This is a genomic window from Gordonia oleivorans, assembly GCF_040044975.1.
GTDB lineage: Bacteria > Actinomycetota > Actinomycetes > Mycobacteriales > Mycobacteriaceae > Gordonia > Gordonia oleivorans.
Genome location: NZ_JBDZDI010000001.1, coordinates 400,918 through 516,260, shown reverse-complemented (window position 1 = coordinate 516,260; position 115,343 = coordinate 400,918). Strand labels below are relative to the sequence as shown.

Annotated in this window: 104 protein-coding genes, 1 tRNA gene and 1 pseudogene (2 of these 106 only partly in view); 56 read left to right on the top strand and 50 right to left on the bottom strand. The window is 66.8% G+C overall.

Annotated features, from left to right (window positions below; translation table 11 throughout):
• From ABLE92_RS02280 to ABLE92_RS02260, 5 genes are all read left to right on the top strand, one after another.
• Positions 1 to 595, top strand: the 3' portion of a protein-coding gene (locus ABLE92_RS02280) for an ATP-binding cassette domain-containing protein (RefSeq protein ID WP_348802920.1). It extends 419 nt beyond the left edge of the window; only the last 595 of its 1,014 coding nucleotides appear in the window; its start codon lies off the left edge, out of view; it ends in the stop codon at positions 593 to 595.
• Complete coding sequence (locus tag ABLE92_RS02275) at positions 592 to 1,353, top strand: ABC transporter permease (RefSeq protein ID WP_348802919.1); 762 nt, start codon at positions 592 to 594, stop codon at positions 1,351 to 1,353. The genes ABLE92_RS02280 and ABLE92_RS02275 overlap by 4 nt, the downstream gene beginning before the upstream one ends.
• 93 nt (positions 1,354 to 1,446) lie before the next feature.
• Positions 1,447 to 3,525, top strand: coding sequence for a heavy metal translocating P-type ATPase (locus tag ABLE92_RS02270; protein WP_496560752.1), 2,079 nt, complete (start codon positions 1,447 to 1,449; stop codon positions 3,523 to 3,525).
• Between the two features lie 107 nt (positions 3,526 to 3,632).
• On the top strand, positions 3,633 to 4,187 hold the full coding sequence (locus tag ABLE92_RS02265; RefSeq protein WP_348802918.1) for a hypothetical protein: 555 nt from the start codon (positions 3,633 to 3,635) through the stop codon (positions 4,185 to 4,187).
• Positions 4,187 to 4,612 (top strand): hypothetical protein, encoded by a 426-nt coding sequence (locus ABLE92_RS02260; RefSeq protein WP_348802917.1) that lies wholly within the window; start codon positions 4,187 to 4,189, stop codon positions 4,610 to 4,612. Before ABLE92_RS02265 ends, ABLE92_RS02260 begins: the two co-directional genes overlap by 1 nt.
• 110 nt (positions 4,613 to 4,722) lie before the next feature.
• Here the strand turns inward: ABLE92_RS02260 and ABLE92_RS02255 are convergent, their stop codons facing one another.
• The 4 genes from ABLE92_RS02255 to ABLE92_RS02240 form a co-directional block, all read right to left on the bottom strand.
• The gene (locus ABLE92_RS02255) at positions 4,723 to 5,751 is read right to left on the bottom strand and encodes a beta-ketoacyl-ACP synthase 3 (RefSeq protein WP_425476248.1); all 1,029 of its coding nucleotides are present in this window, start codon (positions 5,749 to 5,751) and stop codon (positions 4,723 to 4,725) included.
• Between the two features lie 180 nt (positions 5,752 to 5,931).
• Positions 5,932 to 7,755: an SLC13 family permease gene (locus ABLE92_RS02250; RefSeq protein WP_348802915.1), complete on the bottom strand. Its 1,824-nt coding sequence runs from the start codon at positions 7,753 to 7,755 to the stop codon at positions 5,932 to 5,934.
• Between the two features lie 37 nt (positions 7,756 to 7,792).
• Positions 7,793 to 8,359 (bottom strand): aminoacyl-tRNA hydrolase, encoded by a 567-nt coding sequence (pth, locus tag ABLE92_RS02245; RefSeq protein ID WP_348802914.1) that lies wholly within the window; start codon positions 8,357 to 8,359, stop codon positions 7,793 to 7,795.
• Between the two features lie 34 nt (positions 8,360 to 8,393).
• Positions 8,394 to 9,017, bottom strand: coding sequence for a 50S ribosomal protein L25/general stress protein Ctc (locus tag ABLE92_RS02240; protein ID WP_348802913.1), 624 nt, complete (start codon positions 9,015 to 9,017; stop codon positions 8,394 to 8,396).
• Positions 9,018 to 9,264: 247 nt separating this feature from the next.
• On the opposite strand from ABLE92_RS02240, the gene ABLE92_RS02235 reads away from it, so the two are divergent.
• The 3 genes from ABLE92_RS02235 to ABLE92_RS02225 are packed head-to-tail and all read left to right on the top strand — an operon-like array spanning position 9,265 to position 10,589.
• Positions 9,265 to 9,738, top strand: a complete 474-nt coding sequence (locus tag ABLE92_RS02235) for a limonene-1,2-epoxide hydrolase family protein (RefSeq protein WP_348802912.1) — start codon at positions 9,265 to 9,267, stop codon at positions 9,736 to 9,738.
• A 10-nt stretch (positions 9,739 to 9,748) separates the two neighbouring features.
• Positions 9,749 to 10,165 (top strand): TM2 domain-containing protein, encoded by a 417-nt coding sequence (locus ABLE92_RS02230; protein ID WP_348802911.1) that lies wholly within the window; start codon positions 9,749 to 9,751, stop codon positions 10,163 to 10,165.
• Between the two features lie 13 nt (positions 10,166 to 10,178).
• Complete coding sequence (locus ABLE92_RS02225; protein ID WP_348802909.1) at positions 10,179 to 10,589, top strand: DUF2752 domain-containing protein; 411 nt, start codon at positions 10,179 to 10,181, stop codon at positions 10,587 to 10,589.
• 13 nt (positions 10,590 to 10,602) lie between these two features.
• Here the strand turns inward: ABLE92_RS02225 and asnB are convergent, their stop codons facing one another.
• The 5 genes from asnB to glmU all read right to left on the bottom strand — a co-directional run bounded on the left by asnB (position 10,603) and on the right by glmU (position 16,683).
• Positions 10,603 to 12,444, bottom strand: coding sequence for an asparagine synthase (glutamine-hydrolyzing) (gene asnB, locus ABLE92_RS02220; RefSeq protein WP_348802908.1), 1,842 nt, complete (start codon positions 12,442 to 12,444; stop codon positions 10,603 to 10,605).
• Positions 12,445 to 12,557: 113 nt separating this feature from the next.
• Positions 12,558 to 12,899, bottom strand: a complete 342-nt coding sequence (arsC, locus tag ABLE92_RS02215) for an arsenate reductase (glutaredoxin) (RefSeq protein WP_348802907.1) — start codon at positions 12,897 to 12,899, stop codon at positions 12,558 to 12,560.
• A gap of 3 nt (positions 12,900 to 12,902) precedes the next feature.
• Entirely contained in the window at positions 12,903 to 14,075 is a 1,173-nt protein-coding gene (locus ABLE92_RS02210) for an MFS transporter (protein WP_348802906.1), read from the bottom strand.
• 117 nt (positions 14,076 to 14,192) lie between these two features.
• Positions 14,193 to 15,170 (bottom strand): ribose-phosphate diphosphokinase, encoded by a 978-nt coding sequence (locus tag ABLE92_RS02205; RefSeq protein ID WP_348802905.1) that lies wholly within the window; start codon positions 15,168 to 15,170, stop codon positions 14,193 to 14,195.
• Between the two features lie 43 nt (positions 15,171 to 15,213).
• On the bottom strand, positions 15,214 to 16,683 hold the full coding sequence (gene glmU, locus ABLE92_RS02200) for a bifunctional UDP-N-acetylglucosamine diphosphorylase/glucosamine-1-phosphate N-acetyltransferase GlmU (protein ID WP_348802904.1): 1,470 nt from the start codon (positions 16,681 to 16,683) through the stop codon (positions 15,214 to 15,216).
• A 200-nt stretch (positions 16,684 to 16,883) separates the two neighbouring features.
• On the opposite strand from glmU, the gene ABLE92_RS02195 reads away from it, so the two are divergent.
• From ABLE92_RS02195 to ABLE92_RS02185, 3 genes are all read left to right on the top strand, one after another.
• The gene (locus ABLE92_RS02195; RefSeq protein WP_348802903.1) at positions 16,884 to 17,639 is read left to right on the top strand and encodes an SDR family oxidoreductase; all 756 of its coding nucleotides are present in this window, start codon (positions 16,884 to 16,886) and stop codon (positions 17,637 to 17,639) included.
• Between the two features lie 127 nt (positions 17,640 to 17,766).
• Positions 17,767 to 17,838 (top strand) — tRNA-Gln (locus ABLE92_RS02190).
• 279 nt (positions 17,839 to 18,117) lie between these two features.
• On the top strand, positions 18,118 to 19,032 hold the full coding sequence (locus ABLE92_RS02185) for a hypothetical protein (protein WP_348802902.1): 915 nt from the start codon (positions 18,118 to 18,120) through the stop codon (positions 19,030 to 19,032).
• A gap of 100 nt (positions 19,033 to 19,132) precedes the next feature.
• Here ABLE92_RS02185 and ABLE92_RS02180 read toward each other — a convergent pair whose 3' ends face one another.
• Together ABLE92_RS02180 and ABLE92_RS02175 are read right to left on the bottom strand one after the other, a co-directional pair.
• Positions 19,133 to 19,819, bottom strand: a complete 687-nt coding sequence (locus ABLE92_RS02180; RefSeq protein WP_348802901.1) for an RES family NAD+ phosphorylase — start codon at positions 19,817 to 19,819, stop codon at positions 19,133 to 19,135.
• Positions 19,813 to 20,511 carry an antitoxin Xre/MbcA/ParS toxin-binding domain-containing protein gene (locus tag ABLE92_RS02175; protein ID WP_348802900.1) on the bottom strand — a complete coding sequence of 233 codons (699 nt, stop codon included), beginning with the start codon at positions 20,509 to 20,511 and terminating at the stop codon, positions 19,813 to 19,815. Before ABLE92_RS02175 ends, ABLE92_RS02180 begins: the two co-directional genes overlap by 7 nt.
• 233 nt (positions 20,512 to 20,744) lie before the next feature.
• On the opposite strand from ABLE92_RS02175, the gene msrB reads away from it, so the two are divergent.
• The 6 genes from msrB to ABLE92_RS02145 all read left to right on the top strand — a co-directional run bounded on the left by msrB (position 20,745) and on the right by ABLE92_RS02145 (position 27,933).
• Complete coding sequence (gene msrB / locus ABLE92_RS02170; RefSeq protein ID WP_348802898.1) at positions 20,745 to 21,236, top strand: peptide-methionine (R)-S-oxide reductase MsrB; 492 nt, start codon at positions 20,745 to 20,747, stop codon at positions 21,234 to 21,236.
• Entirely contained in the window at positions 21,233 to 21,793 is a 561-nt protein-coding gene (gene msrA, locus ABLE92_RS02165; RefSeq protein ID WP_348802897.1) for a peptide-methionine (S)-S-oxide reductase MsrA, read from the top strand. Before msrB ends, msrA begins: the two co-directional genes overlap by 4 nt.
• A gap of 281 nt (positions 21,794 to 22,074) precedes the next feature.
• The gene (locus ABLE92_RS02160; RefSeq protein ID WP_348802896.1) at positions 22,075 to 23,631 is read left to right on the top strand and encodes an ABC transporter substrate-binding protein; all 1,557 of its coding nucleotides are present in this window, start codon (positions 22,075 to 22,077) and stop codon (positions 23,629 to 23,631) included.
• Positions 23,628 to 24,593, top strand: coding sequence for an ABC transporter permease (locus ABLE92_RS02155; RefSeq protein ID WP_348802894.1), 966 nt, complete (start codon positions 23,628 to 23,630; stop codon positions 24,591 to 24,593). Before ABLE92_RS02160 ends, ABLE92_RS02155 begins: the two co-directional genes overlap by 4 nt.
• Positions 24,590 to 27,217, top strand: a complete 2,628-nt coding sequence (locus ABLE92_RS02150) for a dipeptide ABC transporter ATP-binding protein (protein WP_348802892.1) — start codon at positions 24,590 to 24,592, stop codon at positions 27,215 to 27,217. Before ABLE92_RS02155 ends, ABLE92_RS02150 begins: the two co-directional genes overlap by 4 nt.
• A gap of 59 nt (positions 27,218 to 27,276) precedes the next feature.
• Positions 27,277 to 27,933 carry an O-methyltransferase gene (locus ABLE92_RS02145; protein WP_348802891.1) on the top strand — a complete coding sequence of 219 codons (657 nt, stop codon included), beginning with the start codon at positions 27,277 to 27,279 and terminating at the stop codon, positions 27,931 to 27,933.
• Between the two features lie 12 nt (positions 27,934 to 27,945).
• Here ABLE92_RS02145 and ABLE92_RS02140 read toward each other — a convergent pair whose 3' ends face one another.
• Positions 27,946 to 29,031, bottom strand: a complete 1,086-nt coding sequence (locus ABLE92_RS02140) for a serine/threonine-protein kinase (RefSeq protein WP_348802890.1) — start codon at positions 29,029 to 29,031, stop codon at positions 27,946 to 27,948.
• A gap of 344 nt (positions 29,032 to 29,375) precedes the next feature.
• Entirely contained in the window at positions 29,376 to 30,890 is a 1,515-nt protein-coding gene (locus ABLE92_RS02135) for a DHA2 family efflux MFS transporter permease subunit (protein ID WP_348802889.1), read from the bottom strand.
• A gap of 98 nt (positions 30,891 to 30,988) precedes the next feature.
• Between ABLE92_RS02135 and ABLE92_RS02130 the strand changes: the two genes are divergently transcribed.
• Positions 30,989 to 31,672 carry a TetR/AcrR family transcriptional regulator gene (locus ABLE92_RS02130; RefSeq protein ID WP_348802888.1) on the top strand — a complete coding sequence of 228 codons (684 nt, stop codon included), beginning with the start codon at positions 30,989 to 30,991 and terminating at the stop codon, positions 31,670 to 31,672.
• A gap of 16 nt (positions 31,673 to 31,688) precedes the next feature.
• Here the strand turns inward: ABLE92_RS02130 and ABLE92_RS02125 are convergent, their stop codons facing one another.
• From ABLE92_RS02125 to ABLE92_RS02105, 5 genes are all read right to left on the bottom strand, one after another.
• Positions 31,689 to 33,485 (bottom strand): protein kinase domain-containing protein, encoded by a 1,797-nt coding sequence (locus ABLE92_RS02125; protein ID WP_348802887.1) that lies wholly within the window; start codon positions 33,483 to 33,485, stop codon positions 31,689 to 31,691.
• 61 nt (positions 33,486 to 33,546) lie between these two features.
• A complete protein-coding gene (locus ABLE92_RS02120) occupies positions 33,547 to 34,500 on the bottom strand; it encodes a glycine betaine ABC transporter substrate-binding protein (protein ID WP_348803204.1) in 954 nt (317 codons plus the stop codon).
• 41 nt (positions 34,501 to 34,541) lie between these two features.
• Entirely contained in the window at positions 34,542 to 35,279 is a 738-nt protein-coding gene (locus ABLE92_RS02115) for an ABC transporter permease (protein ID WP_348802886.1), read from the bottom strand.
• Positions 35,276 to 36,562: an ATP-binding cassette domain-containing protein gene (locus ABLE92_RS02110; protein WP_348802885.1), complete on the bottom strand. Its 1,287-nt coding sequence runs from the start codon at positions 36,560 to 36,562 to the stop codon at positions 35,276 to 35,278. Before ABLE92_RS02110 ends, ABLE92_RS02115 begins: the two co-directional genes overlap by 4 nt.
• Positions 36,559 to 37,203: an ABC transporter permease gene (locus ABLE92_RS02105; protein WP_348802884.1), complete on the bottom strand. Its 645-nt coding sequence runs from the start codon at positions 37,201 to 37,203 to the stop codon at positions 36,559 to 36,561. The genes ABLE92_RS02110 and ABLE92_RS02105 overlap by 4 nt, the downstream gene beginning before the upstream one ends.
• A 261-nt stretch (positions 37,204 to 37,464) precedes the next feature.
• On the opposite strand from ABLE92_RS02105, the gene ABLE92_RS02100 reads away from it, so the two are divergent.
• Positions 37,465 to 38,190, top strand: coding sequence for a TetR family transcriptional regulator (locus ABLE92_RS02100; protein WP_348802883.1), 726 nt, complete (start codon positions 37,465 to 37,467; stop codon positions 38,188 to 38,190).
• Here ABLE92_RS02100 and ABLE92_RS02095 read toward each other — a convergent pair.
• Positions 38,112 to 39,155, bottom strand: a complete 1,044-nt coding sequence (locus ABLE92_RS02095) for an EamA family transporter (protein ID WP_348802882.1) — start codon at positions 39,153 to 39,155, stop codon at positions 38,112 to 38,114. The two genes, ABLE92_RS02100 and ABLE92_RS02095, sit on opposite strands and share 79 nt — an antisense overlap.
• A gap of 39 nt (positions 39,156 to 39,194) precedes the next feature.
• Here ABLE92_RS02095 and ABLE92_RS02090 point away from each other — a divergent pair, with 39 nt between their 5' ends.
• The 8 genes from ABLE92_RS02090 to ABLE92_RS02055 all read left to right on the top strand — a co-directional run bounded on the left by ABLE92_RS02090 (position 39,195) and on the right by ABLE92_RS02055 (position 50,837).
• Entirely contained in the window at positions 39,195 to 39,749 is a 555-nt protein-coding gene (locus tag ABLE92_RS02090; RefSeq protein WP_348802881.1) for a CGNR zinc finger domain-containing protein, read from the top strand.
• A 44-nt stretch (positions 39,750 to 39,793) separates the two neighbouring features.
• The gene (gene mfd, locus ABLE92_RS02085) at positions 39,794 to 43,369 is read left to right on the top strand and encodes a transcription-repair coupling factor (RefSeq protein WP_348802880.1); all 3,576 of its coding nucleotides are present in this window, start codon (positions 39,794 to 39,796) and stop codon (positions 43,367 to 43,369) included.
• A 99-nt stretch (positions 43,370 to 43,468) separates the two neighbouring features.
• Positions 43,469 to 44,452: a nucleoside triphosphate pyrophosphohydrolase gene (locus ABLE92_RS02080; RefSeq protein ID WP_348802879.1), complete on the top strand. Its 984-nt coding sequence runs from the start codon at positions 43,469 to 43,471 to the stop codon at positions 44,450 to 44,452.
• Between the two features lie 202 nt (positions 44,453 to 44,654).
• Positions 44,655 to 46,127, top strand: a complete 1,473-nt coding sequence (locus ABLE92_RS02075) for a sulfatase family protein (protein ID WP_348802878.1) — start codon at positions 44,655 to 44,657, stop codon at positions 46,125 to 46,127.
• Between the two features lie 120 nt (positions 46,128 to 46,247).
• Positions 46,248 to 47,045 carry a trehalose 2-sulfotransferase gene (gene stf0 / locus ABLE92_RS02070; RefSeq protein WP_348802877.1) on the top strand — a complete coding sequence of 266 codons (798 nt, stop codon included), beginning with the start codon at positions 46,248 to 46,250 and terminating at the stop codon, positions 47,043 to 47,045.
• The gene (gene cysD / locus ABLE92_RS02065) at positions 47,042 to 48,007 is read left to right on the top strand and encodes a sulfate adenylyltransferase subunit CysD (RefSeq protein ID WP_348802875.1); all 966 of its coding nucleotides are present in this window, start codon (positions 47,042 to 47,044) and stop codon (positions 48,005 to 48,007) included. The genes stf0 and cysD overlap by 4 nt, the downstream gene beginning before the upstream one ends.
• Positions 48,007 to 49,911 carry an adenylyl-sulfate kinase gene (cysC, locus tag ABLE92_RS02060; protein WP_348802873.1) on the top strand — a complete coding sequence of 635 codons (1,905 nt, stop codon included), beginning with the start codon at positions 48,007 to 48,009 and terminating at the stop codon, positions 49,909 to 49,911. The genes cysD and cysC overlap by 1 nt, the downstream gene beginning before the upstream one ends.
• A complete protein-coding gene (locus ABLE92_RS02055) occupies positions 49,908 to 50,837 on the top strand; it encodes a formylglycine-generating enzyme family protein (protein ID WP_348802872.1) in 930 nt (309 codons plus the stop codon). The genes cysC and ABLE92_RS02055 overlap by 4 nt, the downstream gene beginning before the upstream one ends.
• Positions 50,838 to 50,913: 76 nt before the next feature.
• On the opposite strand, the gene efeB is transcribed toward ABLE92_RS02055, so the two are convergent.
• Genes efeB through efeU form a run of 4 tightly spaced genes read right to left on the bottom strand, consistent with a single transcriptional unit; the run spans position 50,914 to position 55,120 of the window.
• A complete protein-coding gene (gene efeB, locus ABLE92_RS02050; RefSeq protein ID WP_425476250.1) occupies positions 50,914 to 52,227 on the bottom strand; it encodes an iron uptake transporter deferrochelatase/peroxidase subunit in 1,314 nt (437 codons plus the stop codon).
• A complete protein-coding gene (gene efeO / locus ABLE92_RS02045) occupies positions 52,227 to 53,414 on the bottom strand; it encodes an iron uptake system protein EfeO (protein ID WP_348802869.1) in 1,188 nt (395 codons plus the stop codon). Before efeO ends, efeB begins: the two co-directional genes overlap by 1 nt.
• Positions 53,411 to 53,770: a hypothetical protein gene (locus ABLE92_RS02040; RefSeq protein WP_348802868.1), complete on the bottom strand. Its 360-nt coding sequence runs from the start codon at positions 53,768 to 53,770 to the stop codon at positions 53,411 to 53,413. The genes efeO and ABLE92_RS02040 overlap by 4 nt, the downstream gene beginning before the upstream one ends.
• 33 nt (positions 53,771 to 53,803) lie before the next feature.
• A complete protein-coding gene (gene efeU, locus ABLE92_RS02035; protein ID WP_348802867.1) occupies positions 53,804 to 55,120 on the bottom strand; it encodes an iron uptake transporter permease EfeU in 1,317 nt (438 codons plus the stop codon).
• 291 nt (positions 55,121 to 55,411) lie between these two features.
• On the opposite strand from efeU, the gene ABLE92_RS02030 reads away from it, so the two are divergent.
• From ABLE92_RS02030 to ABLE92_RS02010, 5 genes are all read left to right on the top strand, one after another.
• Entirely contained in the window at positions 55,412 to 56,173 is a 762-nt protein-coding gene (locus ABLE92_RS02030) for a lytic transglycosylase domain-containing protein (RefSeq protein WP_348802866.1), read from the top strand.
• Positions 56,174 to 56,275: 102 nt separating this feature from the next.
• Positions 56,276 to 57,559, top strand: coding sequence for a phosphopyruvate hydratase (gene eno, locus ABLE92_RS02025; RefSeq protein ID WP_348802865.1), 1,284 nt, complete (start codon positions 56,276 to 56,278; stop codon positions 57,557 to 57,559).
• A gap of 13 nt (positions 57,560 to 57,572) precedes the next feature.
• Positions 57,573 to 58,220, top strand: a complete 648-nt coding sequence (locus ABLE92_RS02020; RefSeq protein WP_348802864.1) for an FtsB family cell division protein — start codon at positions 57,573 to 57,575, stop codon at positions 58,218 to 58,220.
• Positions 58,221 to 58,255: 35 nt separating this feature from the next.
• Positions 58,256 to 58,780 carry a DUF501 domain-containing protein gene (locus tag ABLE92_RS02015; RefSeq protein WP_348802863.1) on the top strand — a complete coding sequence of 175 codons (525 nt, stop codon included), beginning with the start codon at positions 58,256 to 58,258 and terminating at the stop codon, positions 58,778 to 58,780.
• Positions 58,777 to 59,724, top strand: a complete 948-nt coding sequence (locus ABLE92_RS02010; protein WP_348802862.1) for a Ppx/GppA phosphatase family protein — start codon at positions 58,777 to 58,779, stop codon at positions 59,722 to 59,724. Before ABLE92_RS02015 ends, ABLE92_RS02010 begins: the two co-directional genes overlap by 4 nt.
• A gap of 299 nt (positions 59,725 to 60,023) precedes the next feature.
• Here ABLE92_RS02010 and ABLE92_RS02005 read toward each other — a convergent pair whose 3' ends face one another.
• The 4 genes from ABLE92_RS02005 to ABLE92_RS01990 all read right to left on the bottom strand — a co-directional run bounded on the left by ABLE92_RS02005 (position 60,024) and on the right by ABLE92_RS01990 (position 63,729).
• Positions 60,024 to 60,527: a DUF4395 domain-containing protein gene (locus ABLE92_RS02005; RefSeq protein ID WP_348802861.1), complete on the bottom strand. Its 504-nt coding sequence runs from the start codon at positions 60,525 to 60,527 to the stop codon at positions 60,024 to 60,026.
• Positions 60,528 to 60,642: 115 nt separating this feature from the next.
• Positions 60,643 to 61,398: a hypothetical protein gene (locus ABLE92_RS02000; RefSeq protein WP_348802860.1), complete on the bottom strand. Its 756-nt coding sequence runs from the start codon at positions 61,396 to 61,398 to the stop codon at positions 60,643 to 60,645.
• Between the two features lie 28 nt (positions 61,399 to 61,426).
• Complete coding sequence (locus tag ABLE92_RS01995) at positions 61,427 to 62,638, bottom strand: fatty acid desaturase family protein (RefSeq protein WP_348802859.1); 1,212 nt, start codon at positions 62,636 to 62,638, stop codon at positions 61,427 to 61,429.
• A 2-nt stretch (positions 62,639 to 62,640) separates the two neighbouring features.
• Positions 62,641 to 63,729 carry a ferredoxin reductase gene (locus tag ABLE92_RS01990; RefSeq protein ID WP_348802857.1) on the bottom strand — a complete coding sequence of 363 codons (1,089 nt, stop codon included), beginning with the start codon at positions 63,727 to 63,729 and terminating at the stop codon, positions 62,641 to 62,643.
• Between the two features lie 238 nt (positions 63,730 to 63,967).
• Here ABLE92_RS01990 and ABLE92_RS01985 point away from each other — a divergent pair, with 238 nt between their 5' ends.
• Both ABLE92_RS01985 and ABLE92_RS01980 read left to right on the top strand, forming a co-directional pair.
• Positions 63,968 to 65,353, top strand: coding sequence for an MFS transporter (locus ABLE92_RS01985; RefSeq protein WP_348802856.1), 1,386 nt, complete (start codon positions 63,968 to 63,970; stop codon positions 65,351 to 65,353).
• A gap of 132 nt (positions 65,354 to 65,485) precedes the next feature.
• Complete coding sequence (locus ABLE92_RS01980; protein WP_348802855.1) at positions 65,486 to 68,740, top strand: acetyl-CoA carboxylase family protein; 3,255 nt, start codon at positions 65,486 to 65,488, stop codon at positions 68,738 to 68,740.
• Positions 68,741 to 68,988: 248 nt separating this feature from the next.
• Here ABLE92_RS01980 and ABLE92_RS01975 read toward each other — a convergent pair whose 3' ends face one another.
• The 3 genes from ABLE92_RS01975 to ABLE92_RS01965 all read right to left on the bottom strand — a co-directional run bounded on the left by ABLE92_RS01975 (position 68,989) and on the right by ABLE92_RS01965 (position 73,780).
• A complete protein-coding gene (locus tag ABLE92_RS01975) occupies positions 68,989 to 71,259 on the bottom strand; it encodes a DUF222 domain-containing protein (RefSeq protein WP_348802854.1) in 2,271 nt (756 codons plus the stop codon).
• 475 nt (positions 71,260 to 71,734) lie between these two features.
• The gene (locus ABLE92_RS01970) at positions 71,735 to 73,246 is read right to left on the bottom strand and encodes an AMP-binding protein (RefSeq protein WP_348802853.1); all 1,512 of its coding nucleotides are present in this window, start codon (positions 73,244 to 73,246) and stop codon (positions 71,735 to 71,737) included.
• Between the two features lie 54 nt (positions 73,247 to 73,300).
• Positions 73,301 to 73,780 carry a MaoC family dehydratase gene (locus ABLE92_RS01965; RefSeq protein WP_348802852.1) on the bottom strand — a complete coding sequence of 160 codons (480 nt, stop codon included), beginning with the start codon at positions 73,778 to 73,780 and terminating at the stop codon, positions 73,301 to 73,303.
• Positions 73,781 to 73,884: 104 nt separating this feature from the next.
• Here ABLE92_RS01965 and ABLE92_RS01960 point away from each other — a divergent pair, with 104 nt between their 5' ends.
• From ABLE92_RS01960 to ABLE92_RS01915, 10 genes are all read left to right on the top strand, one after another.
• A complete protein-coding gene (locus ABLE92_RS01960) occupies positions 73,885 to 74,667 on the top strand; it encodes an SDR family oxidoreductase (protein WP_348802850.1) in 783 nt (260 codons plus the stop codon).
• 29 nt (positions 74,668 to 74,696) lie between these two features.
• Positions 74,697 to 75,890 (top strand): acyl-CoA dehydrogenase family protein, encoded by a 1,194-nt coding sequence (locus ABLE92_RS01955; RefSeq protein WP_348802849.1) that lies wholly within the window; start codon positions 74,697 to 74,699, stop codon positions 75,888 to 75,890.
• Complete coding sequence (locus ABLE92_RS01950) at positions 75,887 to 76,993, top strand: acyl-CoA dehydrogenase family protein (RefSeq protein WP_348802848.1); 1,107 nt, start codon at positions 75,887 to 75,889, stop codon at positions 76,991 to 76,993. Before ABLE92_RS01955 ends, ABLE92_RS01950 begins: the two co-directional genes overlap by 4 nt.
• Before the next feature lie 52 nt (positions 76,994 to 77,045).
• Positions 77,046 to 78,029: an NADPH:quinone oxidoreductase family protein gene (locus tag ABLE92_RS01945; protein WP_348802847.1), complete on the top strand. Its 984-nt coding sequence runs from the start codon at positions 77,046 to 77,048 to the stop codon at positions 78,027 to 78,029.
• Positions 78,030 to 78,070: 41 nt separating this feature from the next.
• Positions 78,071 to 78,745 carry a TetR family transcriptional regulator gene (locus ABLE92_RS01940; RefSeq protein ID WP_348802846.1) on the top strand — a complete coding sequence of 225 codons (675 nt, stop codon included), beginning with the start codon at positions 78,071 to 78,073 and terminating at the stop codon, positions 78,743 to 78,745.
• 191 nt (positions 78,746 to 78,936) lie between these two features.
• The gene (gene sfnG / locus ABLE92_RS01935) at positions 78,937 to 80,046 is read left to right on the top strand and encodes a dimethylsulfone monooxygenase SfnG (protein ID WP_348802845.1); all 1,110 of its coding nucleotides are present in this window, start codon (positions 78,937 to 78,939) and stop codon (positions 80,044 to 80,046) included.
• A gap of 7 nt (positions 80,047 to 80,053) precedes the next feature.
• Complete coding sequence (locus ABLE92_RS01930; protein WP_348802844.1) at positions 80,054 to 81,313, top strand: SfnB family sulfur acquisition oxidoreductase; 1,260 nt, start codon at positions 80,054 to 80,056, stop codon at positions 81,311 to 81,313.
• Positions 81,314 to 81,442: 129 nt separating this feature from the next.
• Positions 81,443 to 83,074 carry a serine/threonine-protein kinase gene (locus tag ABLE92_RS01925; RefSeq protein ID WP_348802843.1) on the top strand — a complete coding sequence of 544 codons (1,632 nt, stop codon included), beginning with the start codon at positions 81,443 to 81,445 and terminating at the stop codon, positions 83,072 to 83,074.
• Positions 83,056 to 83,985 carry a hypothetical protein gene (locus ABLE92_RS01920; protein WP_496560751.1) on the top strand — a complete coding sequence of 310 codons (930 nt, stop codon included), beginning with the start codon at positions 83,056 to 83,058 and terminating at the stop codon, positions 83,983 to 83,985. The genes ABLE92_RS01925 and ABLE92_RS01920 overlap by 19 nt, the downstream gene beginning before the upstream one ends.
• Before the next feature lie 250 nt (positions 83,986 to 84,235).
• Complete coding sequence (locus ABLE92_RS01915) at positions 84,236 to 85,072, top strand: serine hydrolase (RefSeq protein WP_348803201.1); 837 nt, start codon at positions 84,236 to 84,238, stop codon at positions 85,070 to 85,072.
• 24 nt (positions 85,073 to 85,096) lie between these two features.
• On the opposite strand, the gene ABLE92_RS01910 is transcribed toward ABLE92_RS01915, so the two are convergent.
• The 5 genes from ABLE92_RS01910 to ABLE92_RS01890 all read right to left on the bottom strand — a co-directional run bounded on the left by ABLE92_RS01910 (position 85,097) and on the right by ABLE92_RS01890 (position 90,924).
• Positions 85,097 to 86,677 carry a YibE/F family protein gene (locus tag ABLE92_RS01910; RefSeq protein ID WP_496560760.1) on the bottom strand — a complete coding sequence of 527 codons (1,581 nt, stop codon included), beginning with the start codon at positions 86,675 to 86,677 and terminating at the stop codon, positions 85,097 to 85,099.
• A gap of 80 nt (positions 86,678 to 86,757) precedes the next feature.
• A complete protein-coding gene (locus ABLE92_RS01905; protein ID WP_348802840.1) occupies positions 86,758 to 87,699 on the bottom strand; it encodes a MetQ/NlpA family ABC transporter substrate-binding protein in 942 nt (313 codons plus the stop codon).
• Between the two features lie 59 nt (positions 87,700 to 87,758).
• A complete protein-coding gene (locus tag ABLE92_RS01900) occupies positions 87,759 to 88,478 on the bottom strand; it encodes a methionine ABC transporter permease (RefSeq protein ID WP_348802839.1) in 720 nt (239 codons plus the stop codon).
• The gene (locus tag ABLE92_RS01895) at positions 88,475 to 89,479 is read right to left on the bottom strand and encodes a methionine ABC transporter ATP-binding protein (protein WP_348802838.1); all 1,005 of its coding nucleotides are present in this window, start codon (positions 89,477 to 89,479) and stop codon (positions 88,475 to 88,477) included. Before ABLE92_RS01895 ends, ABLE92_RS01900 begins: the two co-directional genes overlap by 4 nt.
• The gene (locus tag ABLE92_RS01890) at positions 89,476 to 90,924 is read right to left on the bottom strand and encodes an LLM class flavin-dependent oxidoreductase (RefSeq protein ID WP_348803200.1); all 1,449 of its coding nucleotides are present in this window, start codon (positions 90,922 to 90,924) and stop codon (positions 89,476 to 89,478) included. The genes ABLE92_RS01895 and ABLE92_RS01890 overlap by 4 nt, the downstream gene beginning before the upstream one ends.
• Positions 90,925 to 91,109: 185 nt before the next feature.
• Between ABLE92_RS01890 and ABLE92_RS01885 the strand changes: the two genes are divergently transcribed.
• Positions 91,110 to 91,619, top strand: coding sequence for a mycothiol transferase (locus tag ABLE92_RS01885; RefSeq protein WP_348802837.1), 510 nt, complete (start codon positions 91,110 to 91,112; stop codon positions 91,617 to 91,619).
• A gap of 22 nt (positions 91,620 to 91,641) precedes the next feature.
• On the opposite strand, the gene ABLE92_RS01880 is transcribed toward ABLE92_RS01885, so the two are convergent.
• The 6 genes from ABLE92_RS01880 to ABLE92_RS01855 form a co-directional block, all read right to left on the bottom strand.
• Positions 91,642 to 92,256: a response regulator gene (locus tag ABLE92_RS01880; protein ID WP_348802836.1), complete on the bottom strand. Its 615-nt coding sequence runs from the start codon at positions 92,254 to 92,256 to the stop codon at positions 91,642 to 91,644.
• On the bottom strand, positions 92,253 to 93,356 hold the full coding sequence (locus ABLE92_RS01875; protein ID WP_348802835.1) for a sensor histidine kinase: 1,104 nt from the start codon (positions 93,354 to 93,356) through the stop codon (positions 92,253 to 92,255). Before ABLE92_RS01875 ends, ABLE92_RS01880 begins: the two co-directional genes overlap by 4 nt.
• A 36-nt stretch (positions 93,357 to 93,392) precedes the next feature.
• A complete protein-coding gene (locus ABLE92_RS01870) occupies positions 93,393 to 94,199 on the bottom strand; it encodes an ABC transporter permease (RefSeq protein ID WP_348802834.1) in 807 nt (268 codons plus the stop codon).
• Between the two features lie 49 nt (positions 94,200 to 94,248).
• Complete coding sequence (locus ABLE92_RS01865) at positions 94,249 to 95,154, bottom strand: ABC transporter ATP-binding protein (RefSeq protein ID WP_348802833.1); 906 nt, start codon at positions 95,152 to 95,154, stop codon at positions 94,249 to 94,251.
• A 362-nt stretch (positions 95,155 to 95,516) separates the two neighbouring features.
• The gene (locus ABLE92_RS01860) at positions 95,517 to 95,936 is read right to left on the bottom strand and encodes a hypothetical protein (protein ID WP_348802832.1); all 420 of its coding nucleotides are present in this window, start codon (positions 95,934 to 95,936) and stop codon (positions 95,517 to 95,519) included.
• Positions 95,937 to 96,013: 77 nt separating this feature from the next.
• Complete coding sequence (locus ABLE92_RS01855) at positions 96,014 to 97,885, bottom strand: APC family permease (protein WP_348803199.1); 1,872 nt, start codon at positions 97,883 to 97,885, stop codon at positions 96,014 to 96,016.
• A gap of 335 nt (positions 97,886 to 98,220) precedes the next feature.
• On the opposite strand from ABLE92_RS01855, the gene ABLE92_RS01850 reads away from it, so the two are divergent.
• The 3 genes from ABLE92_RS01850 (at position 98,221) to ABLE92_RS01840 (ending at position 100,704) form a co-directional block, all read left to right on the top strand.
• A complete protein-coding gene (locus ABLE92_RS01850) occupies positions 98,221 to 98,880 on the top strand; it encodes an MspA family porin (RefSeq protein WP_348802831.1) in 660 nt (219 codons plus the stop codon).
• A gap of 91 nt (positions 98,881 to 98,971) precedes the next feature.
• A complete protein-coding gene (locus tag ABLE92_RS01845) occupies positions 98,972 to 99,640 on the top strand; it encodes an MspA family porin (protein ID WP_348802830.1) in 669 nt (222 codons plus the stop codon).
• A 104-nt stretch (positions 99,641 to 99,744) separates the two neighbouring features.
• Entirely contained in the window at positions 99,745 to 100,704 is a 960-nt protein-coding gene (locus tag ABLE92_RS01840) for a cation diffusion facilitator family transporter (protein WP_348802829.1), read from the top strand.
• A gap of 12 nt (positions 100,705 to 100,716) precedes the next feature.
• Here ABLE92_RS01840 and ABLE92_RS01835 read toward each other — a convergent pair whose 3' ends face one another.
• From ABLE92_RS01835 to ABLE92_RS01825, 3 genes are read right to left on the bottom strand one after another with little or no spacing between them, the layout of a single operon-like run.
• Positions 100,717 to 101,490, bottom strand: a complete 774-nt coding sequence (locus tag ABLE92_RS01835) for a pirin family protein (protein ID WP_348802828.1) — start codon at positions 101,488 to 101,490, stop codon at positions 100,717 to 100,719.
• Entirely contained in the window at positions 101,487 to 101,951 is a 465-nt protein-coding gene (locus tag ABLE92_RS01830) for a MarR family winged helix-turn-helix transcriptional regulator (protein WP_348802827.1), read from the bottom strand. Before ABLE92_RS01830 ends, ABLE92_RS01835 begins: the two co-directional genes overlap by 4 nt.
• Positions 101,952 to 101,958: 7 nt before the next feature.
• A complete protein-coding gene (locus ABLE92_RS01825; RefSeq protein ID WP_348802826.1) occupies positions 101,959 to 102,933 on the bottom strand; it encodes a pirin family protein in 975 nt (324 codons plus the stop codon).
• 160 nt (positions 102,934 to 103,093) lie between these two features.
• Between ABLE92_RS01825 and ABLE92_RS01820 the strand changes: the two are divergent.
• A pseudogene (locus ABLE92_RS01820) lies at positions 103,094 to 103,228 on the top strand (type II toxin-antitoxin system VapB family antitoxin); the annotation flags it as partial.
• Positions 103,229 to 103,473: 245 nt separating this feature from the next.
• Here ABLE92_RS01820 and ABLE92_RS01815 read toward each other — a convergent pair.
• Positions 103,474 to 104,379, bottom strand: coding sequence for a LysR family transcriptional regulator (locus ABLE92_RS01815; RefSeq protein WP_348802824.1), 906 nt, complete (start codon positions 104,377 to 104,379; stop codon positions 103,474 to 103,476).
• A gap of 83 nt (positions 104,380 to 104,462) precedes the next feature.
• Here ABLE92_RS01815 and ABLE92_RS01810 point away from each other — a divergent pair, with 83 nt between their 5' ends.
• Positions 104,463 to 105,356 (top strand): EamA family transporter, encoded by an 894-nt coding sequence (locus ABLE92_RS01810; protein ID WP_348802822.1) that lies wholly within the window; start codon positions 104,463 to 104,465, stop codon positions 105,354 to 105,356.
• A gap of 18 nt (positions 105,357 to 105,374) precedes the next feature.
• Here ABLE92_RS01810 and ABLE92_RS01805 read toward each other — a convergent pair whose 3' ends face one another.
• Positions 105,375 to 106,388 carry a zinc-dependent alcohol dehydrogenase family protein gene (locus tag ABLE92_RS01805; RefSeq protein ID WP_348802820.1) on the bottom strand — a complete coding sequence of 338 codons (1,014 nt, stop codon included), beginning with the start codon at positions 106,386 to 106,388 and terminating at the stop codon, positions 105,375 to 105,377.
• 148 nt (positions 106,389 to 106,536) lie between these two features.
• Complete coding sequence (locus tag ABLE92_RS01800; protein WP_348802819.1) at positions 106,537 to 107,355, bottom strand: MBL fold metallo-hydrolase; 819 nt, start codon at positions 107,353 to 107,355, stop codon at positions 106,537 to 106,539.
• Positions 107,356 to 107,496: 141 nt separating this feature from the next.
• Between ABLE92_RS01800 and ABLE92_RS01795 the strand changes: the two genes are divergently transcribed.
• Complete coding sequence (locus ABLE92_RS01795) at positions 107,497 to 108,183, top strand: TetR/AcrR family transcriptional regulator (RefSeq protein WP_348802818.1); 687 nt, start codon at positions 107,497 to 107,499, stop codon at positions 108,181 to 108,183.
• Positions 108,184 to 108,309: 126 nt separating this feature from the next.
• Here ABLE92_RS01795 and ABLE92_RS01790 read toward each other — a convergent pair whose 3' ends face one another.
• Positions 108,310 to 108,912 (bottom strand): TIGR03086 family metal-binding protein, encoded by a 603-nt coding sequence (locus tag ABLE92_RS01790; RefSeq protein ID WP_348802816.1) that lies wholly within the window; start codon positions 108,910 to 108,912, stop codon positions 108,310 to 108,312.
• A 94-nt stretch (positions 108,913 to 109,006) separates the two neighbouring features.
• Here ABLE92_RS01790 and ABLE92_RS01785 point away from each other — a divergent pair, with 94 nt between their 5' ends.
• The 3 genes from ABLE92_RS01785 to ABLE92_RS01775 are packed head-to-tail and all read left to right on the top strand — an operon-like array spanning position 109,007 to position 111,294.
• A complete protein-coding gene (locus ABLE92_RS01785) occupies positions 109,007 to 109,999 on the top strand; it encodes a helix-turn-helix transcriptional regulator (RefSeq protein ID WP_348802815.1) in 993 nt (330 codons plus the stop codon).
• Positions 110,000 to 110,057: 58 nt separating this feature from the next.
• Positions 110,058 to 110,447 carry a hypothetical protein gene (locus ABLE92_RS01780; protein WP_348803198.1) on the top strand — a complete coding sequence of 130 codons (390 nt, stop codon included), beginning with the start codon at positions 110,058 to 110,060 and terminating at the stop codon, positions 110,445 to 110,447.
• Positions 110,448 to 110,454: 7 nt separating this feature from the next.
• Positions 110,455 to 111,294: an alpha/beta hydrolase gene (locus ABLE92_RS01775; protein ID WP_348802814.1), complete on the top strand. Its 840-nt coding sequence runs from the start codon at positions 110,455 to 110,457 to the stop codon at positions 111,292 to 111,294.
• Here ABLE92_RS01775 and ABLE92_RS01770 read toward each other — a convergent pair.
• The gene (locus ABLE92_RS01770; RefSeq protein ID WP_348802813.1) at positions 111,257 to 112,507 is read right to left on the bottom strand and encodes a class I SAM-dependent methyltransferase; all 1,251 of its coding nucleotides are present in this window, start codon (positions 112,505 to 112,507) and stop codon (positions 111,257 to 111,259) included. The genes ABLE92_RS01775 and ABLE92_RS01770 overlap by 38 nt on opposite strands.
• Before the next feature lie 595 nt (positions 112,508 to 113,102).
• Positions 113,103 to 114,530, bottom strand: a complete 1,428-nt coding sequence (locus tag ABLE92_RS01765; protein ID WP_348802811.1) for an aldehyde dehydrogenase family protein — start codon at positions 114,528 to 114,530, stop codon at positions 113,103 to 113,105.
• A gap of 148 nt (positions 114,531 to 114,678) precedes the next feature.
• Between ABLE92_RS01765 and ABLE92_RS01760 the strand changes: the two genes are divergently transcribed.
• Together ABLE92_RS01760 and ABLE92_RS01755 are read left to right on the top strand one after the other, a co-directional pair.
• A complete protein-coding gene (locus ABLE92_RS01760; protein WP_348802810.1) occupies positions 114,679 to 114,999 on the top strand; it encodes a putative quinol monooxygenase in 321 nt (106 codons plus the stop codon).
• 167 nt (positions 115,000 to 115,166) lie between these two features.
• On the top strand, positions 115,167 to 115,343 hold the 5' end (the start) of the coding sequence (locus tag ABLE92_RS01755) for a TNT domain-containing protein (protein ID WP_348802809.1). 531 nt of this gene lie beyond the right edge of the window; 177 of the gene's 708 nt are visible here — the first part of the coding sequence; it begins with the start codon at positions 115,167 to 115,169; its stop codon lies off the right edge, out of view.

Genomic DNA, 115,343 nt, shown 5'->3' with positions numbered 1-115,343 from the left:
CATGTCCGGCGGACAGAAGCGCCGGCTCGATATCGCCATGGGGCTCGTCCATGACCCGAGCCTGGTGTTCCTGGACGAGCCGACCACCGGCCTCGATCCGCAGGCGCGGGCCAATCTGCGGGAGCACATCCGCGCATTGCGCGCCGACCGTGGTGCCACGGTGTTCCTCACCACCCACTACCTCGACGAGGCCGACGAACTCTCCGACCGCATCCTGATCATCGACAACGGCACGATCGTCGCCGCCGACACCGCCGACAACCTCAAGGCCAGGGTGTCCGGTGACCTCGTCGACCTGCAGGTCGCCCACGCCGGCGACGTGACCGCGGCCGCCGCCCGGCTCGCCACCATCGCCGGGCCGGTGGAGACCGACGGCTGTCACGTCCGCGGTCGGGTGCTGCGCGCCGGACGCGAGATGCCCGGCCTGATGCGCGACCTGACGACGCAATCCATCGACCTGGAGTCGATCGAGATCATCCGGCCGACCCTCGACGACGTCTTCCTCACCATGACCGGCCGTTCCCTGCGCGACGCGGAGGCCGCCACCGACAACCCCGCCGCCACCGAGCTCGAGAACGAAGGAGCCCTGCGATGACCTTTCTGCGCGAATCCCACATCGTCTTCCGCCGCCAGATCCGGATGAACCTGCGCAATCCCGCCTGGGTGCTCATCGGTGTGCTGCAACCGATCCTCTACCTGGTGCTGTTCGGGCCGCTGCTGAAACCCCTGGTCGCACAGTTCCCCGGCGGCGCGGACAACCCGTACACCTTCCTGGTGCCGGGGCTCCTCGTCCAGCTCGGCCTGTTCGGCGCGTTGTTCGCCGGCTTCAGCCTGATCGGGGAGTGGCGCGAAGGCGTCATCGAGGCCGAACGGGTGACGCCGGCCAGTCGCACCGCGCTGCTCACCGGGCGGCTCATGCGTGATGTCCTGCAGTTGTTCGTCCAGGCGCTGATCCTGGTGCTGTTGGGCTGGATCATGGGGATGCGCGGATCGGTGCTCGGCGTGACCGTCGGCATCGTCATCACCCTGCTGATCGGTGGCGCGTGCGCCGCGGCGTCCAATGCGCTGGCCCTCACCACCAAGAGTGAGGACGTGATGGCCCCGGTCATCAACATGGTGATGATGCCGGTGCTGCTGCTGTCGGGCATCCTGCTGCCGATGACCCTGGGGCCGCAGTGGTTGCAGAGTCTCAGTGACTTCATGCCGTTCCGCTGGATCGTCGACGGTGTCCGCGACAGCTTCGGCGGGGACATCGCCACGATGGCCGTGCTGTGGTCGGTGCTGGCCGCGGTCGTGCTGGCCACACTGGGAACCTGGTGGGGCACATCGGTTTTCCGGAAGGAGAATGCCTGAGGCGGAGACGGTTGCCACATATACCCTATAGGGGTATATGTGGATGGTATGTCCACCCCGCAACACGACCGCTCCCAGGCGGCACATGACGTCATGAATGACGGGTCCGTGAATCACGAGTCCATGGGCCATGGCTCGATGGGCCACGGCGGCGGCATGGACCACGGTGGGATGAACCACGGGAACATGGGACACGGTGGTCACCACGACCACGTCGCCCAGTTCCGGCGAATGTTCTGGATCACACTGGTCCTGGCGATCCCCACCGTGGCACTGAGTCCGATGTTCGCCGACCTCCTCGGCTACACGCTGCCCGACGTCGCGTGGCTGCGCTGGGTGTCGCCGATCCTCGGTACCGTCATCTACCTCTGGGGCGGCCGACCGTTCCTGACCGGAGCGGTCAGCGAAATACGTTCCCGTGCACCGGGAATGATGCTCCTCATCGCACTCGCCATCACGGTCGCGTTCCTGGCGTCGTGGGGTTCGACGCTGCACCTGCTCGACCATGAACTCGACTTCTGGTGGGAGCTGGCACTTCTCGTCGTGATCATGCTCCTCGGGCACTGGATCGAGATGCGTTCGCTCGCACAGACCACGTCCGCGCTGGATTCGTTGTCGGCGCTCCTGCCCGACTCCGCCGAACGCGTCGACGGCGACGACATCGTCACCGTCGCGCCGAGCGACCTGCGCGTCGGCAACGTCGTGGTGGTCCGCCCCGGCGCGTCCATCCCCGCCGACGGCACCATCGTCGACGGCTCGGCTTCCGTCGACGAATCCATGGTCACCGGCGAATCGGCAACGGTCCGAAGGGGCGTCGGCGATCACGTCGTCGCCGGGACCGTCGCCACCGATTCCGGGCTGCGTGTCGAGGTCGACGCGGTCGGCGACGACACCGCTCTCGCCGGGATTCAGAAACTCGTCTCCGACGCCCAGAACTCGACGTCGCGGGCCCAACGCCTCGCCGACATCGCCGCCCGGTGGCTCTTCTGGTACGCCCTCGGCGCCGCCGTGCTCACCGCCATCGTCTGGACCGCCATCGGCATGCCCGATTCGGCGATCGTGCGGGCCATCACCGTGCTCGTCATCGCCTGCCCGCATGCCCTGGGTCTGGCCATCCCGCTGGTCGTCTCCATCGCCACGGAGCGCGCCGCACGCGGGGGAGTGCTCATCAAGGACCGCCTGGCGCTGGAGTCGATGCGCACCGTCGACACCGTCCTCTTCGACAAGACCGGCACCCTGACGCGGGGGGAACCGCAGGTCACCGGCATCGAACCAACATCCGGACACGAAAGCGACGAGGTACTCGCCCTGGCCGCGGCCGCCGAGACCGACAGTGAGCACCCGCTGGCCCGCGCCATCACCCGGGCCGCCGCCGACCGGGGTCTCGACGTTCCGGCGGCATCGGACTTCTCCTCGTCACCGGCGGTCGGGGTCGGCGCCACGGTGGACGGCCGCACGATCCGCGTGGGCGGTCCGGCACTTCTCGACGATGCGGGCGCCGACGAACTGCCCATTGCCCAGAGTTGGCGCGAGGAGGGAGCGATCATCCTGCACGTCCTCGCCGACGACGAGGTGATCGGGGCCGTGGCACTGGCCGACGAGATCCGCCCGGAGTCCCGCCAGACCGTCGACGCCCTGAGGCGCCGCGGCGTCGACGTCGTGATGATCACCGGCGATGCGAAGGCCGTCGCCGAGACCGTCGCATCGGACCTCGGCATCGACCGCGTCTACGCGGGTGTGCGACCAGAAGACAAGACGCACACCGTCGCCGAACTCCAGCACGAGGGCCGCCGGGTCGCCATGGTCGGCGACGGCGTCAACGACGCGCCGGCGCTGGCGCAGGCGGACGTGGGCCTCGCGATCGGCGCGGGTACCGACGTCGCCATCGGCTCGGCCGGGGTCATCCTCGCCTCGTCGGACCCGCGGTCGGTGCTGTCGGTCATCGAACTGTCTCGCGCCACCTACCGCAAGATGAAGCAAAACCTGTGGTGGGCAGCCGGATACAACCTCATCGCGGTGCCGTTGGCCGCCGGTGTTCTCGCCCCCATCGGCTTCCTGCTACCGATGAGTGTCGGCGCCATCCTGATGTCGGTGTCGACGGTCGTCGTCGCACTCAACGCGCAGTTGCTGCGGCGGGTGGATCTGTCGCCGGAGAACAGCGTGCGGGACTGACCTTGCTCCCGCGCACTCGATCTCTTCCCGCGCACTCATATCGTTGCGCGGGAAGTAAACGAGTGCGCGGGAATGCACGGCCGCGCGGACGAACGGCACAGAATCCGATGGAACCGAACACCATCGCGTTGCGTCCAACTCCCGTGACCACATATCCCCATGATCGATACGGTCTGATTCGCCGTGACGCGGCGCTTCGGCAGGGCATCACCGACGCCCGTCGCGCCAACGACGTCAGAGACGGCCAACTCATCACACTCATTCCCGGCGTCGACGTGCAACCGAGCGCCGAGTTCGACGGACATGACGGTGCGCAGAAACTGCACCGGCTCAGGTCGATTGCGGTGGCCACGTCGAAGCTGGGTACCGGACCCGCACTCCCGCTCAGTCACTCATCTGCGGCGACAATGCACGGCTTACCTCTGCTGAAACCCGATCTGGAACGCGTCCACGTCACGAGAGGCGCGTCGTCAGGCGGATCGATCGGCACCCATCGGCACGTGCACGTGGCACCGATCGAGCCGACGGAGATCGTGACGATAGACGGCGTCGCGGTCACCTCACTCGAACGCACGGCGGTCGACGTCGCCACCTCGGGTACCTTCGCCCAGGCACTGACGGTTTCGACCACGCACTCCGGTGCGATGCCGACCGCGCGCTGATGCACGAGATGATCGTGACCCGACGTCGCCGCAACGGCGTGATGGCGGAGCAGGCGCTCCTGTCGGCGAACCCGTTGTCGGGCAGCGTCGGGGAATCGTGGAGCCGCGCCGAGATCATCGTCGCCGGATTCACCGTTCCGCGACTGCAACACAAGATCGTGGTGCCCTCGGGCCGCACCTACTACACCGACTTCGACTGGGATTGGCTCCTCGTCGGTGAGTTCGACGGGCTGAGCAAGTACGGGAGATTTCGCCGTGCAGGCGAATCCATCGCCGACGCGGTGATGCGGGAGAAGCGTCGCGAGGACGAGATCCGCGGTACCGGACCGATGGTGGCGCGCTGGATCTGGGCGGATCTGGAGCGCAACGCCGTCATCCCCATGCTCGAGGAGCGGCTGCGTCACCTCGGGCTGATCCCGCGGTGACCCTTCGCCGCAGGAGTGTGCGGCGCGACCTCCCGCGCACTCATATCGTTGCGCGGGAAGCAAATGGCTGCGCGGGAAGTAAAACGGTTGCGCGGGAACAGGATCGGCGGTCAGTCGAGCCCGTCGAAACTACTCACCGCGGGCGCCGGCGGCAACGTGACGATGGCACCCGCATACGACAGGCCCGCGCCGAAGCCCAGGAGCATGGCGGTCTGCCCGCCCTTGGCCTTGCCGGTGGCCAGCATCTCCTCCATCGCAAGCGGAATCGACGCCGCCGACGTGTTGCCGGTGTTCTCGATGTCGCCCGCCATCGGCAGATCGTCCGGGAAGCCGAGGTTCTTCTTCATCAGTTCGTTGATGCGGGCGTTGGCCTGATGCGGGATGAACACCTCGATGTCGTCCACCGACACCCCCGAGGTGTCGATGACGGCGGCCAGGGCCTTGGGCAGGGTGATGGCCGCCCACCGGAACACCCGCGGGCCCTGCATCGTCACGACCATCCGGCCGACCGGATCGGTCTCCGGGTCCTTGTGCTGGAACTCCTGCGCGCGGTCCATGTACTCGGGGATGTCGTAGTTCTGGCCGATGGCCTCGGCGTTCTCACCGTCGGAACCCCACACGGTTGGCGAGATCCCGTTCTCCTCGCTCGGTCCGACGACCACCGCGCCGGCACCGTCGCCGAAGATGAAGGCGGTGTTGCGATCGGTCGGATCCATCACCACCGACATCGTCTCCACACCGACCACCAGCACGAACTCGGCGGACCCGGCGCGGACGGTGTCGGCGGCGACGCCGAGCGCGTACCCGAACCCACCACACCCGGCGGCGACGTCGTAGGCGGGAATGCCGTTGAGGCCGATGTCGAAGGCGACGATCGGGCCGCCGTGCGGGATCTTCGTCTTCCAGCTGTTGGTGGCCAGGATCAGCGCGCCGATCTTCTCCTTGTCGACCCCCGAGTTCGCGATGGCGCGCTCGGCCGCCGCCGCGGCCATCGACCGCGCCGACTCGTCACCGCTGATCCAGCGCCGATTGCGGATGCCGCTGCGCTCGAAGATCCACTCGTCGGTGCTGTCGAGGACCTCGCACACCTCGTCGTTGCTGACCAGCCGTCGGGGACGGTAGGCACCGATGCCCAGCATCGCCACATTCTGATGTCCGGTGTTCACCGCGAGTTGTCCCACGTGTCTCTCCTTCGGGTTGCGCCGTGGGAGAGTGTATGCGGTCGGCCGGGCGCCGCACGTGAGCCGATGGTCCCGGCGTTCGGCGCGTCACACGCTGCGGTTCATCAACTCGCTGGTGCATCAACTCGGCCGCGCGTTTCAGCTCAGCGGCCAGAACACCGGTACCAGGAGCACGCTGGTCACCAGCCACGCAGCCATGATGACGATGCCGAGGCGCCAGTAATCGCCGAACCGGTAGCCACCGGGATTCATCACGATCATGTTGGCCGGCGTGGCGATCGGGGTCAGTACTGCGGCGGCCGCGGCAACACACACCAGCATCAAGATGCCTCGGGGGTCGACGCCGAGATCGCCGGCCGCCGCCAGCGCTACGGGGATCACGATCAACACCGTCGCGGCGTTGCTGATGAACTGGCCGAGCGCCGCGGTGAGCACGAACAGCGCGACCAGCAGGACGTAGGCGCTGTGCCCGGAGACGAGATCGACGATGGGCTTCGCGAGTTGTTCGGCGCCACCACTGTCGGTGATCGCCTCCGACATCGGGATCAGCGCGGCGATCAACACCAGGGTCTGCCACGGGATCGCGCGGTACGCCTGCTCGCTGGCGATGACCCGGGTCAGCACCATCGCGACGGCGGCGAGGAGGCCGGCCACCACCGGTGGGACCGCCCCGGTTGCCAGCAACACGATCATCGCGACCAGGATGAGACCGGCGCGCGGGGCGCTGCGTCCGAGCGGAATGGTCTGGCGGCGAAGCTGTTCGGAGGACGCCACCACCATCAGGTTCTGGTCGTCGGCGAGTGCGTCGATCACCCGCCACGGCCCGTGGACGAGCAGTGCGTCACCCTCGGCGAGTTCGACCGACTTCGGTCCCACGTCGGAGCTGAAACGCCGCACCGACAACACCAGCAGTCCGTCCTCGGCGCGGACCATTCCGGGAAAGGCCTTGCGCCCGATCCACTCCGAGCGTGGTGGGATGACCACCTCGCTGACCCCGAGGTCCCGATCGATCAATCGGCCCCTGTTGCGGCGTCGGCCGATCACGTCTTCGACGGTGAGATCGTTTGCGCGCGCGAAACTCTCGGCCACATCACGTCGGCCGTACACGACCAGCACGTCGTCGACCGCGAGTTCGTGGCCCGACGAGAGGACCTTACCGGACTGCCCCTGCACGCCCACGGCGCGCAACCCGTCGGCCAACTCCAGTCGCCGACGACTCGACCCGATCACCGGTGACTCCGGGCCCACATGAAGACGAAAGGTCTGATCACCCGCGCCGGAGGCGTCGAGTTCGTAGTGGTCGACGACCGTCGACACATAGCTACTGAAATCGGCAGGTAGCGAGAGGGATTCGCGGATCGGCAGCAGACGATGGCCAATGGTCGCGGTGATCGCGATGGTGACCACCACCAACGGGACACCGACCAGCCCGAACTCGAAATAGCCGAATCCCGAACCGGTGTTGATGTCGGCGGCCTCGTCGATGATCACGTTCACCGGACTTCCCGACAACGTCAACATCGATCCGGCACTGGCCGCGTACGCGAGCGGAATGAGCGCCTTGGATGGCCGCAGCCCGGCATGGCGTGCCACCGACACGGTCACCGGCACCAGGGCAGCGGCCGCCCCATTGACGGTGATGAGTGCACTCAGGAAGGCGGCGAGGATCATGATGGCGGCGATCACCCGGAATCGACCGGTCCCCGCCAGGTTGCTGAGCAGGCGACCGGCCCATGCGGTGATCCCGGACGCCTCGAGGCCCTCGCTGACCACGAACAGTGCGGCGATGAAGGCGATGACGCTCTGCCCGAGGCCCGAGGTCATGGTGGGCAGATCGACGAGGTCCAACGCGTAGAGAACCAGTGCCGAGGAGATGGCGACCATGGTCACCGGCAGCCGATTCCAGACGAACAGCACCACCGTGACAGCGAGCACGATGAGACTCAACGTCGCATCCGACATACCTCATCGTGACATCACACGGGGCCGTGCGCAGGTGTCACCAGGCGTGCACGGTGTTCTGGGCGGCCTCCAGGCCGTGTCGCAGTAGCAGGTCGACGGCGTCGGCGCCGTGCTCGATGAGCAGGTCGACCTCGGCGCGGGCCGCCGACGGGAAGGGTTTGAGGACGTAGTCGGCCGGATCCTGGCGTCCCGGCGGGCGGCCGATGCCGAGCCGGACCCGCAGATAGTCGCGGGTCCCGATGGCCTGGCTGATCGAGCGCAGGCCGTTGTGGCCGCCTTCGCCGCCGCCCCGCTTGAGCCGGACCAGCCCGAAATCGATGTCGAGTTCGTCGTGCAGGACGATCAGATCCTCGGGTGACACGGAGTAGAACTTCGCCAGCGGACCGATCTGACGGCCGGTGGTGTTCATGAAGGTGCGTGCCTTGGCCACCAACGCCGAACCGCCGGCGAGCGGTACCGATGCCACTTCTGCGCCGGAGCGCTTGTGCACCGAGTACCGCCCACCGGCGGAGGTGACCAGACGATCGGCGACCATGGCGCCGATGTTGTGTCGTGTCTTCTCGTACTTCGGTCCTGGATTACCCAGCCCGACAATGAGTTTCACGTGTCGTGACTCCAGGGAGTCGCTACCGGACGGATTACTCCGACTCCGACTCGCCCTCGGACGGGACCTCGGCGCCGGCCTCGGCGGCCTCATCCTCGAGATCGGAAGCGGTCGGAGCCTCGTTGACGGCGACGATCAGGGTGTCGGCGTCGGTCACCAGGGTGACGCCCTCGGGGAGATCGAGGTCCGACGCGAGGATCGACACGCCGACTTCCTTGCCCTCGACGTCGACGGTGATCTGCTCGGGGATCGACAGCGCGTCGGCCTCGATCTCGACGGTGTTGGCGTCCTGGACGACCAGGGTGCCCGGGGCGGCGTCACCCTCGACGACGATGTTGACCTCGACGGTCACCTTCTCGCCGCGCTTGATGACGAGCAGGTCGACATGCTCGATGTAGTTGCGAATCGGGTGGACGTCGACCTGCTTGGTCAGCGCGAGCTGGCTGGCGCCTTCGATGTCGAGGTCGATGACGGCGTTGGTGCCGTTGTTACGCAGGATCGTGGCGAGGTCACGGGCCGGCAGGTTCAGGTGCTGCGGGTCGGTGCCGTGGCCGTAGAGGACGGCGGGGACGAGGCCCTCGCGGCGGGCGCGGCGTGCGGCGCCCTTGCCCTTCTCGGTACGGGTGGTGACGGCCAGGGTGGCGGTCTCATTTGCCATGGGGGCATCTCCTTCGTGCGGGGCCGCGGTGGCGACCGGTCGGTGCTTCTCGGTGCGGACCTGCGCCGACACCCACATCACGACCGACGCGGCGCACTCGAGGGGCGCAGTGAAGGAGACGTAGCGTGGCCGCGCCGATCACGGTGATCACTCACCCTCGCCGAGACAACCCGAAAAGAATAGCCGATGAACTGCGCAGATGTCATATTCACGCAGGGGGAGGGTGACGGGCGGCATACTGACGGCCATGACCTCACGCACCCCGATCGACATTGTCACCGGATTCCTGGACGCACTCGCCCGCGGGGACAGCGCCGCGGGAATGATCGACGTCGCCGATCGGATCGCCTTCACCAACGTCTCGACGCCGACCATTCGCGGACGGTCGAAGGTCGAGAGGATCTTCGCACAGTTCGATGCCTCGCCCGCCTCGTTCAACTACCGGATGGTGAATGTGAGCGCCGACGAAGAGTCGGGTGTGGTTCTCACCGAACGTGTCGACGAGATCCGGCTCGGGCGGCTCATCCTGCAGTTCTGGGTGTGCGGGCGGTTCGAGATCGTCGACGCCCAGATCACTGTGTGGCGCGACTACTTCGACTACTTCGACATGACCAAGGCGCTGCTGAAGGGGCTGCTCGGCGTCGTCGTGCCCGCGGTGGTGCGGCCGTTGCCCGACGAACACACGACGCGGGTTCTGCGTGCGACAGGGCCGCTGGCCTAGCATCGACGCCATGGCCTATCAGCAACCCGGACCCTACGGGCCCCAGCCGACCGGAGCGTTCTACGTGAACATCCTCGGTCAGGAGCAGGGTCCCCTCAGCCTTCCCGAACTGCAGTACATGGCGGTCTCGGGTCAGTTGCAGGCGAGCACGCCGGTCCGCTCGGCGGACGCCCCGTACCCGTTCCCGGCCGTCCAGGTACCCGGATTGTTCTCCGACAAGAGCAAACTCACCGCGGGACTGCTGCAACTGTTCCTCGGCGGTTTCGGCGTCGGCCGCTTCTACCTCGGATACACCGGCATCGGCATCGCGCAGATCGCCGTCACGTGGCTGACCTGCGGTTTCGGCGCGATCTGGCCGTTGATCGACGGCATCCTCATGCTGGTCGGCAAGGTGCCCGACGTCAACAACCGCCCGCTGCGCGACTGAACAGAGCGGATCGATGAGCGTATCCGTTCCCACTCGAACCCACCGGCTCGCCCCCAGCGAGGTGGCCGGTGCGATCGGCGTCGTCGGGTTCGGAGTCGCTCTCGCGCTGAGTCCCCACCACATCGACGACGGCCCGATCCTGTGCCCCTTCCGGCTGGCGACGGGTCTTCCCTGCCCGGGCTGCGGCCTGACCCGGTCATGGGTGTATGGCGCCCATGGTGATTGGGCGCAGTCCTTTGCGGCACACCCGTTCGGACTGCCGCTGCTGGTGGGGTTGCTGCTGCTGGCCGCGGTGGCGATCGCACAACGCGTTCGGCACCGGGAGCCGCCGAAACTCGAACGGCTGATCTGGAATCCGGTGGCCAAGCTCGTACTCGCCGGGTGGTTGATCTTCGGCGTGGTCAGGCTGGTGCTGGCCATCTGAGCCGATGCCCGCCTCAGACCAGATGCAGGGTCGGCGAATACATGTCGATCCAGTGGTACAGGTCCAGAGTGCGATCGAGCTGGGTCCGGTTCGCCCCGGTCAGCGACGCGGCATCGGCGCCGACGGCAGAGCTCACCCAGTCGTGATCGACGAGCGAGAACACCGGGTGATCTCGGTCGGCGGCCACGTCGGCGAGCTGCTGCTGAAGCGACTCCGCGTACTTCGCGTCCTGCGTCGACGGATACGGGCTCTTGGTGCGACCGATCACCGACTGCGGCAACACATGTCGAGTTGCCTCGCGGAGTAGGCTCTTCTCCCGGCCGTCGAAGGTCTTGAACGCCCATGGGGTGTTGTACACGTACTCGACGAGTCGATGATCACAGAACGGCACCCGCACCTCGAGTCCGACCGCCATGGAGGCGCGGTCCTTGCGATCGAGCAACATCCGCACCATTCGGGTCAGGTGTAGGTGGCAGATCTCGCGCATCCGGCGTTCGTCGCCGGTCTCGCCGTCGACGACGGGGACCGCCTCGAGCGCGGCCGAGTACTGATCGTCGACGTAGGCGTCGAGGTCGAGGGTGCGGCGCAGGTCCGGGGTGAGCAGCGCGTCGCGGCCGGTGGTGATCGACGATTGAAATGCCAACCACGGGAACGTATGTGCGGTGCGGGCGGCCTCGTCGAAGAACCAGCGGTAGCCGCCGAACACCTCGTCGGCCGACTCGCCCGACAAGGCGACCGTCGATTCCTCCCGGATCGCCCGGAACAGCAGGTACAGCGAGGTGTCCATATCGCCGATGCCCGCAGGGATGTCCCGCGCGGCGATGACGGCCCGGCGTACGTCAGGATCACTGAGATCGGCGGGATTGAGGACGACGTCGCGGTGCATCGATCTCACGTGCGCGGCGACGTCCCGGACATATGGGGAATCGTTGGTGTCACGCATCTCGTCGGGGGTGAAGTTGGCCTCCTGGTCGGCGAAGTCGACCGAATAGCTGTGCACCCGTTGCCCTTCGGCACCCAGATGCTTGGCGGCCAGACCGGTCAGCGCACTGGAGTCGAGCCCGCCGGAGAGCAGGACGCACCGCGGAACGTCGGCGATCAGCTGGCGATCGACGGTGTCGGTGAGCAGATCGCGCACCGTGTCGATGGTCAGATCCAGGGAGTCGCGGTGCCGGCGCGCGGGCAGTGTCCAGTAGGTCCGCTGCTGCGATCCGTTGCGGTTGACGGTCACCATCGCACCGGGCTCGAGTTCGCGGATATCACGCCACAGCGCCCAGCCCGGTTGTTTGGTCATCGCGAACAGTTCGCGCAGCCCGTCGAGGTCGACGTCGCGACCGATGAGCGGATTGGCCAGCAGTGCTTTGGGTTCGGACCCGAAGATCACCCCGTCGGTGGTCTCCGAGAAGTAGAACGGCTTGATTCCCAGTCGATCTCGGACCATCGTCAACTCGTCGGTACGGCCGTCCCAGACTGCGAAGGCGAACATGCCGTTGAGATGGTAGGGGAGGTGTGCACCCCATTCCAGATAGCCGTGCAACACCACCTCGGTGTCGGAGTCGGTGATGAAATGGTGTCCCCGCGAACGCAATTCCGTGCGCAGTTCCCGATAGTTGTACGTCTCGCCGCTGTAAACGATGGCCACCACGCCGTCGGGGGTCTCGACGGTCATCGGTTGATGGCCGAGCGGCAGGTCGATGATCGCGAGCCGACGGTGACCGAGGCCGATGTGGGTGTCGATGAAGACGCCGCAGTCGTCGGGACCTCGCCGGGTCATCGTCGCCGTCATCTCGTCGATGACGTGACGTTCGTCGCGCAGATCGTGGTGAAATCCGAGCCATCCGGTGATACCGCACATGACACACCCTATCTAGTTAGCTTTGCTAAATAATTGATCATTGCTGTTCTAGCACAGGGGATGACAGGCGTCGAGAACGACGAGAGCTATGTCCGGATTGTCGTGCGCGAGTGTCAGAGGATCTCGTCGACACTTTCGACGGGGCGGGCCAATCGAGTGCCCTTGTCCGTCACCACGAAGGGACGTTCGACGAGGATCGGATGAGCGACCATCTGCTCACGCAGTGTCTCCTCGTCGGCGTCGGCGAGACCGAGTTCGGAGTACAGGGATTCCCGTTTACGCACCGCCTGAGCTGCGGTGAGCCCCGCATCGGCGAGCAACGTGTCGAGTTGTTCCCGGGTGAACGGTTCGTCGAGGTAGCGCACGACGCTCGGTTCGATCCCGGCGTCGCGCAGTTTCTGCAGCGTCTTGCGAGAGGTCGAGCATCGCGGGTTGTGATAGATGGTCGCGTCCACGGACTACACCCTAGTCGGCAACCGCAACGTCACCGCGAGGGCCGCGACCGCGCAGATCGCGCCGATCAGGGTCGGGGCAAGGGAGCCCGCGCGGTCGATCGCCACGGCGCCGACGAGGGCGCCCAGACCGATCGAGAGGTTGAACGTGGTCGAGTAGATGGTGGTGGCCGCTTCCCGATGTGCCGGCGCCACCCGCAAGACCGTGGTCTGCAGGCCGATGGGGATCGCCGCGTAGCCCGCCGACCACACCATCAGGACGAGCGGGGTGAGCGACGACGTGGCGACCACCAGGACCAGGGCGACGGCGAGCAGGCCCACGAGGACGCCGAGGGATCCGCGGATCGAGCGGGTCCGGGTGAGGAAGGCGCCGGCCGCGAAGTTGCCCGCGACCCCGGCCACACCCATCGCCAGCAGCACTGCGCTCACCAGGTCGGCGTCGATGCCGATGGTGTCCACGATCAGCGGCGTCACATAGGTGTAGGCGGCGTAGGCGCCGGTGATGACGAGTGCGGTGATGATGATCGTGACGCGCAGGTTGCGTTCGCGCAGCATCGACGGCAGTCGACGCAGGGACAGGCTTCCGGCCGGTGCGACCGGCGTCATGAACACGGCGAGTGCGACCACCGTCATCGCCGACAATCCGGACAACGCCCAGTAGGCGCTCTGCCAGCCGGCGAGCTGACCGATGAAGGTGCCCAACGGCATCCCGGCGACCGAGGCGATGGACACGCCGGAGAAAGCGATGGTGTTGGCGCGCACCGCATGACGGGTGGAGACCAATGCGACCGCGGTCGGTGCGACGATGGTCCACATCTGGCCAAGGGCGACGCCGATCACCACCCGCACGATCACCAGCGTCGCGTAGTTCGGGGCGAGTGCGGTGAGGGTGTTGCCGACCACGAACACCGCCATCACCGCCAGCGCGATCGTGCGGCGGTCGATGCGGCGGGTCAGCGACGACAACGTCGGTGCGGCCACCGCTGCGACGAAAGCGAACACCGTCACGGTGAGTCCGATGAGACCTTCGGACACGCCCAGATCGGCGGCCATCGGCTGGAGCAGGCCGATGGGCATGATCTCGGTGGTGGTGATCGTGAAGACGGCCAACCCCAGTGCGGTCACCGCGGCCCAGTCGCGCGCGGTCACCACCGAATCGGTGCGGGTTTCCTCGGGCACGGGTGATGTGTCTCCTCGTCGAGGGTGGACGTCGGGGGCGACACGACAACGGGCCGTCGTCGACGATTATCGTCGACGACGGCCCGTCGGTCCCGATGAGCTCAGATGAGCCCGGTGTCAGGCGATGCCGTCGAAAAGACTTGTCACCGACCCGTTCTCGAAGACCTCACGGATGGTCTGGGCGAGCAGCGGGGCGATGGAGAGCACGGTGAGCTGCTCGAACCGCTTTTCCTCCGGGATCGGCAGGGTGTCGGTGGCGATGACCTCGGTTGCGCCGCAGTTGGCCAGCCGCTCGGCGGCCGGGTCGGAGAACACCGCATGGGTGGTGGCGATGACCACGTCACCGGCGCCGGCGTCCTTGAGTTTGCTCACCGCACCGGCGATGGTGCCGCCGGTGTCGATCATGTCGTCGATGAGCACGCAGGTGCGGCCCTCGACCTCGCCGACGACGCGGTGTGCGACAACCTGATTGGCGACCATCGGGTCACGGGTCTTGTGGATGAACGCGACCGGGGCGCCGCCGAGGGCGTCGGCCCACTTCTCGGCGACCCGCACGCGGCCGGAGTCGGGGGAGACGATCGCGATGTTGTCGGTGCCGTACTTGCCGCGCACGTAATCCGAGAGCTGCCCGAGGGCGTGCATGTGATCCACCGGGCCGTCGAAGAAACCCTGGATCTGGTCGGTGTGCAGGTCGACGGTGATGATGCGGTCGGCGCCGGCGGTCTTCATCAGATCAGCGATGAGGCGTGCGGAGATGGGCTCACGACCGCGGTGCTTCTTGTCCTGGCGGGCGTACGGGTAGAAGGGCAGGATCACGCTGATGCGTTTGGCCGAGCCGCGCTTGAGGGCGTCGATCATGATCAGCGACTCCATCACCCACTCGTTGAGCGGTGCCGGGCAGCTCTGCAGGACGAAGGCATCCGAACCGCGCACCGACTCCTCGAAGCGCACGAAAAGCTCGCCGTTGGCGAAGTTGCGCGCCGTCTGCGGCGTCACCTTGATGCCCAGCTCGTCGGCGACGGCCTGCGCCAGATCCGGGTGCGCGCGCCCCGCAAACAGCATCAGGTTCTTCTGGTTGTCGGTGGTCCAGGTCATGAAAACTCTTCTACTCGAGGTGGGGCTGGTGGGTCGTGCTCGGTCAGTCGGTGGTCGGGGGTGAGGGTTGCTCGCCGGCCGCCTCGGCGGCCGTGGCCGCCGAGGTTCCGGGCCGCTTCCGGATCACCCAGTCCTCGATCGTGCGTTGTACGCCCGCCGACACCGCGAGTGCGCCGGCCGGGATGTTTTCCCGCACGACGGTACCCGCACCGGTGTACGCGCCGTCACCGACCTGCACGGGTGCGACGAACATGTTGTCAGACCCGGTGCGGCAATTCGAACCGATCACCGTTTGGTGTTTGTTCACCCCGTCGTAATTGACGAACACGCTCGACGCGCCGATGTTCGACTCGTCACCGATACGGGCGTCGCCGACGTAGGTCAGGTGCGGCACCTTCGAGCCCGCGCCGATGACGGCGTTCTTGGTCTCCACGAAGGTGCCGATCTTGCCGTGCGGACCGAGTTCGGTGCCCGGCCGCAGGTAGGCGAAGGGGCCGACGGAGGCGCCGTCGTGGATGACCGCGTCGCTGCCGTGGCTGCGGATGACGTGGGCGCCGGCACCGATCACCACGTCGGTGAGAGTGGTGTCCGGGCCGACGACGGCGTCCTCGGCGACCGTGGTGCGCCCGTGCAGTTGGGTTCCCGGGTCGATGGTCACATCGGTTTCGATGGTGACGTCGACGTCGATCCAGGTGGTGGCCGGGTCGATGACGGTCACACCGGCAAGCTGGTGGCGCCGCACGATGCGGCGGTTGAGTTCGGCGGCGAGTTCGGACAGTTGGGCGCGGTCGTTGCAGCCGGCGACCAGCATCGGGTCGTCGACGGTGAAAGCCCGGACCACCTCGCCCCTTGTGCGGGCGATCTCCGCGACGTCGGTGAGGTAATACTCACCCTGGGAATTGTGGTTGGACAGTTCCCCGAGAGCGGCCCGCAGGGTGGCGGCGTCGGCGGCGTAAACACCCGCATTGACCTCGGTGATCGCCTGCTGTTCGGGGGTCGCGTCCTTGTGTTCGACGATGGCCTGCACCGATTCGTCCCGGTCGCGGACGATGCGTCCGTAGCCGGTGGGATCGTCGGCGACGAACGTCGTCAGCGTGACCGCCGCGCCACCGTCGGCGGTGTGCGTGTCCACCAGCGTCGCGAGGGTGTCGGAATCGAGGAGCGGGACGTCGGCGGCGGTGATGACGACGGTGCCGTCGAAGTCCTCGGGCACCGCGCTCAGGCCGACCTGCGCGGCGTGTCCGGTGCCGTGCGGTTCGTCCTGCACGGCGGTGAGGATGGTCTGCCCGAGGCGTTCGCCGACGCGGGTGACCTCCTCGGTGACGAGTTCACGTTCATGTCCGACCACGGTGACGAGATACGCCGGAGCGATTCCGGCGGCGGCGTGCAGACTGTGCCCGAGCAGGGTCCGTCCGGCCAGGGTGTGCAGGATCTTGGGTGTCTTGGACCGCATGCGGGTGCCCGCACCGGCCGCGAGAACGATGACGGCGGTCGTGGGTGACGTCGATGTCAAAGGAGGCCTCCGGTCCTCTCGGCGGCCCGGCCCGGCGCAAGAGGTGTGCGCGGCGGCCAGGTGCTGCCTTGCAGCGCGGCAACGGCCCGATAGTAGCGACATCCGTGGTCGGGTCGGACCCCGTACCCCGGCGCGCATCGTGCCTGATAGAACCAAAGGGACTCACATCACACTCGACGAACACCAATGAAGGGAAGTCGATGAGCGCTCAGAAGACAGCAATCGTCACCGGATCGGCCCGCGGCATCGGAGCGGCCGTGGCCAAGCGACTCGCCGCCGACGGCCTCGCCGTGGCCGTGCTCGACCTCGACGAGGCGGCCACCGCCGACACCGTCAAGGCCATCACCGACGCCGGTGGCACCGCGATCGGTGTGGGCGCCAACGTCGCCGACGAGGAGTCCGTCAAGGCCGCCGTCGACACCATCGTGGAGAAGCTCGGCCCGCCGACCGTCGTCGTCAACAACGCCGGCATCCTGCGCGACAACCTGCTGTTCAAGATGACCGTCGACGACTGGGATGCCGTCATGGCCGTCCACCTGCGCGGTGCGTTCAACGTGACCAAGGCCGCGCAGAAGCACATGGTCGACGCCGGCTGGGGCCGCATCGTCAACCTGTCGAGCACCTCGGCGCTCGGTAACCGCGGTCAGGCCAACTACTCCGCCGCCAAGGCCGGCATGCAGGGCTTCACCAAGACCCTCGCCATCGAGCTCGGCAAGTTCGGCGTGACCGCCAACGCGATCGCCCCCGGCTTCATCGAGACCGAGATGACCGCGGCCACCGCCGCCCGTGTCGGCGTGCCCTTCGAGGACTTCAAGAAGGCTGCCGCGAGCCAGATTCCGGTCAACCGCACCGGCGTTCCGGAGGACATCGCGCACACCGCGTCGTTCTTCATCAGCGAGGGTGCGGGCTTCGTGTCCGGCCAGGTGATCTACGTCGCCGGCGGCCCGAAGGACTGACCCCGGCGGATTCCCGCGCAACCGTTTGCTTCCCGCGCACCGATATGAGTGCGCGGGAAGCAAACGAGCGAGCGGGAATCGATGCGGAGCACGCGCGGTGCCTGTGGCACAATCGTGTCCGCAGTATTCCCCCATGGTGTAATCGGCAACACTTCTGATTTTGGTTCAGGCATTCTAGGTTCGAGTCCTGGTGGGGGAGCAACGTATACCCGCAGCTAGCTGCGGGTGCGGGCGAACTTTCACGTGTTCCATGCGCCCTCCGTGCACCCCGATGCGGTTCACGCGCCTGGTTCTCGTCGACGCGGTTGCTGCGTGCTCACGCCCGTTTTGCAATGACCGCATGGGTGTGGGGGTGCCGCGCGGGCGAACAGGACCCGCGTGAGTGTGCGGTCGTCACGCGCGTCCCGTTTGGCGACGACCCAGCCCACCGTGATTTAATGTGCCGGACTGGAACTTTACGATTCGGGATTGGTGGGCGGTGTCGGACGGGGTGGACTGGGATCGGCGGCGCGCCATTCGCCGACGACGCGTGGCGCAGCTGTGTATCGCCCTGGGGTTCAGTGTCGGGACGTATCTGGTGGTCTTCGGTGCGTCCATCCTCTATTCGTTGACGATGCTGTTCAGCTTCGGCGACACCGACGTCGGCGGTGATTTCGAGGTGACTACTCAAATCGCCCAGCAGACAACCGTATTCACAGTCATCGTGGTATTGGTGTTGCTCGCCGCGCTGCGGGTCTGTCGACGTTGGTGGCCCGGGATCGGATCAGGTCCATGGTCGCCTCAGTGCGTGCCCGCCGCGACCGTACTCGGATCGGTCGGGTTCGTCATGGCGTCCGTGGTGTTCGGAGTGCTCGTGATCGTGCCGGCGATCGACGGTCTGCACCTCTTCAGTTCCGGCACTGCGATGGACAGCGGACTCGCCGCATCGCTGTGGTGGGCAGTCGGCGCCGGATTCGGTGAGGAGATCATCGTCCTCGCCGTCCCCGTGGTGATCTTGCGGTTCTATCGGGTGTCGACGGTGGGTGCCATCTGGACTCTCGTCGCGCTCCGCATCGCATATCACCTGTACTACAACGTGATCGGTGTCTGGTGGATGCTGCCGTGGGCGCTCGCCTCGGCGCTGATCTACTGGTGGTGGCCAGATCGTCGGATTCTCGGTGGGTTGATCGTCGCGCACATCGCCTACGACGCGGTGGCGGCGAGCGGAACGACTGCGTTCTTCGTCTTTGCCGGTGTCGCGGTGATCCTGCTGGCGGCGGCAACTCTGGCCGACCCCGGGTGGTTCCGCGTCTCGGCGCTACCGATGCGCAGCACGGACATTCGGCGCGCACTGCTCGGCCCGTCGGGTACCGGATGGACACCGTCCGGACATCGTCGAGCTCGCAACGACTGAATCAACCCCGGAGCAGACCTCTTGGGCTGATTCGCAGCGTGGAGGATTTCGGCCCGGGTCGAGCAGCAACCGATCCGATGACACCGTGAGGCCACCGCGATCAGCAGCTGGCGCAAGCGCTTACGGTTGCGACCGCCAGGGAGATCGTGCCCGCGGCGTGCACTATCCGCGGCCACAAGGGTGGGTCGGACAACGCGAAATCTTGTGGCGCAGAGCCACTGTGAAGGGTTTCGACCATGCTGTCGGTGTCCCACAGTGCGAGAGCAGGTCCGTTCGAGTGTGCCGCGTTGTAGTAGACACCATGAACAGTGCGGTTCGGCGCGGGCTGATCCTCATGGATGGCTCGAGCCCACTGCTGGGTGAGGTCGCGAGCGTACGCACCGGTCGCGAGCGAGGGTAGCGCGCCGATACGCATGGCGGCGCCCTGTCCTCGCAGATCGAGCAGGTCGATCGGTGAGCGTGGGCCAACGATCGCCACGCGGTAGTTGGGGCAGATCTCCGCGATACTCAAGTCCCCGAATACTTCTCCGAGTGCAGTTGCGAGGTTGGTGGCGACGTAGAGCACAGACCGTCCACGCGGACATATCCCCGGCGGATCTGCCGGAGTGTGGTGATCGAACCGGTGTAGCGGCCCGAACCGGCGGTGAGTGACGCCGTCGGGAGTATGTCGTGACCGATGGTAGATACGGCACCACGTCCACGCCCCGCCCGTCCCACGGGGCTGCCACGTCCAGGACAAACCCGCGGCCGGGAGGGGGCGTTGTGGCGTGGCGAGGTCGACTACCACGCCGCGGCGGTGGTGGCTCTCGCCGCAGCAAGGACCTTGGCGATCTGGTCGGTGGCGAGAGCGTCGGCGGGTGTGGCCCCGTCGAGGTCGGCGTTCGGGCGTGTCATCCAGTGGCTCAATGTGACGACACCACCGGGGAACACCTCACGCAACCGGGCCAGCCCGTCGAGATGTCCGCGCGCAGTGTCTGCCCGGAACTGCCACGCCGGCAACCGCCACTGCCGACCATCTTTCAGCCCGATCAAATCGTGCCCGCGGAGACGATCGAGCACAGCTTGAGTCGAGATGCCGAGGAGCTCCGCGGCCTCACTCGTTCCAATCGCGGCGACGAGCGTCGCGTGACGCGCCGCGTACTGACGAGACAAGTTCGCGAGCAGGTCCTCGTCCCGTTCGGCGGGTGTCGGCGCCGGCCCCCACAGGTCGCTGTCGATATCCGGCGCGCCGCCTCGCAGTCCGCGAACAAAGGTTTCCTTTGTCTGCGGGGATGCGGCACGGAGAGCGGTGGCCAACGCCTCGTCGAACCCGGCCGAGGACGACTCGTCGCTGCTGTCGAATGCTGTCCCGCCGTTGCGTCGACCCGCGGGCGAGGTGATGGGCACCTTCTTGTCGGGTGCCCGTACAGCGTGCCTGCGGCCCGCCACTTTCACCGTGCGACCAGGTCGCTGCGGCCTACGCGTCTTCGGCACTGCCATACCTTCCATGATAGCGATCCCAAGCAAAACAAGTTGCCCAAGATAACAAGGCGGTGGACGGGATAAGACAAATGGGTCACCCGCCGACCTTCACGTCCTGGCCGGGGCTCTCTTGCGGGAACTCCGCATAAGACCCGTGCTTCCTCCGATCAACAGACCCCGGGACCAAATCGGGACGCCCCGATGTTCTTCTCTGTGACGCCGCAGCCAGCGGCGCACCGGAGAGGAGAGAAGTGTCCGACTACCGCAGCACACCCGAGGCCGTGAGCCGTCTCACCGCCGACCAGTATCGCGTCACGCAGCGTGACGGCACCGAGCCCGCGTTCCGTAACGCCTACTGGGACAACCACGAGCCCGGCATCTACGTCGACGTCGTGTCCGGCGAGCCGTTGTTCGCCTCGACCGAGAAGTACGACAGTGGCACCGGCTGGCCGAGTTTCACCCGCCCCATCAGCGACGACGCGGTGACCACCCGCACCGACCGCAAGCTGTTCATGTCCCGCACCGAGGTGCGTTCGGCCCACGCCGACAGCCACCTCGGTCACGTCTTCACCGATGGCCCGCGCGCCGACGGCGGCCTGCGCTACTGCATGAACTCGGCGGCGCTGCGCTTCATCCCCGTCGCCGAACTCGAGGAGCAGGGGTATGGGCAGTACCGGCGACTGTTCGACGACCCGACGAGCACTCACACGACAACCGACACCACCGAGGAGAATCCATCATGACCAGTGGCCCCAATGACACCGGACGCATCACGACGACGCCAGGAACCGAGACCGCCGTCCTCGCCGGCGGATGCTTCTGGGGCGTCGAGGACCTCATCCGTCGCCAACCCGGGGTTGTGGCCACCCGCGTCGGCTACACCGGTGGCAGCAATGATCATCCGACCTACCGCAATCACCCCGGACATGCGGAAGCCGTCGAGATCGTCTTCGATCCGACACGCACGACCTACCGCGACATCTTGGCGTTCTTCTTCCAGATCCACGATCCGTCGACGAGGAACCGTCAGGGTAATGACGTGGGCAGCAGCTACCGGTCGGCCATCTTCCCGGTGACACCCGAGCAGGAGCACATCGCACGGGAGACGATCGCCGACGTCGACGCGTCCGGACTGTGGCCGGGCAAGGCGGTCACGACGATCGAGCCGGCGGCCCCGTTCTGGGAGGCCGAGCCCGAGCATCAGGACTACCTGGTGCGCTACCCCAACGGGTACACCTGCCACTTCCCGCGGCCGGGGTGGGTGCTGCCGAAGCGAAATGAGGTGCGCAGCAACAGCTGACGCCTTCCTTCCGTGGCCAAAGATGGGTCGTGTCGGCGAATAGTGGTGCTGTAGAACCCAATTCCTCCAACACGACCCATCGACGCCGGCCGCAACGTCGAAGCTCGCCATGTCCGATCCCATGATGTGACACGCCGAGGTTGCACAGCCATCCATCCGCGGGCAGAGTGAAAGGCAACGTCCACAAGTGCTTCGGCGCGGAAGGGATCGCTGTCGCAATGACCTCGGAGCACCGAACGTGCAGGTCATCAGTCGATTCCGCCCACTTCTTCGCTGCCGGGATGAGTCGTCGCCGCTTCTTTTCGGTGGCTGGCGCGGCAGGCGCCGGCGTGGCCGGTGCGACGATACTCGGCGCCTGCGCGCCCTCCGGCTCCGGTGTGGCGGGCTCGGACAACACGATTCGGGCGGCGATCGCCGGGGAGCCCGACCAACTCGATCCGCACAAGACCAGCTCGTACTTCTCATTCGAGGTGCTGGAGAACGTCTTTGACACACTCGTCGAACCGGACGAGAAACTCGAGATGCAACCGGCGTTGGCGCAGTCGTGGCAGGTCAGCCCGGATGCCACCGTCTGGACGTTCACCCTGCGACCGAATGTCCGTTTCCACAACGGGGATTCGCTGACCGCCCAGGACGTGGTGTACTCCTATCGCCGGATCATCGACGAAGAACTCTCCAGCGCATGGCGATTGGAGAACATCGCCACCATCACCGCACCCGACGACGAGCACGTGGTCATCACCACCACGGCGCCGAGCCCGAACCTGTTGTCCACCATCGGCAGCTTCAAGGGAGTGGCGATCGTCAACCGCCGCAACGTTGAATCCGGACAAATCGCCACCCATCCGATCGGCACCGGCCCGTTCTCCTACGACTCGGGCTCACCGGGGACCTCCATCGTCCTCAAGGCCAACCCCGGCTACTGGGACGGTGCGCCGAAGGTCGACGGCGTCGCCTACAGCTTCATCTCCCAACAGACCACGGCCGTCTCGGCGCTGCGGTCCGGTGAGATCGACTGGACCGATTCCATTCCCGCTCAACAACTCCGGATTCTGGAGAGCACCGACGGTGTCGTCGTCGGCAGTGTGGTCGCCAACGACTACTGGTACGTGGCAATGAACTTCGCCAAGAAACCCTTCGACGACACCAGGGTCCGCCAGGCCGTTGCCTACGCCATCGATCGCAAGTCCATCGCCCAGGTCGTGGGTTACGGCACGGCCACCCCCAACCAGCTGGCCATCCCGAAGACCAGTCCCTGGTTCGCCGAATATGACCGCTATATCGATGGATTGGATCGGGATGCCGCCACCGAGAAGGCGCGTGAACTGCTGAAGCAGGCCGGGGCGAGCTCCTTGTCCATGGGATTGATGGTGACCACCGAATACCCCGAAACCGTGACCGCCGCGCAGGTGATCGCCTCCAACCTGTCCGACGTCGGCATCGACGTCACCATCGAGCAACTCGACTTCGGGGTGTGGCTCGACCGCCAGTCACAGGGGGCCTTCGATGCACTCCTGCTCGGCTGGCTCGGTAACCTCGACCCGGACGATTACTACTACGCCCAACATCATTCGCAGGGAACGTCGAACTCACAGAAGTACGCCAACCCCGAGGTCGATCGCCTTCTCGACGCCGGCCGGGTCGAACTCGACATGCCTCGGCGCAAGCAGATCTACGCCGACGCCGCCACCCGCATCGCCGACGACGTCAGCTACCTCTACCTGTACAACCCGTCGGCCAATCAGGCCTACACCAGCGCCCTGCTCGACTACACCGTCCGATCCGACAAGGCGATCCGCTTCCGTGGCGCACACCTGGATCGGAGTCAGAGCGTATGAACGGATTCGGTTGGCCGCTGGTGCGTTTCATCCTGCTGCGGTTGCTCTACACCGCCATCGTCCTGCTGGGCGTGATCGTGGTGGTGTTCCTGCTGATCCAGGTGGTGCCCGGTGATCCCGTCCGCATCGCCCTGGGTACCCGGTACACGCCTGAGGCCTACGATTCTCTACGTCAGGCGTCCGGACTCGACCAGCCGCCCCTGACCCAGCTCGTCCACTACATCGGCAACGTCTTCACCGGCGACCTCGGCGTCAGCTTCCGCGACGGCGAATCGGTCACCGACCTGCTGCTCTCCCGACTGCCGGCGACCATCGCACTCGCCCTGGCCGCGATCGTGGTCGCCCTGGTGATCGCCATCCCGCTGGGCACCTGGGCGGCGCTGCGTGAAGGCCGGTTGGCCGACAACAGTATTCGCGTGGTGTCCCAGTTCGGGATCTCGGTGCCCGACTTCTGGATGGGCATCCTGCTGATCGCGGTGTTCTCCACCGCGTTGGGCTGGCTGCCGTCGGCGGGATACCGGCCACTCTCGGCCGGGTTCGTGCCGTGGATCGAACACCTGGTGCTCCCGGCGATCACCGTCGGCATGGTCACCGGCGCGATCATGACCCGCTACGTACGCACCGCCATTCTCGACGCCGCGAACTCGCCGTTCGTCATGACCGCCGAATCGAAGGGGCTCAGCCGCAGGCGAATCCTTGTCTCCCACATCGGACGCAACGCGCTGGTCCCGGTGCTCACCATCTCCGGCATCCAGCTCGCCACGCTGCTCGGTGGTGTGATCGTGGTCGAGGTGGTCTTCGCCTGGCCCGGACTCGGGCGCCTGGTCTACGACTCGGTCGCCGCCCGCGACTACCCGGTCCTGCAGGGCGCTATCCTGCTCATCGCCGCCATCTTCCTGATCATCAACCTCATCGTCGACATCCTCTACGCCGTCATCGATCCCAGGATTCGGCTGTCATGACCACGACCAACCCGCCCACCCCCGACGAGCCCGCCACCGACGAGCCCACCGCCGCAGCGCCGGAGCCGACCGACTCCGCCTGGCGGCTGTTCCTGCGCAACCCGGCCTCGGTCGCCGGGCTCGTCGTGATCCTCGTCGTGATCATCTGCGCGCTCTTCGGGCAGTGGATCGCGCCTTACGGCGCCAACGACATCGACGTTCCCGACGCGCTCGCGGCACCGAGTTGGTCGCATCTGTTCGGCACCGACGACCTCGGCCGCGACGTGTTCTCACGCGTCGTCCTCGCCGCGTCGGTGAGCCTGCGGGTGGCCGTCGTGGCGGTGGCGATCTCCCTGATCGTCGGCGTGATCCTCGGGATGTTCTCCGGCTTCGCCGGTGGTGTGGTCGACACGGTCCTGATGCGCATCGTCGATGTCGTCTTCTCCTTCCCGGTCATGTTGCTGGCCTTGGCGATCGTGGCGATCCTGGGTCCCGGCGTCACCTCGGCGATGATCGCGATCGGCATCGTCTACATCCCGATCTTCGCCCGCGTCGCCCGCGCCGACACGCTGCGGGTGCGCCAGACACAGTTCGTGCAGGCCGCCACCACCATGGGTGTCGGAACGCCACGCATCCTGTTCGGTCATGTGCTGCCCAACATCTCGGGTCCGGTGGTCGTGCAGACCTCCATCTCGCTGGCATTCGCCATCCTCAGCGAGGCGGCACTGTCGTTCCTCGGCCTCGGAGTGCAACCACCCGAACCGTCGTGGGGCCGGATGCTCTACGACGCGCAGGGATTCATCACCAGCGCCTGGTGGATGGGAGTGTTCCCCGGCCTGGCCATCCTGTTCACCGTCTTCGCGTTCAACCTCATCGGCGACGGTGTCCGCGACGTCCTCGACCCACGCCAACGCACCCTGCTCCGCAACCGCGGAAAGCGGCGCCACCCCACGGTGACCCGCGCGACCGTCACCCCGGTCGCCGACTCCGACACCGACGACTCCGCCGAGACGGTCCTGACCGTCACCGACCTCGTAGTCGGCGTGGGGCCACGGGAGATCGTGCACGGCAACAGCTTCAGTGTCGCCAAGGGGGAGACCCTCGGCATCGTCGGCGAGAGTGGATCGGGTAAGTCCCTGTCGGTGCTGGCGGCCACCGGACTCTTCGACGCGCCGAGCGCCCATATCTCGGGTTCGGCGCGCATCGGCGACACCGAGGTCATCGGCGCCTCCGATGCGACGCTGCGCGCGGTGCACGGATCCCGTGTCGGATTCGTCTTCCAGGACCCGTCGTCGAGTCTCAATCCGCTGCTCACCGTCGAATCGCAACTGACCGAGGGGCCGCGTCGGCACCTGAAGCTCACCAAATCGCAAGCGCGAGAACGGGCGCTGCAACTGCTGCGCGATGTGAACCTGCCCGATCCGGAGAGCAAACTGCACGCCTACCCGCACCAGCTGTCCGGTGGGCAGCGCCAGCGGGTGATGATCGCCATTGCACTCGCCTGCGACCCGGAGATCCTCATCGCCGACGAGGCGACCACCGCACTCGACGTGACCACCCAGGCCCAGATCATCGACCTGGTCGCCGAACTCCAGCGGGAACGCGGGATGGCGGTGGTGTGGATCAGCCACGATCTCGGCGTCATCGGACGCATCGCCGACAGTGTCCTCGTCATGCGTTCGGGTTCCGTCGTCGAAACCGGCACGGTCGACGAGGTTTTCGCCAACCCGCGTGCTGAGTACACGCGAACCCTGCTCGAATCCCGGCCGTTGCTGAGCAAGGTCGGTGACCGCGCCGAACCCGAATCCGACACCGACGACACGTCGCCCGCACTGGTCAGTATGCGCGGCCTCGGGGTCGATTTCACCATGCGACGCACCACGGGTCGCGACACCCTGCATGCGGTACGCGACGTGGATCTCGATGTGGCACAAGGCACCACCCTGGGGATCGTCGGCGAATCCGGGTCGGGGAAGTCGACCATCGCCGGCGTGTTCACCGGGCTGATCACCTCCGGCGGCGGGACCACGGTGCACGGGAGCATCGACGTGCGGGTCGACGGCCGAACCATCGACGCGGTCGGCGTGCGCGGTCACGATGCCGCGGTCCTGCGTCGACGGGTGTCGATGGTCTTCCAGGACCCGGGCGCCTCACTCGATCCACGCATGACCGTGGCCGCCTCGATCGCCGAACCGCTGCGCACCCACGGCCTGGTCTCCGGCAAGGGCGCGCTGCGCGAGCGTGCGGAGGAACTGCTCGGCGACGTCAGCCTCGACGGCTCGTATCTGGGTCGCTACCCGCACGAGATGTCCGGCGGGCAACGTCAACGAGTCTGTCTGGCACGGGCTCTCGCCTCCGACCCGGAGGTCCTCATCCTCGACGAGTCGACCGCGTCGCTGGACGTGTCGGTACAGTCCGAGGTCCTCGAGCTGCTCGCGCGTCTGCAGGCCGAGAAAGGCCTGACCTACCTGTTCATCGCGCATGATCTTGCCGTCGTCGAGCAGATCAGTGACACCGTGGCGGTCATGCAGAACGGCAGGGTCGTCGAAAGCGGTCCGGCCACAAGGATTCTGCACGACCCGGAGACCGACTACACCCGCAGGCTGCTCGCCGCGATCCCGCCGGAGACGCCGCAGCGGGCCTGAGGTGGCCGAGTCCAGGGCACTGACAGCCGCCTCACAGTTCCCGAACCTATCGTGGTGACATGGCGTCGACACTGCAGTCCGAACCCGTCCGCTCGATCCTCGACGAACTCTACGAACGCGCCCGCCAAGGAGGGCGTCCGCCGGGGCCGCGCCCGGGCGGCGCGCCACCGATGGATGCGCTCAGTCCTCAGGAGCACGCCGATGCCATGGCGGATCGCTACATGGCGATCGGCCGCGACACCGGTGTGCTGGCCTACTCGCTGATCCGCGCGGCGCGCCCATCGGTGGTCGTCGAATTCGGGATGTCCTACGGTGTGTCGGCTCTCTTCATCGCGTCCGCGTTGCGGGACAACGGGTCCGGTCATCTCTACACCACCGAACTCAGCGGCAAGAAGGTGGCCGCCGCGAGCGCGACCTTCGCCGACGCGGGTCTCGACGACCTCATCACCGTCCTCGAGGGCGACGCGCGTGAGACGCTGACGACGGTGACCGACGAGATCGGTTTCGTGCTCCTCGACGGGTGGAAGGATCTCTACACCGAGATCCTGGCCTTGCTCGAACCGCGGCTGCGTCCGGGTGCGCTCATCCTCGCCGACAACACCGATAGTCCCGGCGCCGCACCGTATCTCGACGTTGTGCGGGCCGGCGGCGACTACACCGGCGTCCCGCTGCCGGGCAAGCACGGTGATTCGGTCGAATTGAGCTGCCGCCTCTGATCGAGGGCCCGCTCAGGACAGCGTGGCGACCAGCACCCCGACGATCAGCACGATGAACACCAGGAAGATGACCGCGCCGCCGATGATGGCGGCGCGGGTCGTCGCCGGATCGGTGGGTTGGCGCGGCGGTTGGTAGCCGGTCGGTGTGGGGTTCACCGGGCCGGGACTCATCGTGCCCGGCGTCACCGGCGGAATGTGGACGATCGGCGGCAACACACCCGCCGGGGCGGCCTGCGGCATGGGTGGCGGGGGCGGGACGGCCACCGGCGGTGGCACCGACACGCGGCCCTCGAGCGCCTCGCGAGCCGCCTGCGCCATCTGCCCGGCGGTGACGAAACGATCGGCCGGATTCTTGGCCATCCCGCGGGCGATGACGTAGTCGAAGGGGCTGCCCAGCATGGGCGGCGGCTGATTGAGGTGGGCCGCGACGAGTACCTGGAGATCTCCCGCCCCGAACGGCGCCGCGGCCGTGAGGCATTCGACGAGCACACAGGTCAACGCGTAGATGTCGGTGGCCGGGGTGGCGATGTTGCCGGCGCCGAAGCGTTCGGGAGCCATGTAGGCGAACGATCCGACCGCGGCGCCGGTTTCGGTCAAACGCGGATCGGTGGTGGTCTGGGCGAGGCCGAAGTCGACGAGGTAGGCGAAGTCGCCGCTGTCGATGAGGACGTTGTCCGGTTTGACGTCCCGGTGGACCAGCCCGGCGGCGTGCGCGGCGTCGAGTGCCTGGGCGACCTGTTCGATGATGGACACCGCACGCTCGGGTGCCAGCGGCCCGCCGGCGAGCAGATGCCGCAGATCGGTGCCGCCGGAGACGATCCGCATGTCCAGGAACAGCAGCCCGTTGATCTCGCCCCAATCGTGGATGGGGATGACGTGCGGATCGTTGAGTTGGGCGGCCATCCGGGACTCGCGCAGGAACCGTTCGCGGAACATCGCGTCGCCCGCGTATTGCTGGGCCAGCAGTTTCAGGGCGACGGTGCGTCCGCGGCGTTCGTCGCGGGCCTCGTAGACCTCGCCCATCGCGCCACGCCCCAGGAGCCGTTGCAAGGTGTAATCACCCAGAACGGAACCGCTGCGGTCGGCGGGGCTTCCCATGGCGTGCGTCATCCTCCTGCCCACCGGGCCTCGGGCGGGTCCGCGGCAACGGATCGCTTTCCGCGGTACGCTACCCGCTCCACGTCGAGGTCGTGGACATCGACGCGCGGGTGTGGATGGCCGGCGGCCCGGCTCCGAGCTCGTATGACCTCGGCCTCTTGTCCCAATTGTCCTGCGCGACAGGCACTGAGGTGTTCAGCGACCGTGCTCGCGGGTGCCGTGACGGCGATGCCGCGGCGGTGATGCGTGTCGATCAGACAGACGGCCCGGCCATCGTCATGATGGCCGGGCCGTCCGTCTGCCGGTGCGGTGTCGAGATGGCTCAGGGGAGCCGGTGTCTCACGTCAGTGTGCGACGACCATCTCGTCCCCCTGGGTGGCGGGCAGCTTGCCGCTGCGGATCACCACCGCGGAGATGACGCCGCCGGCCGCGAAGACCGCGGCGGCGACCCAGAACGCCACCGTGTAGGAGTGCACCGCGGCCATCAGTGACAGCTGCTGCAGGTTCGCCGTGTGTGCGGCGTGATCGGTGACGTAGCCCGCCGCCGCGCTGGAGGCGATGGTGGACAGCAATGCGGTGCCGACCGACCCGCCGACCTGCTGCATCGTGTTGACCGTCGCCGAGGCCACGCCCGCGTCCTGGGGTTGCACACCGGAGATGGCGCCCTGCATGGCCGGTGCCATCGACGCACCGAGTCCCAGGCCCATCACGATCAGTGCGGGCAGGATGTCGGTGGTGTACGAACTCGAGTCGCTCAGCCGGGTCAGATACACCATGCCACCTGCGGCGATGAGCATGCCCGCGGTCATCAGCCAGCGCGGCCCGAACCGCGGCAGCCGGACCGCGGTCGAGGTGGTGGCGGTGAGGATGAGGGCGGCGATCATCGGCAAGAACGCCAGTCCGGTCCGGATCGGGCTGAACGCGAGGTTCTGCTGCAGGTAGTAGGTCAGGAACAGGAAGATCCCGAACATTCCGATACCGACGATGAAGACCGCGAGGTACGAGCCGGCACGGGTGCGGTCGGTGATGACCCGCAGCGGCAGCAGGGCATGCTCGGTGCGCGATTGCAGCCAGACGAAGACGCCGAGGAGTACCGCACCGGCCACCAGCCAGGTGAGGGTGGCCCAGTCGGACCAGCCGTGGGTCTCGGCGTGGGAGAAACCGTAGACGATGGAGAACAGTGCCACCGAGACGGTCAGGACGCCGGGGATGTCCAGCTTGGGGCGGTGTTCGGCCTTGTGCGGGGCCAGGAACAGGATGGCGCCGACCAGGGCGATGGCCGCGATCACCAGGTTCACATACAGGCACCAGCGCCAATCGGCCCACTCGGTGAGCATGCCGCCGAGCAGCAGGCCCAGCGCGCCGCCACCACCGGCGATGGCGCCGAAGATGCCGAAGGCCTTGCCGCGTTCATCGGGGTCGACGAACGTCGTGGTCAGCAGCGACAGTGCGGCCGGGGCGAGCAGTGCGCCGAAGACGCCCTGACCGGCGCGTGCGGCGACCAGCATGGTGAAGTTCACCGCGGCGCCACCGACCGCCGACATCACCGCGAAGCCGATGAGCCCGATGATGAAGGTGTTCTTGCGGCCCCACAGGTCCGACAGGCGGCCGCCGAGGAGCAGGAGGCTGCCGAAGGCGAGGGCGTAGGCGGTCACGATCCACTGACGGTCGGCGTTGTCGAATCCGAGCGACGACTGTGCGTGGGGGAGTGCGATGTTGACGATGGTGGCGTCGAGCACGACCATCAGCTGGGCCAGGGCGAGGACACCCAGCACCACCCACCGGAGCCGGTGATGCCGGGCCTCCGGGGTTTCGGGAAGAGACGAGGTCTCCTCGTTCTTCGAATAGACGGTTGTCATTCCGGCCTCCTGAAGCTAGGTGGAGGAGCTTCCTCCGGTTACCCAAGGGCCAACGGCACCCAACCGGAGAAGATTCCTCCGTTTGCTAAACTGTGACCATGACCACCCAGGCCGGGGAATCGCGGCCGTTGCGCGCCGACGCCGAACGCAACCGCTTACGCATCATCGCCGCAGCTCGAGAGCTCTTCGCCCAGCGCGGGCTCGACGTCTCCCTCGACGAGGTCGCCGAGGCCGCCGACGTGGGCGTGGGCACCGTCTACCGACGATTCGCCAATCGCGACGAACTCATCGCCGGCGTCCTCATCGAGCACCTGAACACCGTGAACGCCAAGACGGCCGCGGCACTGGAGAACGACGATCCCTGGGCGGCTGTGGTCGACCTCGTCACCTGGCTCGCCCAGTCGATGGCCGAGGACCGTGGGCTGGCGGCGATCATCATGCGGGTCGATCACTCCCACCCCGACATCACCGCGGTCAAGTCGCAGATGTCGGAACGGGTGGAGCAGATGTTCGCCCGGGCCCGGGACGCCGGAGTGGTCCGGCCGGATCTGGCGTCCACCGACTTCTACGCCATCTTCACCATGCTGTCGGCGGTGGCCGACGCCACCCAGGAGACCGCTCCGGGTGTCTGGCGCCGCTACCTCGGGTTGATCCTCGACGCCATCAAGGCCGACCCGCAGCGCAGCCCCCTCGACGTCCCACCGATGACCTTCGAGCAGGTGATGGACATGCAGCGGGCCAAACACGACGCGAAGCGCCGGGCGTCGGAACAGGGCGGCTGACTCGCCGTCAGGTGGCTCAGGTCCCCATGGTCGAGATCGACAGGATCTCCGGCACGGTCCGGGGCGTTCCCCAGTACCCGCCCGCACGTGCCGGCGTGAACCCGCCGGTCGAGATCGCGTCGACGACGGCCATGCCGTCGGGGTCGACGGTCCCGACGTGGGTGTAGATCGGGGCGCTGATGACCGGCCGGATCGCAACGAAGAAGGTGGCCGAGCCCTTCGGGTTCGACTGCCCGGTCAGCTGCGGATCCGCGACGGAGACCGACACACTCCCGCGCGGGTAACTCACCTGCGCTCGCCCGAAACCATCTGTGCTCCCGGCCGACGGGAGGTCGGTCGGGACCTCGTCGGGAGATGTCCATCCCGGACCGGCGCTCACCTGATGGATGTCGTCGGGCGTTTCCGTGGCGCCCGCCGGTTCGCCGCACACCAGAATGTAATCGCTCAGCCGACGACAGACCATGTCGTCGTAATACCGGGCGCGGGCAAGCGCGGCGATCGCCCCGGCATTGCAGGGCGCCGAGGAGTGGTCGAGGTCGATGCCGATCGTCCCCCTGCTGGTGTGCATGTCGAGGCGGGTGACACCGCTCGCCGGCTGCGTCGCCGACGGAGTCGGTGTCCGCGTGCCGTCGTGGGCTGCGGCGGGGTAGGAACAGGCGACCGAACCGGCCGCCGCCGTGGTGGTGGACAACCCTGCGCCCGCAACGGGATTCGACGGACCACGAACCGCGATGGCAACCATCACGGCGGTGATCGTCACGATCACGAGCGCGGCGAGGATGCCGCCGGCGATCAGGGCTCGCCGCGGCCCTCGGCGCTCGCCGGTAGGGATCGGCGTCGGTGGCGGCGGAAACAGCGGCGGCGGTGGAGGACTCATCGGCGGCGCGGTGGCGACACGGGTGCGCGCGGTCGCCGTGGGTGTGGGTGCGGGTGCCATGGGCGGGGGTGCGGGCAGCGGTGTCGTCGGTGCGGCAACCGGGACCGGTGCGGCACCCGGGCCGGATGCGGACGCGGCATCGCCGGCCGCGTGGGCGAGCTGTCCGGCGGTGGCGAAGCGGTGCTGCGGTGACTTGTTCAGCGCCGTCGCGATGACCGGGTCGAAGGCGTTGTGCAGCAACGGTGGTGGTGCCGAGATGTGCGCGCCGATCAGGCGGTGGATATCGCCGGTTCCGAAAGGTGGCTGCCCGGAGAGGCATTCGTACAGGACACAACCGAGTGCGTAGATGTCGACCGACGGGCTGATCGCATCGGTCGGCCCGAACCGTTCGGGTGCCATATACGAGAACGAACCGATGGCCGCACCGGTCTGGGTGATCCGGGTGTCGGTGATCCCCTGGGCGAGGCCGAAATCGGCGAGATAGACGAAGTCGTTGGCGGCGATGAGGATGTTGTCGGGTTTGACGTCGCGGTGGACGAGGCCCTCGGCGTGGGCGACGTCGAGCGCCGAGGCGACCTGGCCGATGATGCGGACCGCCCGGTCGGCGGGAATCGGTCCCGCCGCAAGGATGTCGGACAGGTTGTGGCCGCGAACCACCCGCATGTCGAGGAATAGTTGGCCTGCCACCTCGCCCCAATCGTGGATCGGGACGACATGTGGATTGTTGATCCGCGCCGCGATCCGGGACTCGCGCAGGAATCGTTCCCGGAACTGTGGGTCGTGCGCGAGGCCGGACGTCAGGAGTTTGAGTGCCACCTCGCGGCCGCGTCGGGTGTCGCGGGCCAGATAGACCTCGCCCATGCCGCCGCGACCCAGAAGACGTTCGAGGACGTAATCGCCCAGCACGTCGCCGGAACGGTCGGTGGGGCCGGTCACGGTGATGATTCCCCTGCACGTCGATGGCTCACGGACTCGAGGATGGGCGACTCGAGGGACGTCAGACTATCAAGCCCTCACTCTTGAGCCAGTCATAGGCGACGGTCGACGGATCTTCTCCGTCGATGTCGACGCGTCCGTTGAGTTCCTGCATCACCTCATCGGTGAGCCGCTCGGATATGGTGCCCAATAGCCCCGTCAGTTGCGGCCATTCCTTCAGGATCTCGGCGCGCACCACGGCGGTCCCGCTGTAGGGCAGGAAGAACTTCTTGTCGTCGACGAGGACGGTGAGGTCCAGATTCTTGATACGACCGTCGGTGGTGTACACCTCGCCGAAGTTGCACGGTGAACTCTTGGCCGTGGAGGTGTAGATGACGCCGGCGTCCATGCGGGTGACATTGTCCAGCGGGACGCCGTTGGGGTCACCGAGCGGCATGCCGTAGGTCTGCAACATCGGTTTGAAACCATCGGGGCGAGAGTAGAACTCGTCGTCGACACAGAAGGTGCGTTCGGCGACAGGCAGTTTCGCCACGTCGGAGAGCGAGGTCACACCCAACTGCTTGGCCTTGGCAGAGGCCGCGGCAAAGGCATAGGTGTCGTTGAAGTTGGCGGGTGGCAACCACACCAGGTTGTGCTCGGCGAGTTCGATGTCATGGACCTTCTGCCACAACACTTGCGGATCGGCGATGGTCTCGGTTTCGCCGTGATAGTTCACCCACGCGGTGCCGGTGTACTCCCACAGGATGTCGGCGTCGCCGTTGAGTTGAGCTTGCCGGGATGACGCCGATCCGGGTGCGCCGGTGAGATCGGTGACGTCCGCGCCCGCCGCCGCCAGATAGGTCGCAGTGATCTTGCCCAGGAGCACGCCCTCGGTGAAACTCTTCGATGTCACCGTGAGTTCGGCGCCCTTCAGCGGGGTCTGCCCATCGGGGAGCGAGGCCTGCTCGAACGTTCCCGAACTGCTCACCAGGCCACAGCCGGCAAGGACGAGCAGACCGGCCAGCAGCACACCCATCGTGCGCGAGGCCCGCAGGAGTCGCGGTGCGTAAGCGGTTGTCATGAGATGCCCCGCGGTGTGGCCACGAGTTCGACGATGCGGCCGAGCCAATCGATGACCATCGCCAACAGCGCCACCAGGATTGCCCCGGAGATCAGGAGTTTCGGCAGGAACAGTGTGACCCCCGTGGTGATCAACGTGCCCAGGCTCGTCGCCCCGATGAACGTGCTCAGGGTTGCGGTACCGACCAGGATGACCAGCGCGATCCGTACCCCGTTGAGGATCACCGGAACAGCGAGCGGTAACTCGACCTGGACGAGGGTACGCACCGCCGAGTATCCGATGCCGCGGGAGGCCTCGATGGTGCGTTGGTCGACCTGCCGCAATCCGACGATGGTGTTCTGCAGGATTGGTAGCACGGCGTACACGACGAGTCCGACGACGGCGGTCTTGAATCCGGTGCCGAGCCAGAAGGTGAACAAGACCAGCAGGCCGACGGCCGGCGCGGCCTGACCGATGTTGGCGACGTTCACCGCAATCGGACTGAACCAGCGCATCGATGGCCGGGTGAGGATGATGCCGAGTGGAATCGCGATGACGATGACGATCACGGTGGCGGTCAAGGTCAGTTTGATGTGATCGAGAATGGTCGTCTGTAGCGTCGCCCACTCCAACGACGCGCTCTCGGTTTCGGTGAATGTGGTGGTCGCGTACCAACTGAAGTACCCGATACCGATCACCAGGAACACCAGCGGCTCAAACCACACATCGATCGGTAGTTGCCGGAATCGTTTCATGATGCCGGGTCCGATTCGAGGGGTGGATTCTTCGGTTCGCCACCCTCTCGGTGCGAGGCGTAGCTGGTCTCGTCCTCATCCGTGCGGGCATCGGCGAGCTGTGACCGGATCACATCCATCACCGCGGCGATGGTGAGCGAGCCTATGACCGATCCACGGCCGTCGGTGACGAGCGTTCCTCCCTGGCTGGCCGCGAGCATGGAATCCAGGGCGTCGTTGAGTGTCGACGAGTCCGCGACGACCGGTAGGCGGGGATCGACGTAGTCGGAGATCTCCCTTTTCGTCGACACCTCACCAAGTGTGGGCCAGGCCCTCGGTCGGCCGTGCTCGTCGACCACCACAATCCAATCGTGGCCGTTGCTCCGGGCCCGGTCGAGCACCGAAGCGGATGAATCCCCGACCTGCGCGGTGGTGACCTCGACGAGATCGACATCGCGCACCCGCGAGAGTGTCAGATGTGCCAGCGTCGCCCCGGAGCCGATGAACTCCTCGACGAACGGGGTGGCCGGGTTGGCCAGGATCTCCTCCGGCGGCGCGTACTGCTCCACGTGCCCGCCCTCGGACAGGATCAGGACCTTGTCGCCGAGCTTGGTGGCCTCCTCGAAGTCGTGGGTGACCAGCACGATGGTCTTGCCGAGTTCCTTCTGGATGGCGATCAGGCTGTCCTGCAACCGAACCCGGGTGATGGGGTCGACCGCGCCGAACGGTTCGTCCATCAGCAGAACGGGTGGATCGGCGGCCAGCGCGCGGGCCACACCCACGCGCTGTTGCTGGCCACCGGACATGTCCTTGGGTAGTCGGTGGGCAAACGTCGCCGAATCCAGACCGACCAGGTCGAGGAGATACTCGGTTCGCTCGGCGATCTTCTTCTTGTCCCATCCCAGCACCCGGGGGATGGCGCCGATGTTCTTGGCGACATCCCAGTGTGGGAAGAGTCCGCCGGACTGGATGACGTAGCCGATTGACTGCCGGAGCTTGTCGGGGTTCTCGCGGGTGACGTCGCGGTCGCCGATGAAGATTCGCCCCTCTGTGGGTTCGATGAGCCGGTTGATCATCTTGAGTGTGGTCGTCTTGCCGCATCCGGAGGGACCGACGAAGGCCACGATGTCACCGGCATCGATGGTCAGGTCGAGTCGCTCTACCGCCGGTGTGGCCTGGCCGCGATAGCGCTTGACGACACCGTCCAACCGGATCGAGGCACCTGTGACAGTCCGGTCGTCGGACCCCGGCGAGTGAGGTGACGCCGGGCCGGGTGCGGCGGAACCATGTGAGACATCGGTCATGACAACCCCTTGGAGATCGTGACGCGGCCGAGAAGGACAAGCAGTGCGTCGAAGACGAGTGCGATGGCGACGATGAGAATGGTTCCGGTGAGCGCCATTTCGAGTGCATTGGCGCCGCCGAGTCGGGAGAGTCCGTTGAAGATCAGTGAACCGAGTCCCGGGCCGAGGACATAGGCGACGATCGCGGCGACACCGACGATCATCTGTGTCGAAACCCGGATACCGGTCAGGATCACCGGCCACGCGATCGGCAGTTCCACGGTGAGCAGAATGCGCCAGCGCGGCAACCCGATTCCACGTGCGGATTCAATGACCGTGTCGGGCACCGAGCGCAGGCCGACGACCGCGTTGCCGATCACCGGCATGGCGGCGAAGAACGCCAACATGATGAACGACGGCACCACTCCGAGCCCGAAGGGCACGATCAACAGTGCGAGCAATGCCAGTGACGGGATGGTCAGCGCCACTCGGCTCGACGTCAGCGTCAGCGACGATACGAGCGGCAGCCGATAGACCAGCACCGCGATGATCACCGCCGCCAGCGCACCGACGAGGACCGTCTGGAAGGCGAGCGAGGCGTGCTGATAGGTCAAGAACGTCAAGGTGGACGCGTGGCCACTGATGTAGTTCCACAACTGCACGTGTCGATCCCTTCGTGGACCCCGAAGTGGACAAGGGGTTGCGCAATGTGGCGGCACACCACTTGTGCCGCTTTTCGAACACTAGTTGTCCGTGGTGCCGGCCGTTGCCCGATTGGGGCGTGAAGAGTGCGCGCGTGCGTTCACCGAGGAGATGTCGGCGCCCGATGACATGGGCACATTCCCGTCGCATCACGATTGTCGGCAACTTTCAATCATGATGAACAAAAGTCGCTGGCGACGCGGGCCGATAGGCTGGACGCCATGGCAGTCAGTCGCCCCACCGACAAGACCGACGAGGTCCGGCGCGCACCCCGCGCGCGGATGACCGGTGCGCAGCGTCGCCTGCAACTCATCGAGGTCGCGCGGGGATTGTTCGCCGAACGCGGCTTCGAGGCCACCTCCATCGAGGAGATCGCGCAGCGGGCCGGTGTGTCCAAGCCGATCGTCTACGAACATTTCGGCGGCAAGGAGGGTCTCTACGCGGTGGTGGTGGACCGCGAGATGGAGACGTTGCTGGAGATGGTGACGTCGTCGCTGTCGCGCAATCGCTCGCTGTACCGCATCCAGCAGGTGGCGCTCGCGCTACTCACCTACATGGAGGAACGCACCGACGGCTTCCGCATCCTCGTCCGTGGCGAGAGCACCAGCGCCGGCACCTATTCGAGCCTGCTCAACGACGCGATCAGCCAGGTCGAGCACATCCTGGCCGGCGACTTCGAGCGACGCGGATTCGACCCGAAACTGGCGCCGCTCTACGCCCAGGCGCTCGTCGGCATGGTGTCGGTGACCGCGCAATGGTGGCTCGATGTGCGGGAGCCCTCCAAAGAGGTTGTCGCCGCACACCTGGTGAATCTGTGCTGGAACGGACTGACCCGCCTCGACCCCGATCCGGAGTTGGTGGGACCCGATTACGTTGAACCCGAACGGGTTGGATCAGACCGGGTCGAACCCACCGAGCGGAGCGCGGCCGAGGACTCCGACGACTGAGCGACCGCACGCGGTTCGCCCATCTTGGCCGCGACCACACCGACGATGATCAACACTCCACCGAGGATCTGGGCCGGCGCGGGAATCTGCCCGAGCAGTGCCGCCGCCCACACCACGGCGGCGAGCACCTCCAGCAACGCGATCAGCGAGGCGAGTCGCGCACCCAGGCGCCGGGCCGCGCCGATGCCGGTGAGATATGCGGTGGCCGCGGAGATGACGGCGAGTCCGACCAGCACCGAGGCGGCCGGCGCGGCGAATCCGGCGAAATGTGCGGTGGCCTCACCGGCGGTCATCGGCAGCACTCCCACCACCCCGAACATGCCCAAAAGCAGTGCGGCGAAGATCATTCCGCCGGTCGCCAGCACGGCGGGCGGCAGGTCGTCGTGCTGGTGGGCCGAGATCAGGAAGTAGCCGGCCGCGCCGATCATCGCTCCCACGGCCCAGAGTGCGCCGACCGGATCGATCGATGCCGGGCCGAGGAGGTCGAGGACGAGGACGAGACCGACCGCGCAGATCGCGATCCCGGCGACCGCCCACCTGCTCGGCCGCTGTCGGTGGACGGCCCACATCCACCCGACCACGACGACCGGCGCGGTGTACTCGATCAGCAGCGCGGGACCGACGTCCATCGTCTGGATCGCCGAGAAGTAGCAGAACTGGGCGGCGGCGATGCCGAGCAGTCCATACAGTGCGATGGTCTTTCCGTGCGCGCCGAGGATGGAGACGAGCCGGGCCGGGCGCAGCTGCGACCAGCCGCCCAGGTCGCGCACCGCGAAGGGGATGAGTGCCAGTCCGCCGAGTCCGATACGGATGCCGACGACGGCACCGGGACTCCATCCGGCCGCCAGCAGCGGAGTCGCCAGCGCGCCGGAGATGCCAAAGCTGACCGCCGAGATCACCGCCAGTACCAACCCCGACCTGACGCGGGTGGCGTCGAACGTGGGGTCATTGGTCAACGTGCTCATGACGAATGACGCTAGGGTCCGATTCGGTAATGTGTCAACATGATTTTCGGTGATGACGTGGACCTGGCGCTGCAGGCGGCGGTCACCCTGGTCAATTCGGGCTCGCCCCCGGACACCTTCGAGACGATCGCCGATCTCGACGCGTACTGGGAACGGTTCGGCTACACCGGCCGCCGAGTCGGCGATCGCGCCGAACTCGACAGCGTCCGGGCCATCCGGCCGCGTCTGCGGGCACTGTTGCTGGCCGACCGCGACGACGCCGTCGACCTGGTCAACACGGTCCTGCGCCGTCACCGGGCGCTGCCTCAGCTGGTCCGGCACGGGCGGACCGATTGGCATCTGCATGCCATCGATGACGACGCGCCCTTGGCCGACCGGATCATGGTGGAGACCGCGATGGCGCTGGTCGACGTGATCCGCGCCGATGACCTGTCACGCCTCGCGATCTGCGCCGACGAGGGCTGCGACGCCGTCGTCCTCGACCTGTCCCGCAACCGATCGCGACGGTACTGCTCCACGGCGTGCACCAACCGCAATGCGGTCGCCGCCTACCGCGCCCGGCAGGGCGATCCCGAGGGAGCCCGGCGGGCATGACCACCGGACGCTGACCGCTGACGCCAGGTCCTACAATCGCACGAGTGTCGTCTTCACCCGCCCTGTCCGGACTTGCCGCTCTCACCTGTTCGGATGCCTCGCTCGCCGCGCTCCGTGAACGGTGCGACACCGACCGCCTCGACATCACCGGACCGGACGCCGCGCGCCCCTTCGTCGTCGCCTGTCTCGCAGCGTCGTCGGCGCCGCTGCTCGTCGTGTCCGCCAACGGTCGCGAGGCCGACGACCTGACCGCCGAGCTGCGCGAAATGCTCGACGACCCGGACTCGGTCGCGCAGTTCCCGTCCTGGGAGACGCTCCCGCATGAACGGCTCTCGCCCAGCGCCGACACCGTCGGCGCGCGTCTGGCGGTGCTGCACCGTCTTGCGCAGCCGGGGGAGCATCCGCTGCGCGTGGTGGTGACCACGGTGCGTTCCCTGGTGCAGCCGATGGCACCGGGCCTCGGTGCGGTCCGCGCCATCACCCTGCGCGAGGGCATCGAGATCGACTTCGACACCCTTCTGGCCGATCTGGTGGAGATGGCCTACGAGCGCGTCGACATGGTGGGCCGGCGTGGCGAGTTCGCAGTCCGCGGCGGCATCCTCGACGTCTTTCCGACGACCACCGACTATCCGGTGCGCGTGGAGTTCTGGGGTGACGAGATCACCGAGATGCGCGCCTTCTCGGTCGCCGATCAGCGCAGCCAGCCCGAGATCGACGCCGCCGAGGTGCAGATCCATCCCTGTCGTGAACTGGTGCTCACCGAACGGGTCCGCCACCGTGCCGCCGACCTCGCCGCGGCGAACACCGGCGACGAGGCACTGGCCGACATGCTGGCGAAGCTCTCCGAGGGCATTCCGGTGGAGGGCATGGAAGCGCTCATCCCGGCGCTCGTCGACGGGCAGATGCAACTGCTCACCGAGGTGATCCCGGACGGCTCACGGGTCCTCGTCCTCGACCCGGAGAAGGTCCGCACCCGCGCGGGCGACCTCGCGGCCACCGGAGCCGAATTCCTCGAGGCGTCCTGGAACGCGGCCGCCTTCGGGGCCTCGGCGCCCGTCGACAACGTCGGCGGCGCAACCGGAATCGACCTGCAGGCCAGCGCCTACCGTCCGCTCGACGAGGTGATGGACACGACCATCGCCGCCGGTCGCTCCTGGTGGACGATGAGCCCGCTGTCGGCGGGCTTCGGCGACGAATTCGAGCTGGACCTGGTGGCCGGGCCGACGCCGCACGGCGGTGAGAAGGAGATCGCGGAAACCTTCGCGATGCTGCGCGCGCACGTCGCCACCGGCAAACCCGCCGCAATCGTGGTGGCCGGCAAGGGAACCGCCACCCGTATCGGCGAACGCCTCGCCGACGCCGAGGTGCCGCATTCGATCGCCGAGCCGGGGGACCGGCCCGCCGACGGCGAGGTCACCGTCTACGGCGGCACCCTGCGCCACGGAATCATCTCTGCCTCTGCGGGATTGGTGATCGTCACCGAAACCGACCTGACCGGCTCGCGGGTGGCGGCCGTGCGCGACGGGCGGCGGCTGCCCGCCAAACGACGCAACCAGGTCGACCCGTTGGCCCTGACCGCCGGTGACCTGGTGGTGCACGACCAGCACGGCATCGGCAAGTTCGTCGAGATGATCGAACGCACGGTGTCCGGGGCGCGACGCGAATACCTGGTGCTGGAGTACGCCGCGGGCAAACGCGGTCAGCCCGGCGACCGGCTCTACGTTCCGATGGATGCCCTCGACCAGCTGTCCCGGTACGTCGGTGGCGAGCAGCCGTCGCTGTCGAAGCTCGGTGGTTCCGACTGGCAGAACACCAAACGCAAGGCGCGCAAGGCCGTTCGGGAGATCGCCGGTGAGCTCGTGCAACTCTACGCCGCCCGCCACGCCGCCCCCGGGTACGCCTTCAGTCCGGACACCCCGTGGCAGCGGGAGATGGAGGACGCCTTCGACTTCACCGAGACCGTCGATCAGATGACGGTGATAGGCGAGGTCAAGGACGACATGGAGAAGCCCGTCCCGATGGACCGGGTGATCGTCGGCGACGTGGGCTACGGCAAGACCGAGATCGCGGTGCGCGCGGCCTTCAAGGCCGTCCAGGACGGCAAGCAGGTGGCCGTTCTCGTGCCGACAACCATTCTGGCGCAACAACATCTGCAGACCTTCACCGAGCGGATGTCGGGTTTCCCGGTGCGGGTGCGGGGGCTATCGCGGTTCACCGACACCAAGGAATCCAAGGAGATCATCGAGGCGATGGCCGACGGTTCGGTCGACATCGTGATCGGTACCCACCGGCTCCTGCAGACCGGGGTCACCTGGAAGGATCTCGGCCTCGTCATCGTCGACGAGGAACAGCGTTTCGGTGTGGAACACAAGGAGCACATCAAGTCGCTGCGCACCCACGTCGACGTGCTGACCATGTCGGCCACCCCGATCCCGCGCACCCTGGAGATGTCGATGGCCGGCATCCGGGAGATGTCGACGATCCTCACCCCGCCCGAGGAGCGGCATCCGGTGCTCACCTACGTGGGCGGGTATGCGGCCAAGCAGGTGGCCGCCGCCATTCGCCGCGAACTCCTGCGTGACGGGCAGGTCTTCTACGTCCACAACCGTGTCTCCACCATCGACAAGACGGCCAAGGAGATCGCCGACATGGTCCCCGAGGCCAGAGTCGTTGTGGCACATGGCCAGATGAACGAGGATCAGCTCGAACGCACCGTCTCCGGATTCTGGAACCGGGAGTACGACGTGCTGGTGTGCACCACCATCATCGAGACCGGACTCGACATCTCCAATGCGAACACCCTGATCGTCGACCGCGCCGAGAATCTCGGTCTGTCGCAACTGCATCAGCTGCGCGGCCGGGTGGGACGCAGCCGGGAACGCGGATACGCCTACTTGCTCTACAGTTCCGAGAAGCCGTTGACCGAGACCGCCTACGACCGCCTGGCCACCATCGCCCAGAACAACGAACTCGGCGCGGGAATGGCGGTGGCGCTCAAGGACCTCGAACTGCGCGGAGCCGGAAACGTGCTCGGCGCCGAACAATCCGGTCACGTCGCCGGAGTGGGATTCGACCTGTATGTGCGGCTCGTCGGCGAGGCGGTGGAGGCCTATCGCGCCGCCGCCGACGGTAAACCGGTGACCAGCGAAGAGGTCACCGAGGTGCGTGTCGATCTCCCCGTCGACGCCCACATCCCGGTCGAATACGTCGACTCCGACCGCCTGCGCCTCGAGGCGTACCGCAAACTCGCCTCGGCATCGGCCGATTCCGAGGTGGACGCGGTGATGAGCGAACTGCTCGACCGCTACGGGGAACCGCCGGAGGAGACCCGGCGCCTCGCCTCGATCGCCAAGCTGCGATTGCGTTGCCGCGAACGTGGTGTCGCCGAACTCGGGGTGGTGGGAACCAACGTCAAGGTGTCGCCGCTGCATCTGCTCGACAGTGAGCAGATACGCCTCAAGCGGCTGTACTCCGCGGCGTCCTATCGTGCGACGACCGGCGTCATCACGCTGCCGATCCCACGGACCGGCGGGGTCGGATCGGCGCGACTGCGCGACGACGAGCTGATCGACTACCTCGTCACCTTCCTGACGCAGCTCAAACCTACGCCGGCGCCGTAGCCGATCCCCGAGAGAAACCGCATCGACATCCCACGTTGTCGCGGGTACACCGTTTACGGTTGTCGTGTTCTCACATACGTTCCGTGAAAGGTGCCCGCGATGACGGTGGTCCTGCTCGATCCGCTGCGTCCGGACATGATCCCGATCCGCGCACGGTCGGAGCTGTCCGGAACGGTGTATGTGACCGAGGACGTCCCCACCACGATCCTGTGGGAGCTCGATCACTTCGAGCCGGTCTTCGACGAGACACCCCTGGGAACCACACTGTTGTCGACCGATCCGCATCATCGGTTGGTCGCCGCGCGCAGAGCGCTCGGTGACACCGTCATCGAGGCGACCCCGCTGGCCGGTGGTGACCTGCTGGCCGCCGTCGCGCTGATGGACACCCTGCGACGCAACGGTCCGTGGGAGTCGCAGCAGACCCACGCCTCGCTGCGGCGCTACCTGCTCGAGGAGGTCTACGAGCTCCTCGACGCCTTCGACTCCGGCGATCAGGCACACCTGCGCGAAGAGCTCGGCGACCTGCTGCTCCAGGTGTTGTTCCATGCGCGTATCGCGGCCGATCATCCGACCGAGCCGTTCGACATCGATGCTGTCGCAAGAAGTTTCACCGATAAGGTGACCCGCCGCACTCCCGGGGTGCTGTCCGGGGCGCACAGCGATCTCGAGACGCAGATCCGCGAGTGGGAAGAGCGCAAGGCCGCCGAGAAGAATCGGGGATCGGTACTCGACGGGATCGCCACCACCGCGCCGGCTCTCGCACTGACTCAAAAGGTTCTCGAAAGGCTCACCGCCGCAGGCTATCCCGTCGAACGCATCGATCCGGAAGTGCTGACGGTGACCGTGGCCGCCGGAGACGACAGCGTCGAGGCCGCCGCGCGAGCACGCACCCTGGACCTGATGGCCCAGGTGCGTGCCGTCGAGGAACAGGCCCGGGCCGACGAGGTCGTCCTCGACAGCCGCGAGGCGTGGTGCTCGATCCTCGACGGCACGGCGGTACCGGAATCGGAACCGGAAACGGAACCGCAGTTCGAGGATCCGGCCCCGGTCGCCGAAACCGACGGCGAACCCCCGGCCGAGTAGTGGCAGCATGCCATCTGCATGCTCAACTCCCACCCGCGCGGAATGCATGACGTGTAGGTGGGAGGTGCGCGCGCACCGCCGGTACGGTGCACGTTCGGATCACGGTGATTTCAACGTGGTGGCCGGGGCCGGAGGCCGCCGCCCGCACCCGCCCCGCGATACCCCCACGACATGGGAAAACGCGGCCGTGCATCATGGAGGGATGCCTTTCGACACCGCAGGCGACCCCGATGGAGGCACCCGGAGCACCCGCGAGAACGTGATCCTGGTGCACTGGCACGATCTCGGTCGCCACCTGAGGTGCTACGGCGCCGACGGTGTCGAGAGCCCCCATCTCGACGCGCTGGCCGCCGAGGGCATCCGGTTCACTGACGCACATGCCACCGCCCCGCTGTGCTCACCGGCCCGCGGTTCACTGTTCACCGGCGAATATCCGCACCACAACGGGCTCGTCGGCCTGGCGCATCACGGGTTCGCCTATCGCGACGGCGTGCAGACGCTTCCGGCTCTGCTGGGTGGTCACGGGTACCGCACGGTGCTCTTCGGCATGCAGCACGAGAGCACCGATCCCACCAGCATCGGCTTCGACTCGGTGGATGTCTCCGACTCACGGTGTGACTACGTCGTCGGTGAATCGCAGTGGTGGCTGCGGCGTCACGTCGAGGCCGGCGGAAACCGGCCGTTCCTGTTGACGGCCGGATTCTTCGAGACGCACCGTCCCTACCCCGACGACGAGTACGCACCCGCCGACACCACCGACATCGAGGTGCCCGGATTCCTGCCCGACACCGGTGACGTCCGCGACGACCTCGCCGGTCTGCACGGCAGCATCACCAAGGCCGACGCCGCGGTGGGGCGGCTGCTCGCCACCGTCGACGAACTCGGACTGGCCGAGAACACCTGGATCGTCTTCGTGACCGACCACGGTCTGGCGTTCCCGCGTGCCAAGTCCACGCTGTACGCCGAAGGGACCGGCGTCGCCCTGATCGTCCGGCCGCCGCGGGCCCGCGGTATCGCCCCGCGGGTCTATGACGACCTGTTCTCCGGGGTCGATCTCACGCCGACCATTCTCGACCTGCTCGGGATGGATCTGCCCGACACGGTCGACGGTGACTCCCATGCCGCGGAGTTGACGGACGCCTCCGACGGTGCGGTGCGTGAGGAGGTCTTCACCGAGAAGACCTATCACGACGCCTTCGACCCGATCCGGGCCGTGCGCACCAAGACGCACAGCTACATCGAGAACTACGCGCACCGTCCCGAACTGTTGCTGCCACTCGACATCGCCGACAGTCTCTCCGCACGATCCCTCGAGCCGGCTATCACTGTCCGGGACCGCGCGCACATCGAACTCTACGATCTGGTTTCCGATCCGTATGAGCAAAAGAACGTCGCCGACGATCCCGACTACGCCGAGATCCGCGCCGACCTCGCGGCGCGTCTGGCCCGGTGGCGCAGCACCACCGGCGACGCACTTCCCCCGGAGGCGGAGGGAACCGCGGTCGCCGAAGCGTTCATGGCGGTCTTCAACGCGAAGACCGAGGCCGGAGACCCTGCCGAGGAGGCACTTCCGTCGCGGCGGCCGCTCGGCGAACGCCGCGAGCTCAGTGGCGATCTCACCTCCGGTGAGGGCGACGTGGTTCGCGCCTCACACTCGGCGGGCGCCACGCACTGACCGCCGGATCGACGGCGTGCGGTCGGGCACGCACACTGGCCCGTCGGTGTCAATGATTTTCCGCGCGCTGGCCGTAAAATCCCAGGTTGCGGGCGGTTTCGAGGTGGCTACACTGAGCCGGTGTCCAGCCAGAACTACCTCGTGTGCGCCAGTCAGCGCAGTGGGAGCACGCTGCTCGTCGAGTCCCTCGCCGCCACCGGTGTGGCCGGGACCCCCGAGGAGTTCTTCCAGTACCTCACGTCGTCCTCACAGTCCCCGCAGCCACGGGAATGGTTTGCCGGAGTGACGGATTCGACGATCCTGGATCTGCTCGACGAGGTGGACCCGGGAGAGGTCGACACTCGCGACTTCGATCGGTGGCGCACCGATGTCCTCGAGGCCGGCCGCACTCAGAACGGCGTCTGGGGCGGCAAGCTGATGTGGAATCAGACGCCACTTCTGATCGCGCGGACCCGCGTCGCATCCGGGTCCCTGCGCACGGCCATCCGTGAACTGTTCGGCGACGATCCGCTTTTCGTTCACGTCTATCGTGAAGATGTTGTGCCGCAGGCTGTCTCGATGTGGCGTGCGGTACAGACCCGGGTGTGGCGCGACGGTCACGGTCCGCATTTCGAGGCCGACCGCGACGAGAAGGCGCAGTACAACGCCGAGGGCATCGCGCACCTGGCAGCCATCCTGTCCGAGCAGGAACGGCAGTGGCGACGCTGGTTCGCCGAGGAACAGATCGAGGCCATCGACATCGAGTTCGGGGAGTTGGTCAAGGATCCTCAGGGCACCACGGCCGTGGTACTCGAAGCCCTGCACCTCGATCCCGGACTCGCCCCGCCACCACCTCTCAAGCCCCAGTCGAATGCGCGATCCAAGGAATGGGTCACGCGCTATCGTGCCGACGCGGAACAGAACGGATATCCACTATGACCGCCGACCTCACCGACCATCCGACATCGGCGCCCGCATCGGAATTCGATCATGTTGCCGCACTGCGCATCCTGGAGTCGGAATCCGTTCACATCATCCGTGAGGTGGCCGCCGAACTCGAGCGTCCGGTGTTGCTGTTCTCCGGCGGCAAGGACTCCATCGTCCTATTGCGATTGGCGGAGAAGGCATTTCGGCCGAGCCCGCTGCCGTTCCCGATCCTGCATGTGGACACCGGTCACAACTTCGACGAGGTGATCGAGTTCCGGGACCGGCGAGTGGCGCCGACCGAGGAGAATCCCTCCGGCATCAAACTGATCGTGGCGTCGGTTCCCGATGCGATCGCCGCCGGCCGGATCGCCGAATCGACCGACCCGTCCGGATCACGCAACCGCCTGCAGACCCGGGTGCTGCTCGATGCATTGGAGGAAGGCGGATTCGACGCCGCCTTCGGCGGTGCGCGCCGCGACGAGGACCGCGCCCGCGCCAAGGAACGCGTGTTCAGCTTCCGTGACGAATTCGGCCAGTGGGATCCGCGGGCGCAACGCCCGGAACCGTGGTCGTTGTACAACGGCCGCATCCGGAAGGGGGAGTCGGTCCGCGTCTTCCCGCTGTCGAACTGGACCGAGACCGACATCTGGCGCTACATCGAACTCGAGCAACTCGACCTGCCGTCCATCTACTACGCCGCCGAGCGTGAGGTGTTCGACCGGGACGGCATTCTCCTTGCGGTGTCCGAGTTCTCGCAGCCGGGCGCGGCCGACGAGGTGAGCACCGAATGGGTGCGCTACCGCACCGTCGGTGATCTGACGATCACCGGGGCGGTGCGCTCACGCGCCACCACCATCCCCGAGATCATCGCCGAGATCAGCGAGGCGACCGTCTCCGAACGCGGCGAGACCCGCGCCGACGACCGGACATCGTCGGCCGCCATGGAAGACCGTAAACGAGAGGGCTACTTCTGATGAGCACCGCTGTCGCACGGCCCCATCGACCGACCACCAACCGGCAGATCCTGCGCCTGGCAACCGCCGGCAGCGTCGACGACGGCAAGTCGACACTGATCGGCCGACTACTCCACGACACCGGCAGCCTGCCCACCGATCACCTCGCCGGGGTGACCTCCGACGACGGTGACGTCGACCTGGCGGCCTTATCGGACGGGCTGCGCGCCGAGCGGGAGCAGGGCATCACCATCGATGTCGCCTACCGCTTCTTCTCCAGCGACACACGCAGTTACGTCCTCGCCGACACGCCCGGTCACGAGCGCTACACCCGCAACACCTTCACCGGTGCCTCCAATGCGCACGTCGCGGTCCTGCTCGTCGACGCCCGAAAAGGATTGCAGCGTCAGACCCGTCGCCACGCGCGGATCGCCACCCTCGTCGGCGTCCCGCACGTCATTGCGGCGGTGAACAAGATCGACCTCGTCGACTTCTCGCAGGAACGATTCGACGAGTTGCAGGCAGACCTGACCGAACTCGCTGTCCAGCTCGGGATCGGTGAGATCCTCGCGATCCCGGTGGCCGCCAAGATCGGCGACAACGTCGTGCACCGCTCGTCCCACACTCCGTGGTACTCCGGTCCGACCCTGCTGGAGTACCTGGAATCGGTGGAGCTGCAGGCACCGTCGCCGCAGCCGCGGGAACTCCGGCTGCCGGTGCAATGGGTGTCGCGGCCCGGTCCCGACGGCAAACGCAACTACACCGGACGGGTGGCCGCCGGCACCCTGGCCGTCGGCGATCCGGTGACGGTGTTGCCCTCCGGCTCACGCAGCGTCGTCACCGCACTCGACACCCTCGATCCGCGGCGCGACGTCGCGGTGGCGGGCCTGTCGGTGTCGGTGCAACTGGCCGACGAGATCGACATCGGCCGCGGTGATGTCCTCATCAGCGGCGCCGAGGATGCGCATCGGCCGGTGCCGGCGCGCGAGTTGTCGGCCACGCTGTGCTGGCTGTCGGAGGCGCCGCTGCATGCCGGCGATCGGGTTGCGCTCAAGCAGGGCGCACACACGGTCCGCGCCACCGTAGGCTCGCTCGAACGCCGCCTCGACCCGGAGTCGCTCCTCGAGGTCGTCGGACCAACAGAGTTGGGCCTCAACGACATCGGCACCGTCACGCTGCGTACGTCGTCGGTCGTGGTGGCCGACCGCTACATCGAGAACCGGGACACCGGCGCCTTCATCCTGATCGATGAATCCTCCAACGACACCGTCGGTGCCGGCACCATTCTCGAACCGCGAGAGGTCATCCCCGGCAAGGCCACCCGCAACGACATCAAGTGGCACCCGAGTTCACTCAACCGCTCGGAACGGTGGGCCAAGACCGGACAGCGGGGCGCCACGGTGTGGCTGACCGGACTGCCCGCCTCGGGGAAATCGACGGTGGCCGTCGCGCTGGAACGAGAACTGGTCAACCGCACGCGGGTGGCCTATCTCGTCGACGGTGACAATATCCGGCACGGCATCTCCGACGACCTGGGCTTCTCGCCGGGGGACCGGGCCGAGAACATCCGCCGGGTCGGCCATCTCGCCCGACTGTTCGCCGACGCCGGGGTCATCGCGATCGCGTCGATGGTCTCGCCCTTGCATTCCGATCGGGAGATCGCACGGGAACTGCACCACGCCGCCGACCTGGACTTCGTCGAGGTGCACGTGTCCACCCCGGTCGGCGAATGTGAACGTCGCGACCCGAAGGGCCTGTACGCGCGGGCTCGGCGCGGTGAACTCAAGGGCCTCACCGGTATCGACGCACCGTACGAGAAGCCGCTGAATCCGGACCTGCGATTCGACACCACCGGAGCCGACATCGACGAACTCGCCGGTCGGGTACTGGCGCTGCTGGCGCAACGGGGCATCATCGAGGAGTGAGTTGTTGCCACCCGGAACGTGACGCCCAGCGCGAGGAGGACTCCGCGGTAGGTGTGCCGACGTCCGGCGGCAGCCATGGAATCGAGTCGGTGGCCATCCCGGCGGGCGAATTCGCCATGGGCGACGCGTTCGACGAGGGGTACCGCACCGACGGCGAGACCCCGGTTCATCGAGTGACGCTGAGCGCGTTCGAGATCGACACCACCACCGTCACCAACGAGGCATTCGGTGTGTTCGTCGCCGACACCGGTCACCTCACCGATGCGCAACGATTCGGCTCGTCGGCGGTGTTCGCCGGGCACGTGCCGACGGGACATGTGTCGGGGGAGGCCGGTGTCCGGATCGTCGGCACCCCCTGGTGGATCGACGTCCCCGGTGCCACCTGGGATCACCCGTTCGGACCCGGCAGCGACCTCGCCGGTCGTGCCGATCACCCGGTGGTGCACGTCTCCCATCGGGACGCGCTCGCATACTGCGCGTGGGCCGGACGTGCACTGCCCACCGAATCGCAGTGGGAGTACGCCGCACGCGGTGGGCTCGACGGCGCCCGGTTTCCCTGGGGCGATGAGCACCCGACCTCAGATGATCCGCGGTGCAACATCTTCCCGGGAGAGTTCCCCGACCGTCCCGACGGCCCGGTCGGGACGATGCCCGTCACATCGTTCGCGCCCAACGGATTCGGCCTGTACCAGATGGTCGGCAACGTCTGGGAATGGTGCGCCGATCGGTTCAGTGCGCGGGCCTATCGCACGGCGCCGGCCGACGATCCGATCGGCTCCGAACGCGGGCGGTCACGCGTCCTGCGCGGCGGCAGTCACCTCTGCCACGACTCCTACTGCTACCGCTACCGGGTGGCGGCACGCTCACACAACACTCCCGAAACATCCACGGGCAACATCGGTTTCCGTACCGTCGGCTCGGCCTAGCCGTCGAGTGGGCGCCCATGCGCGTCGAGTGGGCGCCTCAGATTATCGACTGTGCTGCAACAGGAATCCGATTCACTCAGCCCCGGTACCCGAGCATGGTCTTGCCGTACCAATCGCCGATCTCCTTCAGGCCCGGTGGGACCGCCCACAGTGAACTCGAGATCGGGGAGATGTACTCGTTCAGCGCATCCTGGGCGAGGTTGTTCTGGATTCGTGCGAACTGATCGTGCGCGTTCTTCTGGTAGGCCATGAAGAACAACCCCGCGGCGAGTGTTCCGGTGCGCGTGTCGATTCCGTCGGTGTAGTTGTAGCCGCGACGCAGGATCTGGGCCCCGCCGTTGCTGTCCGGGTGGGCGAGACGAACGTGGGAGAAGCGGTCGATCTTGGTCTGGCCCGAACTGTCCTTGACCGCGAAGTCGAGGTCGGTGAACTCCTCACCGCCCGACAGTGGCGCGCCGGAATCCTTGATACGACCGAAGATCCGTTCCTGGTCGGAGATGTCGTCGGAGTCCCACGCCTCGATGTGCATCCGGATCTTGCGGGTGACGAGGTAGCTGCCGCCGGTCATCCAGGCCTGATCGGTCTCGTCGCCCACCCACACCCACTCGTCGGCGACGGCCGGTTCCTCGGCCTTGATGTTGGCGGTACCGTCCTTGAATCCCAGCAGGTTTCGGGGTGTGACCTGGGATGTGGTGGTGGCCGATGCGCGACCGAAACCCTCCTGCAGCCACCGCAGAGTGACCACGTTGCGGCCGATCCGCGCGAGATTGCGCACCGCGTGGAAGGCGACCTGCGGATCCTCCGAACACGCCTGGATGCAGATGTCACCACCGCTGATGGTGGGATCGATCGTGGTGTCGACGGCCAACTGCCCCAACGGTTTCAGTGCGGAAGGCATCTTCGATTGCAGGCCGAGCCGGTCGTCGAACAACGTCGGCCCGAAGCCGACGGTGACCGTCAGCAGGTTCGGGCCGAGGTCGAAGGCCTCGCCGGTATCGGCCGGCGGCGACTGCGGCCGGGATTCGACCGGCCCGACCGGTTTGCCCTCGACGAGCAGGCTGGCCGCCGCCGCCCACCGCGCCAGCATCACCTCGAGGGTGTCGACGGTGACGGTGTCCTTCAGGTCGAACGCCGCGAACACCAACGAATTCTGTTGGCGGGTGATGATTCCTGCCTGATGCGGACCGTAGAACGGTACCGACTGGTCGGCGGTGTCCAGCGAGTCGTCGGCGGTCAGCGCGTAGGTGATCCCGGCGCCGGCGGCCCCGCCGACCGCCAGGCCCGCACCCGCGATCCCGGCGCCGGTGAGGAAGCCGCGACGGTTCACCCCACGGCTCCTCCCGGTGCGCGGTTCGGCGGGGTCGGGTTCTGGCGTGTCGGCGGTGCTCATCAGCTGGCTGCGGCGATCTTGCCACCGGCCTGAGACAGCGGATCCTTGACGGCGATGATGGCCGCGGCCATCTCGCGCTTCTGCTCCTCGGTGACCTGGCCGAACGGCTTGAATCCGCCGGGCGCGTTGGGGTCACGGAAGGAGTCGACGAGGTCGTCGACCTTGTCGAAGGCCTGCTGGATGGTCGTCGTCAACTGCGGATCGATCTGATTCAGAGCAGGTTTGACGATGGCGAAGGCCTGCTGACTACCCTCGATGTTGGCCTGCATGTCGACGAAGTCGATGTGGCTGTACGCCTCTTCCTCGCCGGTCAGCTTGGTGGTCGAGACCTCGTCGAGCAGGTCGCCGGCACCGTTGATGATGTCGGCGGGCTTGACCTCGAAGCCCGGCTCGTTGACCAGTCGCTGCAGATCCTTGACGTTGGTCAGCAGGGTCTGGGACACCTGCTGCATTCCGTCGAGGTTGCCGGCCTCCCACAGTTGCTTCTCGATGACGTGGAAGCCTTCCCACGTGTCGCCCGGACCGACCGCATCCGGACGTGCGTCGATCGCGACGTCGAGGTTGACGGCGTTGTCGGTGGAGCAATCGGCGGCACCGTTGGCGCAGAAGGTTCCGGCGATCGGTTCGATGCGTTCGTAGTAGGGCCGGGCCTTGATGTAGGCGTCCTTGGCGGCGCTGACATCTCCGGCCTGGACCGCGGTGTTGAGTGCCTCGGTGGCGGTGACCAGACTGTTGACCTGGGTGATGACGTACTGCTTGTACTCGGCGGCCGCAGCGTTGAGCTGATCGGCGACGGTGCCGGATGCCTGGGCGGCCTGCCCGGTCACCGTGAAGGTGGTCTTCTCCGTGGTCGCGCCGGGGCAGTAGATCTCGTAGGTGCCGCCGTCGAGCTTGTGGGAGAACGACGTTGCGGCCATTCCGGGTGCGATGTTCTCGCGTTCGGCGAGGATCTTGCCGTCCTGCAACAATTCCACTTCGCTGACCGCTGCCGCGTTGGTGTTCTTGATCTCGAACGTGATCGGGCCGGCCTCGACCTTGTCCGGAGTCACCGTGCAGCCGTCGTTGGTCATCTCGACCGTGACGGTCTTGGCCTCGCTCGACGAATCGTCGTCGCTGCTGCTGCAGGCGGCGACGCCGGCGAGGGCCACCACAGACGCCCCTGTGGCGACGAGTCGCATTGCCTTCATCGGGTGTGCTCCTTTTCCTCCAACGGCGCTTCGGTAGCGGCCGGGTCTTGGGTTCGGTGTCGTCGGATGAACAGCAGGGCGGCTGCCACCAATGCGAGGACGACGGCGACGACGGTCAGTGTCAACGGGATTCGCACGCCCTGCGATTCGTGATCGAGCTGCTGTGTGTGAGCGCTGTCGAGGGCGGTGAGTTCGACGGAGGTGGGCTCATGACTCGCGGTGACGGTGCCGACCCTGCCCAGTACCGTCGCAGCGCCGCGCTCCGGGGTGGCCGTGGCGGTGATCGCGTAGATCACCCGTGCGGCCAGCGGTCGATGGAAGTACGGGTCGAGCGCGACGGTCACCGTCGCGGTCACCGCGTACACGACGGGGGCGGACGCGCCGAACTTCTATGTGTCGAGGCCGACCGGGATGCGTCCGTCGTTGGCGGCGACCACCTGGGCGAGGGTGACGGTGGTGGGCGCGCCGGTCACCAGGGCGTCGACGGGGATGGCGGGGCTGATCACCTGGGTGTAGCCCGGTGCGGCCACGGTGCCGAATGTCGTGGGGGCGATCGCACTGAGCCGGGGCATCGGCGTGGTCACGTCACCGGACTGCAGGGAGCCGGTCGCCGACTCCGCGGTGGCGTCGTCGACGGTCACCGCGACACCATCGGGTGCCCGCATCGTCGTACCGGCGAGGATTCCGCTGGTGGTGGGCGCCTGGGTGACGGACATGGCCAACGTGGTGGGTGGCAATGACGGCGTGGCGGGCGCGGTCAGGAACACGACCAGCGCCGCGACCGCGGCACCGGCGGCCAGAGCACCCGAGACGAGACCGACCCGACGACGAGGGAACGGTTTTCCGGCGGGCCACAACACGATCCCACCGACGATCAGCACGTAGAGCACCCAGCCGACAACCTCGATCAGCACCGGTTTGGGTTGCAACCCGAGCACGCCGGTCAGCAGCGACGACTGCACCGATCCCGGCCGCACCAGCCAACTCAGGTCGAGGATCTGCTGCTGGCCGGCGTCGAGCCAGCCGGCTTCGTGGGCGGTGTGCAGGGCCGTCATCACCAGGCCCGCCGCCACCAGGACGAGCAGCAGGCCGGTGACCTTGAAGAAGCGTGCCAGGTTGATCCGGACGCCACCGCGGTAGATTCCGTAGCCGAGCGCGATGGCGATCCCGATACCGATGATCGCGCCGGCGGCCGAGGGCACCGCGTTTCCGCAGGCGTTGAAGGCGGCGACCAGAAAGACAGCGGTCTCCAGCCCTTCCCGCAACACTGCGAGAAACGCCATCAGCACGAACGCCGTCGCCGAACCATCGGCCATCGCGTCGGAGGCGGCAGACTCCAAGTCTCCCTTGAGGTCTCGTGAGTGCTCACGCATCCACACGATCATGTAGGTGACCATCGCGACGGCGATCACCCCGATGACGGTCTCCAGTGCCTCCTGCTGGCGTTGCGGGAGATCGCGGGAGAGAACTTCGAGGCCGAGGGCCACGGCGACGCAGATGGCAACGGCCACAACGACGCCCACCCACATCCAGCGCAGGGCGTCGGTGCGGTTCTGCCGGCGCAGGAACGCCGCGATGATGCCGACGATGAGGGCGGCCTCCAGGCCCTCGCGGAGTCCGATGATCGTGTCGCGAGCACGGCCACCCCATCCGGGTCGGGCCGGAAATGCCGGAGTTGCCGGAGCCTGGCCGGGATGCCGGATCACGGTTGACGGCCGTGACCAATGTGGGCGTGGCGCCCGACGTCGGCTCCATGTTCTGACTTTCGGTTATCGCTCGGCCGCGACGGAGGTCCGTCGTTTGGTGAGGCTAACCGATGACAGTAGCGCCTCGGATGGGGAACCGGAACGGCGTGGCCGGAGTTGAGAAGTAAGTCGGGACCATCGGCCCCACGGCGACGCCGCGATGTGGCGATCCGGTGCCCGATGTGTCACCCTGATTCGTTTGTTTGTCCAGGCTGTGAAGTCCACAGGTGTGAGTAGCGGTGAGGTGCAGTGATGTACGGGGGTAGGGGAGTGCGCAGACGTACCGTGGTGGCGGCATCGGCGGTGCTCGCGGTCATCGGTTCGCTGACGTTGACCAGTTGCCTGGATCTGCCGTCGCTGAACCGGCCCGACATCCCCGACGGCATCCCGCCGGCGATGGGCACCCCGCAGCCCTACATCGACATCGATGCCCCCGGACGCACCGCGGCGGAGATGGTGCAGTGGGCGACGCCGATCTCCGAGGCGACCGGTATCCCACTGGTGTCGCTGGAGGCCTACGGCAACGCGGCCGAGATCCAACGGCAGCAACATCCCGAGTGCGGCATCGGGTGGACGACGCTGGCCGGCATCGGTGGGGTGGAGAGCAAACACGGCACCTACCGGGGCGCGCGTGTCGCGGCCAACGGCGACACCTCACCACCCATCCGCGGGGTGCCACTGGACGGTACGCGCGGCAACCTGGAGATCCCCGACACCGATCAGGGTCGACTCGACGGCGACTCCACGCATGATCGGGCGATGGGTCCGTTCCAGTTCATCCCCGAGACCTGGACCCGCTACGGCGTCGACGCCAACGGCGACGGCAAGGTCGACCCCGACAACATCGACGACGCGGCGTTGTCGGCGGCACGGTATCTCTGCGTGTCCTCCGGCGGTGACATGACCACCGCGGCCGGATGGGAGAAAGCGGTGATGGTCTACAACAATTCGATGGCCTACGTCATCAATGTCCGCGACCACGCCAACGCGTATTCGGTGAACGTCCGATACTGATCCCCTCCTCGCCGGAAGAATCGGCGCACATGTTCTAGGCTTTGACGCGTACCCGTCGGCGCCCCAAGATGTCGCCGACCCGTTCATCGAAGGGGCTACACCGTGGCAATCATCGAACAGGTTGGCGCACGCGAGATTCTCGATTCGCGAGGCAACCCGACCGTCGAGGTCGAGGTCGTTCTCGACGATGGAACCTTCACTCGTGCCGCCGTTCCGTCGGGTGCCTCGACGGGTGAACACGAGGCCGTCGAGTTGCGTGACGGTGGCGAGCGCTACAACGGCAAGGGCGTCACCAAGGCCGTCGAGGGTGTCCTCGGTGAGCTGGCCCCGGCCGTGATCGGTATCGACGCCGAGGAGCAGCGTCTGGTCGATCAGGCACTCCTGGACTGCGACGGCACCCCCGACAAAAGCCGCATCGGCGCCAACGCCATCCTCGGTGTCTCCCTCGCCGTGGCCAAGGGCGCCGCCGAATCGGCGGGCCTGCCGCTGTTCCGCTACGTCGGCGGACCCAACGCGCACATCCTCCCTGTGCCCTGCATGAACATCATCAACGGTGGTGAGCACGCCGACAACGGCATCGACTTCCAGGAGTTCATGATCTGCCCGGTCGGCGCACCCACCTTCAAGGAGGCCCTGCGGGCCGGCGCCGAGGTCTACCACGCGCTCAAGTCGGTGCTGCACAAGCAGGGACTGGCCACCGCGCTCGGCGACGAGGGTGGATTCGCCCCCGACCTGGCCAACACCGACGCCGCGATCTCGGTGATCGGCGAGGCCGTCGGCAAGGCCGGCTACAACTTCGGCAAGGACATCGTGATCGCGCTGGACGCGGCCGCTACCGAGTTCTTCTCCGACGGTGTCTACAAGCTCGAGGGCAAGGACTACTCGTCCGACGAGATGGTGCCGTACTACGAGAAGCTGGTCGCCGACTTCCCGATCGTGTCGATCGAGGACGGACTGGCCGAGGACGACTGGGACGGCTGGGCCAAGCTCACCGAGGCCATCGGCGACAAGGTGCAGCTGGTCGGTGACGACCTGTTCGTCACCAACCCGGAGCGCCTCGAGGAGGGCATCTCCAAGGGCATCGCCAACGCGCTGCTGGTGAAGGTGAACCAGATCGGCACGCTCACCGAGACGCTGGACGCGGTCGCCCTGGCCCACAACAACAGCTACAAGACGATGATGAGCCACCGGTCCGGTGAGACCGAGGACACCACCATCGCCGACCTCGCCGTGGCGTGTGCCAGCGGTCAGATCAAGACCGGTGCCCCGGCCCGCAGTGAGCGCGTCGCCAAGTACAACCAGCTGCTGCGCATCGAGGAAGGCCTCGGTGACGCGGCACGCTACGCCGGGGACCTCGCCTTCCCCCGGTTCTCGTTTGGTTCGTGATTAGCTAGGGCCCATGGCAGAGGGCTATGGGCGTTCCCGCGACGATCGGCGTCGGCGGGCGAACGGATCCGCTCGGGATTCGCGTTCCACGGAACGAGCCCGCCGCGCCCGCCGCTCGTCGTCGTCGACGTCGCGTCGTCCGGTCTCGGTGATCGAGACCGGCGAGCAGGAAATCCACTCCGATGACGTCGGAATCGTCGACGAGATCACCGACGACCGTCCACGGCCGAGTCGCCTTCCCCGACGCCGTCCCCCCGTCACGCAGACGATCGCCGGACGGGTCCGGCGGATGGATGCCAAGCGGGCGGTCGTCCTGGCGCTGGTCCTCGGTGTCGTGATCGTCGCGTTGGCACCGTCGCTGCGCAACTACTATGCGGGCCGCACCGAGTACAACCAGATCGTCGAATCCAACGCCCAACTGCGCGAACAAGAAGCCTACTACCAGCAGAAGGTGAACGAGCAGGGCGACCCTGCGTACGTCGAGGCGCAGGCCAGGGCGCGTCTGCAGTTCGTGCGCCCCGGCGAGACCCCGCTGGTGATGATGTACCCCGGCGACGCGGAGCGGCAGGCGCAACAGCAGGCCGCCGAGCAGCACGCCCGCAACCCCTGGTACGGCAATCTGTGGGAGTCGGTGTCGACGCCACCCGACGACGACCGGTGAGCCACGCCTCGCCGGGCCGGTAGGGTTATCCACTCGTGAGCATCTCTGACGACGATCTGGCGATCGTGACCGCGCAGCTGGGACGTGAACCGCGCGGGGTGATCGAGGTCAGCTACCGCACCCCCGATGGGCAGCCGGCGGTCATCAAGACGCGACCGCGCCTGCCCGACGGCACGCCGTTTCCGACCCTGTACTACCTGACCGATCCACGGCTGACCGCCGAAGCGAGCCGGCAGGAGTCGGCCGGGGTCATGAAAGAGATGACCGCACGGCTGTCCGCGGACCCCGAACTGGCCGCCGCCTATCGCCGCGCGCACGAGTCCTACCTCGCCGAACGTGACGAGATCGACTCTCTCGGAACGGATTTCACCGGCGGAGGGATGCCGGACCGGGTCAAATGCCTGCACGTGCTCATCGCCCACTCGCTTGCGAAGGGGCCGGGGGTCAACCCGCTCGGTGACGAGTCCGTCGCGCTGGCAGCAGATTCCGGTCTCCGGGGTAGCGCGATCCCGGCGGACTGGCCGCCGTACACCGCACCGGCCGAAGGCGACCCGTCATGACCGTCGTCGGCGCCGTGGATTGCGGCACCAACTCCATCCGCCTGCTGATCGCGCGTCCGGCCGAGGACGGCCGACTGACCGACATCCGCCGCGAGATGCGTGTCGTCCGACTCGGGCAGGGCGTCGACGCCACCGGCATGTTCGCCGACGAAGCGCTCGAGCGGACGCGGGCAGCGTTGTCGGACTACGTCGACGCGATGGTGGACGCCGGCGTCGAACGCGTCCGGATGGTGGCGACCTCGGCCACCCGGGACGCGTCCAACCGCGACGACTTCTTCGCGATGACGGCCCGGTTGCTCGGTACCGTGGTTCCCGGCGCCGTCGCCGAGGTGATATCCGGAGACGAGGAGGCGCGCCTCTCGTTTCGGGGTGCGGTGAGCGAACTCGACTCGGCCCGTGGGCCTTTCGTCGTGACCGATCTGGGCGGAGGTTCCACCGAGGTGGTCGCCGGCGACGGACATGAGGTGATCGCCGGGTACTCGGCGAACATCGGATGTGTCCGCGTCACCGAACGGGCGTTGCCATCCGATCCGCCGACCGACGACGAGGTCACCACCGCACAGGAGTTCATCCGGGACCGGTTGGCGCCGGCATTCGCGGCGGTGCCCGTCGAGCGCGCTCACACCTGGGTCGGCGTCGCCGGCACCCTGACCACCCTCGCGGCCCTGCACCTCGGCCTGACCGACTACGACTCCGACGTGATCCACCTGTCGAGCGTGCCGCTCGACGACCTCGACGCCGTGTGCCGTCGACTCGTGGCGATGACGCGAGCCGAACGCGCCGCACTGGGGCCGATGCATCCCGGTCGCGTCGACGTCATCGGCGGCGGCTCGCTGGTGACCATGGAGTTGGCGCGGCAACTCGCCGAGCGGGCCGGGATCACCGAACTCGTCGTCAGCGAACACGACATCCTCGACGGGATCGCGTTGGGGCTACTGGACTGACTGTCTCACCGGTCGTGTGTGTCCCGTTGGTCGGGAGGTGGCTGGTGGGTGTGGCCGGTTTTCCGTTGGTCGAGCCGCCTCGTGCGGGCTTGTGAGCCCGTGGCGTGTGTCCCGTTGGTCGCGGTGGCTGGTGGGTGTGGCAGGTGTTTCGTTGGTCGAGCCGCCTCGTGCGAGCTTGCGAGCCCGTGGCGTGTCGAGACCACCCGCAACCCGAAAACCCTTCCGGGCCAACACCCTTCGCCGGCCACGGCCGAACGGGCAGCGCTCAACCCGGTGCAGCGCCGACGCTCAATCGCGAATCACGACACCGGCGCGCTCGGCGCCCGCAGAGAGATGTTGTTGCAGGCCTCGCAGACGTCCTCGGGAATCACCCCGCGACGCTGAAGGAAACCGAAGATGGTGCAGCCCAGGCAGAATCCGAGTGCGAACTCGAGCGTCGCGGCGACGATCAGGACACCGACGACGATCTGCGCGGCGAGACCGAAGCCGAGCAGGCTCAGAATCAGCGCGGTGGTGCTGACCACCAGACCGATGCCCTGCGCGAACCGCTTCGGCGGACCCGGGACCAACTTCGTCTTGCGCCAGATCTTCGGCGCGATCACCCGCACCGACAACTGGCCGAACGGCGACAACTTGGGTCCCGACAGCACCCGCAGCAGAAATCCGATCGCCAGCACCGCGTAGAGCGCCCAGTGATTGACGACGATCGTCACGACGGCCAGCGCCACCACGAGACCCGCCGTCGAGCGGGCCGCGTAATCGTTGACCGGATTGGGGAAGGTGAACACCGACGGCGCCGACACACTGACCTCCTGGCTCGAACTGCGTAACGGAACCAAGCTACGTGTGTACGTCAGTTGCACCAAATCTTTGACTCAGCGTGCGTGAAACCCAAAAGACCAGGGCAAACGATGCCGGTCAGTCTTCGGACGGGGCGACCGGAGCCTCCATCATCCCCTCGAGAGTCGCGGACTCCCCACCATCCGGAGAGCCCAGACTGTCGGTGTCGGAATCAAGATCCTCGACATCCTGCGGCACCACCGGAGCCTCGATCGACGCCTCCAGATTGGGCACCTCGATATCGGCCTCGATCGCATCGGTATCAGCGACCCCGGCCTCGGCCGGCTCGGCAGGCTCGACATCCAGAAGATCCTCGACGAGGTCGTCGACCAGATCGGCATCGAGGACGCGCGCCTCGTCGGCCTTCGCCTTCTGCGACGCCTCACGCATCTCGAACCCATCGGAGATGATCTCGCCGATCTCCCGCGCGACATCAACCACCGCAGAGGTGATGATGGTGGCGATCTGACCCACATGAGTAGCGGTCGACTCGACGAGTTCCTGGATCAGATCCTTGTTGCGTTCAATACGGTCGACCATGAGTGTCAGTCTCCTTGTCCCCGGGACCGCGACGACGAACGTCCACGCGGCAGTCGCCGATGAGGATACTCTGCATTCGGCGCGGACTCCGTCCGCGCGTGCCCGGCGGGCTGGCAGCACCGCGTCTTCCTCCTCATCGCATTGTCGCTTCGCTCCTCGCTCTTCGTCGTGCAGACGCGGCGCGCCCGCCGGGCGTGGTGGTTGGGTAGCGGTGGGCGAGTTGGATGGGTTGGGTCTTTCTCGCTCTTCGTCGTGCAGACGCACCGCGCCCGCCGGGCGCTGGCTGGTTGGCACAGGCTCCGGCGGGCGTGGTGAATGGCTCTCAGGCGGCGCCGGCCGGCTTCTCCCGCTCGACGACGACGTTCAGGTCATTGTCGTCGCGGGTCATGAAGTTCGGCAGCGACAGCTTCGCGATCTTCATCCACGTCGAGCCCAGCTGACGGCGCAGCGAACCGGTGTTGTACGGCAGTCCGTGGCGTTCGCACACCTCGCGGACCTCGGCGGCCATCTCGGGGTAGCGGCTGGCCGGAATGTCCGGGAACAGGTGGTGCTCGATCTGGTGCGACAGGTTGCCGCTCATGATGTGGAACAGTTCACCACCCTCGATGTTGGCCGAGCCGAGCATCTGCCGCAGGTACCACTGACCGCGGGTTTCGTTCTGGCACTCCTCGGAGGTGAACGTCTGCGCCCCGGTGGGGAAGTGGCCGCAGAAGATGATCGAGTACGCCCAGACATTGCGCACCAGGTTCGCGGTGGCGTTGCCCAGCAAGGTCGGGATGAACATCGGGCCCGACAGCGCAGGGAAGACCACATAGTCCTTGAGGACCTGTCGACTTGCCTTGCGCCACATGCCCTTCACCAGGCCCTTGACGTCGCTCCACTTGCGCTTGCCGGCGACGAGGTTCTCCGCCTCGAGATCGTGGAGCATCACACCCCACTCGAAGAGCAGCATCAGCGCCGTCGCGTACCCGAGGTTGCCCAGATAGTACGGATTCCACTTCTGATCCCGCGCCATCCGCAGGATGCCGTAGCCGATGTCACGGTCCTCGCCGAGGATGTTGGTGAAGGTGTGATGCAGGTAGTTGTGGCTGTGCTTCCACTGATCGCCGGGACACACGTTGTCCCACTCGAATTCACGGGAGTTGTAGGTGTCCTCCCGCATCCAGTCGTACTGGCCGTGCATCACGTTGTGGCCGATTTCCATGTTGTCGAGAATCTTCGACACCGACAACGCGGCCACCCCCGCGACCCACGCCGGCGGGAAGAAGCCGGCGAACAACAATGCGCGCCCGGTGAATTCGAGGCCACGCTGGGTGCGGATGATCTTGTAGAGGTACTCGCGATCCTTGGTGCCCAGGTCGGCGACGACCCGGGCGCGGATCTCGTCGAGCTCACGGCCGAGCTGCTCGACCTGCTCGTAACTCAGGTGCAGGGTGTTCCGGTCCTCCGACGGGGTCGGCGGAAGAACCTGCAGGGCGGGGAGATTCGGGGTGCTCTCGACGATCTCCGGAGTGGGGACGATGTTGGTTGCCATGTCTAAACCTCGATTTCGACGTCGCCGACGGGTGCATTGATGCACAACTGGATCTGGGTGTCGGATTCGGTATCGGTCTCGCCGGTCAGCACATTGCGGGTGCATCCCGACTTCTTGATTGCGGTGCAGGAAAAGCAGATCCCCATGCGGCAGCCCGACTCCGGGGTCAGTCCCGCAGATTCGGCCTGGTCGAGGATCGTGCGACCGTCGTTGGTCGCCGACGCGCCCGAACGGCTGAACGTGAGTTCGCCGTGGACGGGCTCGTTGGGGTCGACGGCGATGGGTGCGGCGAGGGTGAACGCCTCGCTGTGCACGCGTGCCGTCGGATTGTGGGCGTCGTAGTACTCGAACACGGCATCCATCAGTGCGGCCGGACCGCAGACGAAGACATCGGAACCGTCATGTCCGGTGATGCCGTCGAGATGGGTGGCCGTGAAATGACCCGTGGACCCCTCTTCGCCGCCGCGTGTGTAGAAGATCCGCAGGTCGAGATTCGGGTGAACCGCGGCCAAGGCGGACAGCTCCGCTCGGTACGCGAGATCGGCCGGGGTGCGTGCGTAATGCACGAACGTGATCGTGCCGGGATAGCCATTCGAGACGAGCGTACGCAGCATTGAGAGTGCAGGTGTAATGCCGCTGCCGCCGCTGATGAAGACCGGCGCCCCGACACCGCCGGCCGGTAGTGTGAAGTCGCCGGATGCCTGGGACAGTCCGTACACATCGCCGACGCGGGCGTGTGCTCGCAGGTGTCGGGAGACGTGGCCGTCATCATGGGCGGTGATGGTCAGTTCCACGGTGCCGTCCGGCCCGGCCGATGCGTTGGCGGGGGAGAAGCAGCGTGTCTGGCGAACGCCGTCAACAACGACGCTGAGCTGCACAAACTGTCCTGCTTCGTGGCCCTTCCACTGGCGTGTCGGAGTGAGGGTCAGTCGGACGGTGCGAGGTGTCGGATGCTCGACGCGGGTCACCCGGGCGCGCAGGTCGCGCCAGGTGAGCATCGGGTCGACGAGTTCGAGATAGCGGTCGACCGGATGCGGCGACATGGTCGCCTCGACGATCGAGGAAAAGAGTTCGGGAAAGCGGATGCTCATGGGGCTGGCTCCGTTCGTCTCACTCGGTTTGAGTGAACATCTGTACTCCGAACAGTGTGGCATGATCCGGGCCCCGCTCGTCAAGGGAAAACGGCAACCCTGACTTCCTGTCTGGTCACAGCATGACCTCGGTAGTGATTGACATCACTACCGAGGCTTGCGATAGTGGCGTCAGTTGAATTTGAGCTCAACTTCATCCTGGTTCGCACAATCACAAGCACAATCACAGGAGAGCGGTATGGCAGGAGATAGGTCCGCAGAACGAGTGCGCGCGCAGGTGCCGACGAGTTCCGACACCCACGGCAGGCGCGCCCACCGAAAACTCCTCACCGCCGGGCTCGTCGGAAGCTCCATCGAGTGGTACGACTTCTTCCTCTACGGCACCGCGGCCGCGCTGGTGTTCCCGCACATCTTCTTTCCCGGTTCGTCGCCGTTCGTGGCAACCCTGTTGTCCTTCAGCACGTTCTGGGCCGGCTTCGTCGCACGGCCCGTCGGCGGTCTGATCGCCGGCCACTACGGCGACAAGTACGGGCGCAAACCGGCGGTCGTCGTCTCCCTGTTCGTGATGGGGGCGTGCACCTTCCTGATCGGCTGCCTGCCCACGGCGGGCGCGATCGGTGTCGCGGCCCCGGTCCTGCTGGTGCTGTTGCGATTCGCGCAGGGACTGGCGTGCGGTGGTCAGTGGGGCGGCATCGTCTTGTTGCTCACCGAATCCGCGAGCCCCAAACGTCGTGGATTCTCCGGCACTTTCGGGCAGATGGGTGTCAGTTTCGGTGTGCTGCTGGGCAATCTGATCTTCGTCGGAACGAGTTCGTCGGTGTCCAACGAGGCCTTCCTGTCCTGGGGCTGGCGGATACCGTTCCTGCTGTCGGCGGTGCTGTTCCCGGTGGTGTATTTCATCCAGACCCGCGTCGAGGACTCACCGGAGTTCAAGGAACTCGAGCGGCAGGTCGCCGCCGGCAAAGAGGTCGTGCCCCAGGCGCCACTGCTGGAGGCGATCAAGGGCAGCTGGCGCACCATCCTGCTCGGCTGTGGTCTGCTGGCCGCCACCAACGCGCTGTTCTACATCTCGATCGCCGGCGTGCTGAGCTACGCCACGGCCGCACTGGACATGAACCGTAACGAGCTGCTCACCATGTCGATGCTCAGTTGCCTGATCTCGGTGCCGGTCGTGGCGTGGTCCGGCTGGATGTCGGACCGCATCGGCCGTCGGCCCTTGATCATGGTGGGCGCGGTGGGAATCGTCGTCTGGGCCTTCCCGTACTTCTGGCTCGTCAACACGGCCAACCTCACCGCGTTCTTCGTCGCGGTCACCGTCGGATCGATCTTCCAGTCGATGACCTACGGGCCGGTCGCCGCCTACATGGGTGAATTGTTCGCCCCGAACGTCCGGTACTCGGGTGCGTCGCTGGCCTACCAACTCGCCGCCATCACGATCAGTGGCGGTACGCCGTTCATCATGACCGCACTCATCGAAGAGACCGGCACCACGACGGTGGTCGCGGTGTTCGTGGCGCTGATGGGTGTGATCACCTTCGCCTCGGCGTGGCGTCTGCGTGAAACCAACCCCGCGTCGGTCCGCAGCGATCCGCAGGCACTCCCGGGACTGGCGCACGCGGTCTGACACGCGCACGAACTGCGGCGTCCACCGGGGTGACCGGTGGACGTCGCAGTGTGTGCCACATCCGGAACCCGCCGTCGATGACCGGGCCGGCTGCGCGAGGATGATCTGACAGCACGATCGAAGGAGCGTGAGATGACGGTATCGACGCCGGCGACGGTGTTCGTCGCGAATCGGGGCGAGATCGCCTTGCGGATCATTCGCACCGCCCGAGAACTGGGATACCTCACCGTTGCCGTGTACGCGGCAGACGACGCCGACGCCCCACACGTGTCCGCGGCGTCGATCGCGATCGCGCTGCCGGGTGTCGGTGCCTCGGCCTACCTGAACATCGCGGCGATGGTGCAGTCGGCCCTGGATGCCGGCGCGACACTCGTCCACCCGGGCTACGGATTCCTCAGTGAATCAGCCGAATTCGCGCACGCCTGTGACGAGGCCGGACTGACCTTCGTCGGCCCGGACGCCGAGACGCTCGAGTTGTTCGGAGACAAGGCGGCCGCCCGGTCGGCGGCCGTTGCGGCAGGCGTGCCGGTTCTCGACGCCACCGACGGCGGAATCGACGAGGCCACCGCGCAATGGTTTCTGCTCGCTCATCCGGCCGGAATCATGCTCAAGGCGATCGCCGGCGGCGGTGGCCGCGGAACGCGTCCGGTGACCGATCCCGAGGATCTCGGTGAGGCATTCCGGGTGTGCACTTCCGAGGCCGAGATGGGTTTCGGCACCGGAGCGTTGTTCGCCGAGGAGCTGCTCCGCGGAGCACGCCACATCGAGGTGCAGGTGGTCGCTTCGCGCGACGACGCCGGGGTGACGCACGCTCTCGCGCTCGGCGACCGTGACTGCAGCGTGCAGCGGCGCCGGCAGAAACTCGTGGAGATCGCACCGGCGCAGGATCTTGACGCGCACGTGCGGTCCGCGTTGCATCGGTCGGCGGTGACCTTGTGTGCGCAGAGCAGGTATCGCGGGCTGGCCACCGTCGAGTTCCTGGTCACCGGAGACTCGTTCGTCTTCCTGGAGGTCAACCCACGAATTCAGGTGGAACACACCATCACCGAAGAGGTGACCGGCGTCGACCTCGTCGAGGTCGGGCTGCGGGTCGCCGAGGGGTGTGCTCTCGACGAACTGGGGTTGCCCGCCGGTGTGACCGTGGTGGGCGATCAGGTGTCGGGGGCGGTGGCATCCAGCCGCGGAATCGCGATCCAGGCTCGCATCAATACCGAGACCATCGGACCCGATGCGGCCACCACCCCCGATTCCGGTGTGTTGACGGTCTTTTCGCCACCGACCGGCCCCGGTATCCGCGTGGACACGTATGGCCGTCCCGGTCTGGTGATCAGCCCCCGCTACGATTCGTTGCTGGCCAAGGTGATCGGCCACGTACGTCACGATGACTTTGCCGCCGCGGTCCGCAAACTCGACGCCGCGTTGGCGGACTTCGCCATCGAAGGGGTCTCGACCACGATCGCGGTGCTCCGCGCGGTGTTGGCGGACAAGGAGTTCGGCGCAGGTGCTGTCGGCACCGACTACTTCGAGCGGCGGATCGCCGACTTTGCTCCGGCAGAGCCGCTGGCCAACGATCCATCGGAGCGTCGGGACGAGGTGCAGGTCGGGGAGGACGAACAGGTGTTGACCGCGCCGATGGCCGGAGTGGTTGTTGATCTGCCGACCGTGGGCGTCGTCATCCCCGCACATGCGCCGATCGTGGTCCTTGAGGCGATGAAGATGGAACATGTTGTCTCGCTGCCTCATCCGGTTGAAGTTCGTCGGGTGCTGGGCGACCCTGCCCGGGCGGTACCTGCCGGTGAAGCGTTGGTGGTCCTGGCCGGCGTTGATGGGCGTACTGTCGCGGTCGAGGTCGATGTGATCGATCCCGACGAGGTCCGCGAGGATCTCGCCGAGATCCTCCGTCGTCACGATGTCACTCGCGACGACGCTCGTCCCGCGGCGGTGGCCAAGCGACACGCGCAGGGGCGCCGCACTGCACGTGAGAACCTCGCCGATCTGGTCGACGAGGGCAGTTTCATCGAGTACGGTGCGTTGGCGTTGGCCGCGCAGCGCACCCGTCGCAGCGAAGAGGACCTGATCGCCAACACGCCGGCCGACGGCCTCGTGGGCGGTGTGGCCACGATCGGTGCCGATCAGGTGGGTGCGGCGGCAGCGGAGGCGGTGGTCGTCTCCTACGACTACACCGTCCTTGCCGGTACCCAGGGGATGCGCAATCACGCCAAGACCGACCGCCTACTGGAGATCGCGAGGCGTAAGCGGATTCCGTTGGTGCTTTTCGCCGAAGGTGGCGGCGGTCGTCCCGGCGACACCGATGCGCTCGGTGCCGCGGGTCTGGAACTCGATACCTTCCGCTCGATGGCCGGATTGCGTGGCGTCGTACCCACTGTTGCCATCGTGTCGGGGCGGTGTTTCGCCGGGAACGCCGCACTGGCTGGTGCGTGTGATGTTCTCATCGCCACCCCCGATGCCAACATCGGCATGGGCGGGCCGGCGATGGTCGAGGGTGGCGGACTCGGTGTGTATCGCCCCGAGGAGATTGGACCCATAGATGTGCAATCGCGAAACGGAGTGGTCCACGTCGCGGCGCGCGACGAGGCCGACGCCGTCGCCAGTGCGCGACAATACCTCTCGTACTTCCAGGGAGATCTGGACGAGTGGGAGGCGCCCGATGCGCGCCTTGCCCGACATGTGGTCCCGGAGAATCGGTTGCGCGCCTACACTATCCGCTCGGCCATCGATGCGATAGCCGACGTCGATTCGGTTCTGGAGCTGCAACGCGATTACGGCATCGGCATGGTCACCGCGCTCATCCGGGTCGAGGGTGTCGCCTACGGCGTTCTCGCAAATTCCAACGCACACCTGGGCGGTGCGATCGACGCCGACGCCGCCGATAAGGCCGCGGAGTTCCTCACACTCTGCGAAGCACACCGACTGCCTGTTGTGACGCTCTGCGACACACCGGGTTTCATGGTCGGTCCCGAATCCGAGACGGACGCCACGGTGCGCCGGTTCGGGCGTATGTTCATTGCCGGGGCGCGACTGACGGTCCCGTTCGGCATGATCATCCTCCGCAAGGGCTACGGTCTCGGTGCGATGGCCATGGCCGGCGGCTCGTTCCACGCACCCGAGTTCACGGTGGCGTGGCCGACGGGCGAGATCGGCGCCATGGGTTTGGAAGGCTCTGTGCGGCTGGGCTTTCGGAAGGAACTCGAAGCGGTGACCGATCCTGGTGAGCGTGCTGCACTCTTCGACGAGCTTCTCGCCAAGGCGTACGCACATGGCAAGGCGCTGCAGTCGGCCACCACCTTCGAACTCGATGACGTCATCGATCCCGCGACCTCTCGTGACTGGATTCGGCAACTGGCGAGATCACGGAACCGCCAATGACCTGCGGTCGATGAGGGTACGGCCGCACCGTTCGAGCCGACCCATTCCGATGGTCGAGCCTCACCACCCGTTGGTCGAGCCGTCCGTCCCGCCGGTCGAGCCGGCCCGGAGCGATAGCCGCCGCGTTGAGCTCCGTCGAAACGGAGGACCGTGTCGAGACCCTCGTAAGGCAAGGCTGTAACTCCCCACCGCCACAACGTTTCTGTGGTCGTGAGGCCGGGCGGCCAGTACCGGTGGGCGAGGCTGGTTCAGGACGTATCGAGCCAGTAGTGGAGCCGGGCGGCCAGGACACGTTCGATCCGGCTGTTGCGTGGGTTCATGCCGATGGCGGCCAGTTCCTCGAGCTCACGTTCACGGTCGGCATCGCTGGTACGGATGCCGCCATCACGGATGCGACGTTCGCGTGCCTGATCTTCGGTGGTCGTGTCGCTGACACGGATCCTGGTGTGCGAGGCACGTTCGAGCCCGGCAATGGTGGCAGGGTCGTCGGGATCGTCGGTGATCGGAACACCGTCGCCGTCGAAGATGACCAGGTCGATCTCCCCGGTGTTGGTGACACCAGGTTCGTCGGGGTGCTCGTCGCCTGCGGCGTCGGGCCCGTCCCGTTGGTCGGGTGGTCGGGGCTCGACCGGATCGGGTTGGGCTGCGCCCGAATCATATTCGTCGACGGCTGGGTCGGGCCGGTCAGCGACGCCGGACTCGTGGTCGTCGTCCTGGTCGACGCTGTCTGCGATGTCGATGCTGTCGCCGATGGTCGACGAGTCGACGGTCGGAGCGTGATCGTCACTCGAAACCCCACAGTCGGACGGGGTTTCGGCCTCCACGGTTGCCGGGGTTTCGGCGTCGTGGCGGCTGTCGGCGTCGGGATCGGCCGGTTCGTCGATGTGGGTATCGACCGGCTCGGCCTCACCATTTACGTCACCGTCAGCGGCTTCGGCTTCGACATCAACAGCCTCGGCATCGACGATGTCGGCGTCGACCATGGCGGCGTCACCCGAGTCGGTGTCTGCGGGTTCGGTTGCGCCGGCACCACAATCGGCACTGCTGGTGTGCTCGCTGTGGATCTGGTCGCGGATCTGGTCGAGTTTCTGCTCGTACAGGGCGGTGATGTCGGGGTGGTCGTTGACGACCTTCGGGTTTGCCGGCATGCCGGGTTCGGCGTTGAGTTGCCACCAGCACCGTCCGGCGAGGGGGCCGTCTTCGTAGATGCCGGTGGTGTACTGCCCGGGGTTCGGGCCGACCATCCGGTTGTGCGGCCCACACGCGGGGGCGAGGTCGGTGATGTCGGTTTTCCCGCCATCAGCCCAGTCCTCTTTGGCGTGATGCATTTCCGAATGCGACGCGGGTTGTCCGCAGCCGGGGAACGAGCACACTTCGCCACCGGTGCGGGAGAACGACGCGATCCGCTGCTCGGTCGACGCCAACCGTCGGGACCGCCCGAGATACAGGGGCAGGTCGATGGCGTCGGAGAACACCGCCAGGAACTGCTGCACATCGGTGGGATCCTCGATGTCCCCCAACGCGCTCAGTAAATCCGGAATCGGAATCGTCGAACCCGAAGCTGTGGTGGCATACCCGGCGCCGGCCAGCAGATCGGTCACGAACGCTTTCGCGATCAACGCGACCGGCAAACCCCGATGAGTCTTGCCGAGCACCCCTTCTTTCATCGCCGACACCAACAACACGTGCATCGCATCAAGATTGCGTTGCGCCTGGCTGCGGTCGTCACGCTTGACCGCGGCCGCGAGTTGGTCGGGGTCGGCGTCACCGATCGCACCGGTGGGCGATTCGGCATCCTCCAAGTTGTTCATTCCGGGTTTGGCCCAGGCGTCGAGCATGGTGTCCCACAGGGCGCGGGTGACCGGGGGTAGGTGCCCGTTGAGTTTCGCCATCCCATCGACCCGGGACTGGTTGATCCACAGATTGCGGCGCTGTTGGCGTTCCTTCTCCTCCACCAACTGCCCGTCGGGGTCGAGGTGCGCCAGAATCCGGGCACCCATCTTGGTGATGTCGGCGGGGATGTGTTCGGTGGCTTTCTCACCCAAGGTTTCTTCGGCGGCGACCTTCTTGTCATGCGGGACCGCGCCCGGGATCTTGTCCAGGGCTTCCAACGCCGCCGACAGGTGGGTGTGACCGATCAGGCCCTTCTCATAGGCGGCCGACAGGGTGGGGTATTTCGGTTCCTCCGGTTGTCCGGTCAGTCCGTGGAACCGGGCGGTGGCTTTCATGTGCGCGATGCGCATGGTGGGTTGCGCGATCCGCAGATCGAAGTTCAGAAAGTTGGACAGGCTGACTTTGCCGACTTTGCGGTGCACATTGCGATCCGAGATTTCCAGGATCGCGCGGTCGCCTTGGAAGTGGGTGCGGGTGGCGATCTGTTCGGACAGTCTTGCTGCTTCGATGACCTCGGTGTCCGAGCATGCGGTCATCGGAGTCTGGGCCAACTCGTCGAGCAACGCGTTGATCTGGTGCATCAGCTGCAGTGGTTGCGACATGGGAGTGTCGGTGGTGTCTGTCATGCTGATGTCACCTCCCCCGAGAAGGCCGTTGTGGCGTATGTGTTCTATTATAGCCACTTTTACAAGACTCGCAAGTGTTTTCTATTCACAGGTTGTGCATACGTGAGTGTGGTTGGGGTGGTGCAGTTTTCAGCGTCGGCTTGCGAGGTCTCGACACGGTCCTCCGCTAGCGCTCCGGACCGGCTCGACCGGCGGGATAAGGGGCTCGACCGACGGGATAGAGACTCGACCGACGGGATAGAGACTCGACCGACGGGATAGAGACTCGGCCAGCGGGGTGGGGCTCTGCCAACGATCTGGGGTCTCGATCGGCGAGACGAGGGTGCTCGACCGGCGAGACGAGGGTGCTCGACCGGCGAGAAGGGGTGCTTGACCGGCGAGAAGGGGTGCTTGACCGGCGAAATGTGGGGCTTGATCGGTGAGACGAGTGTGCTCGACCGCCGGGCGGGGGAGTGCTCGGCCGGCCGATCGGGACTCAGCCGACGGATGAGCGCTCGACCGGGCGAAGTGCGGTTCGGTCGATCTGCCGTTTGAGGATCTTGCCGGTCGAACCTTTGGGTAGGGCGTCGGTGAACGCGATGATTCGTGGAATCTTATACGCGGACAGTCGCTCCCGGCACCATGCTGTGATCTCTTCGGCGGTGGCGGCCGCCTCGGGTCGAAGGGCCACGACTGCTGCCACTTCCTCGCCGTAGTGATCGTCGGCGATCCCGATGACGGCCGCCTCCACAACGTCGGGGTGCGCGTACAGTACTTCTTCGACCTCACCGGGATACACGTTGTAGCCGCCGCGGATGATGAGATCCTTGACGCGGTCGACGATCCGGAGATCACCGTCGTCGTCGAACTCGCCGAGATCGCCGGTCCGGAACCAACCGTCCGGTGACAGCACGGCCGCGGTGGCGTCGGGCATGCGCCAGTAGCCCTTCATCACCGTGTCGCCCTTGATGAACACCTCGCCGACAATGCCGGTCGCGCAGCGCTTTCCGTCGCTGTCCCGGATTTCGATCTCCGTGCGTGGCGCCACGGATCCGGTGGACCCGATCTTTCCGCCGCGATCGATGTCGTTGAAGGTCGCCATCGCCGTCGTCTCGGTCAAGCCGTAGCCCTCGAGGAGGGTGCAATCGAATCGCTTTTCAAACGCCTTCGCGATGTCGCCGGGCAATGATGCGCCACCCGACACCGCCACCCGCAACTGTGCGAAATCGGCGGCGGCGTCGTCGGGAACGTTGTGCAGCATGGCATTCCACATGGTCGGCACGCCACACATGATGGTGAGGCGGTCACGACGCAGCATGTCGAGCATTCCCTCGGGACTGAACCGCGGCAGCAGCGAAACCGATGCGCCCGAGGTGAAGCCGGCCATCATCACCGAGGCCTGGCCGAACACGTGGAACAGTGGCAGGCCGGTGCCGATACGGTCATCGGCGGTACCGCGACTCAGAGACGCGGCGATCTCGCCCGCTGCAAGGAGATTGCCCACCGTCAGTTCCGCGCCCTTGGGCTTCCCGGTGGTGCCGGAGGTGTACAGGATCGCCGCGGTGTCCTCGCGATCGCGATCGGCGGGAGCGTCGATGCGTCGGTCGCCGGACGGTGCGCCGGGCAGGAGGTCGATGACGTCCACGCCGACGGCGTGCGCGGCATCGGTGACCGCCGGTCCGAGTTCATGCCAGCGAATGGCGAGTGCGGCAGAGGAATTGGTCAAGAAGTACTCGATCTCCGCCGCAGTCGACATGGTGTTCACCGTGATGACGGTGGCGCCGAGCGCCTGCACGCCGAGATAGGCGACGGCGAACTCGGGAACCGACGGTGCGGCGAGGAGTACCCGGTCACCCGGGCGCACGCCTGCAGTGAGGAGACCGCCCGCATACGTCAGCGCCATCTCGTACAGATCGTGATAGGACCATTGGGTCCCTTCCGCGCGGAGCGCGACCGCTTCCGGGGTGGTGACGGCGTGGTGGCGGACAGGGTCGAGGACCGAGGGCATGCGGGAACTCCTGTGGTTAGGGGGATCAGAATCGGTGAATGGTGCTGGTGGCCGTCATGAGTCGGCGGCGACGACCCGGCCGAGAGACTCCGCCACCATCACCGGCTTGTCCGACCCCTCGCACTCGAGGGTCTGTGAGGTGACCACCTGGATTCCGCCGGGAACCTCGTCGGCCGAGATCACCGACACCCGCATGCGCACACGAGAACCCACCGGCACCGGTGCCGGAAAGCGAACCTTGTTGTAGCCGTAGTTCAATGCATGCGCGAAGCCGTCGAACCGCAGCAGTTGCCCGGACAGATGCGGGCCGAGCGACAGGGACAGCAAACCGTGGACGATGGTCGTTCCGAGTGGACTCCCCGCGGCGCGGGCCGGATCGATGTGAATCCACTGATGGTCATCGGTGGCGTCGGCAAACGCGTTCACCCGGTTCTGACTCACCTCGTACCACGGCGTAGGACCCAACTCGACGCCGATCAATGACCGCAGGTCGGCGGCGTTCGCGGGGCGGACGGGCAGTGTGAGTGCAGGCATGGACGCCTCCTGTATGGGTGTGGGGATGGCATGAGTTGAACTTGATTCCGACTTCAACTATAGATGATGGAGAGACCCAGGTCACTGTCGAAAGGTGAAATTGCATGTCGCTCGCAGATCTGACGGGCCGGACCGCGGTGGTCACCGGCGCGTCGCGCGGAATCGGATTCGCCGCCGCCACAGCTCTGGCCGCCGCCGGTGCCAACGTCGTGGTGACATCACGGAACGCGGAAGCGGCAGTGGCTGCCGCACAACAGATCGGACCGGAGGTGCTCGGCATCGGTGCGCACGCGGCCGAGGAGGACCAGGCTCGCGCGTGCATCGAGAAGACGATGGAGTGCTTTGGCTCCGTGGACATCCTGGTCAACAACGCCGGAACCAATCCCGCTTACGGGCCGCTGATCGCCCAGGACCACGCACGGTTCGCCAAGATCATGGACGTCAATGTCTGGGGACCGTTGATGTGGACGGCCATCGCCGTCGAGAGGTGGATGGGGGAGCACGGTGGATCGGTCATCAACACCGCCTCCATTGGCGGTCTCGGTCATGAGCCGATGATCGGGCTCTACAACACGTCCAAAGCTGCCCTGATATACGCGACCAAGCAACTGGCACTGGAACTCTCACCTCGAGTCCGGGTCAACGCCGTCGCGCCGGGCGTGGTGCGGACCCGCCTGGCCGAGGCGCTCTGGAAGGAACATGAGGCCCAGGTGGCCGACGTGACAGCACTCGGGCGCATCGGTGAACCCGACGACATCGCCTCCGCCATCACTTATCTCGCCTCCGATGCGGCGTCCTGGATGACCGGCGAGATCATGATTGTGGACGGTGGTCAGCATCTCGGGGATGCCGCGCCGTATCGATCCGACGCACTTGCCGCACACTGACCAACCACCGCACGACACCAGGAGACCTTGTGGACCACTCCGCCGACGCGGTTGAGACCGAACTGCACACCCGGGTGAGGGAGCTGCTCGACACGCGCGACCCGGCCACCACGCCCGCAGCCGACTTCCTGGGTGCACGATTCGACGCCGGACTGGCCTGGGTGCACTTTCCGAAAGGGTACGGCGGTCTCGGTATCGCGCAGACCCACCAGGCGCAGGTCGACGCCGCCCTCGACGTGGCCGGTGCACCGGGACCCGCCAAGAGCCGCAACGGGATCGGACTGGGAATGGCCGCGCCGACCATCGCCGCGCTCGGCACCGACGAACAACGCGCCAGGTTCCTGCGTCCGCTCTACACCGGTGAACACATCTACTGTCAACTCTTCAGCGAACCCGGTGCCGGATCCGACCTCGCCGCGGTCGCCACCCGCGCCGTCCGAGACGGCGACGAGTGGATCGTCAACGGACAGAAGGTCTGGACCTCCGGCGCCCACAACGCCCAACGCGCCATTCTGGTGGCGCGCACCGATCCGTCGGCGCCCAAACACGCCGGGCTGACCTACTTCATCGTCGACATGGCCGACCCCGGCATCGAGATCCGGCCGCTGCGCCAGATCACCGGCGAAGCCGAGTTCAACGAGGTGTTCCTCACCGACGTCCGCATCCCGGACGCCAACCGCATCAGCGACATCGGCAACGGTTGGCGGGTGGCCACCACGACACTCAACAACGAGCGCGTCGCCATCGGTTCGGGTGCACCACGCGAAGGCGGCATGATCGGCAAACTTGCCGACCACTGGCGCGCCGACCCCGACGTCCGCGACCCGTCGAAACTCGACACCCTGATGCGACTCTGGGTCGATGCCGAGGTCACCCGACTCACCGGCGAACGACTCCGCGGGCAACTCGCAGCCGGTCAACCCGGACCCGAGGGATCGGCGATGAAACTGGCCTTCGCCCGTCAGGCCCAACAGATCTCGGGCTTCGATCTCGAGATCTCCGGATCTGCCGGCCTACGCTACGACGACTGGTCACTGCGCCGACCCGAAAGCGTGGACTTCACCGGCCGCGACGCCGGTTACCGCTACCTGCGCGCCAAGGGCAATTCGATCGAGGGCGGCACCTCGGAGATCCTGCGCAACGTCGTCGCCGAACGTGTACTCGGACTGCCCCCCGAACACCGCGTCGACAAAGACGTCGCCTGGAAGGACCTGCCCCGATGATCACCCAGCCTGCCGCAGCCGACCTCGACTACTCCGACACCGAAGTCGCGCTGCGGGATTCGGTGCGTCGACTCTTCTCCGACCGACTCCCGACCGACGTCGTGATGAGCTCCTACGACAACCCGGCGCCCGACGTCAGCGGAGTGTGGAAGACCCTCGCCGTCGACCTCGGACTCGCCGGCCTCCTCGTTCCGGAAAGCCTCGGCGGCGCAGGAGCATCCGCGCGTGAGGCTGCCGTCGTCTGCGAGGAGATCGGCCGAGCCGTCGCACCGGTGCCCTACCTCTCGTCGGCGGTCCTGGCGACACTGGCCCTGCTCAACGCCGGTGACACCGACACCGTTGCGCGACTCGCGGAGGGTGCGATCACCGCGGCCCTCGTGGTGCCGTTCTCGGCGGCGGCCGTCGATCCGGTGGTGACCGCGCACGACGGCACCGTGTCCGGGCGCGTCGACACCGTCGCCGGTGCCGCCGAGGCCGACATCCTGGTGGTCCCGGCGATCGGCGATGATGGCACCGAACTTCATGTGGTGGAATCGACTTCGCCCGGTGTGCACGTTCGTCCGATTCTCGCCCTCGACATGACCCGTCCGTTGGCGGACGTGGAGTTCACCGCCGCCCCCGCCCGACGCGTCGACACGCGCGATCCCGATCATGCGCTCCGCACCGCTCTGCGGACGGCCTCGGCGCTGCTCGCCTCCGAACAGTTGGGGGTCGCCCAGTGGTGCTTCGACACCACACTGGCATATGTGAAGGACCGCAGGCAGTTCGGCCGACAGATCGGCTCCTACCAGGCCATCAAACACCGATTGGCCGACCTGTGGCTGGAGGTCAGCTCGGCGGGTGCCGCAGCCCGCTACGCCGCCGACACCATCGCCCGCGACGACGACGCCGGGATCGCCGCGCATGTCGCGGCATCGTACTGCGGTGACACCGCGGTCAGGGCCGCCGAGGAATGTGTGCAACTGCACGGCGGGATCGGCATGACGTGGGAGTACCCGGCGCACCTGTACCTCAAGCGCGCCAAGGCCGATCAGATCGCACTCGGCGACGGCTACTGGCACCGGGCCCGCCTCGCCGAACTCGTCGGTCTGCCCCCGAACTGACCCGACACCACCAATGACACATTCACACAACACCTTTGGAGGAGGCACCCTGATGAGAAGCTGGCGAGTGCACGAACTCGGCGAACCCACCGATGCCCTGAGCCTCGACGAGATCGACGAGCCCACCCCGGGACCCGGCCAGGTGAAGGTGAAAGTCCTTGCCGCACCGGCCAACTTCCCCGACGTGCTGCTGTGTCGAGGCGAGTATCAGATCAAGCCGCCGTTGCCGTTCACGCCGGGAGTCGAATTGTGCGGTGAGGTCGTCGAGATCGGCGACGACGTGACCCGCGCGGTCGTCGGAGACCGCGTCGTCGGCACGCCGATCCTGCCCGGCGGCGCCTTCGCCGAGTACGCGCTGATGCAGCAGAGGTCGGTCTTCGCCGCGCCCGATGCGCTCGACGACGCCGAGGCCGCAGCCCTGACCATCGGCTACCAGACCGCGTGGTTCGCCCTGCACCGTCGCACCCAGATCTCGGCCGGCGATGTCCTGCTGGTGCACGCCGCTGCCGGCGGCGTCGGCAGCGCCGCCGTGCAGCTCGGCAAGGCCGCCGGAGCCCGTGTCGTCGGAGTGGTCGGTGGCGATGAGAAGGCGCAGTATGTGCGTGAGCTGGGCGCCGACCTCGTCGTCGACCGTCATACCGAGGATGTCGTCGCCGCGGTGAAGGACTTCACCGACGGCCACGGCGCCGACATCGTCTTCGATCCCGTCGGCGGCGACGCATACGCGGGCTCGACGAAGTGCATCGCATTCGAGGGCCGGATCGTCGTGATCGGATTCGCCGGCGGCACCATTCCGCAGCCGGCGCTCAATCACGCGCTGATCAAGAACTACTCGATCGTCGGGCTGCATTGGGGGCTCTATCAGACCAAGAATCCGGAGGTCATCGACGATTGTCATGCCGAGCTGCTGCGACTGGCCGACAAGGGCCTGGTCACGCCGCTGATCTCGGAGCGACTCGCGTTCACCGATGTGGCCGATGGTCTGAGTCGGCTGGGTGCCGGCACCACGGTCGGACGCCTGGTCTTCCTGCCCTGAGCTGCTCCGGGAGCCGGCGCGCGCCGCGATAGACTCACCCGGTGACCCGAACCCGACGTTCCTCGACGCGCCCCGCGCGGGATTCGGACACCGAGAGCCGCGCCGACAAGAAGAACCGGACACGGCAGGCACTGCTCGACACCACCCTGGAACTGGTGAGTGAACGCAGCTTCGCCACCATCAGCCTGCGTGAGGTCGCCCGTGGCGCGGGGATCGTGCCGACCGCGTTCTATCGGCACTTCGCCTCGATGGAGGATCTCGGCGTCACCCTGGTCGAGGACTCGATGCGCATCCTGCGCCGAACCCTGCGGGAGGGCAGGCGTGACCTCGCGGCGCGGCAGGCGTTGCCGACCGCGCAGAATTCACTGGCCATCCTGCTGCGGCACGTCCATGACAACGAGACCGCGTTTCGCTTCCTGGTCCGGGAGCAGCACGGCGGTGTCGCCGAGATCCGTCGCGCCATCGACACCGAGTTGCGGCTGTTTTCCAAGGAACTCGCCATCGACCTGTCGCGGCTACCCGATCTCGCGCAGTGGCAGCCGCAGGACCTCGAACTGGCTGCCGAACTCATCGTCACGATCATGCTGACCGCCGTCGCCGACCTGCTCGACGGTGATCGCCGGGGACCCGACGCCGAACAGGAGATCGTCACCCGCACCGAACGGCAACTGGTGATGGTCTTTCTCGGCATGGGTCGTTGGCACCCGGAACCATGATCGGTGCGCCGGCGCCCGGAACCATGATCGGGCTACCGGACCGGGCGGCGGCACACCGCAACTGACCGGACATGGGTTGGGCTCACCGCGATTTCAACGGTGGGCAACCGGCGCCCTCAGGGCCAAGATGGCCGACGTTGCCGTGCACCACGTGCACGCTCGCGTCCGAGCAGTCTGAGTCAGGAGACCCCGTGTCCACCGAAAACATCGCCGATGAGGTCAAGTTCGCCTACTGGGTACCCAACGTGTCCGGTGGTCTGGTGACCAGCGATATCGAGCAGCGCACCAGTTGGGATTACGAGTACAACGTCAAGCTGGCGCAAACCGCGGAGAACAACGGGTTCGAATACGCCCTGTCCCAGGTCCGGTACGAGGCGTCCTACGGTGCGGAGTTCCAGCACGAATCCACCAGTTTCAGCCTCGCGCTGCTGCTGGCGACGCAGAAGCTCAAACTGATCGCCGCGGTTCACCCGGGTCTGTGGCATCCGGCGGTGCTCGCGAAGTTCGGTGCCAGCGCCGACATCCTGTCCGGAGGCCGATTCTCCATCAACGTCGTCAGCGGCTGGTTCAAGGATGAGTTCATCCACCTCGGCGAACAGTGGCTCGAGCACGACGAACGGTACCGTCGCAGTGGGGAATTCCTCGAGGTGATCCGCAAGCTCTGGACCGAGGACAACGTCGACTACCGTGGCGACTTCTACCGCATCCACGATTTCACCTTGACACCCAAGCCGCTGAACACCCCGCAGCGTCCCAATCCCGAACTGTTCCAAGGGGGTAACTCCACCGCCGCCCGCAACAACGGTGGCCGGTACGCCGACTGGTACTTCTCCAACGGCAAGGATTTCGACGGTGTCACCGAACAACTCGACGATCTGCGCGCGGTCGCCCGCGCCCACGATCGTGAGGTCCGGTTCGGTCTCAACGGCTTCATCATCGCCCGGGACACCGAGGCCGAGGCGCGCGACACGCTCCGCGAGATCGTCGAGAAGGCGAATCGTCCTGCGGTGGAAGGCTTCCGCTCGGCCGTGCAGCAGGCGGGCAACGCCACCGGCGACAAGAAGGGGATGTGGGCCGACTCGTCGTTTGAGGATCTCGTCCAGTACAACGACGGTTTCCGCACTCAGCTGATCGGCACACCCGAGCAGATCGCGGAGCGGATCGTGGCCTACAAGCGTCTCGGCGTCGACCTGATCCTCGGCGGTTTCCTGCACTTCCAGGAGGAGATCGAGTACTTTGGCGAGCGTGTCCTCCCGCTCGTCCGCGAACTCGAAGCCGCCGAGCGATCCGCGGCGGTCTGAGGACGCGATGAGCATCACCCAAGCGGGTACGGACCGCGTCGATCGTGGTGCGGCCCGACTGGAATCGGCGGCGCAGGCCCGCGCGGCCGCGGTCCGGCTGGCGGAGCGTTTCGCGGTGGGTGCCGCGGCCCGCGATCTCGACCGACGTCTGCCGTATGCGGAGATCGACGAGTTGTCCACGAGCGGGCTGCTCGCGATCACCGTTCCGGCGTCCTTCGGCGGGCCCGACCTCGCTCCCAGCGTGGTGGCCGACGTCACCCGAATCACCGCGGCCGCCGATCCCAACATCGCCCAGATTCCGCACAGTCACTTCGTGTACCTGAATCTGCTGCGGCTTGCCGCCCCAGAAGAATTGGCGCGCAGGCAATTCGGCGAGGTACTCCGGGGTGGCAGGGTGGCCAACGCGCAGTCGGAAAAGGGTGGCAAGACCATCGCCGACATCTCCACCACCTTGACCACGGTCGGAACGGACCGCTTCCGGCTCGACGGGGAGAAGTTCTACGCCACCGGGTCGTTGTTCGCCGACACCCTCGCCGTGCTCGCCCGCCACCCGGGTGACGATGCCCTGCCGGCCGGTGAGTACATCGCGTTCGTCCCGTCCGACGCGCCGGGTGTGGAGCTCGTCGACGACTGGAATGCGTTGGGACAGCGCACGACCGGTTCGGGGACGGTGCGATTCGTCGACGTCGCGGTGGGTCGGGGGGACCTGGTGATCCGCGCCGATGCCGTCTCGCGACCGACGGGGTACGGCGCGTTCGCCCAACTCCTGCATGTGGCCATCGACGTCGGCATCGCCCGTGGTGCTCTGGACGAGGCGGTGCGCTTCGTCAACACCTCTTCCCGGCCGTGGTTCGAGGCGGGTGTGGATCGGGCCGTCGACGACGAGTTGCTGGTGCAGCGTTTCGGTGAACTGGCGGTCGAATTGATCACGGCGGAGGCCACTCTTGCTGCGGCCGGCCGGGCGCTCGACCGTGCCACGGGATTCCTCGCCGACGATTCCGGCACCGAGGATTCTCTCCGTACCGTCGCCGACGCCTCGATCGCGGTCGCGGCCGCCAAGGTCGTCGCCGACCGGGTGTCGAACGAGTTGGGCTCCGCGCTGTTCGAGGTGAGTGGGACGCGCAGCGCGGCGGCCGTTGGCGGTTTGGACCGGTTCTGGCGCAACGCGCGGACCCACACCCTGCACGATCCGGTGCGCTGGAAGATCCAGCACATCGGACGTCATGTCCTGCGAAACGAGGACCCGCCGATCCACGGGGTGATCTGAGCCCATCGGCGGTGCGGCGTTACCGATGTCGTCCGCCGAGACGACACCGTCGGCGTATCCGCGCTGACCAGGGAGACGACGCCCGAAGAGCGGGAGAGAGATGTCCGACTCCACGGTTATGCTCGCACCATGTCATCGAGCCGCGTGAGTTCCCAGTTCGGGCCGTACCGCCTGGACGAGCTGCTGGGTCGGGGCGGAATGGGCGAGGTCTATCGCGCGTATGACACCGTCAAGGACCGTGAGGTCGCGCTCAAACTCCTGAACCCGGGGCTCGCCGACGACGAGGTGTATCAGCAACGGTTTCGTCGCGAGTCGCATGCCGCCGCGCGGCTCGGGGAACCCCATGTCATCCCGATCCACGACTGGGGCGAGATCGACGGGGTGCTGTTCATCGACATGCGCCTGGTCGAAGGGGAGGATCTGCGCGGACTGCTGCGCCGCGAGCATGCGATCGCACCGGAGCGGGCGGTCACCATCATCGAGCAGGTCGCCTCGGCGCTCGACGCGGCCCACGCCGACGGCCTCGTCCACCGCGACATCAAACCCGAGAACGTGTTGATCGGGCAGAACGATTTCGCCTATCTCGTGGATTTCGGCATCGCGCACGGTGCCGACGACACGCATCTGACCCAGGCGGGCACCGCGATCGGCTCGATCGCCTACATGGCGCCGGAGTTGTTCGACGCTGTGCCGGTGAGCGCGTCCAGCGATATCTATGCGCTGACGTGCGTGTTGTTCGAATGCCTGACCGGCCGGGTGCCGCATCCGGCCGACACGATCAGCTCCGCCATCAAGGCCGCGGTGATGTCGCCGCCGCCGGCGCCGAGCAGCGTCAACGCCGACGTCCCGCCGGCGATGGATGCGGTCATCGGCATCGGACTCGACCCCGACCCGGCACGACGCTTCGGCACGGCCAAGGATCTGGCCCGTGCGGCCCGCGCCGCTTTGACCGGAGAGTCGCCGACGACGATCGTGCCGGCGTCCGGTGCCCGCCCCGATCTCCTGAAGAAGGCCCCGCCGACCACCATCGCACCCACCGCCGACGACGAGGCGTACCGGGCGACGGCCCTGCGACCATCGGGGCCGCACATGTATCCGGGAGCGGCGGCCGCGGCGGGGGCCGCCGGAACCGCCAATCTTTCTGGGCCGCAAGGATATTCCGGTCTCCAGAGTTTCTCGGGACCCCAGAACTACTCGGGACCTCAGAACTACTCGGGGCCCCAGAATCTGTCCGGCCCGCAGGTTGCCGGTGGCGCGCCACCCGGATATCCGGGCGGCTACGGTCCGCCGCCCTACGGCCAGCCCGGCTATCCGCCCCCGCAGGAGCGCGATCGGTCGTTGGTGGGCGTGCTCATCGGTGTCCTCGCACTGCTGGTGATCGGCCTGCTCATCGGTGGCGCGTTCTGGCTGTTCGGCTCATCGTCGTCGGATTCCACCGCGGACGGACCGGCGACGACGACGATCACCCAGAATCCACAGGTCACCCAGGTGCCCACCCAGAACGCCACGCCGAGTTTCCCGCCAGGCATCGTGCAGCAATGTGACGCGATCTCGGCAATCGGTTCGACAGTCACGACCTGTCCGTTCGCGCAGAATGTCGCGCAGGCCTACAACGCCGGTGGCGCGTATGGTGATTCCCGGTCAGTTTCCGGATACAGTCCTGCGCTTGGCTACTCAATACCGATGTTCTGTCAGCGCAGCGACTCCGCGGTGATGTGTACCGGTGGCAACAACGCCGTCGTATGGGTGTTGCCGTCGTGAGGGGAGTTGATGCGGTGCGTCGCCGGATGATCGTGGGGATCGCTGTCGCAGTGGCCGCGGTGGTGTCGACCGGGTGCGCGACGTCGGATTCGGCCGGCCCGCAATCCACCGTCACCGTGTACGCCTCGCCGTCGTCGTCCTCGACCAGCTCGTCTGCCTATGCGTCGTCGCCGTCGTCGGTCACCCCGGCGTCGAATCAGGCACTGGCGGCGAGTTTCCGGCGGGTGGCCTCGGGTACCGGGCTGACGGTCGGTGTCGCCGTCGCCCCGGTGGGTGGCGCGTCGAGGCCCACCATCACGCTGGGGGATCTGACGCCCGGGGTGGCGTGGTCCACGATCAAGGTGCCACTTGCCGTCGCCGCGGAACGTGAGAACGGGGAGAGTGCGTCGGAGAGCAACGCGATCATCAATTCCGACAATGCCTCCGCGGAAGCGTTGTGGGCGTCGTTGGGCAGCAACGAGGAGGCGTCCCGCAAGGTGACCGCGGTGTTGCGTGAGGGCGGGAACCCCAACGTTGTGGTGCCGTCGGTGCAGCAGCGCGCCGGATTCACCATCTTCGGCCAGACCGTGTGGACGTTGCCGGCCGCGGCGACGTTTGTCGGGCACCTGCCGTGTATGCCGGGAACCGAACACGTCGTGTCGCTGATGGGGCAGGTCGCGGGCAATCAGCAGTGGGGCGTCGAGGTCATGAGGTTGCCCAAAGCGACTGCGGTGAAAGGTGGTTGGGGTCCGGGCGTCGATGGGTCCTACCTGGTGCGGCAGATCGGCCTGATCACCTATCGCAGCGGTGAGCAGAGCGCGGTGGCGATGAGCGCCGTCGGAGGGTCGATGTCCGGCGGAATCGCGGCGCTCAACGCGATCGGCAACTGGCTCAACGCCAACATCGCCGCGCTCCCGCGGGGTCGGTGCTGACGCCGTTCGGGACACCCGGCGCGGCGAATCCGGCGTGGTGAATCCGACATGGCGGACACGCGGATCACGACTCGCACACGGTGCGGTCTCGGTTCGACGATCGGGCGCCTCCCGGTTGGTTGAGGTGTTCAACCGCCCCTAGGCTCATCCTGTTGCTGATGTGACGGAGGAGGCTCATGTGGCTCAAGTGAAGAAGGTGTTGGTGGCGGCCGCGCTGGCGGTCGTGCTCGCCGTCCTGGTCCCCGCGGCCATGGCGGCAGCGGCACCGGCGCCGGCCCTGCCGCCGCTGCCCGAGCCGCTGCGCACCTGGCTCGCGCCGCCGGTACCTCCGCAGCAGGCGCTGTCGAAGACCTTCACACCGTTTCAGCGGTCCCTCGCGAAGAGTCTGCCCGGCAGTATCGGCATCTCGATCGTGCCGGTGGGCTCGGATGCCGCGATCTCGTTGGGGACGTTCACCACCGGGCGCGCCTGGTCGACCCTCAAGGTGCCGGTCGCGCTGGCTGCCGAGCGTCGCCTCGGCTCCGCGGTCGTCGGCTCGGAGACCAAGGCGATCACCGTGTCCGACAACGATGCCGCCGAAGACCTCTGGGGCGCACTCGGCGGTGGACAGTCCTCCGTGGACGCGGTGACCACCGTGCTGCGCGAGGGCCACGATATGCGCACCCACGTCAGTTCCGAACTCGATGCGCCGCCGTCCTTTCCGGGTTACAGCATGTGGGCACTGGCCGATCAGGCCCGTTTCGGCGCGCACCTCCCGTGTATGCCGGGGACCGACCGCATCCTGCGCCTGATGAGTGCGGTGGGCCCCAATCAGCGCTGGGGCGTGGCCAACATCGGGCGCACCAACCGCTCGGTGACCTCGACCGCGGTGAAGGGCGGATGGGGACCGGGCACCGGGACGTCGTCGGCCTTCCTGGTCCGCCAACTCGGCCTGGTGACCACACGATCGGGCCAGTTCGCCGTGTCGATCGCGGCGGTTCCCCGCAGCGGACGATTCGAGGACGGCACCGCGATGCTCACCCGCATCGGTGACTGGGTGGGACGCAACCTGTCGTCGGTGCCGACCGGTCGGTGCGGCCTGCTCTGAACGTCGTCGCCGACGACGTCGCGGTCAGCCGTCGGGCATCGAATGTCGGCCACGCGCCGGCGGATTCGGCGGCCTCGGCGGGCGGGTCGTCGGCGGTGTGGTCGGTCGCGGCGGGGGTGATAATCGTTGCGGGGGTGATGGTCGCGACGACGGTGGTGGCACCTCATCGGGTTCGAGATCGATGATCGGACGGCGCGCGGTCGTCGACGCCGAGCGTTCCGGTTCGGAATCGCCGGCGGCCGACGGGATCGACTTCGACGGCTCCACAACGGTTCCCGCTCCGGACGGGCGGGTGAGTGCCGCGGCGATCGCGGTGGTCAACGGCACCGAGAGCGCGATCGCGATGCCCCCGACGAAGGAACGTGCCAGTTCCACGGCGACGGTGTCGGTGGTGATCATCGAACCGAACGGTTGCTGCGCCACCGAGAACAACAACAGCAGCGGGAGAGCGCTGCCGGCGTAGGCGAACACCAGGGTGTAGACGGTGCTGGCGATGTGATCGCGGCCCACCCGCATGGCCGCCCGGAACGTGGCCAGGCGGGTCGGTTCCCCGGCGCCGGCCAACTCGAACGCGGCCGACGCCTGCGTGATGGTGACGTCGTTGAGGACGCCGAGCGTGCCGATGATGAAGCCCGCCAACAACAATCCGCTGACCGAGATGGTGCCCTGATACACCTGCAGGCTCGTCGTCTGGTCACCGGACAGGCCGCTCAACTGCATCGTCTCGATGGCCAGCCAGCTCAGCACACCCGCCAGCACCATCGACGTCAACGTACCCAACAGCGCCGATGAGGTGCGCAGGCTGACCCCGTGCGCGAGGTAGAGCACGACGAACAGGATGGCCGCCGAGCTGACCACCGCGACCGCGACCGGTGACTCTCCGTCGAGGATCGCGGGCAGGGTGAAGAATCCGAGCACCAGGAACGCGAAGACCAGACCGATCAGTGACCGCAGTCCCCGCCAGGCGGCGACCAGGATGATCGCCGCCGCGAACAGCAGGGCCCACACGATGGTGGAGGTGGTGCGGTTGAAGTCGAAGAACGAGTACCGCGGTTGGCCGTCGGGCCCGGCCACGGTACTGAGCCGGATGGAGTCGCCGACATGCAGCGTCGGTTGTCCCGCCTGCGGATCGTCCGGATGGCCGAGGGTTTGCGACGAGGAGTCGGGGCTCGTGCCCGCCTGCGCGGCGTTGGTCGGCACCTCGAGCAGGGTGTACTTGCCCTCGTGATCGCCGGAGGTGATGTGGACGGTGAATTCGAGGCACGGCCCGCTGCCCTCGCCCGAGATCGGGATGTCGGCGGTGTCGTTGATGGTTCCGACCATCTGATTGAGGCACTCACCCCGGGTCTGACTGATGATCTCGCCGTCGACCGCATGGATCGCGGTGCCGTCGGGCCCACGGAACTGGGCGGGAACCGGATGATCTCCGTACGACGGCCGCAGGAGGAACCCGCCGACGAGCACCGCGAGACCGGCGACGATCAACAAGCCGATCACGAGGCGTTTGGCCAGCGGTGACAGGATGACCTCGATGTCGGACAGGTGATGCGAATGCCCGTGGCCGGCGCCGTGTCCGGCCCGGCGGTCACCGTGCTTCCTACCAATCACTCCGACACCATAGGCCGAGGCGGTCCGGGGGCGGCGTAGAACACGCGCCGCCCCCGGACCGCCTCGGGTGAACCTGCTCAGAGCGGCAACAGGATGTTCTTCACCGCGGGATCGGTGGCCAGGTACTGCTGCACGGCCGGGTCCTTGAACGCCGCCACCAGTTTCTTGATGTTCTCGGAGTCACGCCACTTGCTGCCGATGGTCAGCTGACCGGCGAACTCGTCCGGGGCAGGCGGGGCGAAGATCTGCTTGGAGAGATCGACACCGGCCGCGAGGTAGTACTCGGTGTAGCCCACGGTGGCGTCGAGATCGGGCAACGCCCGGGACTGCGCGGCGAAGTCGAGCAGGGTGAACTGCAGGTTCCGCGGATTCGACGCGATGTCGTCCTGGGTGGCGGTCCACTTGTCGACGCCCGGCTTGAGGGTGATCAGGCCGGCGCGCTCGAGCAGCCACAGTCCCTGCGCCTCGTTGGCTGGGTCGGAGTAGAGCGACACCTTCGCGTTCTGTGGCAGGTCGGTCGGTGAGGCGTGCTTGTCCGACCAGATGCCGAAGCCCCACCGGAAGACCGGTGTCGCCGCCTCCTCCTGGAAGTCCGGATTGGCCGCGAGGACCTGCGAGAGCCACAGTTTGTGCTGATAGATCGTGCCCGCGACCTCACCGTCGCTGACGGCCCGGTTGAGGGTGGTGGAGTCGGCGAGGCCGCGGAAGGCGACGGTGATGCCGTAGCGGGGTGCGACCTGGGTGGCGACGAAATTGACCAGCGCCTGTTCGCTGGCATTGCCCTCGGCGGTGACGACCGTCAGCGTCGCGCCCGGGGTGTCGTTGGGTGAGGCCTCATCCGAACCGGCGAACCGCCACGCGATCACCGCGGCGAGAACGATCACCACGACCGCGGCGGCACCGGCGATCAAGGGCCAGCGGCGGCGGGAACGCAATTGGATGCCGTTGTGGTCGCCGGAGTCCGGGGTGTCCGAACCCGGGGCGGGAGCGCCGGGTGGGGAATCGGTGGTTTGAGACATGGGGGTAGCGCCTTTCGTGGATGGGGCGGGTAATGAGAGTGGTTGTGTGAAGCCGTGTTTCAGCGTCGCGTGGCGAGCTTGCGCTCCGGTGTGAGGTGGCGGACGAGGGCGTCGCCACCGACCTGGATGAGTGCGACGGTGACGACCAGCGCGATGATGGTTGCGATCATCACGCCGTGGTCGAACCGCTGATAGCCGTAGGTGACGGCGATGTAGCCGAGGCCGCCGGCGCCGATGGTGCCGGCGATCGTCGAGTACTCGATCATCGCGATGGTGTTGATCGTCAGACCGCCGATGATGTTCGGCAGTGCCTCGGGAATCTGTGCAGACCAGACGATCTGGGCGTTGGACCCGCCGGATGCCATGGCCACCTCGACCACCGAGGTGGGCACCGCCCGCAGGGAGTTCTCGACGATGCGGGTGAAGAACGCGATGCCGGCGATCGACATCGGTACCACCGCCGCGGCGATGCCGATGTTGGTGCCGGTGACGAACCGGGTGAACGGAATGATCGCCGTCATCAACACCAGGAACGGCAGTGACCGCCCGACACTGATGACCCACGACAGGGGTGTGTGCAGTGAGCGGCGTTCGAACAGACCGCCCGGGGCGAGATTGTGGATCAGGGCACCCAGCGGCACGCCGACGATCAGCACGATGACCATCACGATGCTCACCATCATGACGGTGTCGACGAAGGCCGGGATCAGCAGCGACGGGATCTCGTTGACCGGCACGGTGATCGAGGCGAGGTTGTGGGTGTCACTCGGCGCGCTCATGCGGCGACCTCGCGTGCGGCCTGCGCGGTGGGTCGTGCGGTCACGCCGAGTTCGTCTGCGGCGACGACGAATTCGTCGACGGACCCCGCGTTGACGGACACGGTGAGCTCACCCACGGGGACACCGTCGACACTCTGGACGTTGGCGCCGAGGATGCCCACCGGAGCGCCGATGCGCGTCGACACCCGGGTGATCCAGTCCGACGGAACCGTCGCCGAATGGTAGGTGACCACCACCGCGACCTCGCCGGCGGCGGCCGGAGCGGGAACTCCGTGGGGCCGAAGTGATTGTCCCAGAGAGGAATCGGGGTCCAGGGCAAGATCGACCACCGATCCCTGTTCGACGATGGTGCCATGATCGAGTCGACCCACCCGATCGGCGATCCGGGTGATCAGATCCATCTCGTGGGTGATGAACACGACGGCCAGACCCAGGTCGTCGCGGACGTCGGCGAGCAGGTCGAGGAAGGACTCGGTGGCCACCGGGTCGAGTCCGGAGGTGGCCTCATCCGACAGCAGCACCGAGGGTTTGAGTGCCAGGGCGCGTGCGATGCCGACGCGTTGACGTTGGCCACCGGAGAGCTGATGCGGATACAGATTCGCGCGGTCGGCCATGCCCACCCGGTCGAGGAGTTCGGCGACCCGGGAGCGCGTCGCACCCTTGGTGGCGCCGAGGTATTCCAGGGGCAGGGCGACGTTCTCGGCGGCGGTGCGGCGCGAGAGCAGGCTCGAGGACTGGAAGACGGTGCCGATCCGTCGACGCGCCGCCCGCAATGCCGCGGAGTCGAGGTGCGCGAGGTTCTCGCCGTTGACGATCACCTCACCGGAGGTGGGGCGCTGCAACAGATTCAGGCATTGGGCGAGGGTGCTCTTGCCGGCACCGGACGGGCCGACCACGGCGAACACCTCGCCACCGGCCACGGTGAACGAGACATCGTCGAGAACCGTCGACGGACCCGACGGGGTGTCGAAGACCTTGGTGAGATGCGAGACGACGATCATCGGAGTACTCCCGGTGCGACGAGCCGACCGTGGGCACCGACCTCACGAATGGAGTCGTCGATCGTCGAGGCCGGTCCACCGACCCGGAACGATGCCCCACGATGATTGTCGGGGAGCAGGTCACCACGGCCGAACAGCTTGTGCCGCAACGTACCCGGGACGTAGTCGCGGTGATACAGTCCGCGGCGTTCCAACGCGGGAACGACGTGGGTGATGACATCGGCGAAGGTGCCGGGGGTGATGGCGTAGGCGAGGTTGAAACCGTCGACGTCGGTGTCGGCGACCCAGCTCTCGAGTGCCTCGGCGACCTCATCGCCGGAACCGATGAGCACCGGTCCCATCCCGCCGATGCCGCCCCACGCGGCGATGTCGCGCACCGTCCATTCGTCGCCCGACTCGGAGGCCTGCTGGAAGGCGGCCACCGCGGACTGGATGGCGTTGCTCTCGACGTTGCCGATCGGTTCGTCGAGGTCATAGGACGCGAGGTCGATGCCCATCCATCCGGACATGAACACCAGCGACCCTTCCGCGCTGGCGTGGCGCTGATAGTCGGCGGCCTTGGCGCGGGCGGCCTCGGGCGTGGAGTCGGTGATGATCGTCAGCAGGGTGTAGATGCGGGCGTCGTAGGGGCCCCGGCCGGCTGCCACCAGCTCGTCGCGGATCTTCGAGACAGTCTCGCGCAGAATGGCTTTGGTGGGGGCGGCGACGAAGATGGCTTCGGCGTTCTGGGCGGCGAAGCGTCGTCCGCGGGGCGACGCGCCGGCCTGGTAGATCACCGGCGAGCCCTGCGGCGACGGCTCGGACAGGTGAATTCCCGGAACCGTGAAATGCTCGCCGCGGTGACCGATGTGGTGGACCTTCTCGGGATCGGCGAACACACCGGCCGCGCGGTCGCGGCGCACGGCGTCCCGTTCCCAGGAGCCCTCCCACAGCTTGTAGAGCACGGTGAGGTACTCGTCGGCGTGGTCGTAGCGGCTGTCGTGGGCGAGTTGGTCGTCGTCGCCCATGTTCCGTGCGGCGGAGGGAAGGTAGCCGGTGACCACATTCCACCCGATGCGGCCCCTGGTCAGGTGATCCAGCGTCGACAGGCGGCGCGCGAACGGATACGGATGCTCGAAGCCGGTGCCGGTGGTGATGCCGAAGCCGAGGTGTTCGGTTGCGTGGGCCATCGCCGAGACCAGCAGCAGCGGGTCGTTGACGGGGATCTGGGCGCCCTGCCGGATGGCGGCCTCGTCGGTGCCCGCGTACACGTCGTAGGTACCCAGAACGTCGGCGATGAACAGGCCGTCGAAACCGCCGGTCTCCAGCAGACGTGCCAGGTCGACCCAGTAGTCGAGGGTGTTGTAATCCCACGAACGGTCGGCGGGGTGGCGCCACAGCCCCGGTGATTGGTGGGCAACGCAATTCATGTCGAAGGCGTTGAACCGGATGGGCCGCGACGAGATGGGGGATTGCGACGGAGGGGCCGAGGCGGCAGCGGACTGCGCGGCGGCAGAGGATACAGAGTCAGACACCCCGCCATGGTTGACGGGCGCGGACGCGCAGGCCAGGGTTGCGCGCGCGGCGAAGAAAATCTTTGCATCTGGGCAGACACATGCGGTTGCGGCGATACGGGAGTAGGTGTGGACATATGAAATCCACCGAAATCCTTGCCGACGGATTCGCCCGGGTCCGGGAGAACGTCCATGCCGTACTCGATGACATCGAGGAGCAGCGGCTCACCTATCGGCCCGCCGACGGTGCCAACACCATCGCGTGGCTCATCTGGCACCTGGCCCGGGTGCAGGACGCGCAGATCGCCGATGTCGCCGGCACTGACGAGGTGTGGACCTCCGACGGCTGGTTCGACCGGTTCGCGCTGCCGTTCGAGCCGTCGGCCAGTGGGTACGGGCAGAGCGCCGCCGACGTGATCCGGGTGGTCGGGCCGGCCGAGTTGCTGCTGGGGTATTACGACGCCACCCACCAGGTCACCGTGGACTATCTGGCCGGGCTCGACGACGACGACCTCGACCGCGTCATCGACACGCGGTGGGACCCGCCGGTCACTCTCGGGGTGCGGCTGGTGAGCATTCTCGACGACGACGCCCAGCACGTCGGCCAGGCCGCATATCTGCGGGGTCTCGACGTCGACTTCGACTGAGCGGCAGTCGATTCGGCCGGCATCAGATCCAGCCGCGCTCGCGGGCGACGTGCGCCGCCTCGGCGCGGGTGGCGGTGCCGGTCTTCCCGATCGCCGATGACAGATGATTGCGGACCGTCCCGGCCGACAGGTGGACCTCGGCGGCGATGGCGGCCACCGTCGCGCCCGTCAGGGCGGCCCGCAACACCTCGGATTCGCGTGGGGTGAGTGGATTGTCGCCGCTGGTGAGGCTTTCGGTGGCCAGCATCGGGTCGATCACTCGTAGGCCGGCGTGTACACGGCGGACCGCATCGCCCAATTCGGCTGCCGGGGTGTCCTTCACGACGAATCCCGATGCCCCGGCCTCGATGGCGCGCCGCAGATATCCGGGTCGGCCGAAGGTGGTGACGATCAGGCAGTGGACGTCGGGTAGTTCGGCGTGTACCGCGGCCGCCGCGTCGATTCCGTCGATTCCCGGCATCTCGATGTCGAGCAGGCAGACCTGTGCGCCGGAATCGCGTGCCGCAGCGACGACTTCGTCCCCTCGACCGACCTGGGCCACCACATCGAGGTCGGGTTCGAGGTCGAGGAGTGCGGCGAGTGCTCCACGCACCAAGGCCTGATCGTCGGCGAGGAGCAACCGGATCGGGCCACTCATGTCCTCACCGCCGTCACCGCCGTCACCGCCGTGCCGTCGGCGTCGGAGGTGACGCTCAGGGTCCCGCCCGCGGACTCGACCCGTTCGGTCAATCCGCGCAGCCCGTTGCCGAATCCGGATGCGCCCATTCCGGAACCGTTGTCCCGCACAGTGATCGAGGTGTCATCGATCACGACGACGCAGCGGGAGGCGCCGCTGTGGCGGACCACGTTGGTGACGGCCTCGCGCAGGACCCACGCGAACAGCGAGCCGTTGGGTGTGTGGATGTTCCGACCGGGTAGGTCGGCGGTGATCCCGGCTGCGAGCAAGGCGCTTTCGGCGCCGGCGATGGCGCTGGGCAGATCCGGGGTGCGCAACTGTCCGACGGTGGAGCGGACCTCGGCGAGGGCGTCCCGGGCGAGTTGATTCACTTCGGACATCTCGGCTTTCGCGCGTTGGGGATCGAGGTCGATGAGGCGACCGGCGAGTTCGGTCTTGATGGTGATCACGGTCAGTGAATGGCCGAGAATGTCGTGGACGTCGCGTGCGACGCGTTCACGTTCGGCGACGACGGCCAGTTCGGCGTCGAGTTCGCGACGGCGTTCTTCGGCGCGTTCCCGTTCGTTCTCGCGCATCGCGATGGTGCGAAAGCCCAGCATGGTGAAGCCCACCGCGACGAGGACGACGACCAGGCCGAGGTCCTGCTCCCAGCCGGCGATGGCCGGGATGGCCAGGGCGCACACGACGACACCGCAGATGGTGGTCGCTGCCCAGCCGTACGGAAAGGTGAACGCCGCCACCACCATCAGGAATGGTGCTGTGCCGAATGCACCCTCGCCGATGATCGGGAGCAGGCCGATCGTGAGGAGCGCCAGCACCCCGAAGACCGGTACCCCGCGGCGATCCGGCCCGGTGCGGCCCGACAGCACGTAGACGCTGGCCAGCAGGTAGACGAGCGCGAAAGCCCCCACGAGGGCGTAGCCGATCGCCTTGACCGGCGCGGAGTGGTCCGAGCCGATCACCGCGCCGAGCGGATAGCCGAGGAACAGCATCCAGATGGCGACGAACGCCCAGCGCATGTTGCGCCAGGGCGTTCGCCACGCGGGGTGGATGTCGGTCATTGTGTGGGCCGTTTCTGCGGTGTTCTGCGTTGCTCGTCACTGACGAGTTGTACTGCGACTGTAGAAGACTGCGGCGGTCGAAGCGAAGACCACGCCCCACACGATCAGGTTGGCGCACGCGACCCACAGTGGGATGTGGGTGCCGTAGACGGTCACTCCGTGGTCGAGGGGGTAGCGGGCGAGGGTGACGACGCCGAACATCGGGGTGAACTGCGCGATGGTGAGCATCACGCCCTTGAGGGGGACGAAGACGTTGCCCGCGAACGCGAGCAGGGCCAGGACGCCGCCCATGACCTGCATGGCACCGTCGGAGCGCATCAGGCTGCCGACGGCCAGCCCGAAGGCGGCGAACACCGATGCGCCGATCCAGCCGAGGAGTAGGCAGGCGATCCAGATCCCGACGGGTGCATGCGCCCCGGTCGCAACGCCCGCAACGGAGAGAACCAGGATCGGCAACGCGCCGATCGCGAGTGCGACGCCGACCTTGGTGGCGACATATCCGGACGGCCGCAGGGGCGTCATCATCAGCGTGCGGGTCCAGCCGGCCTGCTGTTCGATCGCCACCGATGCGGCGTTGGAGGCGGCGGCGAGAATGGCGCCGTACACGGCCATGCCGATGAGGACGTAGAACGCGACGTTGCCGGAACCGACCGTGTCGTCGGTGTTCTGGGTGGCGCCGAACACCAGGTAGAGCAGCGCGGGCATCGCGACGGTGAAGATCATCGCGCGTCGGTTGCGCAGGACCCGGCGGATGTCGAGTCGCAGGTAGGTGGCCGAGGGGATGAGGCTGGTGAGGCTCGTCGAGCGCTGCTCGGCCGGCTGATCGATCGTTGCGGTGGTCATGGTGGTGTCCTTCGAGGGTGGTTGATGTGTGGATCGAGCGGAGTGCGGATCAGGCGGCCGAGGTGAGTGCGACGAAGGCGTCTTCGAGGTTGTGCGTGGCGATCTCGACCTCGCGAGCGTGGGTCGAGGTGAGCAGGCAGCGGGCCAACGCATCGGAGTCGGCCGCGGACAGATAGGTTCGGCCGCCGCGTCGTTCGGTGACCTCGAGGTCGACGATCACCCTCGCCACTGTTGCCAGTTCGGCGTCGTCGACGATGGCCGACACGATGCGCCGGCTCGCGATGTTGCGGATCTCGGCGGTCGATCCGTCGGCGACGATCCGGCCGTGGGCGATCATGATGATGCGGTCGGCGAAGTCGTCGGCCTCGTCGAGGTAGTGGGTCGCGAAGACGACGGTGCGGCCGTTGGTGGCGTCGGTGCGCATCGCCGACCAGAAGGCGCGCCGTGATTCGACATCCATTCCCGCGGTGGGCTCGTCGAGCACGATGAGGTCCGGGTCGGGGAGGGTGGCGAGCGCGAACTTGAGGCGTTGCTGTTCACCGCCGGAGCACCGGGATACCTTTCGGCCGGCGAGGTGGGCGATATCGGCACGCGACATCGCCGATTCGACGTCGCCGCTGCGGCCGTGCAGCGCCGCCACGATGCGCATCGTCTCCTCGACGGTGAAATCCGGTAGCAGGCCACCGCTTTGCAGGACTGCGGCGATCCGGCCGCCACGTGCGGCGCTTCGGGCCGACCGGCCGTACACCGTCACCGATCCCGAATCGGGTTGTGTCAGTCCGAGGATCATGTCGATGGTGGTGGTCTTGCCGGCCCCGTTGGGGCCGAGGAAGGCCACCACCTCGCCGGGATTGATGGTGAGGTCGAGGCCGTCGACGGCGGTGACGCGGTGGCCGTGTGGGCCGCGGAACGTCTTGCGGAGGTCCTGGGTGCGGATCGCGGGTGCTGTGGTCATGCATCTCACGATGCCCGCTGCGGGGTCGGCGCACCCAGAGCAGATGTCATCAATGCCCCATGACGTTTGTCATGCACCGACAGCGCTCTGTATCTCGCTGACAGCGCTCGCGACGTCACTGACAGCGCTCGCCTCGTCGTTGACGGCGCTCTGAAGTTCGCTGACAGCGCTCTGGACTCTGCTATCAACGTGGAGGAGAGCCCTGTGAACGACGGACAGAGCCCTGTGAACGACGACGGACAGAGCCCTGTGAACGACGACGGACAGAGCGCTGTGAACGTCGGACAGAGCGCTGTCAACGTGGGTGCGGGCGCTGTCAGTGGAGGGGCGGTAAACTGTGAAGCATGCTGTCGTGCAGCGATTTACCTCCAGCACCCCTGCACGGTCTGGAAGTCGCCGGCGAAGGCGGGACCGGTTCCGGTGCAGGTGGGTCCGGTGACGCCGTTGACGGTCACCGATGCTCCCGGGCCGGCGATTCCGATCGCGAGTCCGGGGCGCACTCCGGTCATGGTCACCGAGGCGTTCGGTCCGATGGCGATCGCGGCGGGGGCGGCGAGGTTGGTGGCGGTCGATGTGGCGTTTCCGCCGTCGGCGGAGATCGCCAGGCTCAGGCCGTTATCGGTTGCTGCCGCCGAACATCCTGGGGCGGTTGCGGTTTGGCCGGGCAGCGCGGGACAGATGGATGGCGCCGCGGCGGCGTCGGGGGCGGCGGCGAAGGCGATGGCGCCCGCTCCGGCGGTGGCGATGGCGAATCCGAGTGCGAGACGGGTGGACTTGTGCATGTCGACTCCTGGTGACCTCGATGGTGTGGACACTCAGGGGTTCGCGACCGACACGGCGCCGGATTGCCGATGGCGCGTCATCCGACGTGCACGGCGGGCCGTTTGGTCATGTCCGGTTCCGCCCGACGCACCACCTCGCGGGTCACCGCCGCGACCTCGCCCTCGCCGATGAACAGGAAGCGGAGCAGGTTCACCAGCGGATTCGCCTCGCTCCATTCGAAATACACATTCGGGACGATGTCGGTCCAATCGCGGATGGCGAACAACGCCGACGCGATGGTGTTCGGTACCGCTGCGGAATCGACCCAGAGGATGCGGAACCCGCCCTCGTGATAGCGGCCGTGGATCTCGAGATCGGTGCTGAATTCGGACGAGTCGGTCACGTTGACCTCGAGGAATATGATCTGCTCGGCGTCGGGGATGTGGCTTTCGGCGCGTTGCTGGATCTCCTTCTCGTGGTATTCCGTGAGAGAGCGTTCCTCCGGATCGTGGGTGACGATGTGGATCTGCCCGAATTCGGCTGCGGCATCGATGATGCGTTGTGCAGTGTCGTCGAAAGTGATCTCGCCGCTGCGCAGTTCGAAGGAACGGTTGATCCGGGAGGCAAAGGAGACGATGAGGATCGCCACGATGAAGAAGGCGGCGACCTGCACGCCCTCGGGCCGTTCGATGATGTTGGCGATGGTGGTGTAGGCGAAGATGATCGAGATGGCGGCGAAGGCCACCGTCGCGACGGTGCGTCGCCGTTTGCGCACCGACAACGTCACCGCCACTGCGGCCGAGGTCATCAACACCAGGACGCCGGTGGCGTACGCGGCTCCCTGGGCGTCGACGGAGGCACCGAAGTACACCGTCACCCCGGCCGCGATGAGGATGAAAACCACGACGAGGGGCCGGGCCGCGCGCGCCCAGTCCGGTGCCATGCCGTAGCGGGGGAGGTATCGCGGCACCAGGTTGAGGAGTCCGGCCATCGCCGAGGCGCCGGCGAACCACAGGATCAGGATGGTGCTGATGTCGTAGACGGTGCCGAAGCCGTTGCCGAGGTAGTCGTGGGCGAGGAAGGCCAGGGCGCGACCGTTGGCGGGCCCGCCCGGCTGGAACTCGTCCTCCGGTATCAGGATCGTGCACACGAGGCTGCTGGTGATCAGCAGGACGCTCATGATGACGGCCGATGTGGTCAGCAGCTTTCGTGCTCCGGCGATGCGGGTCGCGGGATGGTCGGGCGGGTCGTCGTCGGAGCCGTCGATCTGGGGCATCACCGCCACACCCGTCTCGAAGCCCGACAATCCCAGTGCCAGCTTGGGAAACACCAGCAGGGCGACGGCCACGATCATCCATGGGCTGCCGTGTTCGGCGGTCATGGCGTGACGCCAGTCGACGATCACGTGCGGGGTGGTGGCCAGGTGCCAGAGGCCGTCGGCGATGACGACGACGTTCAACGCCAGATACACCGCGACAAGTCCCACCGCCACGGTGATGGCCTCGGTGAATCCGCGGAGGAAGATCGCGGCCAGCAGCGCCAGGAACACCAGTGTGATGGCCACGTTGTGGCCCTCGAAGAACGACGGCACGAACGGATTCTCGATGAAGTGCGCGGTGGCGTCGGCCGCCGACAACGTCATCGTGATCAGGAAGTCGGTGGCCGCGAAACCCAAGAGCACCAGGACGAAGATCTTGCCGCCCCAACGCGATAGCAGGTGCTCGAGCATCGCGATGGAGCCTTCGCCGCGATGGGAGCGTCGCGCGATGTAGCGGTAAACGGGAAGCGCGCCGAACAGGGTGAGGGCGACCAGCACGATGGTGGCCAACGGTGCGATGGTCCCGGCCGCCAGCACGGCGATGCCCGGCTGGTAGCCGAGCGTGGAGAAGTAGTCGACGCCCGTCAGACACATCACCTTCCACCACGGATGGGTGTGGGATTCCTCGCTGGGGATACGGTGCGGACCCATCAGTCCCGCGGGCTCGGGGCTGATGTCGGAGAGGAACCACCGACGGACCGGCGCGGGTATCACTGGGGAAGGCACCCGCTGACTGTAATGGGGCAGAAGGTGCGCGGCCACGGGAGCGCAAATTATCCGAATTGTCCGAGATTGCCGCCGGCGTACCTCGGACATACCGAACAACATTGGTACACAACGGATTTCATGGACATTGAATTCGTCTGACGACCGGCCAACGGTCACCTGGCCGCCATCTGATCGGCCCCGGCCGGTTGCCGTGGGCCCCGTACGCTTCGCGAGGTCGTGAACACCGCGACCGTTGACGACATCTGTGAGGGGAACCAATGAGCACCAACAAGTCACGGCGCAACCGCGCGGCCGTGCGCGCGGCAGCCGCGGGCGCCGCGGCACTCGGGGTGGGGTTGGCGATGGCAGCGCCGGCACACGCCGACGCATTCGTGCGACTGCCCGGCGGCAGCGCCCACGGCGATGGCCTGGATCTGACGCGTACCAGCGAATCCGCGCAGATCTCACCATCTTTGGCCGGCAACGGCCTCGGCCGCACCGCCTGGGTCAGTGCGCACATCGTGCTCAAGGCCTCCGGGCTCAAGGAATCGGCCGCCGGTCCCAACAACGGGCCCGCCGGTGAATCCGCGTCGCCGGGCAGCAATGGCACCTCCACCGACGGCGCGGCCGCCACCCTGTCGGTCGGCTACATCGTGGGCTGCCAGGTCAACGTGGGCAGCGCTTCGGTCGGCTTCACCGGAAGCCTCAACGCACTCACGAGCGCTCCCACCGGAACCGGCACCCTCAGTGTCCCGATCACGCCGGGTCAGGTCGTGTTCGCGCAGATCGACTACAAGGACATCGAGAAGTCGGGTACCTACTACTTCGACTACGACCGCGTGCAGCTGCAGGTACAGAGCTGTGCGGGGTACGCGCAGGCGCGGTCCTTCGTCACGGTGGAGACCACCGGCAGCAACCACCGCAAGATCAACCTCTAAGGCAAGCCGTTCTCCATCGGCTGACGTTTCACCCCACTCCTCATCCGCGCCGATGATCCCGGCGTACTTCCATTCTCCGAGAGGGAGATCCATGAACATCAGTCTCAAGCGTCTCGCCGTGCTCGGCGGACCCGTCGCGATGGGTGCCGCCGCGCTGCTGTCGGTGACCGGTGTCGCCGCCGCCGACGTACACGTCGCGTTGCCGTCGCAGACCGACCAGCAGCGCATGGGTGACGGCACTGTCGTGTCGGTCACCCGGACCGGCGAGAACGCCACGATCAACCCGTCGCTGGGCGGTACGCCGCTGCACCGCAATGCGTGGGTGTCGGCGAACTACACCGTGCACACCAGCACCAAGGTCAAGAAGATCAAGGTGCAGGCCGGCTACGTCATCGGCTGCCAGGTCAACATCTCCGGCCTCACCAGCAACGGTGGTGGCAGCGGCACCGCCAACAGCAGCGGCGACGTCACCGCCGCGACCGCCACCGCCGGCGGTTCGATCTCGATCGGGCCCGGTCAGGCGGTCAACGTCTACGTCAACGACGTGGAGAGTGCCGACGACTTCGGCGCCGACAAGCACTCCTCCAAGGTGACCTTCAAGGGTGTCGACGAGGCCAAGCTGAGCTACGTCAACGAGACGATCCAGATCAACGGCTGCGCCGGGTACGCGCAGGCGCGGTCCTACGCCAACGTCTACGTGGTCACTGGCAACGCCGAGCAGGTCACGACGTTCTACGGCAAGCCGTTCAGCCTCGGATAACCCTCTCACAGCGGGGCTGAGCTCATCGGTGCGGCGCACCCGGGATTCCCGGGTGCGCCGCGCTCGTCCCGCAGGGACGACGCTCGCCGTGAGATGCTCGGCAGGTGGATCAGGAGCGGAACGAGGCACCCAAGTCCGACGGGTCGGAATCACTGCTGACCGTCATCATCGCGTTCGCGATGAACGTTCTCATCGCGGTGGCCAAATCGGCGGCCGCGGTGTTGACCGGCTCGGCATCGATGGTCGCCGAGGCGGTGCATTCCTGGGCCGATTCGGGTAACGAGGTGTTCCTGCTCATTGCCGAACGGCGCGGCGGTCTCGGCCGGGATCGTGCCCATCCCTTCGGCCACGGCCGGGAAACCTACATCTGGTCGATGTTCGCCGCGTTCGGTCTGTTCGCCGTGGGTGCTGCCGTGTCGGTGATGCATGGCATCACTTCCCTCCGCGATCCCGAACCCGACGCCAACTATCTCGTCGGCTATATCGTTCTCGCCATATCCTTTGTGCTGGAGGGTGTTTCCTTCCTGCAGTCGGTTCGGCAGGCGCACGCGGGTGGCCGACGGCTCTCGATGCATCCACTTCGGTTCGTCAGCCGCACCTCGAACTCCACTCTGCGAGCGGTGTTCTTCGAGGATGCGGCGGCTCTCACCGGCCTGCTGATCGCCGCGGCCGGAATGGCGTTGCACGAGATCACCGGCAATGCCGTGTACGACGCGGTCGGCTCCATTCTGGTGGGTCTGCTCCTCGGTGTGATCGCCATCTTCCTCATTCAGCGCAACAGTCAATTCCTGTTGGGCCAACCGGCGATGCCGGTCACGCGCGGCACGATGCTGCGGTTCCTGCTCGAGCATCCCGACATCGACCGCGTGACGTACCTACACGTCGAATACGTGGGCCCGGTGCAGTACTACCTCGTTGCGGCCGTGGATATCCGCGGCGATATGCGTGAGCATGACGTCGCCGTGCTGTTGCGTCGGATCGAGGCGGAAATCGAGCAGCAGGACATCATCGTCGAGGCGGTACTGACGTTGTCCACCGCCGACGAACCGTCGTTGCAGCCGTGACGTGACATGCCCTCAGTGCCCGGGGAACCCGGTGTGCATCTCCCAGTAGAGGATCTCGGTGTCGGATGTCGCGCTGTCGGAGGTCGCGGTGACGGGTTGCTCTGTCGCATCGGTGAACTGGACGGCGTCACCACGCTCGAGTGAGGTGACCTCACCGTCGAGGGAGAGGTCGACGGTCCCGTCGACCACATACAGGTGGCCGAAGGGGGCGGCCGGAAGTGTCACGGTGCCACCGGCGTGCATCCGTGCCGCGTGCAGCGCGGCGTAGCTGTTGGGCAGGGTCACCGGTGCGACACCGCGATGGTGATCGAGGCCGGACACGATCGGGACGAGTTCACCCGAGACCAGTGCCTCACTGACGTCGGCCTCGGCGTAACCGGGTGTGGCCCCGGCGTATTCGGTGGCCACCCACATCTGCACCACCCGCAGACGCTGATTGTCGGCCCGACTGGACGCATTGCGCTCGGAGTGCATGATCCCCGTGCCGGCGGTCATCCGCTGTACCACGCCGGGAGTGAGGACGCCCTCGTGGCCGCGGGAATCCTTGTGGTGCAACGATCCCTCGACGACCCAGGTGACGATCTCTGTGTCGGCGTGCTGGTGGGTGTCGAATCCCTCACCGGCGTCGACGGTGTCGTCGTTGTTGACCATCAGGACGCCGTGGGCGTTGCCGATCAGGTCGAAATTGCCGGTGGCGGGGAAGGATTGGTGCGAGGTGAGCCATTCGCTGTCCCAGCGATGGCGGTCGTCGGCGCGGATCACCCGGATCTGCGAGGTGGTGGTCATGAGGTCTCCGAATCCGAGAGGTCATCGAGATGGTGGGTGAGGGTCTCCATGATGGACGCGAGGCGACGGTCGTCGGCGGGCGAGAGGGCAGTGGAGAACAGGCGCGTCACGGCCTCGCCGTGGTCCCGAGCGGCCGCGGCGAATGCCTGGCGGCCGGCCTCGGTGACCACGGCGTAGCTGCCCCGGCGATCCTCGGGGGCCGATTCCCGTCGGAGCCAGCCACGTTTGACCATCACGTCGATCTGATAGGACAGTCGCGAGGTGGAGAACACCATCCGTCGCGACAGGTCGCGCATCCGGGCGCGCTGCTCCGGGCACTCCTGCAGGATCAGTAGAATGTGATAGTCCGACAACGACATCCCACAGTGGGCGCGTAGCTCCTCGTCCAGCAGGGTGTGCAGGCGTGCGCTGGTCTCGATGAACAGCCGCCACGAGGCGGGTTCTCGCGCAACGGAACTCATGGCGTGATCAGCGGCCACTGGTGTGCGGCATCAGCGCATCCGGCGGTACGACGCCGAGCCGTCCGGCCTGAAAGTCGTTGATCGCCTCGACGAGCTGTTCCCGGGTGTTCATCACGAACGGACCATACTGCGCGACCGGTTCGCGGATCGGCTGACCACCGAGCAGGAGGACTTCCAATGCGGGTCGGTTGCTGTCCTGTCCGGAATCGGCCGACACGGTCAGCCGATCGCCGGCACCGAACACGGCGAGCTGTCCCTGCTCGATCGGACGTGCCTGCGCGCCAACGGTTCCACGGCCCGACAGCACGTAGGCCAGGGCGTTGAAATCCTGGCGCCACGGCAGGGAGATCGACGCACCCGGCTCGACGGTGGCGTGCGCGACGGTGATCGGGGTGTGAGTGGAGCCAGGACCGGCATGACCGTCGATCTCACCCGCGATGATGCGGACCAGTGACCCACCGTCGGGGGAGGCGACGAGCGCGACCTGACCTCCCTCGAGGTTCTGATAGCGCGGGGTCAGGAACTTGTCCTTGGCGGGCAGATTCACCCACAGCTGGATGCCGTGGAACAGTCCGCCGGACTCGACCAGTTCGGCCGGCGGGGTCTCAATGTGCAGAATGCCCGAGCCGGCGGTCATCCACTGGGTGGCGCCGTTCTCGATCAGGCCACCACCTCCGGTGGAGTCCTGATGCTGGAACCGGCCGTCGATCATGTAGGTCACCGTCTCGAAGCCGCGGTGCGGATGCCAGTCGGTGCCCCGGGGCTCACCCGGCTGGTAGTCGACCTCACCCATCTGATCCATGTGGATGAACGGATCGAGTGCCGCGGCGGACACCCCGGCGAAGGCCCTGACCACCGGGAAGCCCTCGCCCTCGTAGCCACGCGGGCCGCGGGTGACCGAGCGGACCTCGCGTTCGGTGTCCTCGAGCGCGGCCGGTGTCAGCCGGGGCAGGGTGGTGGTGTCGGCGGTGACGGCGGGCATGGGAACCTCCTCTGTGGATTTGCTCAATTTTGAGCAACTGGGGGAGTCAACGGGGTGGGGTGGGTGGTTATTCCGGAGGTGTCGATGTCGTCGATGGCGGTACGGTGTGTGTGCTTTCCGCGTGCATCCGGCGGCGACTCGATGGGTGGTGTTGGCGCAGATGAGTCTTGACCATGAGGCGTTGCACGAGGTCATGCGAATTGGCGGCGTGCACACGAAGAGTGAGGCGGTGAACCTCGCCCTACACGACTACGTGGAGCGGTGTCACCGGATCGAGGCCTTGGCGCGGTCGCGCGGGCATGCCCAGGAGTGGGATCACGAGGCGTGGCGCGACGCACGTGCCGACGACAAAGCTGTCGTCACGAGTGGCGACTGAGGACATCACGGCGGAGGAGAGCGACGGCCCGCGGATAATGCGCCTCTCGGCAAGTGGCCGCTCGTAGCGGCGAATGGGGTGGGGCCCGGGGCAGAGATCCGCGAACCGTCACAGTCCACAACAGGTCGATGCGGTGAGGTATTCCGTCTCGCATCGACGGTTCGTCACAGGGTCCGCGGCCACCGATCCAGCACCGGGGCCGAATCGGCGGGGATCAACCGACTCAGCAGGGCTCGCAACGGCGGCCACGGTTCTCGGCCTTTGCGGGTCACGGCGTAGGCGGTCATCCGGACGTCGGGGTCTCCGAGTGGCAACACCGTCAGGCCGTCGCGTGCCGGACGATGCAGGGGCAACAGGGCGACGCCGTAGCCGGCCAGGATGAGATCTTCGACGAGGTCGAGATTGTCGATCTGATGCGCGATCCGCGGCGTGAACCCCGACAGCGAGGCCAGCACGCGCACGGCGGTCTCGTCGGCGCTGTTGCGGGAGTTGACGATCCAGTCGTGGTCGGCGTAGTCGTTCAGGTCGAGGGTGCCCGATGCGCGTTCCGGTACCGCCAAACCCCAAGGGGTGGACCATAAAGCGACACTCTCGAGGACGGGATCGGGGGTGGCCGGGGCGAGGTTGTAGTCGTAGGTCAACGCCAGATCGAGGTCGTCGTCGGCGAGGAGACCGAATGCCTCGATCGGTTCGTACTCGCTGACGATGGTGTGGAGCCCCGGATGTGTCGCGGCCAGTTCGGCCAGGGTGGGCATCAAGGACACGCGAATGCCGGTGGCGAAACCGCCGATTCGCAGGGTGCCGACCGGTTCGGCGTCGGGGTCGAGATCGCGAAGGGCCGCGTCGATCGCGGCCAGGATGGTGACCGCATGATCGGCCAGTCGTCGGCCGGCGGGTGTCAGGCGGACACGACGACCGTCCGGTTCGATCAGTTGTGTCCTGGTCTCCTTGGCCAGTGCGGCGATCTGCTGGGACACCGTCGACGTGGTGAGGTGATGGGTGTCGGCGACCGCTCGCATCGAGCCCAGCCGGGACAGGGCGAGCAGGAGTTCCAGCCGTCGAGGATCCACGCCATGATTGTTCATTATCGGCGAACGATATGTCCAGGAATATCACGTGGACACGAACGAACCCGCCGTTCTTCAATGGATTCATGAAACACACGGCGGCACGTACCGGCACGGCGATGGCCATCACCTCGATGCTCTGCGTCCAGTTGGGCCTGGCGTTCTCGGTGGCACTCATCGATCGCATCGGGGCGGAGGGCGCGGGTTGGCTGCGGCTGGCCTGGGCCGGTGTGCTGCTGCTGGCGTTCGTTCGCCCCCGGCCGGGCGCCTTCACCCGCCGCGGTTTCCTCACGGCCGTCGCGCTCGGCGTCGCCACCGCCGGGTCGGTGATGCTGTTCATGGGGGCCGCGGCCCGGATACCGCTCGGCACGGCCAGCGCTCTGGAGTTCCTCGGTCCGTTGGGCGTGGCGGTCCTCACCGCACGCGGTGGCGCACGGGTTCTCTGGCCGGCGCTCGCCGCGCTCGGGGTGGTGTTGCTGACCCAACCGTGGTCGGGAGGCGTCAACGGGATCGGCGTGCTGTTCGCCCTGTCCGCGGCGGTCTGCTGGGGTGCCTACATCCTGCTCACCCAGAAGGTCGGCGACGAGGTGTCCGGCCTGCAGGGACTCGCGGTGTCGATGGCCGTCGCCGGAATCGTGGCGACCGTCGTGGCCGGTCCCGCCACCCTGGGTCGGATGACCCCACAACTGTGGCTGATCGGACTGGGGTTGGCCATCCTGCTGCCGGTGGTGCCGTTCGTGCTCGAGTTGCAGGCGCTGCGACGACTTACCACCTCGTCGTTCGGCACCCTGATGGCGTTGGAACCGGGGTTCGCGATGCTGATCGGACTGATTGTGCTGCACCAGGTTCCGGGTCCATTGTCGGTGATCGGGCTGGGCCTGGTGGTGGCCGCCGGAGTCGGTGCCGCCCGCGGCGGCGCGCGGATCGAGGAGCCCACGACGCTGCCGGTTCGGGTGCCGGAGACGATCGGCGAGCGGTAGTGGCAACGGGCAGCGGACCTACGGCCACAACAACGACTTGATCGCCCGTCGTTCATCCATCGCGGCGAAGCCCTCGGCGACCTCGCTCAGTGGGAGTTCGAGGTCGAAGACCAAGCCGGGGTTGATCTTTCGTTCCCAGGTGAGCTGCATGAGGTGCGGCAGGTAGGCGCGGCAGTGCGCCGGACCGCCCTTGATGCCGACGTTGCGCCAGAAGAGTTGGTCGATCGGCAGATCGCCGTGAGGTACCCCGACGAGTCCGATGTTGCCGCCGGGGCGAACGCTGCCCGCGGCCTGCAGTCGCGCGCCCTCGGTGCCGACGCATTCGAGGACACAGTCGGCGCCGATACCGTCGGTGAGTTCCCGGATGCGGGCGATGCCCTCGTCGTCGCGTTCTTCGACGATGTGGGTGGCGCCGAACTCGGTGGCCACGCGTTGACGCGGTTCGTGGCGGCTCATCGCGATCACCGTCTCGGCGCCGAGTTGCACCGCGGCGAGGACGGCGCACAGACCGACGGCGCCATCACCGACGACGGCCACACTGGTGCCCGGACCGACACCGGCGGAGACGGCCGCATGCCACCCGGTGCACATGACGTCGGACAGGGTGAGCAGGCTCGGGATCAGGTCGTTCGGCGGCATCTCCGGGGTGGCCACCAGGGTGCCGTCGGCCATCGGGATGCGGATCTGTTCGGCTTGTGCACCGTCGTAGTGGGAACCGTTCTGGCAGTTGGCCGTTGCACCCTTGCGGCACACCGGGCAGGTGTTGTCCGACGGGTTGAATCCACCGACGACGAAGTCACCGGGCGTCACGCTGCGGACATCGTCGCCGACCGCGGTCACCACCCCGCAGAACTCGTGGCCGATCGGCGTGGGCTTCTTGACGTCCGCGATTCCTCGATAGCGCCAGAGATCGGATCCGCACACGCACGCGGCGACGGTGCGCACCAGCGCGTCGGTCGGTTCGAGGATGACGGGATCGGGACGCTCTTCGTAACGAACGTCGCCGGGGGCATGAATGACGGCTCCAAACATGAATCCCAGTCAACTACGTCGTCCACATCGGTGGGAGGGTCTGGCATTACCTCCTGGTGGTGAGTGCCCACTCGCGCGGGTCGTCGTCGCTCCCGTGAATCGTCGACGACCCGCGCGAGCCGAGTGGGGTCGCGCGAGGGGAGACGGCCTACCCGCTCTCACGGGCGCGGCGCAACAGGGTCGGGCAGTGGGCGTTGACGATCACCAGGTCGGGTTGCTTCTCGGCCCAGAGTTCGCGCAGCCGACGGTGATTGGCCCGAACCTGTGTCCAGTCGTAGGCGATGGCGCGCTCCATCGCGGTCAGGCTCCGCGGTGTGTGCCCGCTGCCGTCGATCTGCCCATGGTGATAGAGGGAGTCGCCGATGTGCAGAACCCACCGGTCGGGTGCGTTCGGGTCGTCGGGATCGCGGGCATCGACGGCGATGGCCGCATGTCCGCGACTGTGTCCGGGCAGACCGATGAGCACGATCCCGTCCGCAATGTCGGTGAGTTCGGTCGCCCGCGCGAATCCGCGCCACATATCGCCCTGGGCGGGATCATGGGTGACCAGGATGGGTCCGTGGTCGTGGCCGGCCGGGAGGTAACGGCGGTTCTCAATCAGTGTGCCGGGATTCGTCATGGCCGCGTCCTCCTTGGCGGTGAGATGCACACGCGCATGGGGAAAGTCGGCCAGCCCTCCGATGTGATCGGCGTCGAAGTGGGTGAGCACGATGTCAGTCACATCCGCGGCGTGGTATCCAAGCGACTGCACCTGCCGGATCGCGGTCTCGGACTCGTCGAACACCGGCCGTACGAAGTGGCGAGCGGGTCCGAATCGTTGAGCGGGCGCCGCACGATCACGAAGCCCCAGACCGGAGTCGATGAGAACCAGGCCGTTCGGGGTTTCGACGAGTAACACATGACAGACCAGACCGTCGGGTGCACCCCACGGATGCATGGTTCCGCAGTTGAGATGATGGACCTTCATGGCAGTCGGTCTACTGTCCTTAGGTTGTCGCCGTCGTGGGCCGGTATGCCGCCGACCCGCCACTACCCACGGTGAGGGTAATCCGAGTCACCACAATACCCACGCTGTGGATTTACTCAAGGGGTGGGCATACTGGGATTCATGACGGGATCGCCTCAACCGGTCCGACGGGGCCGGCCACCCAAGGACAGTGCAGGACTCTCCCGCGCCGCCATCGTCGAAGCGACGTTGAAAGTCATTGATGCCGAGGGTGTTCCGCAGGTGTCGATGCGATCGGTGGCCCGTCTGCTGGGCGTCGACGCCAAGAGTCTGTACAACCACGTCGACGGCAAAGACGACGTACTCGACGCCGTCGCCGAACATCTGCTCAGCGGTATCGACTTGCCCCGACGAACTGGTGACACCGCGACGGATCTGCGCGCGATCGCCGACGCATTTCGGGTGCGTGCGCTCTCTCATCCCGAGGCCGCGTCGCTGGTTCTCACCCGGCAGTTGGCGTCGCCGGCCGGGCTCGCGCCGGTCGACGCATTTCTCGCCGTGCTGCGGGATGCCGGATGTGCGGTCCCCGAGGCCGTGCGCCTCCTGCGTACGCTCGTCGCCGCACTCGTCGGTACCTTGCTGCGAGAAGTCAACGTCGACCCCACGTTTGGGGTCGGCGATGATCTCGGATGGTCGTCGCGCCGCGAGGTGCTCGAACAGTCCGGCCTGCCACGCGTCACCGAGGCTGCGCAGGAACTCGCGCGCTACGACCGTGACGCCGAGTTCGACTTCGCGATCACCGCGGCGATCGATGTGGTCCTGATGCGCACCGGTTCGGTATCCAGGTGAACCGTAACCGACCGGGCGGTGCAGTCGACGCGGCCGATACCGCACCACCAGATAACCGTCGGGTCGCCGCCGCCCGCACGAACAAGGTGGCGGCGACCGTGGCGTCCGGGTGTGAACCGGTACGACCTAAGCGGTGACCTGAACCCACGCCGACGACGTCCGTCCGGACCAGTTGGCGAGACGCTCGGTGGGCCCGGCACCGTCGCGTGACTCGACGACCGGGCCGAACGGGACGGTGTCGTCGGCGCGGATCTCCGCGGGGATGAACCGTTGTGCCACAGCCAGAGTGGCCTCGGCGAGTGCCGGGTCGGGTTCGGCGTCTTGTCCGGTGGCGACGGCGAGATCCCAACCGTGGACCAGCGTCTCGTTGACGTAACCCCAGAGTGCGCCCGCGCCGGGGACCTCGCCCCACGGAACCTTCACCATCGCGGTGAGTTTCGCGTCGCCGGACCAGGAGTCGATGGCGACGGTGGTCAGGTCGGCGTAGGTGCCCGCATCGTGGCGATCGTCGACGCTGGGCACGGCGAAGACGTCGTCGCCGTTGCCGAGTGCGACCGCCCGCCGGGCCGTGCCGATCAGGTGGCCGGCGAGCGCACGAACGTCGAAATCGTCACAGGGAGTGGGGGACTCGAGTTGGGCGTCGTCGACGCGGCCGAGCAGATCGGTGACCCAGCGGGTCGCGGCGGCGTAAACGGGGCGGGGATCGGCGGGGAGTGCGGGAGTGCTCATGATGAGGTCCTTCCGTGGTCGTGGTGGCTGACAACAACCAGTGAAACGTCAATACCTGACATCTTCTGTCAGGTATTTCTGAGAGACTTTTCTCGTGCGTGCCGATCGCCTGTTGTCGGTCCTGATGCTGTTGCGGTCTCGGGGCCGGATGACGGCTGCGGACCTGGCCGTGGAACTCGAGGTCTCCGAGCGCACGGTGTTGCGTGACATCGAGGCTTTGTCGGCCTCCGGGGTGCCGGTGTACTCCGAGCGGGGACGCCACGGCGGATTCGCGCTGCTGCCGGGATACCGCACCGATCTGTCCGGGCTGACGCTGAGTGAGGCGATTGCCGTGCTGTCGGGCGGCGGACGGATCGACTCGCCCGCCGCGGCGAGCGCCAAGCGCAAACTCGAGGCCGGCCTGCCGGAGGCGCACCGGAGTCGGGTTGCCGCGGCCGCTCAGCGAATCCTGGTGCGCCCGGAGGGTTTTGTGCGTTCCCCGGCCACGCTCGACGAACTCGCCCCTTTGCAGCAGGCGGTGTTCGACGGCCGGCGAATCCGGCTGACATATCAGGCGCGAGGACGCGAGCCCCGGGAGCGGGTACTCGATCCGATCGGTCTCATCGTCGCCGGCGACACGTGGTATCTCGTCGCCAATTCCGATGGCGAGGAACGGATGTATCGCGTCTCGCGGATGTCGGATGTGCAGATTCTCGACGAACCGGCGAACCGGGATCTCCAGGTAGATCTCGACGAGGTGTGGGAACGGCATCGGGACGCGTTCCGGGCCGGATTCGAGGAACTCGACGTGATCCTCGACTGCGCACGAGAGGATGTCGACAAGCTCGTCGGTCCGGTAGTCGTGGCGTCTGTCAAGGAGAGCGACTCACCGACACACGTCCGCGTCCATCTGCGCTTCGCGGATCGGGCGCGCGTGTCGCGGGTGTTGTGGAATGTGGGCTTCGATGTCGACTTCGAGGTCATCGAACCGATCTGGCTCCGCGACGAACTGCGCTCCCGGGCACACATGGTCGCGGAGTCGTCCGCACGACAACAACCTGAGGTCGCCGCCTCGACGAATCGCGTCCGGGATGGCGTCCGCATCTGAGGACACGGTGTATCCCGATGTCTTCCCGATCGCGCGCAAAACAACCATAATCAGGCACATGGCAGATAAAGGTGCGCCGATCGGGACTCGTCCCGGCGAGCGTCAGCGATTCCGGAAACTCGCGCAGGCCGCGCTCAACGCGGATGTCACCGTGGGCCAGGTGGACACGATCCTCACCGATATGGGCGACGCGCTCGACGGGTTCGGGAACACCCTCACCGATCTCGACGGCACGATGGTGAAGATGGAAGCCACGCTGAACCACCTGAGCAACACACTGGTGCAGGTGGATGCGACCGTTGACCGGATGGGTGAGATCGTGGACCGCATGGAATTGATCGTGGGTCGGGTGGAGGCATTGGTGGCGATCGGCGAGGCCGCGCTGCGTCCGATCGGGGCCATCGAATCGGCCAGTCGCAGTGTCATGTCACGCATCGGATTGGGGTGAGCGGTCAGTGACTGTCGAGGAGCGCGAATTTCAAGGCGCACACGGGGAGACCATCGTCTACGACGTCCACACACCCGAGTCGGCGCAGCCGCGCGCGGTGGTCGTCATCGCGCACGGCATGGGCGAGCACGGACGACGCTACGGCCACGTTGTCGATGCACTGTTGGCCGACGGGTACGTAGTGGCGGTTCCCGATCACCTCGGGCATGGCCGCTCGGGCGGTGCGCGCATGCGGATCCGCTCGTTCTCCGACTACACCACCGACCTGCACCGCGTGATCGGCAACGTCGCCGTCGACGGACTGCCCACCTATCTGCTGGGACACAGCATGGGCGGCTGCATCGCGCTGGATTACGCGCTCGACCACCCCGACGAACTCGCCGGGCTCATCCTGTCCGGCGCGGCGATCATGCCCGGTGACGACCTACCCGGCCCGCTGATCGCGGTGTCCAAGATCGTCGGCAAGATCGCGCCGACACTTCCCACGCTGGCGCTGGACTCCGCCAGCATCAGTCGCGATCCGGCGGTGGTCGCCGAATACGAAGCGGACCCGTTGGTGTACCGCGGCAAGATCCCGGCCCGGCTGGGTGCCGAGATGGTCACCACGATGCAGTCCTTCCCGAAGCGCTTGCCGACGCTGACGATGCCGGTGCTGGTGATGCACGGCAGCGAAGACAAGCTGACCAACCCGGACGGCAGCCGACTCGTCGAGAAGCTGGCCGGGTCGGACGACAAGACCGTCATCATCTGGGACGGGCTGCGTCACGAGATCTTCAACGAACCGGAGAAGGACGACGTGATCGGCACGCTCACACGGTGGCTGGATCAGCGGGTCGGCGCATCGTGAACTGTTCGACGCCCATCCGGCCGTCCCGAAAGGCCATCCGCCCGCCGACGAGGTAGAGCCGCCACACCCGTGCCACCTCGTCACCGACGAGTCGGACGGCGGCGTCGTAGTTCTTCTCGAACGTCTCGTACCAGGCGTCCACGGTGCGCACATAGTGCTCGGCCATCGGCCGCACGTCGGTCACCTCGAGCCCGGCGTCGCGCAGCATGGCGGCGGTGTCGTCGACCGGACGCATGTACATGTCGGGGGCGATGAAGGACTCGATGAACGGGCCGCCACCGGGATGATTGCCGGCGCGACGCGACATCTGCTGGATGCAGACGCGCCCGCCCGCCTTCACCTTGTCATGGAGGACGGCGGCATAGGTGGGGTAATTGCGTTGTCCCACATGCTCACCCATCTCGATCGAGGCCACCGCATCGAAGCCGGAATCGGGGATCTCGCGGTAATCCTGCACGCGGATCTCCACCAGGTCACCCAGTCCGCGTTCGGCGATCCGGGCGTCGATGAACTCCTTCTGCTCGGCGGCGATCGTGACGCCGAGAACCCGTGCACCGTAGCGCTCCGCCGCGAACAGCGACAGTGATCCCCACCCGCATCCGATGTCGAGTAGCCGCGCTCCCGGCCCGAGCTGGTCCAGTCCGGCGTTGCGGCACACCAGATCCAGCTTGTCGGCTTGCGCATCGGCGAGCGTGTAGTCGGGCGCCGCGGAGGTCCAGTAGGCGCTCGAATAGGCCATGTGCTCGTCCAGGATCAGCGAGTAGAACTCGTTGGACAGATCGTAGTGATGGCTGATCGCGGCGCGATCCCGCGCCCGGGAATGCAACCGGCCGCGCACCCGCGCCTGCGAGGCCGGCGGCGCCTTGGGCGGTCCGATCAGCTTGTGCGACAACGCCAGTCGAGTCAGATCCCACAACAGTCGGGGAGTGAGCCGGATCTTGGAGAGGCCGCGTTCGGCCGACACCTGCCACACGTGGGTGAGTGCGTCGTCGAGATCACCGGTGACGTCGAGTTCACCGGTGACATAGGCCTGCGCGGCACCGAGTTCCCCCGGATGCCAGAGCATGCGCCGCAACGCATCCCGGCTGTAGAGCACGACGTGCGGTGCGTCCTCGGGGCCGGCGGTACTGCCGTCCCAGGCCGTCAGATGGACCGGTAACTCACCCCGTGTCTGGTCTTCGATCACCCGCGCCAACGATGCGGCGACGCTCATGCGGCCTCCCTGCTTCGGTCCTGCTTCGGTGTCGGTGCACAAGGTGTTCGCGGCGGGGCGTGGGGTGGATGGGTGGGGTGTTGGTGGTGTTCCGGCGTCGGTTCGGGTGGTCTCGACGCGCCGCGGGCTCGCAAGCTCGCACGAGGCGGCTCGACCGACGGGGGACGGAACGCGCGTCCGCTGGGGGCTCCTCGCGCCACGACCGACGGGAGGGGGGCGCCTCGACCGGCGGGTGGGGGCGCCTCGACCGGCGGGTGGGGTGCGGGTGGTCTCGACGCGCCACGGGCTCGCAAGCTCGCACGAGGCGGCTCGACCGACGGGGGGACGGGGCGCGCGTCCGTTGGGGGCTCCTCGCGCCACGACCGACGGGAGGGGGGCGCCTCGGCCGGCGGGTGGGGAGCGGGTGGTCTCGAGCCGCCGCGGGCTCGCAAGCTCGCACGAGGCGGCTCGACCGACGGGGGACGGGGCGCGCGTCCGCTGGGGGCTCCTTGCTCCTCGACCGGCGGGTGAGGGACGGTGCCGCCGGCGATAAAGAGCCGGCCGCCGCTGATCCGGGAAAGTGGTTCAGCGACGGCCGGAAAGGGGACCTCGGGTGTCAGGCGTCGTAGCCGAGCAGCGACTTCACCTCGAGGAAGTCCTCGAAGCCGTAGTCGCCGCCCCATTCGCGGCCGTTGCCGCTCTTCTTGTAGCCGCCGAACGGGGCGGCCGGGTCGACCTGTGCGCCGTTGAGCGCGATGGAACCGGCGCGAATCGCCCCGCCGATACGACGGACCTCGTCGATGTCCTTGCCCGACACGTAGCCGGCGAGACCGTATTCGGTGTCGTTGGCGATCTTGATGGCCTCGTCGACGGAGTCGTAGCCGATGACCACCAACACCGGGCCGAAGACCTCGGTCTGGGCGATCTCCATGTCGTTGGTGACGTTGGTGAACACGGTCGGCTGCACGTAGTAGCCGGTTGGCAGCCCCTCGGGCCGGCCCGCACCGCCGATGACCGGGGTGGCACCGGCGTCGATGGCGCGTTCGATCAGACCCTGGATCTTGTCGAACTGGGCTTCGGAGACCACCGGGCCGAGGCGGACGTCGGTGTTGGGATCGCCGACGGTGAGTCCCGCTCCGGCGGACTTGGCGATCTCGGCGACCTCGTCGAGACGAGAGTTGGGAACGAGCATGCGGCTCGGGGCATTACAGGACTGACCCGAGTTGAGCATCATCGTCGCGATGCCACCGGCGACGTTCTTGGCGAAGTCCTCGTCGTCGAGGATGATGTTGGGGCTCTTGCCGCCGAGTTCCTGCGCGACCCGCTTGACGGTCGGCGCAGCACTCTTGGCGACCTCGATGCCGGCACGGGTGGAGCCGGTGAACGAGATCATGTCGATGTCGGGATGCGACGACAGCGCCGCCCCCACACCCGGTCCGTCACCGTTGACGAGGTTGAACACGCCCGCCGGAACGCCTGCGGCATCAAGGATCTCGGCGACGATGGCGGCGCTGAACGGGGCCACCTCCGACGGCTTGAGCACCACTGTGCAGCCGGTGGCCAGCGCCGGTGCGAGCTTGCACATGACCTGGTTGAGCGGCCAGTTCCACGGGGTGATGAAGCCGCAGACGCCGACCGGTTCCTTGACGATGCGGTGCGCGCCGCGGTCCTCGGCGAAGGAATAGGTGGGCAGGGTGGCGGCTGCGGTCATCAGGTGGCCAAGTCCGATCGGAACCTGCGCGGCGTTGGACAGTCCGGCCGGAGCACCCATCTCCTCGGTGACCGCGGCGGCAAGGTCGGGCATCCGCTTCTGGTATTCGGCGATGATCGCGTTGAGCACGGCGACGCGCTCGTCGACCGTGGTCTGCCCCCAGGTGGCGAAGGCGCGACGAGCCGCGGCGACCGCGGCGTCGACATCGGCGGCGGTGCCGAGCGCGACCTGCCCGGCGGACTTCTCGGTGGCCGGGTTGATCACGTCGATCAGGTTGAGCTCGGTCGGCTCGACCCACTGGCCGTCGATGTAGAACTTGGTGATCTCGCGCATCTGTCCTCCGTCTCGCGGTTGTCACACGTATGTGTTCCACCCCACACTATGCCTTCGCGGCGGCTGCCGAGCGAGCGGTCGGTAAATTGGCGGTGGCCGTCGCGAATCGAGACGCTCGGAGTGATCCGCGGGGTCTACGGTGGGGTCCATGATCCATATCGTCGCCACCTGGAAGATCAAGCCCGAATTCGCCGACCAATGGCCGGAACTGTCCGCCGAGTTCACCAAGGCCACCCAGGCCGAGCCGGGAAACCGCTGGTTCGAGTGGTCCCGAAGCCTCACCGATCCGCATTCGTATGTGCTCGTCGAGGCCTTCGACGACGATGCCGCCGGTGCGCACGTGAACAGTGATCACTTCAAGAAGGCGACCGCCGAGTTGCCGGCCTATCTCGCCGAGACGCCGAAGATCATCAACACGACCGTGGAGCAGGACGACTGGTCGGAGCTCGGGGAGATGGCCGTCGACTGACTGTCGTCGCGCACTCCGGGCGAGGGGCTCGGGGGTGTGAGGGATCTGGGCCTGTAAGAGATTCCGCGGGACGGGTTTCGCTCATTCTGTGAGTGACCTGAGAGCAACGGCGTTATCGTGGGGATCGCGCTCGACACCCCTGCGAGCTCCTCCGAAAGGCCGCGACCATGAATCGTCGCTCCGCGTTGTTCGCTGTCCTGTTTTCTCTGCTTCTCGCTCTCACCGGCGGTGGAATCGCTTCTGCAGCACCAGGTTCGCTGGATCTGGGCTCCTCCGGACTGGACATACCCGGCATCGGCGAGGGGTGTTCGAAAGACCTCGTCGATGGCGACTGGCGCCTCGGC

Coding starts and splice junctions, on each gene's coding strand:
- ABLE92_RS02275 (WP_348802919.1), top strand. CDS start 592: ATGACCTTTCTGCGCGAATCCCACATCGTCTTCCGCCGCCAGATCCGG.
- ABLE92_RS02270 (WP_496560752.1), top strand. CDS start 1,447: ATGAATGACGGGTCCGTGAATCACGAGTCCATGGGCCATGGCTCGATG.
- ABLE92_RS02265 (WP_348802918.1), top strand. CDS start 3,633: ATGGAACCGAACACCATCGCGTTGCGTCCAACTCCCGTGACCACATAT.
- ABLE92_RS02260 (WP_348802917.1), top strand. CDS start 4,187: ATGCACGAGATGATCGTGACCCGACGTCGCCGCAACGGCGTGATGGCG.
- ABLE92_RS02255 (WP_425476248.1), bottom strand. CDS start 5,751: ATGCTGGGCATCGGTGCCTACCGTCCCCGACGGCTGGTCAGCAACGAC.
- ABLE92_RS02250 (WP_348802915.1), bottom strand. CDS start 7,755: ATGTCGGATGCGACGTTGAGTCTCATCGTGCTCGCTGTCACGGTGGTG.
- ABLE92_RS02240 (WP_348802913.1), bottom strand. CDS start 9,017: ATGGCAAATGAGACCGCCACCCTGGCCGTCACCACCCGTACCGAGAAG.
- ABLE92_RS02235 (WP_348802912.1), top strand. CDS start 9,265: ATGACCTCACGCACCCCGATCGACATTGTCACCGGATTCCTGGACGCA.
- ABLE92_RS02230 (WP_348802911.1), top strand. CDS start 9,749: ATGGCCTATCAGCAACCCGGACCCTACGGGCCCCAGCCGACCGGAGCG.
- ABLE92_RS02225 (WP_348802909.1), top strand. CDS start 10,179: ATGAGCGTATCCGTTCCCACTCGAACCCACCGGCTCGCCCCCAGCGAG.
- asnB (WP_348802908.1), bottom strand. CDS start 12,444: ATGTGCGGTATCACCGGATGGCTCGGATTTCACCACGATCTGCGCGAC.
- ABLE92_RS02205 (WP_348802905.1), bottom strand. CDS start 15,170: ATGACCTGGACCACCGACAACCAGAAGAACCTGATGCTGTTTGCGGGG.
- ABLE92_RS02195 (WP_348802903.1), top strand. CDS start 16,884: ATGAGCGCTCAGAAGACAGCAATCGTCACCGGATCGGCCCGCGGCATC.
- ABLE92_RS02175 (WP_348802900.1), bottom strand. CDS start 20,511: ATGGCAGTGCCGAAGACGCGTAGGCCGCAGCGACCTGGTCGCACGGTG.
- msrA (WP_348802897.1), top strand. CDS start 21,233: ATGACCAGTGGCCCCAATGACACCGGACGCATCACGACGACGCCAGGA.
- ABLE92_RS02160 (WP_348802896.1), top strand. CDS start 22,075: ATGAGTCGTCGCCGCTTCTTTTCGGTGGCTGGCGCGGCAGGCGCCGGC.
- ABLE92_RS02155 (WP_348802894.1), top strand. CDS start 23,628: ATGAACGGATTCGGTTGGCCGCTGGTGCGTTTCATCCTGCTGCGGTTG.
- ABLE92_RS02150 (WP_348802892.1), top strand. CDS start 24,590: ATGACCACGACCAACCCGCCCACCCCCGACGAGCCCGCCACCGACGAG.
- ABLE92_RS02145 (WP_348802891.1), top strand. CDS start 27,277: ATGGCGTCGACACTGCAGTCCGAACCCGTCCGCTCGATCCTCGACGAA.
- ABLE92_RS02140 (WP_348802890.1), bottom strand. CDS start 29,031: ATGGGAAGCCCCGCCGACCGCAGCGGTTCCGTTCTGGGTGATTACACC.
- ABLE92_RS02135 (WP_348802889.1), bottom strand. CDS start 30,890: ATGACAACCGTCTATTCGAAGAACGAGGAGACCTCGTCTCTTCCCGAA.
- ABLE92_RS02130 (WP_348802888.1), top strand. CDS start 30,989: ATGACCACCCAGGCCGGGGAATCGCGGCCGTTGCGCGCCGACGCCGAA.
- ABLE92_RS02120 (WP_348803204.1), bottom strand. CDS start 34,500: ATGGGTGTGCTGCTGGCCGGTCTGCTCGTCCTTGCCGGCTGTGGCCTG.
- ABLE92_RS02115 (WP_348802886.1), bottom strand. CDS start 35,279: ATGAAACGATTCCGGCAACTACCGATCGATGTGTGGTTTGAGCCGCTG.
- ABLE92_RS02110 (WP_348802885.1), bottom strand. CDS start 36,562: ATGACCGATGTCTCACATGGTTCCGCCGCACCCGGCCCGGCGTCACCT.
- ABLE92_RS02100 (WP_348802883.1), top strand. CDS start 37,465: ATGGCAGTCAGTCGCCCCACCGACAAGACCGACGAGGTCCGGCGCGCA.
- ABLE92_RS02095 (WP_348802882.1), bottom strand. CDS start 39,155: ATGAGCACGTTGACCAATGACCCCACGTTCGACGCCACCCGCGTCAGG.
- ABLE92_RS02090 (WP_348802881.1), top strand. CDS start 39,195: ATGATTTTCGGTGATGACGTGGACCTGGCGCTGCAGGCGGCGGTCACC.
- ABLE92_RS02080 (WP_348802879.1), top strand. CDS start 43,469: ATGACGGTGGTCCTGCTCGATCCGCTGCGTCCGGACATGATCCCGATC.
- ABLE92_RS02075 (WP_348802878.1), top strand. CDS start 44,655: ATGCCTTTCGACACCGCAGGCGACCCCGATGGAGGCACCCGGAGCACC.
- cysD (WP_348802875.1), top strand. CDS start 47,042: ATGACCGCCGACCTCACCGACCATCCGACATCGGCGCCCGCATCGGAA.
- cysC (WP_348802873.1), top strand. CDS start 48,007: ATGAGCACCGCTGTCGCACGGCCCCATCGACCGACCACCAACCGGCAG.
- efeB (WP_425476250.1), bottom strand. CDS start 52,227: ATGAGCACCGCCGACACGCCAGAACCCGACCCCGCCGAACCGCGCACC.
- efeO (WP_348802869.1), bottom strand. CDS start 53,414: ATGAAGGCAATGCGACTCGTCGCCACAGGGGCGTCTGTGGTGGCCCTC.
- ABLE92_RS02030 (WP_348802866.1), top strand. CDS start 55,412: ATGTACGGGGGTAGGGGAGTGCGCAGACGTACCGTGGTGGCGGCATCG.
- ABLE92_RS02020 (WP_348802864.1), top strand. CDS start 57,573: ATGGCAGAGGGCTATGGGCGTTCCCGCGACGATCGGCGTCGGCGGGCG.
- ABLE92_RS02010 (WP_348802862.1), top strand. CDS start 58,777: ATGACCGTCGTCGGCGCCGTGGATTGCGGCACCAACTCCATCCGCCTG.
- ABLE92_RS01995 (WP_348802859.1), bottom strand. CDS start 62,638: ATGGCAACCAACATCGTCCCCACTCCGGAGATCGTCGAGAGCACCCCG.
- ABLE92_RS01990 (WP_348802857.1), bottom strand. CDS start 63,729: ATGAGCATCCGCTTTCCCGAACTCTTTTCCTCGATCGTCGAGGCGACC.
- ABLE92_RS01985 (WP_348802856.1), top strand. CDS start 63,968: ATGGCAGGAGATAGGTCCGCAGAACGAGTGCGCGCGCAGGTGCCGACG.
- ABLE92_RS01980 (WP_348802855.1), top strand. CDS start 65,486: ATGACGGTATCGACGCCGGCGACGGTGTTCGTCGCGAATCGGGGCGAG.
- ABLE92_RS01975 (WP_348802854.1), bottom strand. CDS start 71,259: ATGACAGACACCACCGACACTCCCATGTCGCAACCACTGCAGCTGATG.
- ABLE92_RS01970 (WP_348802853.1), bottom strand. CDS start 73,246: ATGCCCTCGGTCCTCGACCCTGTCCGCCACCACGCCGTCACCACCCCG.
- ABLE92_RS01965 (WP_348802852.1), bottom strand. CDS start 73,780: ATGCCTGCACTCACACTGCCCGTCCGCCCCGCGAACGCCGCCGACCTG.
- ABLE92_RS01960 (WP_348802850.1), top strand. CDS start 73,885: ATGTCGCTCGCAGATCTGACGGGCCGGACCGCGGTGGTCACCGGCGCG.
- ABLE92_RS01950 (WP_348802848.1), top strand. CDS start 75,887: ATGATCACCCAGCCTGCCGCAGCCGACCTCGACTACTCCGACACCGAA.
- ABLE92_RS01945 (WP_348802847.1), top strand. CDS start 77,046: ATGAGAAGCTGGCGAGTGCACGAACTCGGCGAACCCACCGATGCCCTG.
- ABLE92_RS01930 (WP_348802844.1), top strand. CDS start 80,054: ATGAGCATCACCCAAGCGGGTACGGACCGCGTCGATCGTGGTGCGGCC.
- ABLE92_RS01925 (WP_348802843.1), top strand. CDS start 81,443: ATGTCATCGAGCCGCGTGAGTTCCCAGTTCGGGCCGTACCGCCTGGAC.
- ABLE92_RS01920 (WP_496560751.1), top strand. CDS start 83,056: ATGGGTGTTGCCGTCGTGAGGGGAGTTGATGCGGTGCGTCGCCGGATG.
- ABLE92_RS01915 (WP_348803201.1), top strand. CDS start 84,236: ATGGCGGCAGCGGCACCGGCGCCGGCCCTGCCGCCGCTGCCCGAGCCG.
- ABLE92_RS01905 (WP_348802840.1), bottom strand. CDS start 87,699: ATGTCTCAAACCACCGATTCCCCACCCGGCGCTCCCGCCCCGGGTTCG.
- ABLE92_RS01900 (WP_348802839.1), bottom strand. CDS start 88,478: ATGAGCGCGCCGAGTGACACCCACAACCTCGCCTCGATCACCGTGCCG.
- ABLE92_RS01895 (WP_348802838.1), bottom strand. CDS start 89,479: ATGATCGTCGTCTCGCATCTCACCAAGGTCTTCGACACCCCGTCGGGT.
- ABLE92_RS01885 (WP_348802837.1), top strand. CDS start 91,110: ATGAAATCCACCGAAATCCTTGCCGACGGATTCGCCCGGGTCCGGGAG.
- ABLE92_RS01880 (WP_348802836.1), bottom strand. CDS start 92,256: ATGAGTGGCCCGATCCGGTTGCTCCTCGCCGACGATCAGGCCTTGGTG.
- ABLE92_RS01875 (WP_348802835.1), bottom strand. CDS start 93,356: ATGACCGACATCCACCCCGCGTGGCGAACGCCCTGGCGCAACATGCGC.
- ABLE92_RS01870 (WP_348802834.1), bottom strand. CDS start 94,199: ATGACCACCGCAACGATCGATCAGCCGGCCGAGCAGCGCTCGACGAGC.
- ABLE92_RS01865 (WP_348802833.1), bottom strand. CDS start 95,154: ATGACCACAGCACCCGCGATCCGCACCCAGGACCTCCGCAAGACGTTC.
- ABLE92_RS01860 (WP_348802832.1), bottom strand. CDS start 95,936: ATGCACAAGTCCACCCGTCTCGCACTCGGATTCGCCATCGCCACCGCC.
- ABLE92_RS01855 (WP_348803199.1), bottom strand. CDS start 97,885: ATGGGTCCGCACCGTATCCCCAGCGAGGAATCCCACACCCATCCGTGG.
- ABLE92_RS01850 (WP_348802831.1), top strand. CDS start 98,221: ATGAGCACCAACAAGTCACGGCGCAACCGCGCGGCCGTGCGCGCGGCA.
- ABLE92_RS01845 (WP_348802830.1), top strand. CDS start 98,972: ATGAACATCAGTCTCAAGCGTCTCGCCGTGCTCGGCGGACCCGTCGCG.
- ABLE92_RS01835 (WP_348802828.1), bottom strand. CDS start 101,490: ATGACCACCACCTCGCAGATCCGGGTGATCCGCGCCGACGACCGCCAT.
- ABLE92_RS01830 (WP_348802827.1), bottom strand. CDS start 101,951: ATGAGTTCCGTTGCGCGAGAACCCGCCTCGTGGCGGCTGTTCATCGAG.
- ABLE92_RS01825 (WP_348802826.1), bottom strand. CDS start 102,933: ATGCCCGCCGTCACCGCCGACACCACCACCCTGCCCCGGCTGACACCG.
- ABLE92_RS01810 (WP_348802822.1), top strand. CDS start 104,463: ATGAAACACACGGCGGCACGTACCGGCACGGCGATGGCCATCACCTCG.
- ABLE92_RS01805 (WP_348802820.1), bottom strand. CDS start 106,388: ATGTTTGGAGCCGTCATTCATGCCCCCGGCGACGTTCGTTACGAAGAG.
- ABLE92_RS01800 (WP_348802819.1), bottom strand. CDS start 107,355: ATGAAGGTCCATCATCTCAACTGCGGAACCATGCATCCGTGGGGTGCA.
- ABLE92_RS01795 (WP_348802818.1), top strand. CDS start 107,497: ATGACGGGATCGCCTCAACCGGTCCGACGGGGCCGGCCACCCAAGGAC.
- ABLE92_RS01790 (WP_348802816.1), bottom strand. CDS start 108,912: ATGAGCACTCCCGCACTCCCCGCCGATCCCCGCCCCGTTTACGCCGCC.
- ABLE92_RS01780 (WP_348803198.1), top strand. CDS start 110,058: ATGGCAGATAAAGGTGCGCCGATCGGGACTCGTCCCGGCGAGCGTCAG.
- ABLE92_RS01770 (WP_348802813.1), bottom strand. CDS start 112,507: ATGAGCGTCGCCGCATCGTTGGCGCGGGTGATCGAAGACCAGACACGG.
- ABLE92_RS01765 (WP_348802811.1), bottom strand. CDS start 114,530: ATGCGCGAGATCACCAAGTTCTACATCGACGGCCAGTGGGTCGAGCCG.
- ABLE92_RS01760 (WP_348802810.1), top strand. CDS start 114,679: ATGATCCATATCGTCGCCACCTGGAAGATCAAGCCCGAATTCGCCGAC.